The sequence below is a fragment of the Hydrogenivirga caldilitoris genome, from assembly GCF_003664005.1.
GTDB lineage: Bacteria > Aquificota > Aquificia > Aquificales > Aquificaceae > Hydrogenivirga > Hydrogenivirga caldilitoris.
In genome coordinates, this window is sequence record NZ_RCCJ01000001.1 from 609,219 (window position 1) to 719,805 (window position 110,587).

The 110,587-nt window shown below is 45.4% G+C and carries 120 protein-coding genes, 1 tRNA gene and 2 pseudogenes (2 of these 123 only partly in view); 76 read left to right on the forward strand and 47 right to left on the reverse strand.

All coding sequences use genetic code 11. The annotated features are described in order from the left end of the window. The 9 genes in view from BCF55_RS03330 to BCF55_RS03370 are tightly spaced (at most 29 nt apart) and all read right to left on the reverse strand, a layout consistent with a single transcriptional unit that may run on beyond the window. Nucleotides 1–73, reverse strand: partial view of a hypothetical protein gene (locus BCF55_RS03330; protein WP_121009956.1) — the beginning only. Its footprint begins 1,073 nt before the window's first position; only the first 73 of its 1,146 coding nucleotides appear in the window; it begins with the start codon at nt 71–73; the stop codon falls past the left edge of the window. Continuing rightward, entirely contained in the window at nt 70–969 is a 900-nt protein-coding gene (locus BCF55_RS03335) for a protoglobin domain-containing protein (RefSeq protein WP_121009959.1), read from the reverse strand. Before BCF55_RS03335 ends, BCF55_RS03330 begins: the two co-directional genes overlap by 4 nt. Continuing rightward, nucleotides 957–1,424, reverse strand: a complete 468-nt coding sequence (locus BCF55_RS03340) for a DUF1858 domain-containing protein (RefSeq protein WP_121009962.1) — start codon at nt 1,422–1,424, stop codon at nt 957–959. Before BCF55_RS03340 ends, BCF55_RS03335 begins: the two co-directional genes overlap by 13 nt. Beyond that, nucleotides 1,411–1,647, reverse strand: a complete 237-nt coding sequence (locus tag BCF55_RS03345; RefSeq protein ID WP_121009964.1) for a metal-sulfur cluster assembly factor — start codon at nt 1,645–1,647, stop codon at nt 1,411–1,413. The genes BCF55_RS03340 and BCF55_RS03345 overlap by 14 nt, the downstream gene beginning before the upstream one ends. Then, the gene (locus BCF55_RS03350; protein ID WP_121009967.1) at nt 1,647–2,615 is read right to left on the reverse strand and encodes a 2-oxoacid:ferredoxin oxidoreductase subunit beta; all 969 of its coding nucleotides are present in this window, start codon (nt 2,613–2,615) and stop codon (nt 1,647–1,649) included. Before BCF55_RS03350 ends, BCF55_RS03345 begins: the two co-directional genes overlap by 1 nt. 13 nt (nt 2,616–2,628) lie before the next feature. Beyond that, nucleotides 2,629–4,455 (reverse strand): 2-oxoacid:acceptor oxidoreductase subunit alpha, encoded by a 1,827-nt coding sequence (locus BCF55_RS03355; protein ID WP_121009970.1) that lies wholly within the window; start codon nt 4,453–4,455, stop codon nt 2,629–2,631. Nucleotides 4,456–4,484: 29 nt separating this feature from the next. Then, a complete protein-coding gene (locus BCF55_RS03360; protein ID WP_121009973.1) occupies nt 4,485–4,859 on the reverse strand; it encodes a hemerythrin domain-containing protein in 375 nt (124 codons plus the stop codon). A gap of 3 nt (nt 4,860–4,862) precedes the next feature. Continuing rightward, a complete protein-coding gene (locus tag BCF55_RS03365; RefSeq protein ID WP_121009976.1) occupies nt 4,863–5,252 on the reverse strand; it encodes a hypothetical protein in 390 nt (129 codons plus the stop codon). Further along, complete coding sequence (locus BCF55_RS03370) at nt 5,249–5,743, reverse strand: DUF2249 domain-containing protein (RefSeq protein ID WP_121009979.1); 495 nt, start codon at nt 5,741–5,743, stop codon at nt 5,249–5,251. The genes BCF55_RS03365 and BCF55_RS03370 overlap by 4 nt, the downstream gene beginning before the upstream one ends. Nucleotides 5,744–5,844: 101 nt before the next feature. Here BCF55_RS03370 and BCF55_RS03375 point away from each other — a divergent pair, with 101 nt between their 5' ends. Next, the gene (locus BCF55_RS03375) at nt 5,845–6,528 is read left to right on the forward strand and encodes a YggS family pyridoxal phosphate-dependent enzyme (RefSeq protein WP_121009982.1); all 684 of its coding nucleotides are present in this window, start codon (nt 5,845–5,847) and stop codon (nt 6,526–6,528) included. Continuing rightward, nucleotides 6,525–6,845 carry a winged helix-turn-helix domain-containing protein gene (locus BCF55_RS03380; protein ID WP_121009985.1) on the forward strand — a complete coding sequence of 107 codons (321 nt, stop codon included), beginning with the start codon at nt 6,525–6,527 and terminating at the stop codon, nt 6,843–6,845. The genes BCF55_RS03375 and BCF55_RS03380 overlap by 4 nt, the downstream gene beginning before the upstream one ends. On the opposite strand, the gene BCF55_RS03385 is transcribed toward BCF55_RS03380, so the two are convergent. After that, the gene (locus tag BCF55_RS03385) at nt 6,813–7,250 is read right to left on the reverse strand and encodes a methylated-DNA--[protein]-cysteine S-methyltransferase (protein WP_211322880.1); all 438 of its coding nucleotides are present in this window, start codon (nt 7,248–7,250) and stop codon (nt 6,813–6,815) included. The two genes, BCF55_RS03380 and BCF55_RS03385, sit on opposite strands and share 33 nt — an antisense overlap. An 83-nt stretch (nt 7,251–7,333) precedes the next feature. Here BCF55_RS03385 and BCF55_RS03390 point away from each other — a divergent pair, with 83 nt between their 5' ends. Genes BCF55_RS03390 through BCF55_RS03415 form a run of 6 tightly spaced genes read left to right on the forward strand, consistent with a single transcriptional unit; the run spans nt 7,334 to nt 15,054 of the window. Continuing rightward, entirely contained in the window at nt 7,334–8,557 is a 1,224-nt protein-coding gene (locus BCF55_RS03390) for a CsgG/HfaB family protein (protein WP_245960390.1), read from the forward strand. An 11-nt stretch (nt 8,558–8,568) separates the two neighbouring features. Next, entirely contained in the window at nt 8,569–10,941 is a 2,373-nt protein-coding gene (locus BCF55_RS03395) for a C-type lectin domain-containing protein (protein ID WP_121009988.1), read from the forward strand. After that, the gene (locus tag BCF55_RS03400) at nt 10,938–11,561 is read left to right on the forward strand and encodes an LPP20 family lipoprotein (RefSeq protein WP_121009990.1); all 624 of its coding nucleotides are present in this window, start codon (nt 10,938–10,940) and stop codon (nt 11,559–11,561) included. Before BCF55_RS03395 ends, BCF55_RS03400 begins: the two co-directional genes overlap by 4 nt. A 15-nt stretch (nt 11,562–11,576) precedes the next feature. Continuing rightward, a complete protein-coding gene (locus BCF55_RS03405; RefSeq protein ID WP_121009993.1) occupies nt 11,577–12,143 on the forward strand; it encodes an outer membrane beta-barrel protein in 567 nt (188 codons plus the stop codon). Nucleotides 12,144–12,196: 53 nt separating this feature from the next. Next, complete coding sequence (locus tag BCF55_RS03410; protein WP_121009996.1) at nt 12,197–13,312, forward strand: radical SAM protein; 1,116 nt, start codon at nt 12,197–12,199, stop codon at nt 13,310–13,312. 11 nt (nt 13,313–13,323) lie between these two features. Beyond that, nucleotides 13,324–15,054, forward strand: coding sequence for a peptidoglycan D,D-transpeptidase FtsI family protein (locus BCF55_RS03415; RefSeq protein ID WP_121009999.1), 1,731 nt, complete (start codon nt 13,324–13,326; stop codon nt 15,052–15,054). On the opposite strand, the gene bioD is transcribed toward BCF55_RS03415, so the two are convergent. Then, nucleotides 15,028–15,681 carry a dethiobiotin synthase gene (gene bioD / locus BCF55_RS03420; RefSeq protein ID WP_121010002.1) on the reverse strand — a complete coding sequence of 218 codons (654 nt, stop codon included), beginning with the start codon at nt 15,679–15,681 and terminating at the stop codon, nt 15,028–15,030. The two genes, BCF55_RS03415 and bioD, sit on opposite strands and share 27 nt — an antisense overlap. A 24-nt stretch (nt 15,682–15,705) precedes the next feature. On the opposite strand from bioD, the gene BCF55_RS03425 reads away from it, so the two are divergent. Further along, nucleotides 15,706–16,512 (forward strand): ChaN family lipoprotein, encoded by an 807-nt coding sequence (locus BCF55_RS03425; RefSeq protein WP_121010005.1) that lies wholly within the window; start codon nt 15,706–15,708, stop codon nt 16,510–16,512. Here the strand turns inward: BCF55_RS03425 and recR are convergent. From recR to BCF55_RS03440, 3 genes are read right to left on the reverse strand one after another with little or no spacing between them, the layout of a single operon-like run. Next, nucleotides 16,443–17,051 carry a recombination mediator RecR gene (gene recR / locus BCF55_RS03430; RefSeq protein ID WP_121010008.1) on the reverse strand — a complete coding sequence of 203 codons (609 nt, stop codon included), beginning with the start codon at nt 17,049–17,051 and terminating at the stop codon, nt 16,443–16,445. The two genes, BCF55_RS03425 and recR, sit on opposite strands and share 70 nt — an antisense overlap. After that, complete coding sequence (locus BCF55_RS03435) at nt 17,041–17,346, reverse strand: YbaB/EbfC family nucleoid-associated protein (RefSeq protein WP_121010011.1); 306 nt, start codon at nt 17,344–17,346, stop codon at nt 17,041–17,043. The genes recR and BCF55_RS03435 overlap by 11 nt, the downstream gene beginning before the upstream one ends. Then, the gene (locus BCF55_RS03440; protein ID WP_121010014.1) at nt 17,343–17,936 is read right to left on the reverse strand and encodes a CDP-alcohol phosphatidyltransferase family protein; all 594 of its coding nucleotides are present in this window, start codon (nt 17,934–17,936) and stop codon (nt 17,343–17,345) included. The genes BCF55_RS03435 and BCF55_RS03440 overlap by 4 nt, the downstream gene beginning before the upstream one ends. Before the next feature lie 26 nt (nt 17,937–17,962). Here BCF55_RS03440 and BCF55_RS03445 point away from each other — a divergent pair, with 26 nt between their 5' ends. Together BCF55_RS03445 and BCF55_RS03450 are read left to right on the forward strand one after the other, a co-directional pair. Further along, complete coding sequence (locus BCF55_RS03445) at nt 17,963–19,153, forward strand: dicarboxylate/amino acid:cation symporter (RefSeq protein WP_121010017.1); 1,191 nt, start codon at nt 17,963–17,965, stop codon at nt 19,151–19,153. A gap of 28 nt (nt 19,154–19,181) precedes the next feature. Then, nucleotides 19,182–20,624, forward strand: a complete 1,443-nt coding sequence (locus tag BCF55_RS03450; protein ID WP_121010020.1) for an RtcB family protein — start codon at nt 19,182–19,184, stop codon at nt 20,622–20,624. Here BCF55_RS03450 and BCF55_RS03455 read toward each other — a convergent pair. After that, nucleotides 20,614–21,735: an AAA family ATPase gene (locus BCF55_RS03455; RefSeq protein ID WP_121010023.1), complete on the reverse strand. Its 1,122-nt coding sequence runs from the start codon at nt 21,733–21,735 to the stop codon at nt 20,614–20,616. The two genes, BCF55_RS03450 and BCF55_RS03455, sit on opposite strands and share 11 nt — an antisense overlap. A gap of 47 nt (nt 21,736–21,782) precedes the next feature. Next, nucleotides 21,783–23,231 (reverse strand): menaquinone biosynthesis decarboxylase, encoded by a 1,449-nt coding sequence (locus BCF55_RS03460; RefSeq protein WP_121010026.1) that lies wholly within the window; start codon nt 23,229–23,231, stop codon nt 21,783–21,785. Between the two features lie 26 nt (nt 23,232–23,257). On the opposite strand from BCF55_RS03460, the gene BCF55_RS03465 reads away from it, so the two are divergent. From BCF55_RS03465 to galE, 18 genes are all read left to right on the forward strand, one after another. After that, nucleotides 23,258–24,055 carry a Wzz/FepE/Etk N-terminal domain-containing protein gene (locus tag BCF55_RS03465; RefSeq protein WP_121010029.1) on the forward strand — a complete coding sequence of 266 codons (798 nt, stop codon included), beginning with the start codon at nt 23,258–23,260 and terminating at the stop codon, nt 24,053–24,055. A 92-nt stretch (nt 24,056–24,147) separates the two neighbouring features. Continuing rightward, nucleotides 24,148–24,399, forward strand: coding sequence for a hypothetical protein (locus tag BCF55_RS03470; RefSeq protein WP_121010032.1), 252 nt, complete (start codon nt 24,148–24,150; stop codon nt 24,397–24,399). 89 nt (nt 24,400–24,488) lie between these two features. After that, entirely contained in the window at nt 24,489–26,066 is a 1,578-nt protein-coding gene (locus BCF55_RS03475) for an RNA-guided endonuclease InsQ/TnpB family protein (protein WP_121010035.1), read from the forward strand. Between the two features lie 74 nt (nt 26,067–26,140). Then, the gene (locus BCF55_RS09815; RefSeq protein ID WP_274542096.1) at nt 26,141–26,269 is read left to right on the forward strand and encodes a hypothetical protein; all 129 of its coding nucleotides are present in this window, start codon (nt 26,141–26,143) and stop codon (nt 26,267–26,269) included. 52 nt (nt 26,270–26,321) lie between these two features. After that, on the forward strand, nt 26,322–27,851 hold the full coding sequence (locus tag BCF55_RS03480; protein ID WP_121010038.1) for a YifB family Mg chelatase-like AAA ATPase: 1,530 nt from the start codon (nt 26,322–26,324) through the stop codon (nt 27,849–27,851). 60 nt (nt 27,852–27,911) lie between these two features. Continuing rightward, nucleotides 27,912–29,132 (forward strand): ComEC/Rec2 family competence protein, encoded by a 1,221-nt coding sequence (locus BCF55_RS03485; protein WP_121010041.1) that lies wholly within the window; start codon nt 27,912–27,914, stop codon nt 29,130–29,132. Nucleotides 29,133–29,337: 205 nt separating this feature from the next. Beyond that, nucleotides 29,338–30,741 (forward strand): mannose-1-phosphate guanylyltransferase/mannose-6-phosphate isomerase, encoded by a 1,404-nt coding sequence (locus tag BCF55_RS03490; RefSeq protein WP_121010044.1) that lies wholly within the window; start codon nt 29,338–29,340, stop codon nt 30,739–30,741. 1 nt (nt 30,742) lies between these two features. Further along, nucleotides 30,743–32,440: a bifunctional sulfate adenylyltransferase/adenylylsulfate kinase gene (locus tag BCF55_RS03495; RefSeq protein ID WP_121010047.1), complete on the forward strand. Its 1,698-nt coding sequence runs from the start codon at nt 30,743–30,745 to the stop codon at nt 32,438–32,440. Next, entirely contained in the window at nt 32,437–33,249 is an 813-nt protein-coding gene (gene cysQ / locus BCF55_RS03500; RefSeq protein WP_121010050.1) for a 3'(2'),5'-bisphosphate nucleotidase CysQ, read from the forward strand. Before BCF55_RS03495 ends, cysQ begins: the two co-directional genes overlap by 4 nt. A gap of 2 nt (nt 33,250–33,251) precedes the next feature. Continuing rightward, nucleotides 33,252–34,661 (forward strand): flippase, encoded by a 1,410-nt coding sequence (locus tag BCF55_RS03505; RefSeq protein ID WP_121010053.1) that lies wholly within the window; start codon nt 33,252–33,254, stop codon nt 34,659–34,661. After that, a complete protein-coding gene (locus BCF55_RS03510) occupies nt 34,661–35,584 on the forward strand; it encodes a sulfotransferase family protein (protein ID WP_121010056.1) in 924 nt (307 codons plus the stop codon). Before BCF55_RS03505 ends, BCF55_RS03510 begins: the two co-directional genes overlap by 1 nt. Nucleotides 35,585–35,594: 10 nt before the next feature. Beyond that, the gene (locus BCF55_RS03515; RefSeq protein WP_170144739.1) at nt 35,595–36,407 is read left to right on the forward strand and encodes a glycosyltransferase; all 813 of its coding nucleotides are present in this window, start codon (nt 35,595–35,597) and stop codon (nt 36,405–36,407) included. Then, nucleotides 36,404–37,531: an O-antigen ligase family protein gene (locus tag BCF55_RS03520; protein WP_121010062.1), complete on the forward strand. Its 1,128-nt coding sequence runs from the start codon at nt 36,404–36,406 to the stop codon at nt 37,529–37,531. Before BCF55_RS03515 ends, BCF55_RS03520 begins: the two co-directional genes overlap by 4 nt. Nucleotides 37,532–37,533: 2 nt before the next feature. Next, the gene (locus BCF55_RS03525) at nt 37,534–38,367 is read left to right on the forward strand and encodes a glycosyltransferase (RefSeq protein ID WP_121010065.1); all 834 of its coding nucleotides are present in this window, start codon (nt 37,534–37,536) and stop codon (nt 38,365–38,367) included. Between the two features lie 190 nt (nt 38,368–38,557). Then, nucleotides 38,558–39,988 (forward strand): undecaprenyl-phosphate galactose phosphotransferase WbaP, encoded by a 1,431-nt coding sequence (gene wbaP, locus BCF55_RS03530; RefSeq protein ID WP_121010068.1) that lies wholly within the window; start codon nt 38,558–38,560, stop codon nt 39,986–39,988. A gap of 4 nt (nt 39,989–39,992) precedes the next feature. Then, a complete protein-coding gene (locus BCF55_RS03535) occupies nt 39,993–40,493 on the forward strand; it encodes a VanZ family protein (protein WP_121010071.1) in 501 nt (166 codons plus the stop codon). Beyond that, nucleotides 40,466–41,281: a ComEC/Rec2 family competence protein gene (locus tag BCF55_RS03540; protein ID WP_121010074.1), complete on the forward strand. Its 816-nt coding sequence runs from the start codon at nt 40,466–40,468 to the stop codon at nt 41,279–41,281. Before BCF55_RS03535 ends, BCF55_RS03540 begins: the two co-directional genes overlap by 28 nt. Nucleotides 41,282–41,284: 3 nt before the next feature. After that, nucleotides 41,285–42,265, forward strand: a complete 981-nt coding sequence (galE, locus tag BCF55_RS03545; protein ID WP_121010077.1) for a UDP-glucose 4-epimerase GalE — start codon at nt 41,285–41,287, stop codon at nt 42,263–42,265. Nucleotides 42,266–42,641: 376 nt separating this feature from the next. On the opposite strand, the gene BCF55_RS03550 is transcribed toward galE, so the two are convergent. The 4 genes and pseudogenes from BCF55_RS03550 to BCF55_RS03565 form a co-directional block, all read right to left on the reverse strand. Then, nucleotides 42,642–43,058 (reverse strand): putative toxin-antitoxin system toxin component, PIN family, encoded by a 417-nt coding sequence (locus BCF55_RS03550; RefSeq protein WP_121010080.1) that lies wholly within the window; start codon nt 43,056–43,058, stop codon nt 42,642–42,644. Next, nucleotides 43,040–43,273 carry an AbrB/MazE/SpoVT family DNA-binding domain-containing protein gene (locus BCF55_RS03555; RefSeq protein ID WP_121010083.1) on the reverse strand — a complete coding sequence of 78 codons (234 nt, stop codon included), beginning with the start codon at nt 43,271–43,273 and terminating at the stop codon, nt 43,040–43,042. Before BCF55_RS03555 ends, BCF55_RS03550 begins: the two co-directional genes overlap by 19 nt. Before the next feature lie 65 nt (nt 43,274–43,338). Further along, nucleotides 43,339–43,635: pseudogene (locus BCF55_RS09770) on the reverse strand (tyrosine-type recombinase/integrase); the annotation flags it as partial. 168 nt (nt 43,636–43,803) lie between these two features. Further along, nucleotides 43,804–46,593, reverse strand: a complete 2,790-nt coding sequence (locus BCF55_RS03565; RefSeq protein ID WP_121010086.1) for a [protein-PII] uridylyltransferase family protein — start codon at nt 46,591–46,593, stop codon at nt 43,804–43,806. Between the two features lie 16 nt (nt 46,594–46,609). On the opposite strand from BCF55_RS03565, the gene pyrG reads away from it, so the two are divergent. From pyrG to cobA, 10 genes are all read left to right on the forward strand, one after another. Next, entirely contained in the window at nt 46,610–48,187 is a 1,578-nt protein-coding gene (gene pyrG, locus BCF55_RS03570) for a CTP synthase (RefSeq protein ID WP_121010089.1), read from the forward strand. A 17-nt stretch (nt 48,188–48,204) separates the two neighbouring features. After that, a tRNA-Thr gene (locus BCF55_RS03575) sits at nt 48,205–48,277 on the forward strand. Nucleotides 48,278–48,287: 10 nt separating this feature from the next. Beyond that, on the forward strand, nt 48,288–48,617 hold the full coding sequence (locus BCF55_RS03580) for a hypothetical protein (RefSeq protein WP_121010092.1): 330 nt from the start codon (nt 48,288–48,290) through the stop codon (nt 48,615–48,617). Between the two features lie 9 nt (nt 48,618–48,626). Continuing rightward, entirely contained in the window at nt 48,627–50,246 is a 1,620-nt protein-coding gene (locus tag BCF55_RS03585) for a 2-oxoacid:acceptor oxidoreductase subunit alpha (protein ID WP_121010095.1), read from the forward strand. A gap of 1 nt (nt 50,247) precedes the next feature. Then, the gene (locus BCF55_RS03590; RefSeq protein ID WP_121010098.1) at nt 50,248–51,045 is read left to right on the forward strand and encodes a thiamine pyrophosphate-dependent enzyme; all 798 of its coding nucleotides are present in this window, start codon (nt 50,248–50,250) and stop codon (nt 51,043–51,045) included. After that, entirely contained in the window at nt 51,029–52,132 is a 1,104-nt protein-coding gene (locus BCF55_RS03595; RefSeq protein WP_121010101.1) for a 4Fe-4S dicluster domain-containing protein, read from the forward strand. Before BCF55_RS03590 ends, BCF55_RS03595 begins: the two co-directional genes overlap by 17 nt. Beyond that, the gene (locus BCF55_RS03600; RefSeq protein ID WP_121010105.1) at nt 52,125–52,931 is read left to right on the forward strand and encodes an FAD/NAD(P)-binding protein; all 807 of its coding nucleotides are present in this window, start codon (nt 52,125–52,127) and stop codon (nt 52,929–52,931) included. Before BCF55_RS03595 ends, BCF55_RS03600 begins: the two co-directional genes overlap by 8 nt. A 230-nt stretch (nt 52,932–53,161) precedes the next feature. Then, nucleotides 53,162–56,149, forward strand: coding sequence for an FAD-dependent oxidoreductase (locus BCF55_RS03605; protein WP_121010108.1), 2,988 nt, complete (start codon nt 53,162–53,164; stop codon nt 56,147–56,149). Further along, nucleotides 56,136–56,963, forward strand: a complete 828-nt coding sequence (locus BCF55_RS03610) for a formate/nitrite transporter family protein (RefSeq protein WP_121010111.1) — start codon at nt 56,136–56,138, stop codon at nt 56,961–56,963. Before BCF55_RS03605 ends, BCF55_RS03610 begins: the two co-directional genes overlap by 14 nt. 1 nt (nt 56,964) lies before the next feature. After that, nucleotides 56,965–57,702 carry a uroporphyrinogen-III C-methyltransferase gene (cobA, locus tag BCF55_RS03615; RefSeq protein WP_121010114.1) on the forward strand — a complete coding sequence of 246 codons (738 nt, stop codon included), beginning with the start codon at nt 56,965–56,967 and terminating at the stop codon, nt 57,700–57,702. On the opposite strand, the gene BCF55_RS03620 is transcribed toward cobA, so the two are convergent. Beyond that, nucleotides 57,662–58,441: a hypothetical protein gene (locus BCF55_RS03620; protein ID WP_121010117.1), complete on the reverse strand. Its 780-nt coding sequence runs from the start codon at nt 58,439–58,441 to the stop codon at nt 57,662–57,664. The two genes, cobA and BCF55_RS03620, sit on opposite strands and share 41 nt — an antisense overlap. A gap of 51 nt (nt 58,442–58,492) precedes the next feature. On the opposite strand from BCF55_RS03620, the gene BCF55_RS03625 reads away from it, so the two are divergent. The 6 genes from BCF55_RS03625 (at nt 58,493) to BCF55_RS03650 (ending at nt 64,115) form a co-directional block, all read left to right on the forward strand. Further along, nucleotides 58,493–59,404, forward strand: a complete 912-nt coding sequence (locus BCF55_RS03625; protein WP_121010120.1) for an anthranilate phosphoribosyltransferase — start codon at nt 58,493–58,495, stop codon at nt 59,402–59,404. A 133-nt stretch (nt 59,405–59,537) separates the two neighbouring features. Then, the gene (locus BCF55_RS03630) at nt 59,538–60,158 is read left to right on the forward strand and encodes a P-II family nitrogen regulator (RefSeq protein WP_121010123.1); all 621 of its coding nucleotides are present in this window, start codon (nt 59,538–59,540) and stop codon (nt 60,156–60,158) included. After that, on the forward strand, nt 60,155–61,582 hold the full coding sequence (locus tag BCF55_RS03635; protein ID WP_121010126.1) for a NarK family nitrate/nitrite MFS transporter: 1,428 nt from the start codon (nt 60,155–60,157) through the stop codon (nt 61,580–61,582). The genes BCF55_RS03630 and BCF55_RS03635 overlap by 4 nt, the downstream gene beginning before the upstream one ends. After that, complete coding sequence (locus BCF55_RS03640; RefSeq protein ID WP_121010129.1) at nt 61,579–63,585, forward strand: molybdopterin-dependent oxidoreductase; 2,007 nt, start codon at nt 61,579–61,581, stop codon at nt 63,583–63,585. The genes BCF55_RS03635 and BCF55_RS03640 overlap by 4 nt, the downstream gene beginning before the upstream one ends. Nucleotides 63,586–63,616: 31 nt before the next feature. Beyond that, complete coding sequence (locus tag BCF55_RS03645) at nt 63,617–63,859, forward strand: hypothetical protein (protein ID WP_121010132.1); 243 nt, start codon at nt 63,617–63,619, stop codon at nt 63,857–63,859. Next, nucleotides 63,843–64,115, forward strand: coding sequence for a type II toxin-antitoxin system RelE family toxin (locus tag BCF55_RS03650; RefSeq protein ID WP_121010133.1), 273 nt, complete (start codon nt 63,843–63,845; stop codon nt 64,113–64,115). Before BCF55_RS03645 ends, BCF55_RS03650 begins: the two co-directional genes overlap by 17 nt. Here the strand turns inward: BCF55_RS03650 and BCF55_RS03655 are convergent. Then, nucleotides 64,112–64,876 (reverse strand): MOSC domain-containing protein, encoded by a 765-nt coding sequence (locus BCF55_RS03655; protein WP_121010136.1) that lies wholly within the window; start codon nt 64,874–64,876, stop codon nt 64,112–64,114. The genes BCF55_RS03650 and BCF55_RS03655 overlap by 4 nt on opposite strands. Beyond that, the gene (locus tag BCF55_RS03660; RefSeq protein ID WP_121010139.1) at nt 64,873–66,393 is read right to left on the reverse strand and encodes a sigma-54-dependent Fis family transcriptional regulator; all 1,521 of its coding nucleotides are present in this window, start codon (nt 66,391–66,393) and stop codon (nt 64,873–64,875) included. The genes BCF55_RS03655 and BCF55_RS03660 overlap by 4 nt, the downstream gene beginning before the upstream one ends. 369 nt (nt 66,394–66,762) lie before the next feature. Between BCF55_RS03660 and BCF55_RS09680 the strand changes: the two genes are divergently transcribed. Continuing rightward, nucleotides 66,763–66,903 (forward strand): hypothetical protein, encoded by a 141-nt coding sequence (locus tag BCF55_RS09680; protein WP_170144740.1) that lies wholly within the window; start codon nt 66,763–66,765, stop codon nt 66,901–66,903. 125 nt (nt 66,904–67,028) lie between these two features. Here BCF55_RS09680 and BCF55_RS03665 read toward each other — a convergent pair whose 3' ends face one another. After that, nucleotides 67,029–68,312, reverse strand: coding sequence for a Ni/Fe hydrogenase subunit alpha (locus BCF55_RS03665; RefSeq protein ID WP_121010142.1), 1,284 nt, complete (start codon nt 68,310–68,312; stop codon nt 67,029–67,031). Then, the gene (locus tag BCF55_RS03670; protein WP_121010145.1) at nt 68,263–69,030 is read right to left on the reverse strand and encodes an NADH-quinone oxidoreductase subunit B family protein; all 768 of its coding nucleotides are present in this window, start codon (nt 69,028–69,030) and stop codon (nt 68,263–68,265) included. The genes BCF55_RS03665 and BCF55_RS03670 overlap by 50 nt, the downstream gene beginning before the upstream one ends. A 180-nt stretch (nt 69,031–69,210) precedes the next feature. Between BCF55_RS03670 and BCF55_RS03675 the strand changes: the two genes are divergently transcribed. Continuing rightward, complete coding sequence (locus BCF55_RS03675) at nt 69,211–69,510, forward strand: CopG family ribbon-helix-helix protein (RefSeq protein WP_121010148.1); 300 nt, start codon at nt 69,211–69,213, stop codon at nt 69,508–69,510. 114 nt (nt 69,511–69,624) lie between these two features. Here BCF55_RS03675 and BCF55_RS03680 read toward each other — a convergent pair whose 3' ends face one another. The 4 genes from BCF55_RS03680 to BCF55_RS03695 form a co-directional block, all read right to left on the reverse strand. Beyond that, a complete protein-coding gene (locus tag BCF55_RS03680) occupies nt 69,625–70,161 on the reverse strand; it encodes a class I SAM-dependent methyltransferase (protein ID WP_121013138.1) in 537 nt (178 codons plus the stop codon). After that, complete coding sequence (locus tag BCF55_RS03685) at nt 70,154–71,197, reverse strand: succinate--CoA ligase subunit alpha (protein ID WP_121010151.1); 1,044 nt, start codon at nt 71,195–71,197, stop codon at nt 70,154–70,156. Before BCF55_RS03685 ends, BCF55_RS03680 begins: the two co-directional genes overlap by 8 nt. A 66-nt stretch (nt 71,198–71,263) precedes the next feature. Further along, nucleotides 71,264–72,046, reverse strand: coding sequence for a YihY/virulence factor BrkB family protein (locus BCF55_RS03690; protein ID WP_121010154.1), 783 nt, complete (start codon nt 72,044–72,046; stop codon nt 71,264–71,266). Next, nucleotides 72,033–73,133, reverse strand: coding sequence for a KamA family radical SAM protein (locus BCF55_RS03695; protein WP_121010157.1), 1,101 nt, complete (start codon nt 73,131–73,133; stop codon nt 72,033–72,035). Before BCF55_RS03695 ends, BCF55_RS03690 begins: the two co-directional genes overlap by 14 nt. Before the next feature lie 208 nt (nt 73,134–73,341). On the opposite strand from BCF55_RS03695, the gene BCF55_RS03700 reads away from it, so the two are divergent. From BCF55_RS03700 to dnaA, 4 genes are all read left to right on the forward strand, one after another. After that, a complete protein-coding gene (locus BCF55_RS03700; RefSeq protein WP_121010160.1) occupies nt 73,342–73,737 on the forward strand; it encodes a Sec-independent protein translocase subunit TatA/TatB in 396 nt (131 codons plus the stop codon). Next, the gene (gene tatC, locus BCF55_RS03705) at nt 73,661–74,431 is read left to right on the forward strand and encodes a twin-arginine translocase subunit TatC (RefSeq protein ID WP_484496816.1); all 771 of its coding nucleotides are present in this window, start codon (nt 73,661–73,663) and stop codon (nt 74,429–74,431) included. Before BCF55_RS03700 ends, tatC begins: the two co-directional genes overlap by 77 nt. After that, a complete protein-coding gene (locus BCF55_RS03710) occupies nt 74,431–75,441 on the forward strand; it encodes an aldo/keto reductase (protein WP_121010166.1) in 1,011 nt (336 codons plus the stop codon). Before tatC ends, BCF55_RS03710 begins: the two co-directional genes overlap by 1 nt. An 86-nt stretch (nt 75,442–75,527) precedes the next feature. Then, entirely contained in the window at nt 75,528–76,751 is a 1,224-nt protein-coding gene (gene dnaA, locus BCF55_RS03715; protein WP_121010170.1) for a chromosomal replication initiator protein DnaA, read from the forward strand. Here dnaA and fbp read toward each other — a convergent pair. Then, nucleotides 76,748–77,893 carry a fructose-1,6-bisphosphate aldolase/phosphatase gene (fbp, locus tag BCF55_RS03720; protein WP_121010173.1) on the reverse strand — a complete coding sequence of 382 codons (1,146 nt, stop codon included), beginning with the start codon at nt 77,891–77,893 and terminating at the stop codon, nt 76,748–76,750. The genes dnaA and fbp overlap by 4 nt on opposite strands. A gap of 75 nt (nt 77,894–77,968) precedes the next feature. Between fbp and gltX the strand changes: the two genes are divergently transcribed. Then, entirely contained in the window at nt 77,969–79,384 is a 1,416-nt protein-coding gene (gene gltX / locus BCF55_RS03725) for a glutamate--tRNA ligase (protein ID WP_121010176.1), read from the forward strand. Here gltX and BCF55_RS03730 read toward each other — a convergent pair. Next, nucleotides 79,381–80,067 carry a Crp/Fnr family transcriptional regulator gene (locus BCF55_RS03730; RefSeq protein ID WP_121010179.1) on the reverse strand — a complete coding sequence of 229 codons (687 nt, stop codon included), beginning with the start codon at nt 80,065–80,067 and terminating at the stop codon, nt 79,381–79,383. The two genes, gltX and BCF55_RS03730, sit on opposite strands and share 4 nt — an antisense overlap. A gap of 32 nt (nt 80,068–80,099) precedes the next feature. Here BCF55_RS03730 and moaD point away from each other — a divergent pair, with 32 nt between their 5' ends. The 3 genes from moaD (at nt 80,100) to BCF55_RS03745 (ending at nt 82,780) form a co-directional block, all read left to right on the forward strand. Then, nucleotides 80,100–80,336 (forward strand): molybdopterin converting factor subunit 1, encoded by a 237-nt coding sequence (gene moaD / locus BCF55_RS03735; protein ID WP_121010182.1) that lies wholly within the window; start codon nt 80,100–80,102, stop codon nt 80,334–80,336. Continuing rightward, complete coding sequence (locus BCF55_RS03740; RefSeq protein WP_121010185.1) at nt 80,336–81,280, forward strand: glycosyltransferase family 9 protein; 945 nt, start codon at nt 80,336–80,338, stop codon at nt 81,278–81,280. The genes moaD and BCF55_RS03740 overlap by 1 nt, the downstream gene beginning before the upstream one ends. Before the next feature lie 78 nt (nt 81,281–81,358). Continuing rightward, on the forward strand, nt 81,359–82,780 hold the full coding sequence (locus BCF55_RS03745; protein ID WP_121010188.1) for a hypothetical protein: 1,422 nt from the start codon (nt 81,359–81,361) through the stop codon (nt 82,778–82,780). Here BCF55_RS03745 and metF read toward each other — a convergent pair. From metF to epmA, 3 genes are read right to left on the reverse strand one after another with little or no spacing between them, the layout of a single operon-like run. Beyond that, nucleotides 82,761–83,657: a methylenetetrahydrofolate reductase [NAD(P)H] gene (gene metF, locus BCF55_RS03750; protein ID WP_121010191.1), complete on the reverse strand. Its 897-nt coding sequence runs from the start codon at nt 83,655–83,657 to the stop codon at nt 82,761–82,763. The two genes, BCF55_RS03745 and metF, sit on opposite strands and share 20 nt — an antisense overlap. Further along, on the reverse strand, nt 83,654–83,986 hold the full coding sequence (locus BCF55_RS03755; protein ID WP_121010194.1) for a hypothetical protein: 333 nt from the start codon (nt 83,984–83,986) through the stop codon (nt 83,654–83,656). Before BCF55_RS03755 ends, metF begins: the two co-directional genes overlap by 4 nt. Continuing rightward, the gene (gene epmA, locus BCF55_RS03760) at nt 83,983–84,864 is read right to left on the reverse strand and encodes an elongation factor P--(R)-beta-lysine ligase (RefSeq protein ID WP_121010197.1); all 882 of its coding nucleotides are present in this window, start codon (nt 84,862–84,864) and stop codon (nt 83,983–83,985) included. Before epmA ends, BCF55_RS03755 begins: the two co-directional genes overlap by 4 nt. A 22-nt stretch (nt 84,865–84,886) precedes the next feature. Here epmA and BCF55_RS03765 point away from each other — a divergent pair, with 22 nt between their 5' ends. The 7 genes from BCF55_RS03765 to hisG are packed head-to-tail and all read left to right on the forward strand — an operon-like array spanning nt 84,887 to nt 90,483. Further along, a complete protein-coding gene (locus BCF55_RS03765; protein ID WP_121010200.1) occupies nt 84,887–85,177 on the forward strand; it encodes a cupin domain-containing protein in 291 nt (96 codons plus the stop codon). Next, entirely contained in the window at nt 85,177–85,620 is a 444-nt protein-coding gene (locus BCF55_RS03770) for a hypothetical protein (RefSeq protein WP_121010203.1), read from the forward strand. Before BCF55_RS03765 ends, BCF55_RS03770 begins: the two co-directional genes overlap by 1 nt. A gap of 21 nt (nt 85,621–85,641) precedes the next feature. Next, a complete protein-coding gene (ychF, locus tag BCF55_RS03775) occupies nt 85,642–86,754 on the forward strand; it encodes a redox-regulated ATPase YchF (RefSeq protein ID WP_121010206.1) in 1,113 nt (370 codons plus the stop codon). A 3-nt stretch (nt 86,755–86,757) separates the two neighbouring features. After that, on the forward strand, nt 86,758–87,237 hold the full coding sequence (ispF, locus tag BCF55_RS03780; protein WP_121010209.1) for a 2-C-methyl-D-erythritol 2,4-cyclodiphosphate synthase: 480 nt from the start codon (nt 86,758–86,760) through the stop codon (nt 87,235–87,237). Beyond that, nucleotides 87,227–87,994, forward strand: coding sequence for a patatin-like phospholipase family protein (locus BCF55_RS03785; RefSeq protein ID WP_121010212.1), 768 nt, complete (start codon nt 87,227–87,229; stop codon nt 87,992–87,994). The genes ispF and BCF55_RS03785 overlap by 11 nt, the downstream gene beginning before the upstream one ends. A gap of 36 nt (nt 87,995–88,030) precedes the next feature. Next, nucleotides 88,031–89,881 carry a sodium-extruding oxaloacetate decarboxylase subunit alpha gene (gene oadA, locus BCF55_RS03790; RefSeq protein ID WP_121010215.1) on the forward strand — a complete coding sequence of 617 codons (1,851 nt, stop codon included), beginning with the start codon at nt 88,031–88,033 and terminating at the stop codon, nt 89,879–89,881. Next, entirely contained in the window at nt 89,878–90,483 is a 606-nt protein-coding gene (gene hisG / locus BCF55_RS03795; protein ID WP_121010218.1) for an ATP phosphoribosyltransferase, read from the forward strand. Before oadA ends, hisG begins: the two co-directional genes overlap by 4 nt. Here hisG and carA read toward each other — a convergent pair. Beyond that, nucleotides 90,464–91,588 carry a glutamine-hydrolyzing carbamoyl-phosphate synthase small subunit gene (gene carA / locus BCF55_RS03800; protein ID WP_121010221.1) on the reverse strand — a complete coding sequence of 375 codons (1,125 nt, stop codon included), beginning with the start codon at nt 91,586–91,588 and terminating at the stop codon, nt 90,464–90,466. The two genes, hisG and carA, sit on opposite strands and share 20 nt — an antisense overlap. Before the next feature lie 53 nt (nt 91,589–91,641). Here carA and dapF point away from each other — a divergent pair, with 53 nt between their 5' ends. After that, a complete protein-coding gene (gene dapF, locus BCF55_RS03805) occupies nt 91,642–92,478 on the forward strand; it encodes a diaminopimelate epimerase (protein WP_121010224.1) in 837 nt (278 codons plus the stop codon). Next, nucleotides 92,475–93,269, forward strand: a complete 795-nt coding sequence (locus BCF55_RS03810; RefSeq protein ID WP_121010227.1) for a glycosyltransferase family 9 protein — start codon at nt 92,475–92,477, stop codon at nt 93,267–93,269. Before dapF ends, BCF55_RS03810 begins: the two co-directional genes overlap by 4 nt. Here the strand turns inward: BCF55_RS03810 and BCF55_RS03815 are convergent. After that, nucleotides 93,222–93,716, reverse strand: coding sequence for an ADP-ribose-binding protein (locus BCF55_RS03815; RefSeq protein WP_121010230.1), 495 nt, complete (start codon nt 93,714–93,716; stop codon nt 93,222–93,224). The genes BCF55_RS03810 and BCF55_RS03815 overlap by 48 nt on opposite strands. A 39-nt stretch (nt 93,717–93,755) precedes the next feature. Beyond that, complete coding sequence (locus BCF55_RS03820) at nt 93,756–93,977, reverse strand: hypothetical protein (protein WP_121010233.1); 222 nt, start codon at nt 93,975–93,977, stop codon at nt 93,756–93,758. A gap of 97 nt (nt 93,978–94,074) precedes the next feature. Between BCF55_RS03820 and hisF the strand changes: the two genes are divergently transcribed. Then, nucleotides 94,075–94,833 (forward strand): imidazole glycerol phosphate synthase subunit HisF, encoded by a 759-nt coding sequence (gene hisF, locus BCF55_RS03825; RefSeq protein WP_121010236.1) that lies wholly within the window; start codon nt 94,075–94,077, stop codon nt 94,831–94,833. A 55-nt stretch (nt 94,834–94,888) separates the two neighbouring features. Here the strand turns inward: hisF and BCF55_RS03830 are convergent, their stop codons facing one another. Continuing rightward, the gene (locus BCF55_RS03830; protein WP_121010238.1) at nt 94,889–96,103 is read right to left on the reverse strand and encodes a L,D-transpeptidase family protein; all 1,215 of its coding nucleotides are present in this window, start codon (nt 96,101–96,103) and stop codon (nt 94,889–94,891) included. Nucleotides 96,104–96,199: 96 nt separating this feature from the next. On the opposite strand from BCF55_RS03830, the gene BCF55_RS03835 reads away from it, so the two are divergent. Continuing rightward, nucleotides 96,200–96,523 (forward strand): MTH1187 family thiamine-binding protein, encoded by a 324-nt coding sequence (locus BCF55_RS03835; protein ID WP_121010241.1) that lies wholly within the window; start codon nt 96,200–96,202, stop codon nt 96,521–96,523. On the opposite strand, the gene BCF55_RS03840 is transcribed toward BCF55_RS03835, so the two are convergent. After that, a complete protein-coding gene (locus BCF55_RS03840; protein WP_121010244.1) occupies nt 96,513–97,373 on the reverse strand; it encodes an LptF/LptG family permease in 861 nt (286 codons plus the stop codon). The two genes, BCF55_RS03835 and BCF55_RS03840, sit on opposite strands and share 11 nt — an antisense overlap. 45 nt (nt 97,374–97,418) lie before the next feature. Here BCF55_RS03840 and purD point away from each other — a divergent pair, with 45 nt between their 5' ends. After that, entirely contained in the window at nt 97,419–98,690 is a 1,272-nt protein-coding gene (purD, locus tag BCF55_RS03845; protein WP_121010247.1) for a phosphoribosylamine--glycine ligase, read from the forward strand. Here the strand turns inward: purD and BCF55_RS03850 are convergent. After that, nucleotides 98,674–99,744 (reverse strand): AI-2E family transporter, encoded by a 1,071-nt coding sequence (locus BCF55_RS03850; protein ID WP_245960392.1) that lies wholly within the window; start codon nt 99,742–99,744, stop codon nt 98,674–98,676. The two genes, purD and BCF55_RS03850, sit on opposite strands and share 17 nt — an antisense overlap. A gap of 66 nt (nt 99,745–99,810) precedes the next feature. Here BCF55_RS03850 and BCF55_RS03855 point away from each other — a divergent pair, with 66 nt between their 5' ends. From BCF55_RS03855 to BCF55_RS03885, 7 genes are all read left to right on the forward strand, one after another. Continuing rightward, nucleotides 99,811–100,203, forward strand: coding sequence for a hypothetical protein (locus BCF55_RS03855; protein WP_121010250.1), 393 nt, complete (start codon nt 99,811–99,813; stop codon nt 100,201–100,203). A gap of 22 nt (nt 100,204–100,225) precedes the next feature. Then, a complete protein-coding gene (locus tag BCF55_RS03860; RefSeq protein ID WP_121010253.1) occupies nt 100,226–101,002 on the forward strand; it encodes a hypothetical protein in 777 nt (258 codons plus the stop codon). A gap of 9 nt (nt 101,003–101,011) precedes the next feature. After that, complete coding sequence (locus BCF55_RS03865; protein ID WP_170144741.1) at nt 101,012–101,632, forward strand: response regulator transcription factor; 621 nt, start codon at nt 101,012–101,014, stop codon at nt 101,630–101,632. After that, nucleotides 101,625–102,686, forward strand: a complete 1,062-nt coding sequence (locus BCF55_RS03870) for a sensor histidine kinase (protein WP_121010259.1) — start codon at nt 101,625–101,627, stop codon at nt 102,684–102,686. The genes BCF55_RS03865 and BCF55_RS03870 overlap by 8 nt, the downstream gene beginning before the upstream one ends. 65 nt (nt 102,687–102,751) lie before the next feature. After that, complete coding sequence (locus tag BCF55_RS03875; RefSeq protein WP_121010262.1) at nt 102,752–103,792, forward strand: DUF4382 domain-containing protein; 1,041 nt, start codon at nt 102,752–102,754, stop codon at nt 103,790–103,792. Between the two features lie 53 nt (nt 103,793–103,845). After that, entirely contained in the window at nt 103,846–104,265 is a 420-nt protein-coding gene (locus BCF55_RS03880; protein WP_121010265.1) for a M67 family metallopeptidase, read from the forward strand. Between the two features lie 3 nt (nt 104,266–104,268). After that, nucleotides 104,269–104,949: a uracil-DNA glycosylase gene (locus tag BCF55_RS03885; RefSeq protein ID WP_121010268.1), complete on the forward strand. Its 681-nt coding sequence runs from the start codon at nt 104,269–104,271 to the stop codon at nt 104,947–104,949. Here the strand turns inward: BCF55_RS03885 and BCF55_RS03890 are convergent. Both BCF55_RS03890 and obgE read right to left on the reverse strand, forming a co-directional pair. Then, on the reverse strand, nt 104,936–105,925 hold the full coding sequence (locus tag BCF55_RS03890) for a DNA double-strand break repair nuclease NurA (protein WP_121010271.1): 990 nt from the start codon (nt 105,923–105,925) through the stop codon (nt 104,936–104,938). The two genes, BCF55_RS03885 and BCF55_RS03890, sit on opposite strands and share 14 nt — an antisense overlap. Continuing rightward, nucleotides 105,903–106,934 (reverse strand): GTPase ObgE, encoded by a 1,032-nt coding sequence (gene obgE / locus BCF55_RS03895; protein ID WP_121010273.1) that lies wholly within the window; start codon nt 106,932–106,934, stop codon nt 105,903–105,905. The genes BCF55_RS03890 and obgE overlap by 23 nt, the downstream gene beginning before the upstream one ends. 67 nt (nt 106,935–107,001) lie before the next feature. On the opposite strand from obgE, the pseudogene BCF55_RS09885 reads away from it, so the two are divergent. Beyond that, nucleotides 107,002–107,334 (forward strand): annotated as a pseudogene (locus BCF55_RS09885) (PAS domain S-box protein); the annotation flags it as partial. A 15-nt stretch (nt 107,335–107,349) separates the two neighbouring features. Beyond that, on the forward strand, nt 107,350–108,222 hold the full coding sequence (locus BCF55_RS03905) for a sensor domain-containing diguanylate cyclase (RefSeq protein ID WP_121010276.1): 873 nt from the start codon (nt 107,350–107,352) through the stop codon (nt 108,220–108,222). Here the strand turns inward: BCF55_RS03905 and BCF55_RS03910 are convergent. The 5 genes in view from BCF55_RS03910 to BCF55_RS03930 are tightly spaced (at most 13 nt apart) and all read right to left on the reverse strand, a layout consistent with a single transcriptional unit that may run on beyond the window. Continuing rightward, on the reverse strand, nt 108,219–108,971 hold the full coding sequence (locus BCF55_RS03910; RefSeq protein WP_121010279.1) for a dioxygenase family protein: 753 nt from the start codon (nt 108,969–108,971) through the stop codon (nt 108,219–108,221). The two genes, BCF55_RS03905 and BCF55_RS03910, sit on opposite strands and share 4 nt — an antisense overlap. Beyond that, entirely contained in the window at nt 108,968–109,537 is a 570-nt protein-coding gene (locus BCF55_RS03915; RefSeq protein ID WP_121010282.1) for an NAD(P)H-dependent oxidoreductase, read from the reverse strand. The genes BCF55_RS03910 and BCF55_RS03915 overlap by 4 nt, the downstream gene beginning before the upstream one ends. A gap of 13 nt (nt 109,538–109,550) precedes the next feature. Further along, nucleotides 109,551–110,108 carry a class I SAM-dependent methyltransferase gene (locus BCF55_RS03920; protein WP_121010285.1) on the reverse strand — a complete coding sequence of 186 codons (558 nt, stop codon included), beginning with the start codon at nt 110,106–110,108 and terminating at the stop codon, nt 109,551–109,553. A 1-nt stretch (nt 110,109) separates the two neighbouring features. Further along, nucleotides 110,110–110,304 carry a CDGSH iron-sulfur domain-containing protein gene (locus tag BCF55_RS03925; protein WP_121010288.1) on the reverse strand — a complete coding sequence of 65 codons (195 nt, stop codon included), beginning with the start codon at nt 110,302–110,304 and terminating at the stop codon, nt 110,110–110,112. A gap of 12 nt (nt 110,305–110,316) precedes the next feature. Next, nucleotides 110,317–110,587: the 3' portion of a hypothetical protein gene (locus BCF55_RS03930; protein WP_245960393.1), read on the reverse strand. It continues 152 nt past the right edge of the window; the window shows 271 of its 423 coding nt (coding positions 153–423); its start codon lies off the right edge, out of view; its stop codon occupies nt 110,317–110,319.

Here is a 110,587-nt window from a genome sequence, read left to right on the forward strand (position 1 = left end):
GGAAAAGTAAACCGAGAATTATATACAAGGGTGTAAGTTTCACAAAGGTAGTTTTTTCTGTAACTTCTATCATCTCCTGCCCTCAACTTTGTATATGAGCCAAAAAACCACACCGAGGGCAAGGGTGGTTATAGATAGGGTTATAAGCTCCTGGAACTTCTCCGGAGATAGGGATATTATCAAAACCTTTCTTATCAGAGCAGCTAAGGCTACCCCTACGAAGACCTTTATGCTTATGGCACCTCCCCTTATATGCTTGATTTCTTCTGACAGCAGCTCCGATATAGCGTAAAGGATGAGGACAGAACCTAATATCCCCAGCCCACCCCTTTCCAGGGGGAGCTCTCCTGTAGCAACCAGAAAGAACTCATACCCTATCCAGAGAATTAGGAAGAGCCCGACTCCTGAGAGCGCAGTGATTATGAATATGTCAAAGAACCAGGATACGCGTCTTATGTTCTCAATAAGCACCCTCTGTAGCTTTCCTGAAGAGAGGTAAACTTTCAGCTCCTCCTCCCTGAAGGAGTTCACCATAACATCAAGGTTAAGGTCTAAAGCCTTGTTTATGGAGGCAATTATCTCGTCTCTTTCAGGAGAACACCCCATATGCTCGGTCAGTTTTTCCGCTATGAAATCCCTAACAAAGTTCATGGAGGCTTGGACGTAGTGGGGAGGGAGCCCTATCCTGAGGTGTACCTCTCCTATTCTGTATAGCCTTCTAAGGTATTGGGCGTCGTATTTAGAAAGAAAAAGCTCTGCGAACCACCTCTTAACTTTATCTTTGTGTCTCTTCCTGGTTTCCTCATCTGGTAAGTAAAGGCTTGTATCCCTGAAGTTCTCAAGGTAGTTGTAAAAACGCTCTATGAACTCGTCAGCGTAGCTCTCACCAAGCCAGGCTACCTTTCTCAGATTTTCCTCGTCTTTTTTACTCCACCGGTAATGGACTTTCAGTTCCTCTATCGTTTCCATTCTTCAAGCTCCCTCAGTCTTTCAAGGAGTTTACCAAACTTATCATCAGACATCCTCTTTATTTTCTTCGCCTGACCAAGCGTGACCGTATAAGGGAGTATCCTCCTAAGCAGTGGATTTTTAAGGGGAGTGAATCCAAACTCTATGAGTACGTTCAGGGCTTCCGGATACTTCTCTAACAGCTTTCCGACGTTTGTGTTTTCGTCTATTCTGAACTCTTCCTCCTCTTTTGAGACCCTCTCCTCTCCGGACCTCCATATCCTTAATAGATATCCTTCCTCCGTTTCCTTAAGCTCGTAAGAGTATCCGAGCTCCTCAAGCCTTGGGAGGAGGTGTGTGAATGGCCTTGAGCCAAGGACCTCAAGGGTTTCTCCCTCTTTAAGCTCCTCAAGAGCCTTTGCCACCTTTACCATAGGCTGGGGAGGCTCTAAATTCCTAACATCAATAAAGGGCATCTTCCAGCTCCACCTCTATACTTTTAAATCCTAGCCCTCTCAGCTTCTCTCTGACCGCATTCACGAGATAGTCCGTTATGGGACAGAAAGGGCTTGTGGGTCTCAGGGATACATAAACCCACTCCCCTTCAGTCTGGATGTGCTGGACCACACCCATATCCACCAGGTTCATGCCAGTGTGTGGGTCTATCACCTCCCTGAGGGCTTCTCTTACCTCTTCCATTATATTGCCTCCGGCTTGCAGGCGTTTATAAAGCTTTGAAGTAGCTCCAGAGTCGGTTCTTTCACTGCCTTATACCGCTCCTTAACCCTGCTGACTCTGTCCTCGTAAGTCTCCTCCTCCTTTCTGTAAAACACACCTATTGGAACCGGAGCGTTGGGATTGTAGTAGTGGTCAAGGTCATGTAGAGCCAGCTCAAGGGCGGTTTTAAAGTCGGAGGGGTCGTGTCCTTCCTCGTTTATGTTCTTCTCCTTGACAAGAGGATATTCAAGGAATGGAAGCTCTGAGTTCACATCCTTTACCTTCTCCCTGTAATACTTGAACGTATCAACTTTGTTGAAAGTAGGACACGGGGAGAGGACGTTCACAAAGGCAAATCCCCTGTGAGATATAGCTTCTTTGAAGACCTCTGTCATGTGCTTCGGATTTCCTGAGAAGGTTTGAGCTACGAAGGTGGCTCCAAAGGACAGCATTTGGGCTACAGGATTTATAGGTCTGTCTATGTTCCCGTAAGGTGTGAGGGAGCCGTAAAGTCCCTCCCTTGATGTGGGAGACACCTGATTTTTTGTAAGCCCGTAAACCTGGTTGTCCATACAGATTACGGTTATATCAATGTTTCTCCTGGCCGCATGAGGGTTGTGCCCCGCGCCTATTGAGAAGAGGTCTCCGTCTCCCACATTGCATATGACGGTCAACTCGGGATTCGCGAGTTTCACCCCTATGGCAAAGGGTATGGCTCTCCCATGAAGGGTATGAGTGGCGTAAGTCCTCATAAAGAGAGGTGCCCTTGAGGAGCATCCTATTCCGGAGACCTGGACTATACTTTCCGGAGGTATCCTCAATTCTGAGAAGACCTTGGTGAGAGAGGATATAACGGTAAAGTCCCCACAACCTGCACACCAGGTAGGCTCTATGTCGCTCTTGTAATCTACCGGTTTTAGTTGAGCTTCAAGTCTCCTATAAACACCCATACTGTACCTCCTATTAAATTAGTCCGTAAACTCTTTCTTCCCCGAATATGTCCGCCGCCGTGAACCTTCCTTCCCTGACCTCTGGGTTCTCTATCAGGAACTCCAGGAATGCTTCCACCTCCTTGGGAATCAGAGGCTCACCCCTGTAGATATTGAAAGTTATTGGCCTCAAATGGGTTTCCTGCTTGAGTATGGAGGCAAGCTGTCCGCTCCAGTTGGTTTCGGGTACAGCTATCCTTCCGCAGCTCCTTGCAAAAGATTCAATGAGGTCAGCTCTCACAGGCCACAGGAGTTTCATGTAAAGGGCGTTTATCCTTGCCCCCCTGCTCCTGAGCCTTTCAACTGCCTCCTTTGCCACCGACGCAGTGAGTCCCCATGTGATAATTCCTATGTCAGCCTGCTCATAGGGGCAGTCAAACTCATAAAACCTCTCTGCATCTTCCTTAAGGAGCTTCTCAAGTTTTCTCATTCTCTTTTCCATCTGCAGGGTTCTTATGTCCGGTCTGTTCCTTGGGTCTGAGTTTTCCTGATGTTCAAGGCCGGTTATGGCGTGGATGGCATTCGGGTCTCCGGGGATTCCTACCGGCGTTATACCATCTTCGGTGAACAGAGCGTACCTCAGGAACCTGTCGTTCCTTATGAACCTGCCTTCTGGGTCATCCTCCCTTCTGTAAACCCACCTGTTTATGACCTTTATGTTCTCCACCTTTGGTGTTGGGAAAGCCTCCGTCCTCAAGGATAGGGAGGCATCAGAGAGCAGGAATACTGGCATCTGATACTTCTCAGCAAGGTTGAAAGCTTCCACGGTCAGGTAGAAACACTCCTCAACGTTTGTCGGGGCAAGAACTGCTTTCGGATACTCTCCGTGTCCACCGTAAACCGCATGGTAAAGGTCTCCCTGCTCGTGCTTTGTGGGCATACCCGTGGCTGGACCAACCCTCTGAACATCCACTACAACTATTGGGAGCTCTGTCATGCCTGCATAGGAGAGGAACTCTGTCATGAGACACAGTCCAGGTCCTGAGGTTGCTGTCATAGCTTTCACACCTGCAAAAGAAGCTCCGAGAGCCATACCCAGCGAAGCTATCTCATCCTCAGCCTGGTAGAGCCATCCTCCTGCCTTTATAAGGTCTTCAACTATGTAGTTCCCAACGGTGGTTGCAGGAGTTATAGGATAGGCTGCGTAGAATTTACAGCCTGCAACAACGGCACCCTTTGCAACAGCCTGGTTTCCTTCCATTATCACCACGTCTTTGGGTTCCAGAGGAGGAGGGAATATGTAGGGGTCTGTTTTCTTGAGATTCTCTCTGACGTAGTTTATACCTGTTTCAAGGGCTCTGTAGTTCATAGCTACTATCTCCTCACCCTTTCTCAGGAACTTTGCCCTTATTGAATCCTTTATGGACTGGTCAGGTATCTTAAAGAGTTCGCAAAGCACACCGAGGGCAATAACGTTCTTAGTTATGTATGCCTTCATCACATCCCTGGCAAGCTCGGAGAGAGGAACCGGGTAGAGGTAAACTCCTTCGTGCTCTTCAGGCTCAAAGTCTGAGGAATCATAAATAAGGACGCAACCCTCTTTAAGGTGTTTCCTGTTGAACTCGTAAGCCTCCCTGTTAAAGCAACACAGAATATCAAAACCATCTCCCGTTGAATATCTCTTGATGTCTGATATCCTCACGATTGACTGGGCGTACCCCCCCTTTATCTCCGCCGGGAAGCTCTTAAAGTTCACCACCTCATACCCAGCCCTAGCGGCAGCTTCTGTAAGGAAGTCCCCCGCTGATATAACACCTTCACCACCTTCACCACCTACTTTGATTACAAGGTCAAAACCCATTTTCAGACCTCCTATTCATAAATATAGGCTCAACCCTCACCACCTAAATAGGGTTCATGTCCAAGCATCTCGGGGAAGTAGATGTTCTCCTCCTCCATGAAATGGCTTTTAAGGACGGCTATAGCCCTCTTTGCATTGTTCTCGTTAGGAGATTCCTTTAGCTCCTCAAGGGCTTCCCTTACCTGTTCATGGGCAAACTCAAGAACATAAAAGTCAAACCTCCCCTCCGCAAGTTCCCTGAGTTCACTCTCTTCCTTAAGGGCGTGCCTTTCAACCTCATGCTCCATAAGCTGGATTAGCTTCTCCAGATTATCCTCAAGGTTCTCCTCAACTTTTTTTAGCTCTCTGAGGATACTCCTGTGCTCCTCAACTAACTCCTCTATAAGAGCTCTCAACCTCTCCACTTCTCACCTCCCGTCTCTGAAAATACGGTGGCACGCTGTGCATCCCTGGAGAACCCGAAAGTACTCCTTAAAGGCTTCTTCTCTCTTACCTTCCTTCATGAGCTCAATTATCCTCTGTGAACCTCCGTGCACCTGTTCCTCAAAGCCTCTTACAAGCTTGACAAACTCCTCTCTCTTTGAGGGTTCTATGTACCTCAGAGGTCCCCCTGCGGGTTTTGGATGTTCCGCTATCTCTCTCGCACCCTCTATTACCATCCTGTCGTTGTTCAGGAGGAATCCCTCAAGAACTTTCACCGCCGACTGATTTACCAACTGCATAACCTGTTTCATGGTGAGGTTCTCCTGGGCGAAGAGGCTTATTGAGCTCAGCAACATAACTAAGAGAAATCTCATCTACCACCTCCCAGCTTTTCAATCCGGATTATCCAGCGATCTCCATTGCCTTCCACATACTCCCATCCCACCTTTCCTGGAAAGAACATATTCATCTGGAAGTAGAGAGGGAGCGGGTCATGGTCGTTCACAATTTCAAACGCCTCCCCCTCTTTAAGTTCTTTGAACTTTTCCATAACGAGAGGGTGTCTTCTTGCAGGCTCCATTTCTCTGAGTTCTATCCTTTCTAAGGGTTTTTCCTTTTCTGTCTTTGTGGATATCTCCAGCAAGGTTGCGCTGCCCTCAGGGATAAATCCGAAGATCTCACCTGGCTCAACAGATATCAAGGCTTCCCCTTCAATATCTCTGAAAGACTGTCCCTTTATAAGCTTTCCCCTTCCAGATAAGAGGACAAAAACCCTTTCAGAGCCAGTTGCGGAAGGGTAAATTTTACCCTTTAACTTTCTGACCTCAAGTTTGCCCGCTTTTATCTCCTGTACTATATCAACCATGATACCTACCTCCATAAGTAAATGTTTGTTTATCAGGCTCCTTTTCCATGATACATATCACCGATTGGTCTACTGATGTTTGTGGTTTAAGATATCTAATCATGCATGAGTGCGAACGCTTGAAGTCTATAATGAAGCTCATAGAGAAAGCGTGTAACAGGGTGGGTAGAGACCCGGAAGAGGTTACCCTTCTTGGAGCTTCAAAGACAGTTCCACCTGAAAGAATAAGGGCTTTTTACGGTTGTGGTTTGAGAACCTTCGGTGAGAACAGAGTTCAGGAGTTTTTGAAAAAGTACGAGGCTCTTGCAGGACTGACTATAGACTGGCACTTTATAGGAAGACTCCAGACTAACAAGGTCAAACACTTAGTTGGTAAGGTGTCCCTAATACATTCTCTTGATAGGGTATCATTGGCAGAGGAGATACAGAAAAGGGCACAGAAGGCTGACCTTGTCCAGAGAGTTCTTATAGAGGTAAACATGGGCGGTGAAGAGACAAAGGGGGGTGTGAGTCCGAAAGAGGTCTTCGGCCTGTTTACGCACATTCAAAACCTTCCCAACCTTAAAGTTGAAGGACTCATGACCATACCTCCGTATAGGGAAAACCAGGAAGAGGTCAGACCCTTCTTCAGAGGGTTGAGGGAGCTTAAGGAGGAGCTTGAGCATAGATTCGGAGTGAGGCTCAAGCACCTCTCAATGGGAATGTCTCATGACTTTGAGGTGGCTATTGAAGAAGGTGCAACTATAGTCCGCATAGGGACGATGCTCTTTGGAGAGAGAAATTGATAATTAGGTTCAAGGTGTGGCTGGAATTGGACGGAGAACCGATAATAAGCGAGGGTAAGTACCAACTCCTCAAAGCGATAGAGGAAGAGGGTTCTATATTGAAAGCGGCAGAGAAACTCGGACTTAGCTACAAAAGGGCTCACAGCCAGATAAAGGCTATGGAAGAGAGACTCGGTAAGCCTGTGGTTAAACGAAGGAAGAAGAAAGGCGCTGAGCTTACGAAATTAGGTAGGAAGCTTATCTCTGAGTATGAAAGAGTCCTTAAAGAGTTTGAACGGCTCGTATCAGGCCTCCCCCCTCTCAAACTTAAGGAGTAAGGCTTTCAGCTCTATGCCGTAGGAGAAGCCCCCCAGACCAAATTTTGAAACCACCCTGTGACAGGGGACTATTATGGGAAACCTGTTTATCTTCATACAGTAAGCTACAAACCTCGGATGTTTCCCTGTAAGCTTTCCAAGTTCACCGTAAGTTATGGTTCTTCCAAAGGGCACTTCTCTTCTTAAAACTCTGTAAACCTCAACAACCTCCTCGGTATAACCGGTGAGGTCAAGTCTATCAAACTCTATTTCCGCATCACCCCTTTTGCTTATATACTTATCAAAAATTTTGGAAAGAATGGTGTTTCCTTTTGAAGGAGCTACCCTACCAGAGTTAAAGGTGCATCCCCTTACTAAGGGACCTTCTAAATGAACTTCAAGGTAAAGGTTTCTGGTAATTTTCACACTAAAACTTGACATTTTGAAATTGAATATATACAAGAGGAGGTTAAAATGAAAAGTAAGAAAGCTCTAAAGGAGGGGTAAAAATGAGGTCCAAGAAGATTTTAGTGGCAACTCTGGGAGTCATGCCTGTTATTCTCGCCTGTGGAGCAAAAACGTCACAGATTGACCCAACTGCGTATCCAATAACACCTTTAGACCAGGTTAAGGTTGAAATACCGGACGCCTGCCGGCTGGCTTACGAAAACGCTGTTCCGAAGGTTGCCGTGGTAGATTTTGCTAACAACAGTACCTTTGACCTTGCAAACGCTATACAGACAGCTTCCGCGGGAACAGAGTCAAGAAAGTACGTGAGAGGAGGAGCATGGGGTGTCGGTGTAGTTGGTCCAGGAGTTATAGGAGTTGGGGGAGTGTCCGCAGGAGCAAGCAAAAGGGACTGGAGAACCCAGTCTGAAACCATATCAAGGCAGATAAACGCAAAGATAGGAGAGAGTGTAGCTGAAGCTGTGGTCAGCGAAGTGGCAAGCATAGGAGGGATGAAGGTTTACACCCGAAGGGACTTGCAAAAGGTGCTTGAAGAGCAAAAGCTCCAGATGTCAGGGCTTATTGACCCGAACACCGCCGTCCAGATCGGTCAGCTCGCCGGTGTGAAGTACATAATTACAGGGGCGGTTAATAACGTAAACCTCAAGTGGGTGTCCCTTGAGGAAGCCAAGGGGGCTGCAAAGGGACTCTTTGGAACATGGGGTTCTGTCCTTGCGGCTGGTGCGGCTACACAGGAGGGATGGAACGTTATCGTTGACGTGGTGATAAAGGTGATAGATACCGAAACTGGTGAAGTCGTCCTATCTAAAACCGTTTCGGGAAGGGAGGTTATGGGCAAAACTCCCCAGTTCAGCTATGACTCTATAATAGGAGGAATTAAAAAGGCTGTTGCGGAGGCTGTTGAAGATATCAGACCTGAAATATCTAAACTCTTCCCGCTCAGAGGGTACATAATCCAGCTCAGGACGGCGCCCGATAAGAGTAAGAGGTACGCCCTTATAAATGTTGGAGCCCAGCAGGGTGTGAAATCTGGGCAGGAGTTTTATGTTATAGACTTCCAGGCTGTTCAGGACCCGATAAGCGGAAGAACCACCTGTGACCAGGTCAAGCTTCCTGTGTCCCTTGTGGTTTCCAACCAGATACAGACAGACAAAGCCTGGGCTGTACTGGAGGGAGACAAGGCTCAGATTATGAGGGTGAAGCTGGGGCAAATTGTTGAAAGGAAACCCCTTGAGGGGGGAAGCGGTCTTAAGAAGCTATTCTGAGGGAGGAAGTCATGAGGCTGTTCTTAATCGTTCTTACCCTGATGGGTCTTTCCTTTTCTGCTCCTCCTTTTATACCGCCCGGATGGCACAACCCCCAAAATCCTCATTACGGTGGTCAGGGACAAGTTGCGGCAACAGAGTTCACTAGTTTGAGTAATCCACCATTTACTCTTATTGTTTTTACTGGTCCGGTAAACTGGGCTACAGCAGCAGCGGCATGCAGATCAAAAGGTTTAGAAATAGCCTCTATACATAACCTTGAAGAGAATATGAAGGTGCTTGCCTTACTCAAAAGTGTGTCCTGGCAACCGGGTGTGTGGAAGGGAGCATGGATAGGTCTGACCGACGATGGATCTGAAGGCAGGTGGAGATGGGCAGATGGTTCTCCCGTTGACTTTCTAAACTTTGGACCTGGAGAACCTAACGGTGGAACTTATGAAAACTATGGAGCTATTGAGCTTGCGAGAGCGGGAAGACCGGACGGATGGTGGAACGATGCCAATGTAAACGAGAAGTACGGAGCTGTGGTTTGTAGAGGAGGTGCTGTTGCTTCGGTTTCTGAGTTACCTTCCTTATCTTCAACTACAAGTGGATTTCAAGGTGGGGATAAAGTTCTACTTTTAGTGGATAGCACAACCTGTCCTGCTGGGGATGTGGTAAAAGACCTTAGCATAATCAAGGGAAGCTATGAGTGTGTTGATTTTCAAGGGAAACGCTGGATAAAGCCTTTTGATGCAGGTTTAAATCTTTACAAACCACTAAACATATCTGGAGACTTTTCTCTTGAATTTGAGTTCTATACCTTCGAACCCGGATGCCCTTTTGTAGCGGTTAACCTTTTCCCCGAGAGGACCTTGAAGGAAGCTCAGGAAGGTAATCAATATGCTCTTGGGGGAGATACCTTCATAGTTTTGAAGGGGAGCTGTGACAGGTTTGAAGCAGGTGTCTCCTCCAGCCCCCGTGGCAGCAGGGATGCTTTTTACGAATACAAGAGGAACATACAGAAAGGAGCCATACATTCCGTTGCCTTAGCCGTCAGGAATGGGAAGGCTATTATATACCTGGATGGTAACAAGATAGCATCGGAACCCTTTACACCGACCGAGCCAATAAGAGGTATAGGCTTTTACTTCTACAAACACTATGAAACGGACAAGCCTTACGGTGATTTTCCTGCACTCATAGGCAACGTAAAGCTCGCTCTCTATACTGGAGCCCCTCAGCAACCCGCCCAGATGCAGCCTCCTCCTCTATCACCTCCTCAACCGCAGGTCTCCTTACCTAAACCTCAGCCACCGCCTCCTCCGGCTCCGATACAGCCCTTTAAGAAACAGGTTAAGTGTATAGAATCCGTGGGAGTGGGTGAGGCGTCGGTGATAGGTGGTGATAGGGCGAGTGCCAAGGCTGAAGCTCTTGCGAGGGCAAAGTGGGACGCTATAGAGAAGGCTCTCGGTGTAACGACGAGCGTGAAGACCATAGTCCAGAACTTCCAACTACTGGACGAGGTGATAAAGAACCAGGTAGGGGGATTCATAAAGGATGTCAAAGTGCTTCAGGAAGAGAACTTTGCCGATATGGTAAGGGTTAAGGTGAGGGGCTGTGTCTATCCCGAAGAGGCTGAAAGAGCCTTAAGCTTGATATCAAGCGATACCGCGTTCAGTGTGATGGTTATAGTAAAGAACCCAAGCGGTGTAGAGCTTGATGAGATGAATCCGGTCACCACGGAGCTGGTTAATATTCTCAACCAGCAGGGCTTCAAGGTCTACGATTTTGCGGGGAACCCCAATGTGAACCCCTACGATGTGGAGCAGATAGTGGCACAGAAGAGATTCATACTTCTGAGGGCTTATATGTCAAGAGCTCTCTCTGGGGCTATGGTTGTCGGCAAGGTAGAGCTGGTTCCTTCAACCCAGACCGGTCAGGATATAGGTTACGGAATAAGGGCGACCTTCAACGTTGTCACGGCAAGGCTCAACTACTACCTCCTTGCCAGGGACGCAGACGGGCTGAGGATAGTGGCTTCGGGCTCTCTGTCGGCTATGGGAAGAGCACCCAACCTTCAAGATGCCAATTACAAGGCTATGGAGGCTCTCGCCCAGAAGCTTGGAAGCGACATAATGGGAAAGATAGAGCGCTACAGGGCATCTAAGAAGAAGGTCGTCACGGTCGTTGTGAAGGGCGTAAAGAGTACCAGCCAGAACTTTGAGATAAAGGAGAAACTCCAGAGAGTTCCATGGGTTGAGTCCGTTGAAGACCTCGGACTCGGTAAGTTTAAGGTTACGTACCTTGAAAACACGGTTTATCTTGCCAACGCGATAGAGAGGATGCCCGAGCTTAAGCTTATAAGATTCTCACCTACTGAGGTGGAGGCGAGCTCACTATGAGACATCTGCTCGTGCCCCTCCTTTTGCCCCTTTTACTCTTTGTATCCTGCGGACCAAAAACAGAAAAGGTAAAGACCGAACCCAGAAAGGAAGAACAGCTCCAGAGGGCGGAGAGAGCTTTTGAAGAGCTTGAGAGAGAAGCTCCAAAACCTGCCAAGGAGCTCACCCTTGAAGAGGGTAGAACTCCTCAGTTAAGGGAGGAACCCCAGAGGTTAGAAAAAGCGCCCATTGAGATTGCAAAGAGAGAGGAACCGAGAACCAAGTATCCTCTCAAGGATGGATTGCCCGTATGGGTTCACAATCCCAACTACGGCGGAGTTCTCGGAGGTGTGGGGATAGCTAAAAAGATACCGGGCAAGGGTTACGCCGAGCAGAAGAGACTTGCCAAGCAGATAGCCCTTGCAGACCTTGCTAAGCAGATAGAGATAATAGTGAAGTCGGAGCTTACGAAGGTTGAAATAAACGTTGACACCCAAACCCTTCAATACTACAAGAAGACCTTTAACTCACTCTCAGAGCAGGAGGTTAGGGAGGTCCTTATCAAGAATGCAACCATAGAAGATGAATGGATTGACCCAAAGACAGGAGACCTGTACGTGTGGGTTGTTTTGAAAAGATAAGATTGGAGGTGAGATATGAAGCGATTCATCTTGGCTGGAGGGTTAATCTTGTCAACCCAGCTCTATGCTGTTGAGCTTGGTGTGAAGCTTGGGAACGCTCGGATAAACTGGAGCGGAGGCAATGATAGCACAACGCTGGAGGGATACGTGGCTTTTTATGGAGAGTATCTTTTCCCGGTCACCCCTGTCCTGAGTGTAGGACCGAATGTAGAGCTTGGTTACGGGAAAAAGAGTATAGGTACCTTCTACTGTGCCGGCTACGGTACATGTTCCGTTGACCTCACTTACACCACCCTTGAGCTCAATGCAAAGGCTGTTCTGAGTGTAGCTCCAGTTTTAGACCTCTACGGTGGGGCTGGTATATCCTCAAACAGGTTTGGACTTGATGCAAAGGACCCCGTTACGGACGCTCCTGTTGGAACCATAGGTAACGAGAATGGAGGAGGAGCTCAGGCTTTTGCAGGTGCCCAGTTGAAGGTCGGTAACTTCGGGGCGGGGCTTGAATACAAGTACAAGGCTGTTGACACGGAATCTGTGGATTCTGTGGACGTGGTAGCCCTTACCCTCTTTGTCCGATTCTGAAAACCTACCGTAGTATAATTACACAGAGTTGAACAAATCGGGAGGTTAGAGATATGAATAAACTTGCCCTTGAAACCTTAACCGAGCAGAGGGAGAGTCCCGAATACCTTCAGATAAGCTGGGCTGCAGCTATGACTCTGGGACTCATACCGGGTCAGTTTTATAGAAATACAAAACTGAGCTGTATAAACACGCTCCTCACTTATCCTTCCGGATGCCATGCTACCTGTGCTTACTGTGGACTTCAGAAGGCGAGAGACATGGAGTACTCCAAGAAGAACTTTATAAGGGTGGAGTGGCCTACCGTAAAGCTTGAAGACATAATAGAGAGAACTAAACAGGTTGGACATGCGGAACGCCTGTGTATATCCCAGATAACCCACCCCAGGTCTATAAGGGACACCAAGTACGTTCTGAGAAAGGTTATAGAGGAGCTAGGAGACCAGCTATTTGTCTCTATACTCATGAACGCCACCGGACAAACCTACGAGGATATAGAGGACTACAAGAAGCTCGGTGCTGATACATTGACGGTTGCCCTTGATGCAGCAACACCTGATATATTTGATAAGCTTAGAGGCAAACCCATGAACAGCCCCCATAGGTGGGACACCTACTGGAAGGTTCTTGAGTGGTGTGCGGAGGTTATGGGGGATGGATACGCTGGATGCCACCTCATAGTTGGTCTTGGAGAAACGGAGCAGGAAATGGTTGAAACTATTCAGAAGGTTAGAGACCTTGGAGCGAGAACCCACCTCTTTTCCTTCTGGCCGGAAGAGGGGTCTTTGATGGAGAAAGAAAAACCGTGCCCCGCACCTCAGTATAGGAGGGTTCAGTTCGCAAGATACCTGATAGACAACGGTCTCTCAAGGTATGATTATATGAACTTTAACGAAAAGGGTCAGATAATAGACTGGGGAGTCTCCGAAGAGGTCTTTGAAGAGGTCTTCTGGAGCGGGAAACCCTTCATGACCGCTGGATGCAGAGGAAAGACCACAGAGGTTGCCTGTAACAGGCCCTTTGGAGACAGCTCCGTCTCCGATATAAAGAGCTACCCCTTTAAACCCAACAAAAACGACCTCAAGAAGGTTAGGAAGCAGCTCTTTGATTATGAAATGGAGCAAGCCTATCCGGATGTTCTAAATCCCAGCGTGTTTAGGTACCAGTAAAATAATTTTCTGTGGAGTGGAGATGGGGAGCAAGCAGGAAGTTTGAGACCAAGGCGAGGCTCGTCCTCGCCCTCTTTACAATTCTATCGTTCATATCCCTTATCAGGATCCTTGACCTGCAGGTCACAAAAGAGAGCGAGATAGCCGAAAAAATAGAAAGGAACTTTGACAGGATTAGCCTAATAAAAGTACCCCTTTACAGGGGGAGCATAAAGGATGCAAATGATAGAGAGCTTGCCTTAAGTGTGCCCACCCTCGCTGTATATGCCCATCCGGACACAAGCAGATTGAACAATAAAGACATGCTTATAGAAGGGCTCTCAAAGCTTACAGGGATTCCTGCCAGGAACATAAGAAAGAGGATAGAATCTGGAGCAAAGAGACCCATAAAGATACTCTCAGGGATAGATAAGGACCTTAAGGATAAACTGAAAAGTCTTATAGTGAAGACGAAGAACACAAGATACCTTGGGATTCAGGAGGAGTATACGAGACTTTACCCGAACGGGTCCATAGCTTCAAACACTATAGGTTTTGTGGGGGTTGACGGCAAAGGTCTGGAGGGTATGGAGTATCTCTTAAACGATTACCTTGGAGGGGGTTATTCAAGAGCCCTCATGTATATAAACGGTGGACTCGGGAAGATATACCTTCACCCGTTGAAAGGTATGCTGGGAGAAGAGAAGGACGTTCTACTTACTCTGGACGTGGGAGTTCAAAATATACTGGAGAAGCTCAGGGATGATATAGTTAGAAGCTGGAGACCCAGAAAGGTTTCTATAATCCTACTGGACCTGACCAACGGGTATATACTCGGTCTCGCCACCTATCCCTACTTTGACCCAAACAATTTCCAGAGCTACCCACCCGATAAGCTAAGGAACTTTGCCGTTACAGATGTGTTTGAACCTGGTTCAATCATGAAACCCTTTTTCATAGCCTGGGCTCTGGAGAAGGGGTACATAACTACAAACTTCTGGGTTAATACCGGTAACGGTAGGATAAAGGTTTACGACCGCTACGTTAGAGACCCTAAACGCCTGGGGACGATAATACTCAGGGATGTTCTGGTTCACTCATCAAACATAGGCACGATAGAGGTGGCAAAGTACCTTAATAAAAGGGATGTTGAAGAGCTCCTTGAAACCTTCCATATGAATAAACGTTTCAGTATATTTCCGGGTGAGGCAAACCCACAGCTTCCCGATTTCAACTACCCCGCGAATATACTTTACTCTTCCATAGGTCAGGGTATAGCCTTCAACACTTTAAACATAGCGGTTGCTTTTGGTGGACTCGCAACAGGGAAAATTCTACAGCCTCATATAGTTAAAGAGATAGTGTCTTCAGAGGGTAAGGTTGTGTACAGGGCTGAACCTGAGGTTTTGAAAGATAGAGTTATCTCTGAAGGAACACTCAGATGGTTGAACAGAGTTCTAACAAAGGTTGTGGAAGACGGGACCGGTCACAGGGCACGTTCAAGGTACTTCACTATAGCGGGCAAGACGGGAACCTCTCAGAAGTTTGACTTTGAACGAGGGGAATACTCAAGGGATAAAGTGGTTACATATTTTGCCGGATTTTTTCCGGCTACTGACCCTAGATTTGTTGCCGTGATAGTTGTTGATGAACCTAAAGGCAAGAAACTTTACGGAGGTGAGGTGAGCGCTCCTTACTTCAAGAAGCTTGCGGAACAGGTGGCCTTCTACTACGGTTTAAAACCCGATAAGCTCAAGAAGTAAGTTCTTTTCCTCTTCTGAGACTAAAGTACCCTTAGACCTTCTTATGCATACAGGTTTTAAGCCGGTCATTTCGTAAACGACCCGGGGATTTGTCTTCTCTGAGACATCTGTCCCTTCAAAGCCGTTGAGAACTATACCGATAACCTCCAAGGATAGGCTTTTTGCATAATACCAGGTGAGATAGGTATGGTTCAGGGTCCCAAGCCCTGCCCTTCCAACCACTAGAACGGGAACTCCCCAGTCTTTGGCTAAGTTTCCGTAAGTGTAATTCTCCTTTATGGGAACCGCTATGCCGCCTGCGCCCTCTACAAGCAAAACCTCGTACTTCCTTTTCAGGTCTTCAAACCTTTCCCGAAGCTCCTTCAAGGAGAACTTCTTGCCCTCTTCAATCTCGGCAGAGTAGGGAGCTAAGGGTAGGAGGAATCTTACGGGAACAACTTCATCAACGCTCTGTCCTGTAGCAGAGGCGAGAAGTTTTCCGTCCTCAGGTATATCCCTGACATAGGTCTCAACAGGTTTGAAGCACCCAACCCTTATACCTTTCTCCTTCAGAGCGCGGGCTATGTTATAGGTTATGAAGGTCTTCCCCACGCCGGTGTCAGTTCCTGTTACCAGTATGGCTGTCATATTACTAAGATATACTATGATTCAATGCTCTTACTGCTCTTAATGCCTTTACTTGCCTTCTCCTCCGACTTCATCTTCTTTGAAGGGAGTTCTCTTGAACGTTTTATACTTAAGGCGGAAGAAGCTAAAGTGATATATCTTGGTGAAACCCACGACAGGGAAGATATACACCAACTACAGCTTAGAATACTGAAGGAGCTTGATAAGAAGGGATACGAAATCGTTTTGCTTATGGAGGCTTTCCAGCAACCTTTTCAAGAAGCCTTGGACGAGTACGTAGAGGGTTATATAGACGAGGAGGAGATGCTTAAAAGAACCGAATACAAAAGGAGATGGGGTTTTGATAAGGAGCTTTATGCTCCCCTGTGGAGGTTTGCAAGGGAGAGGGGTATAAAACTCATAGCCCTTAATGTACCCTCGGAGCTGGTCAGGGATGTAAAAAGGAGAGGGCTTGGAAAGGTGAGGAGCGGTTATCTGCCGGAGAAGGTCATGCCTCTTCGGAAGGAGCACAGGGAGTTTATTCTGAAGGCTATGAAGGAACACAAGAGCTCTGTTGAGAAGAGTTTTCTTGATGTTCAGCTGGCATGGGATACAGGCATGGCTTACAAGATAGCCAAGACAGCCCTTGCCTATCCTCGCGCAAAACTTGTTGTTATAGTGGGTTCAGGTCATGTGTGGAGAGGTTATGGAATACCGGAGAGGGTGAACTTCCTCCTCGGGGATATACCTCAGCTGGTGAGCTACGTCCAGGAAGACACCTTCTATTTCCTGTTCTCAAAGGACTTCTCCAGAGATAACTCATCTACGAACTCAAGTAAGGAACCAAACTGAAGACCGTAAGACACTCGTGACACTTTTACTGAAGGGAACCTGTCCTTTAGAAGTTTCATAAGATAGTTGGCGGTTGCCTCACCTTCAGCGTTAGGGTTTGTAGCTATTATTACTTCCTTAACGTTGTTCTTCTCTATTCTGTCCAGTAGCCTGTCTATAGTCAGGTCCTGCGGGGATACACCCTCAAGGGGGGCGATTCTTCCCTGGAGTATGTGATACACTCCCCTGTACCTCTCAAGTCTTTCAATGGAGTAGGCATCCTGTGACTCTTCCACAACACATAGAAACTTCTTGCTCCTCCTGGAGTCTGAGCATATAGCACAGACATCTCTGTCGGTCAGTAGATAACACTCCTGACAGGGTCTCAGCTTTTCACTTGCCTCCGTGAGAGCCTGAACGACGAGTTTTCTCTCCTCCGGTTGAAGCTTGAGGAGGTTGTAAACGAGCCTGCTCGCCCCTCTTTCCCCATAGGTGGGTATCCTCCTGACATTATCAAGGGCGAGCTTGAGGGCTTCTGGAAAGACGTCCTCAAAAGCCAAGTCCCAAGCCTCCTAAGAGACCTCCAAACCTGCGGTTGAACTCTTCCTTAGCTATATCCCTTGATATGTCCTGTGCCTGATTTATTAGGTCTATAAGTATCGGCTTTAACCTTTCCCAATCATTCCTTAGCTCTTCATTCTTTATTTCTATATCAACGATCTCTCCGAGTCCATTGAAGATAAGCTCTACGCCTTCCTTATCTATGACTTCTTTCCTTAAACGCAGACCTTCCTTTACCTCTTCAAATCCCTGTTGAAAATTCTTAAGCTGCTTAACCATATCGTAGATGTTCATGAATACCTCCTGTCAAGGCTCTTCTTTACCTCGTATACCCTCTGGAGGGAGGTTGCAAATCCTCCCAGGGTTATTATAAAGAGGGCGAGAGGTATAAGCTCGGAAGCTATACCCAAGAGCAGTACCAACCACCTCTCCGTCCTTTCAAAGATACCGCCTATGCCGTAGATACCCAGCGCCTCCGCCCGAGCTCTCGTGTAGCTGACCCCGTAAGAGCCTATAAGGGCGGTAAAGGACAGAGCAACACCGAGCGGTTGGGACACCTCTGCGTATAAAAGCCCCAGGGAGAGAAAAGGCATAGCATCGGACAGCCTGTCCACCGTGGAATCAAGAAAAGCGCCAAACTCCGACTCCAGTCCCCTCCTGCGAGCAACGGCTCCGTCCACAGCATCCAGAAGCGCCCCCATGCCCATCAGTAAAAGGGCAGCAAGGCTCATTTTGTAATACAGAGCTACGGAGCCTAAAGTTATCAGCCCAAAACCTGCGAGGGTGATAAGGTTTGGGTGCACTCCCCTGGTAGAGAGAAAATCTACTACAGGCGATATGGACCTTTCAAAGTATGGTTTGAACTCCCTGCTTACGAAACTCATACAGGAATAGTATATGCTAATACAGAATGAGAAGACTTCTCTACCTTGAAAACCTGACCCTGATTGCTTTGCTGTTTGGTTTTGTGGGGGGTGTTTACCTTCCAGAGCTCATGCTTAAGCTAAAGATACTGGGAGACATATTTCTAAGCCTCCTGAAGATGATAATAGTGCCCCTCGTGTTCACATCGGTATTCATAGCAATGCTTGGACTTGGCGATATCGCAAAGTTTAGAGATATCGGTACGAAGACCATCCTATATTACGTTACAACGACGACTCTTTCAGTCCTTACAGGTCTCGTACTTGTAGTTCTGCTGAAACCCGGTGAAGGCAACGAAGTATTCCATAGAGCTGGAGATACTCCCAATGTGAAAGAGCTTACTCTCGTTGATGTTATATGGAATATAATTCCATCAAATCCTGTAAGGAGCTTCACGGAGGGCAACGTCCTTCAGATAATCTTCTTCGCCGTTCTATTTGGGCTTGCAACCTTAAGCGTTAGCAGAGAGAAGATGAAGCATGTATTTAACTTCTTTGACGGCCTCAATGACGGACTCATAAACCTGACACGTTGGGTGGTAAGACTAACGCCGGTGGGTGTTTTTGCCCTTGTCGGTTTTATGGTAGCTGATATGGGAACGGAAGTCTTCTTTTCACTGTGGAAGTATGCTCTTACGGTTGTCCTTGGACTTACACTGCACGCTTTTTTAACCCTTCCTCTCCTTGGCTTTATCTTTGGAAGATACAACCCTTACAGATACCTTCTAAAGGTCAGAGAAGCACCGCTGCTGGCTTTCTCCACCGCCTCAAGTGCGGCTACCCTTCCCGTGTCCATACAGGTTGCTGAGGAAAAAGGAGGTGTTAAAAAGGAAACTGCCGGCTTCGTTCTTCCCCTCGGAGCAACGATAAACATGGACGGGACTGCCCTTTATGAGTCTGTTGCCGCCGTCTTTATAGCCAACGTTTACGGGATAGAGCTGAGCCTTCCCCAATTGGGGATGATATTCCTTACCGCAACCCTGGCGTCCATAGATGCCGCCGCAATACCGGGGGCGGGTCTGGTTATGTTGACTCTTGTTTTGAGCTCTGTAGGCATACCTCTGGAAGGTATAGGCTTGATAATAGCGATTGACAGATTTCTGGACATGCTCAGGACTGCTGTAAATGTCTGGGGAGACCTGAACGGTGCCAGGATTATAGACAGGTTCGTCAGATGAAAGATCTTTATTATAAAGGGGGTGAGAGATGGGACTGAAGGAACAGCTTGTCAGGAAAGGGGATTACGTCTGGGAGCTCCCTAAGAATACAGTGAATGGACAGAAGGTTCCGGTAATAATCTATCTGAGTGATGCTCTCTTTGAGCTTCTTGAGGAGGATGCCATAAAACAGGCTGCTAACGCCGCGACCCTCAGAGGTGTTCAGAAAGCCATATACGTTATGCCTGACGTTCATGTAGGCTACGGATTCCCCGTCGGAGGTGTGATGGCGACCGATACGGAGACGGGAATAATAAGCCCCGGAAGTGTGGGTTATGACATAAACTGCGGTGTCAGACTCATAGCCACCAACCTTCAATCAAAGGACGTCGCCCCGAAAATAAAGGAGCTAATGCAGGAGGTTCTTAAAAACGTCCCTGCGGGCGTTGGCTCAACGGGAGATATAAGGCTTTCTCCTTCAAGCATGGAAGAGGTTCTGGTTAAAGGAGCGAAGTGGGCAGTGGAACACGGATACGGGCTGGAAGAGGATTTGGAGCACATTGAAAGCTTCGGCTCTCTCCCCAATGCCGACCCTTCAAAGGCTTCCCACGAGGCTTACGAGAGAGGTTCGGACGAGCTTGGGACTGTGGGTTCTGGAAACCACTTCGTTGAGGTTCAGATGGTTGAGGAGATATACGACGAGGAGATAGCCCAGAAGCTCGGACTCCATGAGGGACAGGTCACCATAATGGTTCACTCGGGCTCAAGGGGGTTTGGTCACCAGGTCTGCACCGATTATCTGAAGGTAGCAGTCAGGGTTCTTCCAAAATACGGGATAGAGCTCCCGGACCCCCAGCTTGCCTGCATGCCCTTCCTCTCCAACGAGGGACAGGACTACTTCAAGGCTATGTGTGCCGCTGCCAACTATGCCTTTGCCAACAGACAGATACTGGGCTTTAAGACGGCTAACACGGTAAGAAGATTCCTTGGACTCTCCTGGGAAGAGTTCGGATACAGACTCATATACGACCACGCCCATAACATAGCGAAGATAGAGGAGCACAGGGTAGGAAGTAAGCTTAAAAAGGTTGTGGTTCACAGGAAGGGAGCTACGAGAGCCTTTCCTCCCTACAATCCGGAAGTACCACCAGCCTACAGAGAAGTCGGTCAACCTGTGATAATCCCTGGAGATATGGGAAGGGCTTCTTACCTTCTGGTTGGTCAGCCTGACTCTATGGAAAAGAGTTTTGGAACTGCATGTCATGGAGCCGGTAGGGTTATGTCAAGGAGAGCCGCAAAGAGGCTTGTCAAAGAACAGGGGCTGGAGAGAGTTATAGCCGGACTCACCGTGGTTGCAAGGGGGAAGGGAACTATAATGGAGGAGATTCCTCAAGCTTACAAGGATGTTTCCGAGGTTGTTAGGGTAATTCACGAGTTAGGAATAGCCAAGATGGTAGCGAGGCTAAAACCCCTCGGAACGCTCAAGGGTTGAGGTTCTTTAGCCATAACTTCACTATCGGGCTCTGGAATACAAACCTCTTGCCCCGCCTATCTATCACATCTTTCTGGATAAGAGACTTTACCGCCTTCTGGACTGTATTGGGGCTGAGTCCGAACCTTTCAAGATTTTCTCTCCTGTATATTTCTACGCCATTCGTGTAGGCTATAAGTTTAAGGGTATTCCTCTGCACATTTGTAAGCTCCTGCCACATGAACCAGAAGACGTCCTTTTCAGCCTCTAAAAGCTTTTCCTTAGCATGCTCAAAGGTTTCTTCGTCAACGGTATTTTTGGTTTCCTCCCACAGGAAGTGGAAGAACTGCTGAACCCCCTGTGGATGCCCTTCAAGAAGTTCAACAGCCCTTCTAACAAATTTTTCGTTTATACTTTTCCCCGTTTCCTCAAACTTTCCCACAACAAAAGGTAGCCAGTCCTCTTCAGATATGGGTTCAAGAGGTAACTTTTTAACAGAACCGTAGAAGGGTTCCTTCCTGTCAGAAAAGAGCCTTTCAAGTATAGACTTTCTGCTCCCTGAAAATATATAAGAGACCTTCCTTGAATGCTTTTGCAAAACGCTCCTCAACTTAGCGCTAAGCCCAAGTCTGTGAATTTCCTGAAACTCATCCATAATTATGCACAGCTTTCTACCTGTCCTTTCAGTGTATACGTAGGGAAGGTTCACTACCTCCTCAAAGGTTCTATCCCTTTCCTCTCTCCGGAGTGTTAGTTTAAATCTGGTTTTTCCCTCTGGGTCAACCTCCACACTAAAATAAGGTTTGAACCCGAGCGTTTCTTTAAGTAGCCTAAGGGCTCTGTCTACCTTTGATTCTAAGGAACGAACAACTGTAGAGAAATAAACCTCAAGGAACTCTTCCTCGGAGGATATAGGAAAAAGGTCTATGTAAATGCCTGCTACGCTTTTACCTTTGAGCCTTTCAAGTAGGGCAAAGAGTAGGGAGGTTTTCCCATATCTTCTAGGAGCGTAAACCAGAACGTTTATACCCGACATAACATCATTCTCCAGATATCTGAGTTCTCTTTTTCTATTGCAGAAGTCCTTCTCCTTAACTACACCACCGAAGAAGAAAGGGTTATTATACATCATGGTATAATTTATTATATAGTATCTGGTATTATACCGTCAAGTATAATTCACAATCCCAGCTTTTCCCATAGCTCGTCTATCTTTCTCTTAACCTCCTCGTCCATCCTTATCACCTCGGGCCATTCCCTCGTGTATCCCTCCTCCTTCCATTTGGTCGTTGCGTCTATGACCATCTTTCCTCCAAAGCCCACCTCGTTAGTAGCATGGTCAAGAACATCTATGGGACCCTTAAGTATCTGGACGTCCCTCGCCGGATCTACGTTGTTCCCCCAAGCCCAGAGGACCTCCCCCATATCCTGAACGTTTATCCAGTCATCTAAAACGACAATGTGCTTTTCTAGGGACATAAGTCCAAGACCCAGAAGCGCGTAAGCTACTTTAAAGGCATGCCCGGGAAAGCGCTTTTTTATGGAGACGAAGCAGAAGTTATGAAAACCTCCTTCGGCGGGCAGGTGGTAGTCCACGACCTCCGGTAAATTGAACTTTATCAAGGGCAGGAATATCCTCTCGGTAGCCCAGCCTAAATACTTGTCCTCCTGAGGTGGTATGCCGACTATAGTGTGGAGGTAAACGGGACTCCTGCGCCTCACTATGGCGGTGACGTGCATCCTCGGGTACTTATCAACGGGCGTATAGTATCCTGTGTGGTCTCCGAAGGGTCCTTCATCTACGAGCTCCTCCCGTGGGTCAACGTATCCCTCTACAACTATCTCTGCGTTGGCGGGATACTCAATGTCAACGGTTATACCCTTTACAAGCTCAACAGGTCTCTCCATTACTATTCCCGCAAAGAGGTATTCATCAACCTCAGGTGGTAGGGGGGCGCTTGCAACGTAAGGAAGGGGAGACTCGCCCCCTATCGCAACCGCAACCTCAAGCCTTTTGCCCAGCCTCTTCGCCTTCCAGAAGTGGTGATTCCCGTCCTTATGTATCTGCCAGTGAACCGCAAGGTGCTTCCCATCCAGAACCTGAAGTCTGTAAAGTCCCACGTTCCTTATACCGCTCTCGGGGTCCTTCGTTATAACCTGCCCGAAGGTTATGTACCTACCCCCGTCCTTGGGCCAGCACTGAGGGATAGGAAGGAAGAAGAGGTCGGGGTCTCTGTCCACAACCTCCTGAACGGGGGCTTTCTTAACCACCCTCGGTATGGCGTCGTTCAGCTTCTTTAGCTCAGGGAGTCTCTTTAACTTCTCTAAGAAGGTCTGGGGGACCTCAGGTCTTAAAATCCTGTAGAGCTTCCAGCCTATATCCTCAAGGTTCTCATACCCGAGGGCGAGCTTTATCCTCTTCTCCGAGCCGTAAAGGTTGGCAACTATCGGAATATCGTAACCCTCAACGTTCTCAAAGAGGAGCGCCTTACCCCCTCCCGGCATCTTGGAGACCCTGTCTATCACCTCCGTGATCTCCAGAATCGGAGAGAGAGGTTCCCTTATCCTTACCAGCTCTCCCCTGCTTTCAAGCTCCCTCACAAACTCCTGAAGACTCTTAAAAGGCATGGGTTTATTATAAAATCTTTACCACCATGGAAAAGCAGAGAGGGGAGATTTACTACGAAGAGGAGATAGACCTTTACGAGCTGTGGCTCAGACTGAAAAAGAGGTGGAAGGTTGTAGCTGGAACTGTTCTTCTTTTCCTCGTTGCTTCGCTGGTATACCTATTTGTGGCAAAGCCTGTATATGAAAGCTCCGCGGTTATAAAAATAGGGTATGACCCTGTATTCTTAATAAATCCAGAAGAACCTAAGTTCTTGCCTATACTCACACCTCAAGAGTTCAGTCATTTGATTTCATCAATAAATTTAGATGTAAAAGGTTTGAAAAATATAGAGGCACAACCAGAAACAAAAAGTCCATCAACAGTGATAATCAACATTTCTGCTTATGACCCTGAAGTTATAGAGCCAGCTTTCAGAAAATTGATGGCAAGGATTGAAAACAATCCCATGGTTAAGGATAAAATATACAGTGTTAAAAGCATACTACAAACCAGAAAAAAGAAACTGCTGGAAGCTCTACAGGAGCTCTACACTTATAAAAAAGAATTAAATCAAAAAGATATAGATAAGCTAGCCGAAGTTAGTACTAGAATAGCCATGTTAGAAAGGGAGTTTGACGATATAAGGATACTGCTAAGTAATATAAGAGCTTTTGAGGTTATTTCCGAACCGAGAACTCCAACACAACCCTCCAAACCAAAGAAGCTCCTTATCTTGGCTGTGTCATTTGTTTCCTCCCTCTTCCTCGGTATCTTCTTAGCCCTCTTCTTAGAGTGGCTTGAGGAAGCGAGAAAAAGATACCGTGAGCGGTCAATTGAATCTTAGTCAAGTACACTCAATACGAAGTGTGAAAGTTCCCTTGAATTCTCAATTTTTGGAACTTATAATACCTCATAATCAGAGAGGGGGAGTGTATTATGAAGGTATTGGTGATACTTTTGTTTGCAAGTCTTAGCTTCGCCGGAAGTTACCACGACTGCATAAGGAACGCGGTGGCGATAGAAAGAGCCATAGAGGTGGCAAGGGACTATGTCGGTAAGCCCTTCAAGGTATGGATAGGACAGTCAAAGAGAACGGGTGAGTGCTACTGGAAGGTAAATGGAACGGAGGGATATATCATACTTAAGGCTGAGACAGGTGAGATAATTAAATTCTACAGAAACAGATGATCTCTACGGAAGAGGTAATAGAAGTTGCTACACTCCTTTTCCATAAAAGTATTATTCAAACAGAAGAAAGCTCAGGAAGGTAGTAGAGGATGTCATCAGGTAAGAGAGTTCTCTCCATAAGAGTGAGCGGGAGGGAGAGGAAAAGAAGGGTAAGGACTCTCCTCTTAGACCTCGCTCACTTCAGGAACATGCTCATAATCCTCATCAGGGAATACTACCTCCTCCACAGAGAGCACTTGCTAAATCAGTCCCTCCTCTACGGTCTGGTAGCTAAAAATTACTCATGTAAATACAGGGAAGAGCTTGAAAAGGTTTTAAGGAACATAGAAGATAGCCGTGAACTAAAAGAATTCCTTGAGAGACTTAAAGCCCAGAAGGAGAAGATAGATAATCCTCACTACGTTCAGTACGTTATCCGTCAGGTCATAAAGGACTTCAGGAGTTTCTTCAAGTCTCTTGAGTGCTTCAGAGCCAACCCTGAGAAGCTTAGAGAAATGCCAAGACTTTCCAAACCTAAGAAATTAAGATACCTGATAAACTTCTCTGTAGAAGGGAACGCTAACACTTTTAAACAGGAAGAAGACAGGTTGGTAATCAGGCTCAGGAACGGCAAATACCTCAAGGTAAAGCTCCCTAAAGACTTCCCTTACAGGGTTTCTTCTGTAAGACTAAAACTCTTCGGAGATGATCTTTACGTGGATGTTGTTTATGAGCAGGAAGTAAAGGGCATAGAGCCAAAAGGAGATTACAGAGCGGGAATAGACATAGGACTTGACGAAATGCTCTCCGTTGTGAGTGAAAACCCTGAAATAAAGAGCTTTATAGTCTCAGGCAAAGAGATAAAAGCTTTTAATCAATGGTTTAACAAAGAGAGAGCAAAACTGAGGTCTCAGATGGATTACCTGAAGAATGAGATAAGGAGCGGAGATTATGAAGACGTAAGCCCTCTGAAAAAGAAACTCAGGGAACTTGAGATAAAGGAAAAGGTTTTATCAGCCCAAAGGAAGAGGTGGATGGAAAACAACCTTTATAAGATAGCAAGAAAACTGGTGGATTTGCTTTACAAGACAGGACACAAAATCATTTACATAGGGAAGAACGCAATAGAGAGCAAGAACGGGATAGATTTGGGAAAGAAGACCAATCGGGAGTTTGTATCAATTCCCTTCAGGAGACTGGTAGAGCTGATCAAGTACAAAGCAGAGGAGCTCAGAATGGAAGTTGTGGAGGTTGATGAGAGCTACACATCAAAGACCTCGCCTTTTGCTGACATACTGAAGGTTCAGGAGCTCGGCAGTCAGAAGTTTGAAGAAGAGGATGAGACAAAGAGAAAAGAGCTTGAAAAGGAAATATCCGAGTTGAGGAAGGGTAGCAGGAGCGGGAATGTGTTTAAGGATAAGGTTCTTGGCAAAGTTTTTCACGCAGACCTTGTAGGGGCTTTGAACATACTGAGAGCGGGAGCTAAGCTCCTTAGACTTAGCTTTTATGAGAACCTCAGGGTGCTGTTTACCAAGCTCTGTAATCCCGTGAGGTTCAAACTCGTGGACTTTCTTTACCTGCAAGTATCCCCTGAGTCCCTTTTGGGGATAGGGGGTAGTAAGCAGGGAGTTTTAATCCCTGCAGGGTGGATGGAAAAACAGGGTTATTTGGATAGGTTTGAAATTTAATGCCCTGTTTTTCTACCTACCTGGCATGTGGGTAAAGACTACTTAAGAAGCTGGATCAGACGGAAAGGGCGTTTATGAACCTTAAAGAAGTCCCCGCTCTGGAAGGTAGTTTGGAGAAGAAAATACTCTACGAGGTATCCGCCAAACGGTTTGAGTACAACTATGAAGTTCTTTGGAAGACGGCAAGACTCTTTCTTCTATAGAAGCCTTTGAACATATAATTAAAGAACTCAGAAAAACCTGTGAGGAGGGAACATGACCTTCGTAAAGGTAAAGAGCGGAGGGATATGGGGAATAGAGGGTTACGAGGTGGACGTGGAGGTTGACATCTCTCCAGGGCTCCCCTCTTTCAACATCGTAGGACTTCCAGACTCGGCTATAAAGGAATCAAGGGATAGGGTTAGGAGTGCCATAAAGAACCTCGGCTTTTCCTTCCCTCAGAAGAGGATAACCGTGAACCTCTCCCCCTCCCACATAAGAAAGCAGGGAACTCTGTACGACCTTCCAATCACCGTTGGGATACTTACACTCGGAGGTTATCTTGACCCTGAGAGGGTTTCCGAGTTTGTGTTTCTCGGTGAAGTGTCTTTGGATGGGAAGCTCAGCAGGGTAAACGGAGTCCTTCCGGTGGTTGCCTCTCTCAGGGACAACGGCTTTGTGAGGTTTGTGCTCCCCCTTGAGAACTCCCTTGAAGGTGCTGTAATTGATGGTACTGAGATATACGGTTTTGAGAGCATTTCTGACCTTATTGAGTTTATAAACGGGGGAGCAAGGGTTGAGCCTGTAAGGGTGAGCTATGAGGACCTCTTAAGCGGTAAAAGAACTCATGATATTGACCTTGGGGACGTTCTCGGACAAAGTATGGTGAAGAAAGCCCTTGAGATATCTGCAGCCGGCGCCCACAACCTCTCCATGATAGGGGCTCCCGGTTCAGGTAAATCCATGCTCGCCAAGAGGGTGGTTACGATACTTCCTCCCCTTGAGTTTGAAGAGATGCTTGAGGTCAGCAGGATTTATAGTGTGGCTGGGCTTCTCGGTGAAGGGCTCATAACGGAAAGACCCTTCCGCTCACCCCACCACACAGCCTCGGAAGTGGCACTGATAGGTGGTGGCTCAATACCCTTGCCGGGGGAGATATCCTTAGCCCACAAGGGAGTTCTGTTTCTGGACGAGCTCCCTGAGTTCTCAAGGAAAACCCTTGAGGTTCTCCGCCAGCCAATGGAGGATGGCTGTATAAACATAGCGAGGGCTCAGGGTAGGGTCAGGTTCCCGGCGAGTTTCACGCTCATAACAGCCCAGAATCCCTGCCCCTGTGGGAACTTCGGCAATCCATATAAGGAATGCACCTGCACCCAGAATCAGATAAGGGCTTACAACTCAAAGGTTTCTCAACCCTTAAAGGACAGGATAGACCTCAGGGTGTGGGTTGACCCGGTTAAGAAGGAGGAGCTTGTTAAAGGTGTGAAAGGAGAAACTTCGGCGGAGGTAACGAAGAGAGTATTGAGAGCCTATGAAATTCAGAGGGACAGGTTCAGGAATTCAAAAACTGACTTTAACGGGAGGATGACCAACAGGGAGGTGGAAAGGTTCTGCTTGAGTATGATGAAGGAAGAAGCCAAAAGGCTTCTTAAGGATGCTATAGACAGGTTGAACCTATCAGGTAGAGGTTACTTCAGAACCCTTAAGGTGGCGAGAACCATAGCCGACCTTGAGGGGAGCGAACCTATAGAGGGGAGCCACATAGCTCAGGCTCTTCAGTTCAGGGTTGAGGAGAACGCAGCGTGAAGGTAAGCACGGTGAACGAGCTGAGTGAGTTCATGAGGGATTTCCTCCTGAAAGAAAATTATGAGCAGGGGTGAGCTTATCCATTTTTTTCTCTTCATAGCTGTAGCTTTGATAGCTTACAATAGGGCGAACCTCCCGGACTTTAAAGAGAAAGAGGTTTACATGAGGGGAATCGTTGTGGGAGACATAATGAACGAGTCGGGCTACACGGCAACCAGGATAAGAGTTGAGGAGAGCGAGATAGAAGATATTGAAGGTAGAAAGGCTCTTTTGAAGGTTTACGGATACCTGCCTCCTGATATCAGGAGGCTTTCCTTACTTGGGAATGTGAGTGTGAAAAATAACAGGGTCTATGTTTACGCCAAAAGCAGTGATATTGAGTTCTTACCTCTGAAGAAAGGTTTAAGGGAGACCCTTATGGAGCGGTATTCCAATGTATCAATGGATAAGAGCATGGTCCCTCTTGGGCTTTCCTTTCTCTTTGGGGAGCCAAGGGAACTTCTCCCCTCAAGAGTTCAGAGAGACTTCCTGAGTACAGGTCTTGTGCACCTTCTTGTGGTGAGTGGTCTTCACGTCGGAATGGTTGCTCTCGTGCTGACAAAGATGTTGCCAAGGTTCTGGGGTATGAAGCTTGCCCTCTCAGGTGTAATTTTGTACGCTCTTTTTGTGGTACCTCATGAGCCTCCTGTCTTGAGGGCGTCTTTCATGTTCTCCATAGCCTTGCTCATATACCTGTCCTTTTACCGTCCTAACATGCTCGCTGTACTTCTATTCTCCGGAACCGTCATGCTGCTGCTATACCCCTATTATCTGTTTTCTTACTCCTTCTGGCTCTCCTTTGTGGCTACCGCTTACATAATCCTCACCTTAAGAGAGCTTGAAGCCGGCAGTGGGGTGAAAACCTTACTGGTTTCAGCCTCTGCCTTTACAGGGGTCGCACCTCTGGTCAGCACCTTTTCCGGAGTATCCCCGATGTCGGTTCTCCTGACACCCTTGCTGACACCGGTAGTCATACTTTACTCCCTGTTAGGAGTTTTATCCCTCATGACTCTTATGAGCTTCCCGCCCTTTGTTGACCTCTTTAATCTTACGGGACACCTATTTGGAGGTATAGTCAGATTCGCCTCCTCACTTTCTTTGAACCTTTATCCAAACATAGGCTTTTACGAAGCGACCTTTCTCGTCCTGTTTGGGTTGGTCTCTTTACACAACCTGAGAGGCTACTCAAAAACCATACCCTTGATAGCGATAAACCTGTGGTTGTTGGTGAGGTCTGTTTAACTTGAGTGTACCTTTATCAAGCCAGATCGTGAAAATTCCCTTGTATCTTAGGGTTTAAATGTCTATAATTTTTACGAGTTGGGGGTGAATTCTGTCTTTACAAAAATCCTCAAATAAGACTAATGCTCTTCTTACAAAAAGGGTAAGAAGTCAGGAAGCTATTAAGGGAGTTTATTTTGCACTCAGAAGGGTCGGAAGATAAAGTATGAAAGCAATAATCCTCGCGGGCGGTAGCGGAACGAGGCTTTTCCCACTTTCGAGAGAAAGATATCCGAAGCAGTTTATAAAGCTCTTTGACAGTGAGAGCTTATTCCAGAGAACCGTAAAGAGAGTTCTGAAAGTAGTAAAAGAACCTGAAAATATAGTGTTCGTAGCCAACAGGGATTACATATTCCTCGTCAAAGGACAGGTAAGGGAGCTGTTCAATACAGAACCCATCCACATAGTTCCGGAACCCATTAAGAGAAATACCGCTCCAGCAATAGCTCTGGGAATGAAATACCTTTTGGATAAAGGATTGCTTGAATCCGATGAGCCAGTATTTGTTTTTCCATCGGACCATGTAATAGAGCCCGTAGGAGAGTTCGCAAGGTATGTTCTTGAGTCTCAAAACCTTGCAAGAGAGGGAAACATACTGACCTTCGGTATAGTCCCCACCAGACCGGAAACCGGCTACGGATACATAGAAGCCGATACAGATAAAAATTTATCAGCGGGAGAGTTTAAAGCCTACAAAGTAAAGAAGTTCCACGAAAAGCCGAGTCAGGAACTGGCAGAGGATTATGTCCGGAGAAAGAACAACTACTGGAACAGCGGAATGTTCGGTTTCACAGCACAAACCTTTACCGAAGAGCTCAAAAACCACGCTCCCGAAATATACAGGTTATTCAGTGAGTTTAATTACGAAGGACTTTTAGAGAGCTTTCACCAGATGCCCGACATTTCTATTGACTATGCTATTATGGAAAAGACCAAAAGAGCCTGTGTGATACCCCTCTCCATATTCTGGTCAGATGTGGGCTCCTTTGAGGTGATTTACGAACTCCTCGGAAAGGACAGGAATAGAAACGCTGTGAAAGGAGAAGTTTATCTGAAGGATACAGAAGGCTGTCTTGTGTACGGAGATGGTGAAAGGAAGAGGCTGATAGTAGGCTCTGGACTTGAGGATCTTCTGATCGTTGATACGGATGATGTTCTGCTAATAACAAAAAAGGGAAACGGTCAGAGTATAAAGGATATAGTATCCGGGTTGAAGGACAGAGAGGACCTCAAAGGTTTTACCGAGATCCATACCACCGAATACAGACCGTGGGGAAGATACACCGTCCTTGAGGAAGGGGAGAGATACAAAATTAAAAAGGTGGTTGTATATCCGGGAGAAAAGCTCAGTCTTCAGGTGCACCACCACAGGTCGGAACACTGGGTTGTGGTGAAGGGAACGGCTAAGGTTGTTATCAAAGATAAAGAGCTTTTCCTCCACGAGAATGAATCCGTGTTTATACCCAAGAGCGCTCCCCACAGACTTGAGAATCCGGGGAAGATACCCTTAGAGCTTATAGAGGTTCAGATAGGGGAGTATATAGGAGAGGATGATGTGGTAAGGTTGTAGGATGAGAACAGATAAACTGGTTAACCTTTTGGTAGATAAGGATGAAAAGGAAGAGCTTACCCAGAAAATAAAGTATCTGAAATCCCTTCAGATCTTCTATCGCTCTGTATGCGATCTCGAACTATTAGCCGTGGGTGCTTTCTCTCCATTAGACAGGTTCATGAGAGAGGAAGACTACAGGTCTGTTGTAAAAGAAATGAGACTTAAAAATGGAGTTCTCTTCCCGATACCTATCACCTTGCCTGTAAGTAAGGAGTTCGTAAAAGAGCTTAAAGAGGGAGAGGAGATAGTCCTCAGAGATCCCAAAAACGTTCCCCTTGCGGTTATGAGGGTAGAAGAGGTTTACAAGTGGGACCTTGAATACGAAGCCAGGAACGTTCTGAAGACCACGGACCCGAGACACCCGCTCGTAGCTGAGATGCATACTTGGGGTGAGTATTGCCTTTCGGGAGAACTCAAAGTACTCCAACTCCCCAAGCACTACGACTTTCCCGAATACAGAAAGACACCCGAACAGGTTAGGAAGGAACTCTCCGGGCTCGGTTACGAGAGGGTAGTTGCCTTCCAGACGAGAAATCCTATGCACAGGGTTCACGAGGAGATAACCAAGCGTGCAAGGGAAAGGATAGGTGGAGCCTTATTGATACACCCTGTTGTCGGAATGACCAAACCCGGAGACGTTGGTACATTTACACGCATGAGGATATACAAAACCCTTTATGAAAAGTATTACGACAAGAACAACACTATTCTGGCCTTCCTTTCCTTAGCTATGAGGATGGCAGGACCTAGGGAAGCCCTCTGGCACGGAATAATAAGAAAGAACTACGGAGCCACTCACTTTATAGTGGGAAGGGATCACGCGGGACCAGGCAGGAATTCACAAGGGAAACCCTTCTACGAACCCTACGAGGCTCAGGAGCTCTTCGCAGAATATGAAGACGAGATAGGTGTGAAGATGATACCCTTTGAAGAGCTCGTTTACGTGCCAGAACTCAGGGAGTATGTTGAGAAGGGAGTGGCTGAAAGGGAAGGCTACGAATACATATCCATATCCGGCTCAGAAGTAAGAGACAATTATCTAAAAAACGGTAAAAGGCTTCCAGAATGGTTCACAAGGCCCGAGACTGCCGAGATACTCTTGGAGAGCTACACACCCAAACACAAGCAAGGCTTCTGTATATGGCTCACCGGTCTCCCCTGTTCCGGTAAGTCCACCATAGCGGAGGTACTCTCTGTTATGCTCCAAGCCAGAGGTAAGAGAGTAACTTTATTAGACGGAGACGTAGTAAGGACTCACCTCTCAAAGGGACTAGGCTTTTCTAAAGAGGATAGGATAACGAATATCTTGAGAGTTGGCTTTGTTGCTTCGGAGATAGTAAAACATAATGGAGTGGTCATATGCGCCCTCGTGAGTCCCTACAGGAGTGCGAGAAATCAGGTCAGAAACATGATGGAGGAAGGCAAGTTCATAGAGGTTTTCGTCGATGCGCCGATAGAGGTCTGTGAGGTAAGGGATGTAAAGGGAATGTACAGGAAGGCGAAGGAGGGTCTTATCAAAGGCTTCACCGGTGTGGACGACCCTTACGAACCGCCCGAAGCCCCCGAGGTCCACATAGACACTGCGAAGCTGACACCTGAGGAGAGCGCAAGAAGGATTCTTGAATACCTCATAAAGGAAGGCTTTATCTTAGAATGATACTGGACGTTATAAACATCGCTTTAAAAGCAGGAGAGGAGATACTGAAGGTCTACGAGGGGAACATGTCAGTCGATTATAAAGAAGATAGAACCCCCTTAACGGAAGCCGACAGAAGATCTCACAGAGTAATCGTAAAAAGTTTAAAAAGCCTAACCCCTGAAATTCCCATACTCTCGGAGGAGGGTAAAGATATTCCTTACGAAGAGAGAAAAGGCTGGAGAGAATTCTGGCTCGTTGACCCCCTTGACGGAACCAAAGAGTTCATAAAGAAGAATGGTGAGTTTACCGTAAACATAGCTCTCGTTGAAAATAGGGAACCTGTTGCTGGAGTCGTTTATGCTCCTGCAAAGAACTTACTCTTTTTTGCCCGGAAAGGAGAGGGGGCATATAAAATCAAGGTCAACTGTAGTTCTTTAGATGAGATTTCCATAGAAAGAGCCGAGAGGCTTCCTTTATATAGAAACAACAGCTTTCAAAAGCCACTCAGAGTTATCGCTTCAAGATCCCACATGAACGAGGAAACAAAAGCTTTTATAGAAAAGCTGAAAAGCAAAGTTGGTGAGATAGAACTGCTCTCGGCGGGAAGCTCTCTAAAGTTCTGCCTTGTAGCGGAAGGGAAAGCGGAAATATACCCTCGCCTCGGTCCTACGATGGAATGGGACACGGCTGCAGCTCACATAATAGCAACCGAAAGCGGGTGTGAGGTAAGAACCCTGAATGGGGAGCCTCTTACATATAACAAGGAAGACTTGAGAAATCCTTACTTTATAGTTGTGAGGAAGGAGACGGTTTATATTCCTGCTTAAACATGATAACACAAGTAATAAATAAAATAAACAACGATATACACCTAAAAGAACTTTTAAAGGGTTCTTCTATTGCATTTGTTTTAAAAATAGTTGGAATAATAGCTGGATATATTTTCACTCTTTTAATTACCCGTGGATACGGTGCAGAGGCTATGGGTATTTTTGCTCTTTCTTTTACGCTCCTTCAATTTTCTTCAGTTATTGGAAGGCTTGGAATGGATACGGCACTTTTAAGATTTACAGCTGAGTATTCATCTCAGGAAAAATGGGAAGTAGTAAAAGATATATACAAGAAAGCTATAAAATTAGTTTTGCCTTTTTCCATAATTTTATCAATAGTAGTTTTTTTCTTATCTGGATACATAGCAGAGTTTGTATTCAAAAAGCCACATCTTGAGCCGTATTTTAAAATAGCCTCTCTTGGGATAGTTCCTTTTGTTTTACTCTTTATTCATACAGAAAGTCTAAGAGGACTAAAAAAAATAAAAGAGTATATGTTTCTGCAACAAGCAGGAATATTTATATTAGCTTCTATTCTACTTGGATTTATAACACTATTAATAAACCAATTAACTAATTTACCAATAAACCAAATACCAATTTTAGTATGTATATTTTCGGTTTTTATAATTTCAACGGTAGCTTTTTGCTTCTGGAAAAAGCAATTAACTATTCTATCAATTAACAAATACACAAATAAGCAGATTAACCAATTAACTAATCAACCAATTAGCCAATCAACCAACAAACTATTATCCTATTCCACGATCCTTTCAGTTTCAATTCCAATGCTTTTTTCAAGTTCTTTAGCATTGATTATGGGATGGACTGATACCATAATGTTAGGAATGTTTAGAACAGAAGAAGAAGTTGGAATATATAACGTAGCTCTAAGGGTATCCATGATAACAAGCATTACACTAATGGCAATAAACACAATAGCAGCACCAAAATTTGCTGAGTTTTGGGGAAAGGGTGATATAAAAGGGCTTGCAAAAGTAGCACAGCAGTCAACAAAGTTGATTTTTTGGACTTCTCTTCCTATATTATTGTTGTTTTTAATCTTTTCAAAGGCAATTCTTGGGATATTTGGAGAAGAATTTAAAGCAGGGGCAGTGGCATTAATGATTTTAACAATTGGGCAGTTTGTGAATGCAGCTGCTGGGAGTGTTGGATATATACTGCAAATGACAGGGCATCAACAATTTCATCAAAATGTGGTGTTAATAGGAGCTATTTTGAATATAATTTTAAATTGGTTATTAATTCCAATATATGGGATAATTGGGGCTGCTATTGCAAGTTCAATTAGTATGATTTTTTGGAATGTTATTTTTTCTGTAAAAATTAAAAAAAGAATATTAAATAAATGGATATTTTATTTTCCATTTTTACATAAGGAGGTGTAATGAAAAATAAAATAAAAGTAATTTATATTGCTGGAGAGGGAAGAAGTGGTAGTACTTTATTAGAAAGGATATTAGGGCAACATCCGGATATTTTCGCAGCAGGAGAATTAATTCATATATGGGAAAGAAGTTTCATAGAAAATCAGTTATGTAGTTGCGGAAAATCTTTTTCAGATTGTGATGTATGGCAAAGAATTACAGAAAATTTTGTGTCAAATATAAAAACTTTTGAGCCAAAAGAAATAATAAAAGCTATTGAGAATACATCTCGAATGAGACATTATCTTTTAGGAAAGAATTTAAAAAATAAAGATTCTGTTTTTTTAAATGATGTTTATTATAATTTGTATAATGCTATAAAACGGTATACAAATAAGGATTTTATTATAGACGCATCTAAACATCCAGTATTTGCTCATATCCTAACTCAAAATACAAAGATCAACTTATATGTTATTCATTTAATTCGTGATGCTCGAGGTGTTGCTTATTCTTGGAATAAAAAAAAGATAAGACCAGAAATAATTGGAAAAATTGAATATATGCCTCGCTATTCAATTTTTAGAAGTGCTATTTATTGGAATTTAATTAAAAAAGTGGCTTTAAATTTAAAAGGAAAAACGAATTATATTCAAATAAGATATGAAGATTTAGTTAAATATCCAGAAAAAACATTAAAAGAAATATTTAACTTTTTAGGTGTTAAAAATAACTTAGATAATTTTGTGGATAGGTCAAATGGTAAAGTTTTTGTAAACTTACAAACTAATCATACAGTTTCTGGAAATCCATTTAGATTTAAAACAGGTAATGTAGAATTAAAGCCAGATCAAAGCTGGCAAAATTCTTTTCCATTTTATAAAAAATTTATAGTAACTTTATTAACATATCCTTATTTAAAGAAATTTGGATACATAAAATGAGGTTCCCATGATGAAAAGTGATATTTTAATAATAATTCCACATTATAATAACTTGAAAGGCTTAGAAAAATCTTTAGCATCTATTTCGAATATAGAACCTGTAGATGTGTTAATTATTGATGACGGCAGTAATGAGGAAAATAAACCTGATTGTAAAGAACTGAAAAACAAATATAAAAATATAAATAGCCTTTATTGCTTGATCAATGATAAAAATAGAGGTATAGAATATGTTCTTAATGATGGTTTAAAATATGCTTTAAAACATGATTATAAATATATAGCAAGATTAGATTGTGGGGATATTTGTTGTCCAGAGAGATTCAGAATTCAAAAAGAATTTTTAGATAAAAATCCAGAGATATATTTAGTAGGTTCATATGTTGAAATAGTTGATACTAAAGGGAATACACTTTTTATTTATAAGCCCCCTATTATACATGATGAAATAAGAAAAAAAATGTGTATTAATAATGTCTTTATTCATCCCTCCGTTATGTTTAGAAAAGAAGTTATAGAAGAAGTAGGATTTTATCCTCTTAACTATAAATACGCTGAAGATTATGCTTTTTTTTATAAAATTGTAAAAAACTTAAAAGTAGCAAATATAAATAAAGTTCTTTTAAAATACGAAGTTAATCCTACAGGAATATCTTTAAGTAAAAGAAAAATACAATTAAAAAGTAGGATAAAAGTGATTTTAGACTTTTGTGATTTTTCTTGGATAAAGGCATATAGCCTGATCAGAAATTCTATTATGTTTATTGTCCCTTACCCAATTATTTTGGGAATAAAAAGAATCCTTCTTGATCGCACGGAATGAAGATTTATATCTTTTACTCCATATTATTAATGTTTTTGTTTTTTAAATTAAGGATATATGAGAATGTTCATATAGGTTATTTTCTAGTGCCAGTTTATGTACTATTGGGATTTAAAGTATCAAAACCATTAGTTAAATTAAATCTATTTAACATATTCTTTTTAACAATTATTGTAACTTCTATTATAGCTTATTTTACTTATGGATTTGATAAGTCTATTGTAGGTATTTTTGCTATTTTAGCAGGATTTTACGTAGGTTACTTTTCATATAAATATACGATTAGTAATTTAGATAAATTTATTAAATATACAACTTTATTATTTTTTCTTTTATTTTATATCAGAAATATTATTTATTATAAAGATGTATCAAATCTCATATTTAAAGGAAGAGCATATGTATCTGATAGTTTCTACTTTATTACTAATGGGGGTCATAACATAGAATGCACTGTGTTAGCTTTTATAACTATGCTTCAAAAGAATAAATTTCTTTTTTGGTTTTCTTTTTTTCATGTACTATTCTTTAGTTTAGTATGGGGAAGTAGAGCAGGATTATTACTTACAATTTTTGCTCTAATATATAGATATATCGCTACTCATGATATAAAATTCATAACTTTTGTAAAAATAACATTTTCTTTTATAATCCTTTCATTTATACTTTTTTTATTAGCACAAAATTTGCCGGAAAATAATGCTTTAAATAGATTTTTTAGTATAGAAAAGGAATTTGAATATGGAGAAGAAGGTATAGGGAGAATAGGTTTTTACTTAGGTAGTATTTATCTGTTACAGGATAATATTTTTGGTTACGGTGTTGCAAATGCAGTTAGAATTATGTCCGAATGTACCGGAATAATGTATAAAGAAAATAATGTACACAATATATATCTTCAGTACCTTTTAGACGGTGGTATCCAATCTTTTATTTTATCGGTTTTAATTTTTCTGTACATCTCACACTATACTTATAAGGATAGATTTAGATTTCCACCTCTTAGAATAGCGTTTAGTTATTTATTAATAGGTATAATTCAATTCACTGGTTATGATTTACTTGGGTGGTTTTTTATTGGTTATAGTTATGCGTACATAAAAAAAATTAAATTTAAGAGGTAAAAATGGAAAAAATTTCTGTCTTAATGTCTATTTATAATAAAGAAAAAAAAGAATATTTTAGGCAAAGTATTGAAAGTTTATTAAAACAAGAATATCCATTTGATGAAATTGTTTTAGTAATAGATGGTCCTTTACCTAAAGATTTATATGAAGAAATTGAAACACAAAAATCTTTACTAAAAGATAAACTTGTATTAGTTAAAAACAAAGAAAATTTAGGATTAGCTAAATCCTTAAATATAGGAATAAGGTATTGTAAGAACGAATATATAGCAAGAATGGATACTGATGATATTTCATTACCCTATCGTTTTAGAATTCAATTAGATTTTTTAAAGAAAAATCCTGGATATTCTCTTGTGGGAGCATGGTATGACATCTATGATGAAAATATGAAAAATTATATTTCAACAAGAAAAGTCCCCGAAACCTTTGAAGAAATTAAAAAATTTGCAAAAAAAAGAACACCTATAAATCATCCTACTATTATGTTTAAAAAAAGTGATATTCTGAAAATTGGTGGGTACCCTGAAAATGTAGGCAGATTTGAAGACTGGGGACTTGCTCTTAAGTTGATTAAAAATAATATGTTAATTTATAACATTCCTATTTCAGTTTTACATTTTCGTTCAAGTATAGAACAAATGCTGAGAAGGGGTGGCATTCCCTATTTAATTGAAGAGATGAGTGTGCTTTATAAATTTAAAGAAGCAGGTTTTTTTTCTAATTTGGATTTTTATAGGAATATTCTTGTCAGGACCCCTATTAGGGTTTTACCTAAATCTATCAGATATGAAATTTATAAAAGATTTATATGGAAAAATGATATTTTCTAAAGCTATAAATAATAAATGCTAGTAACCACGGGGTCGGGGTCTTATGTTAGCATATGACTTGGAGAAAAAAAGCATATTAATTGTTAATCATATTTCAAAGAACAAACTATACAGAAGCAAGACAATGGTTGGAATTAAAAATAAAAACTAGTTTTGTGTAAAAACCAGATATAATTTGGATAAAACGTGCATGAGCAAAAACATAAAAATATCTGTCTTTTTGCTTATAACGGACTTGTTGGCGTATTATCTGTCTTTAGTCTTATCTTTTTTTGCTCGCAAAAATTTAAATCAATTGCCATTAGGTATAACCCAGTTTGATATTCCTTTCATTAACTTTATTAGTTTGTGGTGGGTACCTTTCATATTTATCTTCTTCATAGCCTATGAAAAACTCTATGTAAAAAGATACCCCTTTTGGGATGAGGCAAGGGAACTTTTAAAGGCACTCACGATAGCTACCGTTGTAATCTTTGCAGTGGTATCCCTTGGTAAGATAACTGAAAGTATATCAAGGTTAACCATTCTTATGCTCTGGGGCTATAGCATTTTTGTGTTTCCTGTATTTAGGCTCTTTGGAAAGAAGCTCCTTTACAACCTCGGTGTGTGGAGGAAAAACCTTCTTATAATAGGTGCCGGTGAGGCGGGCAAAAACACTGCTGAGGGACTTTCTCAGGACAAGCATCTGGGTTACGAGATAATAGGATTTTTAGACGACTATAAGGAAGGTGTCGTTGAAGTGGGAAACAGTAGAGTTCCTATATTAGGCAAGCTTACTGACTTTAAAAACCTCGTTGAAGAAATGAATATAGATACTGTTGTGATAGCGATACCGTCTATGGATAGGGAGAGGTTATCTGCTCTTGCGAACTATGTTCACAGGTATGTGCGTAGGATATTTATTGTTCCCGACCTTAAGGGAATAGCCCTCCTGAATAGCGAGCTTTACCACCTATTTGTGCAGCAACTGTTTCTCATAAAGATAAACAATAACCTAGATTCACAGCTCAACCAAGTTTTGAAGCGAGCTTTTGACCTATGCCTTTCTATCCTGATGCTTCCCGCTCTTCTACCGCTCATAGGGATTATAGGTATTCTTATAAAGCTGGATTCGCCTGGTCCTATATTTTTTACACATGAGAGAATTGGTAGAAATGGAAAACCCATAAAGGTCATAAAGTTCCGCAGCATGTATATTGATGCAGAGAAGAGGCTAAAAAGAATATTAGAAGAGGACCCAAAGGCGAGAACAGAATGGGAAAAATTCTTTAAACTAAAAAATGACCCCCGCGTGACAAAAATCGGCAAGTTTCTGAGGAAAACCTCTCTGGATGAGCTCCCACAAATTTTCAACGTTCTTAAGGGAGATATGAGCCTAGTTGGTCCCAGACCAGTTTTAAAGGAAGAACTTGATAAATACTACCGTGAGTATTCTGACTACTACTATATGGTTAGACCAGGAATTACGGGACTCTGGCAGGTAAGCGGACGAAGCAATACAGATTATGGACTGAGGGTTGAGCTTGACACCTGGTATGTTTTAAATTGGTCCCTGTGGCTGGATATAGTCATACTGTTCAAGACCGTTAAGGTCGTGCTCAGAAGGGAGGGAGCGTACTAAATCAATGAGCTCAAAAAAGCTCTGGATTATAATAACCCTATATATAGTTTTCATATACACCACCCTACCCCTTGCAAGACTTTTTCTAAACGCACTCTACAATACCTTAGGTAAAACCACCCTCAGTCTCTTTACAAACCTTGTCCTCGCCGGTATATTCTTTTACGTCGTTTTAAAGCTTTACAGAAGAAAGGGAAAGAGAGCGCTAATCTATACACTGGCGGGGACACTTCTCCTTGGCTTTATAGTAACGAGCTTGGAGAGACCGGAGGAGAGGATTCACTTCCTTGAGTACGGAGTTCTGGGCTTTCTTTTTGTAAAAGCTTTTAACTCTACCGACTTCAGGGCTCTCACGGTATCTGTACTTCTTGCATCCGGGGTAGGTGTTCTTGATGAAGTTATACAGGGGTTTCTTCCCAATAGAGTGGGTGATATAAGAGACGCCTTTATGAACGTAGCTGGAGGGTTCTTGGGGGTATGGTTCGCAAGATTTTATTACTCCTGATATACTGGGTGTTCATTTCCTTCGCTGGTGAGTTAAAAGTTCACTTCCTGAACGTGGGTGAAGGAGAGTCAATCGTTGTAATAACCCCCTCCGGGAGTGTAACGGTAATAGATACAGGAAACCTCATAACCGGATACAGAGTTTACAAATTCCTTAAAAGAGAGGGAATAAGAGATATTGACAGGCTAATAGTAACCCACCCACATCCAGACCACATGGGCGGTGTGTTCCTGCTGGTGCAAGCTTTCAATGTCAAAAGCAAGCACGACAACGGACAGCCATTGGAGGCAAAAAGACATGAAAACCTTTACAGATGGTACGAGGAGCTTTTCAGAAGGGAAAACTACAGGGCTTTAAGAAGAGGCGACTCATGGATAGAGGGAGGTGTAAAATTCACTGTTATCTCCCCCGAGAAGCTCGGTAGGGACTGGAACGCAAACTCTGTGGTTTTGAGGATTGAGTATGGGAAGGTGAGCTTTCTCCTGATGGGCGATGCTAACCTAAATACGGAAAAGGAACTCCTGAATTCCGGAATAAATTTGAAAAGCACCGTCCTCAAAGTGGGGCATCACGGCGCCAGAGACTCTCTGTCTGAGGAGTTCGTTGAAAAGGTGTCTCCCAGATACGCAGTTATATCCATAAACAGGAACAACATAAGGGGCTATCCACATCCAGAAAATATAGAGTTATTAAAACAATACAAAGTAGAACTATACACAACTTACGAGCACGGAAATATAACGTTTATAGCGGATGGAAATAAAGTATGGGTAAAATATGGAGGTTGACCAATGCCAAAAATTCTCGTAACGGGAGGAGCGGGCTACATAGGCTCTCACGTTGTCAAGCTCTTGGGAGAAAGAGGTTATGAGGTTCTGACCTACGATAACCTTTCAACCGGTCACAACTGGGCTGTCCTTTACGGAAGGCTCGTTAAAGCTGACCTCAGAGATAAGGAAACCCTCAGAAAGATCTTTGAGGAGTTTAGACCCGACGCAGTCATGCACTTTGCTGCTTACATAGTGGTTCCCGAAAGTGTGAGAGAGCCTCTAAAGTACTATAGGAACAACGTTGTAAATACGATAAACCTCCTTGAGGTAATGGAAGAGTTCGGAGTTGATAAGTTCATCTTCTCCTCCTCGGCAGCTGTTTACGGGATTCCGAAAAAGATTCCTGTTCCCGAAACCGAGCCCATGAATCCGATAAACCCTTACGGGGAAACGAAAGCAACTGTTGAAAGGATTTTAAGGGATCTGAGCAATTCAGGAAAGGACTTCAGATATGTGTCTCTTAGGTACTTTAACGTTGCGGGGGCAGATCCGGAGGGTAAGATAGGATTTGCCTATCCCAATCCCACCCACCTTATAATTAGGGCTGTGAAGACCGCAAAGGGGGAGTTTGATAAGCTCGAGATATACGGGACGGACTACCCTACCCCTGACGGGACCTGCATAAGGGATTACATACACGTCACCGACCTTGCGGAGGCACACATAGTGGCTCTTGAGTACCTGCTCGAAGGTGGTGAGAGCGACATCTTCAACTGCGGTTACGGGCACGGGTACTCCGTGAGAGAGGTTGTAGAAGCTGTTAAGAGGGTAACCGGCGTTGACTTTACTGTAGTTGAAGCTCCAAGGAGGGAAGGGGATCCACCTGTTCTCGTGGCGGACAATCGAAAGATACGGAAAGTTCATGGATGGGAACCAAAGTACGACGATCTTGATTTCATTATAAAGACCGCATGGGAGTGGGAGATAAAGGGAAGGGGCTGAGCAAATTAGGAATTACTTATTTCTCAAACCAAATCCCCTTAAACGGACGCTCAAGTTTTCCCAATGACTCTTTCTTATTCCCTTTCAGCCTATCATAATCTTTCAAATTTTCCATACCAAATATTTCCACAACCTCTATCTTTCCATTTCCAAAGATTATGAAGTCAGGCGTGTAATGATAGGAATATTTACGGCTATATGGATATGTGATTATAGATTTAACTAGATATACGCTCTAAGTCCCCTTCCGCAAGGGAGGGGATACAGGGCGTCGCCTGCAAGGGCGTTGACAGAAAGTTTTAGTTCCCATATATGGGATAGAAAGGATAAAGAACTAAACTTTTGCCAGACATAGGCGACCTTCAAAGCAATCTTTTCATTTCAGAAACTTCCTCAGCTCTGCAGGAGTGATTATTCTCACACCTTCAATTTCTTTTACAGAAAGAATGTCCTTATCTCCGCCGACAATAAAATTTGCTCCTCCCGACACAGCACACTTAAGGAACTTAAGATCGTCTCTGCATATTTCCCTGTTTATTTCCACAACTTCTCTCACTACTTCTGCATAAGGCAAAACCTCAACATATATAAGAAAGTCTATCTCTTCACCTTCAAGACCGAATTTGGGATAGTGGAGAACTCTTACAAGCTCTTCAAGGGTTTCCTCTGAAAACAGGAGCTTGAGCTTGCCTTCCTTCCACGCCATTCGTATAAACTCAAGCCTACTTCCGAACAGTAGAACCGACAGAATTACGTTTGTATCCAAAACGACCTTTAGCTCATCCTTGCCCACTTTACCGCTTCCTCAATGTCCCTTTCGGTCAGTCCCGCCTTCTTTATCTTTTCCCTTATCTTTTCAAGGGTTATATTTGAGGGAATCGTTCTTACAGGAATTAAAACTATCCTGCCCTCTTCAACTTTGACCTCAAAATAATCCGCCTCGGGAAATTCTTTTAGAACTTCTTTCGGAAGGGTTATCTGGTTCTTAGAGGTCTTTTTAATCAGCATATCTTACCTCCTTACTTTCTAAAAGTAAGGAAATATTACTTAATGTCAAGAAGCACACAGATAGCCTACAACCTTTCCGCTATCACCTCAATAGCCTTTTCCCTTTCCGCTTCCATGTAAACGTCCATAGTAGCGGAAATCTTAGAATGTCCTACCCAGTCCGCTATGAGGTTCACCGGAATTCCGAGAGTGGCAAGCTTTGTAATGTAGGTATTCCTGAACCTGTGAGCATTAACCTTTATCTCGTATCCCCTCTCCTTTAACTTCCTTTCAAGTTCCCAGAAGAACCTCTTTGTCGTATCTTGCTTCAGGACTAATGTCTTCACACTTTTTGGATACCTGATGGTGTAAATGAAGATGTAGTCGTCAGGCTCAAGCCGGGAGAGCTACTTTTCCCAGAGAACCTTCCACTCGGGTCTGAAAAAATATATGAGTGCCTCCCTCTCCTTTCCGAACTTCCCTTCCCTCACATAAACTGTCCACAAGCCTCGTTTTTTCGTCCTTAGATTATAGTAATCTAAAAACGAACTTCACCCTAAGTATTCCAAGAAAACCTCTCTAAGAATCTTCATGCTTTTGCTTAGCTCCTCTTCAAAGTCTCCTTCTTTCATGTTCAAGGACCTTGCTATCTTTGGAATATCTTCCCTTGACAGTACGGAGCTACCTCTTTCCTTGACAAGTCTAAGATGGGTTTCAACCAATCTCAGAAACATGAAGGGTTCAAAAGCCTCTTTAAGGGCTGGGTGTATATCGGACAGCCTCTTAAAGCCTTCTATCATTGAAGTCTCCCTGATCCTTTCCTTTATAAGGAGATACTGAACCAGAAACTCCCCATCAACTATACCTCCCACACCAAACTTCAGGTCTAACACACCTTTCCCTTTCTTTGCCTGCTCCTGAAGTTTCATTCTCATCTGATAGACTTCTTTTCTCTCCTCTTCACCCCAGGGTTTTTCAAACAGTAGGTTCTCTATCTCCCCTTCAAATCTCTCCTTTAGGGCTTCTTCTCCCGTTATGAACCTCGCTCTGGTCCAGGCGAGTCTTTCCCACGTTCTCGCTTCCTTTTTAAAGTATCTGGTGTAAAAATCCAAGGTTGGAACAAGCTCTCCCTTTGACCCCATAGGTCTTAGCCTGAAGTCAACGTCGTAGAGATAGCCCTCCGATGTATGGACTGTCAAAAATCTTACGAGTCTCTGAGTTTTCTTTGTCACTTCCTCCTTTTCATCGTTGCTCTCAACACAGAAGACCAGATCAAGGTCTGAGCCGAAGTTTAACTCCCTGCTTCCGAGCTTTCCAAGGGAGTACAAAACTGCCTTATTCCCCTCAAGGGTGATCTTCTCCCAGAGTTTAATAAGTAGGAAATCGGCAAGCATACTCATGGAGCGAAAGAGCCCTGTAAGGTTATCATAATTTCTCTTGCCCATGAGGTAAACCAGACCTATCCTCACCTCCCACACCTTCTTGAACCTTCTGAATAGATTTTCCTCCGTCAGATTAAGGGTTTCCTCGTACTTTCTGAATTCCTCTTCAAGCTTGTCCCAGGTGGGGTATTCTCTGTACAGTGTCAGAACGTCCTCCACAAGGTCTGGATTTTTACTTATCAGTGAAGATAGGGTGGAGGATAGGGAGAAAACGTTAAATAGTCCCTCCAGGAAGTCCTCCTTAGGGTCACTCAGTATAACCCTCTTACCTGTCGGGTTTGAGAGGAACTTATCAAAGTTTTTTAAGGTCTCATCAGGGTCAGAGGACACGGCGGAGAGGTCAACTATCCTCGGAACCATTCTCAAGAACTTTTCCTTCTCCTTGTCGGAGAGTTTTAGCCCTTCCTTTCCGTAGAGATAGCTTAGTAGCAGGGAGAAAGACTGCCTTGGGTTCCTGAACCCTGCCTCCTTTAGCAGAAATACCCCGTACTCTACGTCTTCGGTAATGAGGGCTATCTGAACAGGCTGGAGCTCCTCTTCCCTCCTCTCCGGTATCAATCCTGCGAATATCTCCCTCACTCCAGCTTTAATTCGGTGCAGTTCCTCTGTGAAGGATTCTTTCTCAAAACCGAGAGCCCTGGCTATGAAAGGTATATCCTGTTCGTTCAGAGTCTGAGTTTGCAGGCACCTTTTCAATTGAATTCTGTGTTCAAGGTCCCTCAGGAAGGAGTAAGCCCTTTCAAGGAACAGAGCCTCCTCGTCGGAGAATACCCCCTTCTGGTTTAGTTTCCAAATTCCTTTGAAAGTGTTCCGCTCCCTTACAAATCTGTTTTTGTTTCCCAGAAGAATCAGGAGAGACTGGACGGTAAACTCTATCTCCCTTATGCCCCCCTCTCCCGTCTTGACGTTGTAGCCCTTTAAAAACTTTTTCTTTGCTTCTGCCTCTATCCTCTGCTTCATGCGCTTTATCTCTTCCACGAGCTTGTAATCTGCGGAAGAGTAAACAAAGGGATTTACCACCTCCCTCATGAATCTTTCACCGAGCTCCATGTCTCCGGCTACGGGTCTTGCCCTGAGCAGTGCGAATCTCTCCCAGACCCTCCCGTAAGATTCATAGTAAAGCTCGGCACTTCTCAGTGACATCGTAATTGGTCCTGTTTTTCCAAAGGGTCTGAGGTCAAGGTCAACCTCGTAAGGCTTACCCTCCTGAGTCTGAGTTGTCATGAGCTTTAAAACCTTCTTAAAAACCTGTGCAAAAAACTCGTTAAGTGATAGCTTCCCTGCAGAACCTCTATCCTCTGAATGAAGAAAGATAAGGTCTATGTCTGAATAAAAGTTCAGCTCTTCACTTCCCAACTTACCCAGTCCTATGACCACACCGGTAACCCTGTTGCCGTCTTCCGACAGGGGCTCCCCGTATTTTTCAACAGCTTCTTCAAAGGCACGTCTGTAGGATACTTCCAGCATGGCGTCGGGCAGGTAAGAATACTCTCTGAGTATATCTTCCATCTTTGCAGTCCCGAGAAGAACCTTTGCGAATATCCTCAGAAGTTCTCTGTGTCTGTAATAAGCGAGTTTCTCCGATAGCTCCTCCTCTCCCATAGTGTCATGCAACAAGTGTGAGAGTTCCTCCAGGTAACGCTCCTTATCCTTGGTGAGATACCATAGCTCCGGTATGGTGTTCTGGAAGTCCTCCGGATGTCTGAAGAGAAAACTCCGCAAACACTCAGACTGTTCAAGTATCTCAAGCAACAAGGTGAACCGTCTCTCATTCAGGTACTCAATAAGGCTGCCGGGATTGGGATGAAGGCTTAGGAGTTTTTCAAAGTGTTTTTTCGTTTCTCTGGGGCTGTAAAGTTTCCTTTCTGCAGCAGTCCACCACGAGGAGGGAACTTCCATAATATAATTTTCTCACATGGGCAAATTTATCTTTGTTACCGGAGGAGTTCTGTCCTCCCTCGGAAAAGGTGTAACCTCCGCTTCCATAGGAGCTATCCTTGAAGGCATGGGTTACGATATAACCCTTCAGAAGCTTGACCCGTACCTGAATGTTGACCCAGGAACTATGAGCCCTTACCAGCACGGAGAGGTTTACGTGACCGAGGACGGTGCTGAGACAGACCTTGACCTCGGGCATTATGAGAGGTTTACCAATGCCGTTATGACGAGAGATAACAATGTCACCGCTGGAAAGGTGTACTTCAACGTTATAACCAGAGAGAGAAGGGGTGATTACCTTGGAGCGACAGTTCAAGTTATACCCCACATCACTGAGGAGATAAAGGAACTTATAAAGAGGGTTTCGGACAACAAGGATGTGGTTATAGTTGAGGTAGGCGGAACCGTGGGGGATATAGAAGGGCTTCCTTTCCTTGAAGCTATAAGACAGCTATCCCTTGAGCTGGGAAGAAGGAACTCTATGTTCATACATGTAACCTACGTGCCCTATATAAAAACTGCTGGAGAGCTAAAGACAAAGCCCACCCAGCACTCAGTTAAAGAGCTCCGGGCTATAGGTATACAACCTGATGCCATAATATGTAGAGCTGATAGGGACCTTCCCAAAGGAATAAAGGGAAAGATAGCCCTCTTCTCTAACGTTGAAGAATCCGCCGTTATCTCGGCTCCAGACCTTGAATATATATATGAGCTTCCCACCAAGTTCAAGGAGGAGGGGCTTGACAGACTTATCGCAGAAAGGCTTGAACTTGAGTTCCGAGACGCTAACCTCTCCAAATGGAAGAAGGTTGTGAACGTGCTTAAAACAACCCAGAGGGAGGTGAACATAGCCGTTATAGGAAAGTACGTTGAGCTCAAAGATGCCTATAAGAGCATAATGGAAGCTCTTACCCACGGTGGGGTAGCTAACGGTTCAAAGGTTAACATAATCTGGATAAGCTCCGAGAACCTTAACCTGGACAAGCTCCGAGATGCCGAAGGTATACTTATTCCCGGGGGATTCGGAGAGAGGGGAATCAGAGGAAAGATGGAAGCTCTCAGGATAGGAAGGGAGAGCGATATACCTACCTTTGGTATATGTCTTGGTATGCAACTTATGGCTGTGGAATTTGCCAGAAATGTTATAGGTCTTGAAAACGCCAACTCCACTGAATTTGACCCTGACACCCCCTATCCGGTGATAGACCTTATGGAAGAGCAAAAGAACATACATAACCTCGGTGGAACCATGAGGTTGGGAGCTTACCCCTGTATGCTTCAGGAAGGCACAAAGGCTCGTGAGATATACGGCAAGGAGGTAATTTACGAGAGACACAGGCACAGGTACGAGTTTAACAACTCGTTCAGAAAACTCTTTGAGGAGAATGGGGTAAGGTTTTCAGGTCTGTCGCCAGATGGGAACCTGGTAGAGATAATGGAGCTTTCGGACCACAGGTGGTATATAGGGTGCCAGTTCCACCCTGAGTTCAAGAGTAAACCCTTTGACCCTCACCCTCTGTTCGTTTCCTTTATCAAAGCTGCTTTGAAAAAATAATATAATTTTACCTACAAGCCGGCGTAGCTCAGTCGGCAGAGCGAGGCACTCGTAATGCCTAGGTCGCGGGTTCAAGTCCCGCCGCCGGCTTTGAGATGCTATGAGTAGAGCTCAAAGGCTAACCCTCGGTATCGTAACTCTCGTACCGCTTGTATACGTCATCGTTGTCCTTGTGACCCCCCTCAGGGCTGTTTTTACCACAGACCCCATGTCTTCAGAGGCGCCTGAGTGGTTCCTTTACTTCACAGCCCTTCATTTCTTTATGTACCTTTATATGGGTCTTCTGCTCGCCTTTTATATGCTCCACCTCTTCGGTAATAAAGCCATCAGCCGTGAGGTAAAGGCTCTGTGGGCTATCCTGCTTGTATTTGGCTCCGTGTTGACAATGCCCCTTTACTGGTTTATTCACGTATGGAGAAATAGGGGTTAAGATATACTTATGGACAAGACCATAATCATAGGAGGGAAGGCAGGAGCGGGAATAAAGGAAGCGGGGAGGATGCTCCTAGGTGTGCTTGCAAACCTCGGTTATCATGCCTTTGGATACGTGGACTACCCTTCCCTTATAAGGGGAGGGCATAACTTTGTAAGCCTTCGCTTCTCGGAGAAACCGGTTTACAGTGTGGACAAAAAGGCAGATGTGATAATAGCTACCGATGGAAGGAGTATCCAGGCTCACCTTCAGGATGCGAAGGAAGACACTGTATGGGTTATAAACGAAAAAGAGAAACTGGAGGGTGCAATCCAGGTTCCCTTCAAGGAGGTTGCACCGGGTTTCTTTAAAAGTTCCTCCGTCCTTGGAGCTGTTTTAAAGCTCTTCGGGATACCTCTTGAGGAAGGACTGCCCTTTATCCTGAGTCTGCCAGAGAGGGAAAAGAACGAGCAGATTTACAGGGACGCTTACCAGGCAACCCCAACAGTGTTTGAGCTTAAAAAAGCGGGCGAGAGGAAAGGCGACGTCTTGACAGGGAATGAGTGTATAGCCCTCGGTGCCGTTGACGGTGGGCTTGAATTTTACATAGCTTATCCGATGACTCCTGCTTCTCCGGTTCTTCACTACCTGGCAGAAAGGAAGGGAGAGTTTGGCATAAAGGTCATACACCCCGAAAATGAGATAGGCGTTATAAACATGGCTGTCGGAGTGGCCTTTGCCGGAAAAAGGGCTATGGTAGGTACCTCCGGAGGTGGCTTTGCCCTTATGACAGAAACTCTGAGTCTTATAGGCATGAGTGAGACACCGATGGTTATATATGAAGCTCAGAGGGCTGGTCCCAGTACAGGGGTTCCAACCTATACAGGGCAGTCAGACCTTCTGTTCTGCATGTTTGCAGGACACGGGGACTTTCCGAGAGTAGTCTTAGCTCCAGCCACGCCTGAGGAAGCTTACAGACTTACCAGGGATGCCCTCAATATAGCCTGGAAGTTCCAGGTTCCTGTTTTGATACTTGGAGATAAGCATCTCGGAGAGAGCTACTACCTTTCAAAGGTAAGGAGAGAAAAACTTGTTGAGGAACCAAAGCTCTGGGAAGGTAACGGAGAATACAAACGCTATGCCGTTACTGAGGACGGTATATCTCCTCTGGCTTTTCCAGGAGCCGAGGGGATTATCGTGAAAGGAACAAGTTACGAGCACGATGAGAGGGGTATAACCGTTGAAGACGCTCTCTCTGTGAAGAAAATGCAGGACAAAAGGCTTAGAAAGGGGGAAACCTTGAGAGAGTATATCCTATCCAGGGAGGATACAGTCGCTGTGGGAGGTGTAAAAGGTTCGGATAGAGTACTGATCACATGGGGTTCAACGGAGGGAACTGCTCTTGATGTGGCTGAGGAGATGGGCTTCAAGGTTGTAAGATCTGTCTTTTTGGAGCCGTTTCCCGAGGAAAGGTTAAAGCAGGAGATAGAAGGTGCGAACCTTGTTATTTCTTTGGAGTGTTCAGCATCTGGACAGTTTGAGAAACTTCTTAAAATGCACGGCATAACACCCCACAGGAGCTTAAAGAAGTATGATGGGAGACCCTTCTTCAGGGACGAGCTAATTGATATTTTGAGGGAGGTTTAGGATGGCTCTTGCTAAGAGAAGTTTGTACACGGGAGCTGAGATAACATGGTGTAGGCTGTGCGGAAATTTCGGTCTCATGAGTGCCTTTGCATGGGCTGTTGAGGAACTGTCCGAGTCTATACCTCTTGAGAAATTCGTTGTGCTTTCCGGTATAGGATGCCACGGAAAGATAGTGGACTATATAAACCTAAACAGTTTCTACTCTATACATGGAAGGGCACCTGCCACAGCAACAGGGATAAAGCTTGCAAATCCCGAGCTCTACCCTGTATGCTTCGTAGGCGACGGAGACATATACGCTGAGGGAATATCCCACCTCCTATTCGCTGCCAAGAGGAACACGGATATCACCGTCATAGTTCACGACAACAGAGCTTACAGCCTTACCACCGGGCAGTTTACCCCCACGAGTCCTGTAATCTTTAGAGGGAAGTCTACCCCGGAGGGACCACCGGAAGACCCGATTAATCCGGTAGCTCTTATGCTTGAAGCTGGTGCAACTTTTGTTGCCAGGGGATATGCCGGTTACACAGACCACTTAAAGGAGATAATAAAACAGGCTATACTCCACAAGGGGTTTTCCTTTGTTGATGTTCTCCAACCTTGCGTCGTTTTCTATAACACCTATGAGCTATACAACAGGCAGGTTTACAAGCTTGAAAGTGCAGGACATGACCCTTCCAGCTATGAGGAAGCTTACAGGAGGGCAAAGGAGTGGGATTATAACAGAGAGGACGTCAGAATTCCCATAGGCGTTTTCTACAAGACCGATAAGCCAACCTATGAGGAAAGGGTATGACATTCATATGAGGGAAAAGGTCATCCCAAAGGAAGAGCTTGAGAAACTATTTAAATCCCTGGAAAAACGAGGTTACACTATTGTAGCTCCGGTCCTAAAGGAGGGCGTTATCCTCTTTGAAGAGGTGAAAGGCTTCTCTCAGGTGGCGAAAGGTATTTACGAAGAGCAGGGGAAGGGATACTACAGGGTTGGGCGTTCGGAAGGGTGGTTTAGCTATGTCCACGGACCCAACTCTCTTAAAAGCTTCCTTCATCCGCCCAGAACGGAGCTATTGAAATTAAAACCGGACCTCTCTCAGGAAATACTCCTTGAAGAGAAGAAGTATGCCTTTTTTGGGATTAGGGGATGCGATCTCGCTGCTATGGGAGTTCTTGATAATGTGTTTCTCAAGAAAAACGAGCACCAGGACCCCCACTATGAATGTCTCAGAAGGGAAATTTTCACGGTTGCCTTCAACTGTAATCAGCCAGGCGGAACGTGTTTCTGTACTTCTATGGGGACGGGACCCTTTGTAAAAGACGGAGCTGATCTATCTCTTACCGAGCTCAGGGAGAAGTTCCTTTTAAGAGCTCACAGTGAGAAGGGTTTAGAGATACTGAACTCTCTTGAAGGTTCAAAACCTACGGAGGAGGATTACAGAGAAGAGGAGAGGTTAAAGGAGGAGTCTATTTCAAAGATCGCAAGGAAGGTACCCACCGACGGACTCCCTGAAAAGCTCTTGAGTAAACTTGAAAGCCCTGTCTGGGAGGAGATAGCCAGGAGGTGTCTTGCCTGCGGCAGTTGTACAATGGTATGCCCTACCTGCTTCTGTTATGAGGTTGTAGATGAAGTCTCGGTTGACGGTTCTGTGTCGGTGAGGCTGAGGACATGGGATGTTTGTTTCAGGGAAGGGTTCTCAGCTATCCACGGTACTCCGCTCAGGAAGAGCATCGCCTCAAGATACAGGCAGTGGTTGATGCATAAATTCTCCTACTGGGTGGGGCAGTTCGGGGAGTTCGGATGTGTGGGCTGTGGTAGGTGTATAACCTGGTGTCCTGTCGGTATAGATGTTACTGAAGAGGTGGAGAGACTCATATCAAATGGATAGCCCTTTCTCCCTGAAGAAAGCTTTAATCAGAGATATGGTTGTTGAGAATGAAAACACGAGACGTTTCCTTCTGGAGGTTGAAGACTTTCCAGACTTTAAACCCGGTCAGTTCAACATGCTATACGTTTACGCTCAGGGTGAAGTTCCCATATCTATAAGTTCCCTTCGGTCAGACCTTATAGAGCATACGGTCAGGCTTGTCGGTGAGGTTACGGAAGACCTCTTCCTGCTGAAAGAAGGAGACGTCATAGGTATTCGGGGTCCGTATGGGACTCACTTCCCCATTGAAAAGTGTAGAGGTAAGGATGTGGTTCTCGTTGCCGGAGGGCTCGGTCTTGCGGATATAAAACCTGTGGTTGAGTTTATACTTGAAAACAGAAGAGATTTTGGGGAGGTTTATCTTCTCGTGGGTGCTAAAAACCCTTCGGGTTTGCTTTACAGAGAGGAGTACAAAAGCTGGGACAAACGTTTGAAACTTCTCCTCACCGTTGATAAACCGGAGGGAAACTGGCAGGGTAACGTAGGTGTTGTGACCGAACTCTTCAGGTTTGTAGAGCTTAAGCCCGAGAAAACCGTTGGTATGATGTGCGGTCCTGAAGTGATGATGCTCTTTACGGTTAAGAAGTTCCTTGACCTTGGTGTCTCAGAGGAAAATATATACCTTTCAATGGAGAGGCATATGAAGTGTGCGGTTGGAACCTGTGGACACTGTCAGTTCGGCTACACCTTTCTGTGTAAGGAAGGACCTGTGTTTTCCTATTCACGTATAAAGCCCATCTTCGGCGTTAAGGAACTCTAAAAGTTTGGAACAGGCACTCTTTCCAAATTTTATGCCTTTGGCTGGGCTGTGTTGTAGTGCTTGGTGCACAAAGGGGAGTTTCAATCCCTTATAGGTAATAAACAGTTAGATTCGGACAAGGCTTCTATCTGTCCAAACCTAAACCTCTGAATGAAGGACCGACAACGAGTTAAAAATTCTTTCTCCTTCTGGCACGCTTCTTGCACTCTTTTTTTCAAGGAGGAAAAAGGATGAAGATGGTTATAGTGGGCAACGGCATAGCGGGGACAGCCCTCGTTGAGGAGATACTTCGGGAAGCGGACGGCAGGGACGTTAGGATTCAGGTCTTCGGAGACGAGAAGTTCATAGGCTACAACAGGATACTCATAACCGAAGTCCTCGCCGGCAGGAAGACGATGAGCGAGATATACATCAAGCGCTGGCAGTGGTATGAGGAGAAAGGCGTTAGGCTTGAAGTCGGAAAGAGGGTAGACAGGCTCTTTCCGAAGAAAAAGCTCCTTGTAACCGAAGAGGGAGAGCTCCACAGATACGACAAAGCCATAATAGCAACCGGGAGCAAACCCTTTATTCCTCCTTCAATTAAAGGGAAGGAAAAGAAGGGAGTCTTCACCTACAGGACTGCGGGGGACGTATTCAGGATTTTAGACTACGCGAGGGTTTCTGATAGGACGGTTGTGATAGGTGGGGGACTCTTGGGACTTGAGGTGGCTAAGGCTCTCAGGGACGTGGGACTTGAGGTTTACTTAGTTCACCTCTTTGACACCCTTATGGAGCAACAACTTGACAAGACTGCCTCGGATTTGCTTAGAAGGGACCTTGAGAGGATGGGCGTAAAGGTTCTCCTTGAAAAGGACACGAGGGAGATACTGGGAGACAAAAAGGCAGAGGGGGTTCGCTTTGCCAACGGTGAGGAGCTTCCCGCCGACTTCGTCGTGATAGCAACGGGCGTAAGACCCAACGCCGACGTGGGAATAAACTCCGGACTGAAGGTGAATAAAGGGATAGTGGTTGACGATTACATGGAGACCTCGGCGAGCGACGTTTACGCGGTCGGGGAGTGCATAGAGCACAGAGGGGAAACCTACGGGCTCGTGGCTCCCATAATGGAGCAGGTTAAGGTCTGCGCCCACAACGTTGTTCGCGGGAACGAAAAGAAATATGAAGGCTCTGTTACCTACGCGATGCTTAAGGTAGCCGGCATTAACCTCTTCTCCGCCGGTAAGTTCACCGAGGAGCAGGGCGACGAGGTCGTTTCATTCATAGATAACGGAAAGTCCATTTACAGGAAGGCAGTCATAAACAACGACAAAATTGTAGGCACAATTTTGTATGGAGACATAAAAGGAAACAACTATCTCCTTGACCTCATAAAGAGCGGTAAGGATATCTCCGGAGAGAGACCCTTCTTCCTCATAAAACACATAGTTCCCAAGGATATAACGGAGATAGAGGAACTAAAGGACACCGACATAGTCTGCAACTGCAACGCTGTAACCAAGGGGGATATAGTCAGGTGCATCCGGGAAGGTTGCAAAACCCTTGAGGAGATACAAGAGAGGACAAGGGCTTCAACCTCCTGCGGTAGTTGTCAGGAACTGGTTGAGCAGATACTCAGGCAGTTCGTCAAGGAGAAACCTGCGAGGGTCAACAAGATAGAAGTCATAAAGAAGGACCTCCATCCCTTTGACCCAGAGTTTAAAGAACGCATGGAGAGATACTTCGCCGACGGAAACTGGGAGAACATTCCCGAGGACGACAGGGACGTGAGGCTCAAGTGGTTCGGGATATTTTACAGGAAGGCGACACCCGGCTACTTCATGGTGAGGATACGTGTTCCCAACGGGAGGCTTACCTATGAGCAGGCTAAGGTGGTCTCTCACCTTTCGGAGAAGTTCTGCAGGGGAGAGGTGGAGATAACTTCGCGCCAGCAGCTCCAGATAAGGTGGATAGAGCTTAAGAACCTCCCGGAGATACTTGAGGCTCTAAACAGCGTCGGGCTCTCTACCCTCCAGACGGGAATGGACAACATAAGGAACGTTACCGGAGACCCCCTTACGGGTCTTGCGGAGGACTCCCTCATAGACACGGTTAGGCTCTCTCATGAGATAACGAGGGTCTTCTTGGGCAAGAAGAGGTATGCGAACATACCGAGGAAGTTCAACATGGCGGTTCTCGGCTCCCAGACCGACTCCATAAACGCCATGTATAACGACATCTGCCTCTGCCTGGCAGAAAGGGACGGAAAGCTCGGCTTTAACCTCTACCTTGGCGGAAAGATAGGCTCCGGAGGTCCCGTAAAGGCGATAGACATGGACATGTTCGTAGAACCCTACGAGGTTTCCGACCTGTGCAAGGTGATATTTGACATCTACTCAACCTTCGGTAACAGAGAGAACAGAAGTAAGAACAGGCTCTTCTTCCTACTTCAGGAGTGGGGTGTGGACAGATTCAGGGAGGAGATTGAGCAGAGGCTCTACAAACCTATGCCTTCCAAGGGAGAGAACCTCGTGAACAGGTGGGGCGAGAGGGAAGGTGTTATAAACCTCAGGAACGGAACCTTCGCGGTCTTGGCGATAGTTCCCGCGGGGAAGATAAAGGCTAAGGACTTGAGGGAGGCGGCGGAGCTCTCAAGGAGATACGGAAGCAGGGAACTGAGGCTCAGCGTATATCAGAACCTCTACATACCCAACGTTCCCGAGGAGAACCTGGACGCTCTCCTTGCGGAGGAATTCTTCCATAAGTATCCGACCGTGAGCTCTCCCTTCATGACCCACCTTATAGCCTGTGCGGGGAGCGACACCTGCGCCTTCGGTGTGATACCCAACAAGAGTGACGCGGTTATGGTAGCCAACTATCTGAGTAAGAAGCTCAAGCTTGACGTTCCCGTAAGGATGCACTGGTCAGCCTGCGCCAAGGGATGCGGTCAGCACGGGAGCGGGGACATCGGTTTTGTGGGAACCAAGACTAAACTGAACGGAGAAGCGGTCCTTGCAGTTGATATCTTTGCCGGAGGGTCCACCACCAAGGAGGGCTTCAAGGTGGTTCAGGGACTTCCCTTAGATAAAGTAGAGGAGGCTTCTTACCTTCTACTCAACTCCTACCTTGAAAACCGGAAGGAGGGCGAGAGCTTTGCGGATTTCGCCCACAGGGTGGGAGCGGATAATCTCAGAGCGGTTCTTATAAACCTTTTACAGGAGGTGGAACATGGGGTACGTTAAACCCGAAGCGGTGGTGGACCAGATGATTCAGGCTGGAGCCTATAAGGCGAGCCTCTCGGCTAAGGATTTACTGATAAGGGGTTTTCTCGCCGGCGCGCTCTTAGGTTACGCGGTTACTGTAGCCTTCTCGGCGATAGCCCAATCGGATATGAGGATAGTGGGTTCCCTTGTCTTCCCCTTGGGCTTCGTGATGATAGTTCTCCTGGGTCTTGAGCTCGTAACAGGGAACTTCGCCCTCATACCCTTAGCGGTTATGGAGAGGAGGACGACCTTCGGTCGTATGCTCTACAACTGGACATGGGTTTACATCGGACACCTGATAGGAACCTTTTTTTACGGCTTTCTCTTCTACGTGGCGGCGACCAAGATGGGTGCCGTTCCCGAGCCAGTTGTGGGTAAGATGATAGCCAAGGTAGCGGAGGAAAACACTCTCGGATATGCGAAACTGGGCTTTGTGAACGGCTGGACGGTTGCCTTCGTGAAGGCTATGCTCTGCAACTGGATGGTAACCCTCGGAGCGGTTATGGCTCTCGTTTCCCAACACGTTATAGGGAAGATAGCCGCCATGTGGCTTCCAATTCTCACCTTTTTCGCCCTCGGCTTTGAACATGCGGTTGTGAACATGTTCCTCATGCCTACCGGGATGCTCTTCGGAGCCAACATAACCCTGTACGACTGGTGGCTCTGGAACCAAATACCCGTAACTCTTGGAAACCTCGTGGCAGGCTTCACCTTCACGGGACTCGCCCTCTACCCAACCCACAGGAAGAGGGAAGAAGCCAAACCTGCAGAAGTTATAGAGGAGGCTGCCTGATATGGGGAAGGTCTATCTCGTCGGAGCAGGTCCTGGAGACCCTGAACTCCTGACCCTAAAGGCTCACCGAATTCTGAAGGAAGCCGACGTTGTCCTCTACGATGCCCTGATAAACAGGGAGATACTCCGGTTTACAAAGCCGGACTGCCTGAAGATATACGTAGGCAAGAGGGACGGAGAACACTCACTGCCTCAGGAGGAAATAAACGAGCTTTTATACCGGTTCTCAAGAAGCTACAAAATTGTAGTCAGGCTCAAGGGAGGTGACCCTTTTGTATTTGGAAGGGGTGGGGAGGAGCTCCTGTACCTGCGGGAGAAAGGTGTTGAGGTAGAGGTGGTGCCCGGTATAACCTCCGCTGTCGCTGCGCCCTCCTCCACCTCAATTCCCGTAACCCACAGAGGGATAGCTTCCTCCTTTGCGGTCGTCACAGGACACCCCAACAGGGGTATAAACTGGGAAAACTTCGCAAAGGTGGACACCCTCGTTATTCTGATGGGGGTAAAAAACAGGCGGGAGATAGCCAAGGAGCTTATAAGAGCGGGAAGAGACCCAAACGAACCTGTCGCCTTCATAGAGAAGGCTACTACTCCAGAGCAGAGAGAGGTCTTTACCACCTTGAGGGAGCTCGCCCAGAACCCTCCCGAGGTAAACCCGCCTGCGGTGATGGTGGTGGGAGAGGTGGTGGAAATAACTTATTTCAACAAGGACCTAATATTTCAACAAGATAAGCTTTATTAGCTTTTTTAAACTCTTTAATGTTTATGAAAAGTTTTGTCTTTAGTTTGACTTTTTTTTCTTTTGATGGTCCTAAGTAATCTTTTAAACGCTCAAATAGTTTAGCAGAATGGAAAAATATAGATAGCTTAATGTTTGGTGCTATTTCAACCTCTGCTATATACGGCTTAGATTTGCTAACCATTTTTATTACATGTCCACATACTATTATATCTATATTAGATCTAATTGCATCGCTATCAAAGTGCTTTTTAAGGTGTTGGTAAGTTTCCTTATTTATCGTAAACTCATCTCGGTTATCACTCAATACCAGCCTAATTCCACGTGTAGAACACAATTTAGATAGTTGCAGTAAGTAATTCACAAGGGAAATCTTCTTATCTAATAGCCTTCGTTTTTTTATTATATTAGCCTTATTGTGAATATCCGTTATAAGTTTAGATATTTCATCTAGTAATTCTCTTAATTCCCGAATAAAGTCTTTAGTGTCTTTAGTTATATACTTGAGAATTTTTATAAAAATCAAAGCATCTATTGCTACAGATAGAAGCTGAATATCTATAGAACCTTTATTTATACTTATTACCCTTATTTGCTTATTATGCACCTTTCTGTTTTCTTCCATTTCTATAATGTCTATTATGTTACGCAAAACCATATGTGTGTCATTTAATAAGACACCTAGATTTCTTAAATCTAGGTTTCTATACTCAATTTTCATTGAAAAAGTGCTGTTTTGCATGCCATCCCCCCCCAATTCGTTTTTGTGGATATTATATTACTATATTTGGTTATGTTAGTAAAGCTCACCAAACTCAAGGAAAACCTTCAGGACTTGACCCAAGAGGAAGCTTACGAGGTCTTTAAGGCAATACTTGAGGGTAAGCTCTCGGATATAAAGGCGGCGGCGTTCCTGACCGCTATGAGGATAAAGGGAGAAACTTCTGAGGAGCTACTTGGCGTAATTAAGGCAATTAAAGAGAGGATGAATTTTCCGCAGAAGAAAGAGAACGCCTTGGACCTCAGTCTGAACTACGACGGGAAGAACAGGACTGTTTACATACTTCCCTCTGCCCTGTGGCTCTGTTCAAGACTCGGTGTAGAGTTCACAAACCACTACGCCCTTGGAGCTCCAACGAAAGAAGGTGTTACCCTCTACGAAGTAGTTAAGGAACTTGGTGTAGATATTAACGTATCCTTTGTAGACCAAAAGAATTACGCACCGGAGCTATACAAACTCATGCCTCTGAGAAGAGAACTCGGTTTCAGGAGTTTAATAAACACGGTAGAAAAGTTTCTAAATCCCTTTCAGACTAAAAAGATTGTCGTTTCTATCTTTCACAAGCCTTACTTTGATAAAAACGCAGAGCTTCTTGAGCTCCTCGGGATTGAAGACTACACAATTATCAAGGGGCTTGAGGGCGGGATTGAGCCTCTCCCTGATAGACCCACGCTCGTAAAGAGGAGAGGGAAGGACATAGAAAGTATAGAACCTAAATCCCTCGGTCTTGAAATGCCCAAGGAGGTTCATTCTGAAAACGTCCTGAGGGATTCGCTTGAGATAAACAGAAAGATAATTGATGGTAGAGAGAGGGGAGAGTTCTTCAACTGGGCGCTCTATACGGCGGGAGTTTTGCTCTACGCGGCAGGGGAGTGCGAAAGTGTGGAAGAGGGGGTCGGAAGGGTAGCGAAAGAATCCACCTGAAACAAAAATGTAGCTACAAAATTGTAGCTAACATATCTCGGTAAATCAATTAAAACTCACCTAACACTATTAAGACAACAAGAAGACAATTTGGCATACTCCTTGCCCTTGTTTAAGTGAGGAGGATTTAGAAATGGCAGAGCTCTTGGCAATTGTCAGGAAGGAAAAGTCCTACGATGTGATGAGGTCTCTCTCAAAGGCTGAGATACCTTACGTTTCCTGGACTGTGAAGGGCAGGGGTAAAGAGGGCGGTCTCAGATATAAGGGTGTGATAAGGGAGAAAGTTCTAATGCCCTTCCTGCCCAAGAGGGCTTTCCTTGTCTTTCCCGAGGAGGAGCAGGTAGAGGAGGCTGTGAACCTTATTGTTGAGAGCGCCCACACGGGCGCTTACGGAGACGGAAAGGTCTTTCTGATAAACCAAGAGGAGGAAAGTGTCATGAAACTTGTAAAGGCTGTCATCAGACCCGAGAAGGTTTACGAGGTTATCAAAGCACTTGAGAAGGACGGCTTCAGAGCCATGACCATGTGGGACGTTGTGGGAAGAGGTAAGGAAGGAGGGATTATGGTGGGAGATACTCCCTACGATGAACTCGCGAAGACTCTCGTAATGGTGGCGGTTGAGGATAAGGACACCGACAAGGTCATAGAGAGTATAACCAAGGCTGCTCACACGGGTGCTTACGGTGATGGAAAGGTCTTCGCCTGCAATCTCTCAAAGGTTTGGACTATAAGGACTAAGGTGGAGGGACTATGAAAGCCGTAGCGGAGGTAATTGAGGCGGTCAAGAAGGGCAATTCCAAAGCGCTCTTTGCCAGTTTCATCTACTTTGACCACTCCTTTAGCATCTGGCTCCTTTTGGGGGCGCTTGGTCCCTTCATAGCAGAGGCTTTCGGACTTTCGGGCGCCCAGAAGGGCTTCATGGTTGCGATTCCCGTTATAGCCGCCGCCATATTCAGGCTCAACTTCGGACACATGTTCCAGTTCATAGACGGAAAATACATAGCGATAATGGGCATATTCCTGTCCATGGTTCCTCACCTCTACATGCTCCTTAGCGGATACAAAGTGAGCTACGACGACCTCCTCTGGATGGGAGTTTTCTTAGGTGTTGCAGGAGCGAGCTTTGCGATAGCCCTTCCCATGGCGGGAAGTAACTACCCAAGTGAGGTTCAGGGACTCGTCCTCGGTCTTGCTGCGGCAGGGAACATCGGAGCTGTCCTTGACGGAATACTCTTCCCTCCCATAGCGAGGGCTATAGGCTGGGAGCACACCTTCGTCCTCTCGGGGATTCTCCTTCTGATAGCCCTTGTCTTTGTCCTCATATGGGCGAGGGACCTCACCAAAAAGAACGAAGGCAATAGGGTTTATCCCGTTATAGCCTTCTTCGCCACCGTTGCCTTCATGGTTGTTCTCGCTCTCGGCTTTCAAAAGGGGTGGTTCGGCGTAACGGGCATCGCCGGAAAGCTTCTTATACCTATACTCGGTTCTGCCTTCGCCATACTCCTGATGCCCCTTGCCTTCAAGAAGGTGTTTTTGGAAAAAGACACCTGGGTTCTCATGCTCGCCTACTCCATAACCTTCGGTGGCTTTGTGGGAATGTCTTCCTATGTAGCCATGCTTCTGAGGGACGTTTACGGCATATCCAAGGTGGAAGCGGGAGCTCTCATGTCTCTCTTCGCCTTTACGGGAGCGATGATAAGACCCCTCGGAGGGCACATAGCTGACAAGATAAGCGGGGCAACGGCGCTTCTCTTCTTCCTCGCCGGCATAGCGGGAGTAAACTTTATCTTCTCCTTTATAACACCGCCTCTGGCGGTAGGTATAGTTCTGTTCCTCGCTCTATATTCCTTCTACGGACTCGGTAACGGTGCGGTCTTTCAGCTCGTTCCCCACAGGTGGCCCCATCAAACGGGTCTAATGACGGGAATAATAGGCGCAGCCGGTGGAATAGGCGGTTTCTACCTTCCCGCTGTGAACGGGATAGTCTTTGAGGCTACGAGAGCATACAACCTCGCCTTTGCCCTCTTCGGGAGTATAGCCCTTGCCTGCCTCGTGATAGTGAAACTCCTCCACGCCAAGTGGATGGAGTGGGCGCATGTGCGCTACGACTACGAGAAGGAGCAGCTCGTGGGTATTGACCCAAGGAGCGGAAGGGTGGTGATGGAGATAGCGGGATGAAAACTTTTCAGTGCCCCTACTGCGGTGTGGGTTGCGGGCTTTACATAGATGAGAAGGGCAGGATAAAGGGAGACTTTGAACACCCCGCTAACTTTGGAGATATCTGCAAGAAGCCCATATACCTTACAAAGGTTCTTAGCAAAGACAGGATAGGGAGACCTCTCTACAGGGAGAGTAAGAGCAAGAGCTTAAGGGAGATAAGCTGGGAGGAGGCTTACGGGATACTTAAGAAGAAACTTACATCCCTGTCCCCAGAGGAAACCTACTTTTACCTTTCGGGTCAACTCCTGACGGAAGACATCTATGTGGCTAACAAGTTCGTCAAAGGCTTTCTGAAAACCAACAACATAGACGCCAACTCAAGGCTCTGCATGGCTTCTGCGGTTACCGCCTACAAGCTCGCCTTCGGCTCCGACGGGGTTCCCTGCACCTACGAGGATATAGACGATGCGGACGCCTTCCTCTTTATCGGTTCCAACGCGGCGATAGCCCATCCCGTTCTCTTCAAGAGGGTTCTGAAGAGAAGGAGAGAGAGCGAAGGAGTGGGTTTGGTAACTATTGACCCTGTTGAAACGGAAACGGCAAAGAAGAGCGACTTCTTTATCCAGATAAGAGCGGGGACGGACACGGTCTTTCTGAACTCCGTCTTCTATGTTCTCCACAGGGAAGGCTGGATAGATTACCGCTTTGTTGAGAACTATACAGAAGGGTTTGAGGAAGCCCTTGAGACGGCGAGGAAGTTTCCGCCCGAACTCGCCGCAAGCGTATGTGACGTGAAGCCGGAGGACATACACTTAGTTGCGGAGGTCTTTGCAAAAAGCGAAAAGCTCATATCCTTCTGGTGTCAGGGATTGAATCAGTCCGTGAACGGGACAATGAAGAACTTAGCCCTGATAAACCTTCACCTCGCTAAGGGAAGACTGAACGAAAAGGGGTGCCCTTTCTCACTGACGGGACAGCCCAACGCCATGGGCGGCAGGGAGGTGGGGTATCTGACAAACGGACTTCTCGGATATAGGGACGTAAGGAATAAAGAGGACAGGGAGTTTATGGAAGACTTCTGGGGGGTTAAGGGGATAAAGGAGACGCCGGGACCCACGATTACCGAGGCGATAGACCTGATACTGGAGGAGAGGATAAAGCTCCTCTGGGTCGTGTGCACCAATCCTGCCGTATCTTTGCCTGAGCTTAGGAAGGTTGAAGAGGCTCTCAGCAGGGTCTTCTTGGTCGTTCAGGATGCCTACTGGAACGACACCTGTGAGTTCGCGAACCTCATACTACCCGCTTCGCAGGTAGGAGAGAAGGAGGGTGTAATGACGGATTCGGACAGGACGATAACCTTCTGTGAGAAGTTCTCCGAGCCTTACGGGGAGTCCAAACCCGACTGGCTCATATTCACCGAGCTCGCCAAGGCAATGGAAGCTTCAGAGTTATTCCCCTACTCATCTCCGAAGGAGATATTTGAGGAGTTCAAAGAATCAACTAAGGGAAGGCTCTGCGACGTAAGCGACCTTTCTTACGAAAAGCTCCCCGCAAGGTGGGGCAGGAGGTGGCTTTACGAGGACCTGAGGTTCCCCACCGAGAGCGGAAGGGCGAGGTTCCACCCTGCCAAGTTTGATATAGCTACAGAGGAGGGTGAGTTTATACTCCTTACCGGAAGGCTCAAGAACAACTGGCACACGATGACCAAGACCGGGAAGAGCCCCGAACTTCTTAAGGGAGAGGTTCCGCCCTTCGTCCTAATGAACCCCAAGGACGCCGAGGAGTTAGGGGTAGAGGAGGGGGAGGAGATAGTTCTGAGCGCCAAGGGGAAGGAGATAACTAGGATAGTTAGGCTTGGGAACGTGAAGAGGGGTCACATCTTCGCTCCCTTCGGTTATCCGAGAGAGTTCGGAGAGCCCACGAATTTTCTAGTTTCAGACAAAACTGACCCCCTATCAAAGGAGCCCGACCTGAAGTATGCGGGGGTGAGGGTGAGAGTGGCAAAGCTAATGACGTCTTGACGTCAAGACGTCAAACTCTATCTTTAAACCTATGAAGAAGGTAGCTACCACCCTCAGACTTGATGAGGAGAAGGCAAGGCTTCTTAGGGCATTAGCTGGTTACGAGGGTAGGAGGATAAACGATATACTGAACGAACTGGTAGATGAGTATATAAACAGACATAAAGAGACCCTTGAACTCCTTTCTATACCAGGTTTTCTGGAAGAGTGTAGGGAAGGACTTGAGGAGATAAAAAGGGGAGGAGGTAAGACACTGAATGAGCTGGACGATTAAGTTCTCCTCCACCACCGAGAAAAAATACAGGAAGCTGGACAGAAACACAAAAAAGAGGATAAAGAACTCCCTTGAAGAACTGGGTGAGAGCGATGACCTATCGGTTCACAGACACGTCAAACCACTTGTGGGAAAGCTCAAAGGATTTTATTGGTTAAGGGTAGGAGACTTCAGAGTGATATTCACCCTCATACCAGAGGAGAGGATAATCGCCGTGGTAAATATGGCTCCGAAAGGCGAAGCTTATAAACTCTAAAGCACCCTCAGTTCATCTCCCACCCTCAAAATTCCTCCCTCAAGGACGTTGGTGTTTACACAGAGCCGGTAGAAGGTGTCCTCAAACCTGCTCTTAGGAGACCAATCAGGGAGGGTCTCCTTTCTCTTCTCTACGAAGGTCTTTACAAAGCCCTTGAGCTCCTCTCCCGTAAAGGGGTCTCTCGTCGGGACGGGACACCTCTTGGATATTCCCTCACCGCTAAGCAGAACCTCCCCCACGTAGAACTTTTTCGGAAAATCCTCCCCTACGAGAAAATCTTCCCAGAATGCCGGCACACCGTTTATCTCCAGGTTAGCTCTAAAACGTCTCCTGACGTTCTCTTCCTCCAGTCCGAACCAATTGGCTATTTCCCTGAGGGTTGCCGTGCTAACGAGTGTGGGTCCGTGAGCCTTCCTGTCATCGGGAAAGCCCTCTTCAGACCTCTTCAGAAACACCCTATATCCGAAGACCTCAGAGAAGAAGTCTTCAATTGCTTTGGTTTCCTCAAAGGTAAACTCGTAAACCTTCCCCTCGTATTTGAACCTGAAGACCTGTGTTTCAAAGTCCACCTCGCTCCTTATCCTGTGAACCCTCTTCTCCCTCTTTCCGCTTATTACGTTCCCTTCTTCATCGTGCAGGGCGAACTCCCTGTCGTGCTCAAGCGAACCTGAGGGTACTATCCTTGCCGATTGAACCTCCACGGGGTCTAACCCTTTGATGGGGAATATCCGTATCCTTGCGAGAAAGGGACTGCTCTTCATTTCGGTAATTTTATCCCGTACTTCTGTATTCGGTAGCTCACCTGCCTCGGTGTCATCCCGAGCCTCTTAGCCGCTTCCTTTATCACGAAACCGCTCTCCTCAAGCGCCTTCTCTATGAGCTTCTTCTCCACGTCCCAGATGGACTCTCCGTTGAGGGGTGGTGCAAAGCTTTTTATATCCCTCCTGCCTGTGTTCCTTATTTCAGGAGGGAGGTCCTCTTCTGTTAAAACGCCGTCGGCGTCTAATATGACCATCCTCTCCACCACGTTCTGTAGCTCTCTCACGTTCCCCTTCCACTCGTATCCCATGAAGGCGTCCATCACCTCAGGTGAGATGGAGACCTCCTTGTTGTATTCCCTTTTGAACTTCTCTAAGAAGTGCTGGACGAGAACGGGTATGTCCTCCTTTCTCTCCCTTAGGGGCGGTATGAATATGGGAACTACGTTCAGGCGGTAGTAGAGGTCTTCTCTGAACTTTCCTTCCTTCACCATGCTCTCTAAATCCCTGTTGGTCGCCGCTATTATGCGAACGTCTACCTTTATCGGTTTTGAACCTCCGAGCCTCTCTATCTCCTTCTCCTGAATTGCCCTGAGGAGCTTTACCTGAAGCTGCAACGGAAGTTCTCCTATCTCGTCCAGAAAGAGTGTCCCCCCGTTGGCAAGTTCAAACTTTCCCTTCTTTGAAGAGTAAGCTCCTGTAAAGGCTCCCTTCTCGTATCCAAAGAGCTCGGCTTCAAGTAGGTTTTCAGGTATAGCTCCGCAGTTTATGGCTATGAAGGGTTTGTCCGCCCTTGGACTGAGAAAGTGTATCGCCCTTGCAAAGACTTCCTTTCCCACACCGCTCTCCCCTCTCATGAAAACAGTTGCGTTGGTGGGCGCTACCCTGTGAATGAGCTCAAGGACGTTCATTATCTCCCTGCTCCTTCCCACTATACCCTCAACGTGGAGCTTTTCGTAAACCCTCCTTAGCTCCGCCTCTAAAGCTCTCTTCTCTTCCTCAAGGTTTTCCTTTTCCTTCTCTACCTTCCTTTCCAGGGAGAAGCTGTTGGCAATCAACGTTGCGACCATATTGAGAAACCTCGTGTAGTCGTCTAAAGAGTCTCTCTTGGATAGTTCCCTGTCCGCGCTGAGGACACCTATCACCTTCCCTCCGCTCTTTATGGGAACGGCTATGAAGGCTATCTTCCTCTTCTTTATATTCTCTCTCTTCCAGAGCTTGTTCAGAAACTCGGGCTCCTGAGATATGTCGGGGATTACTATAGGAACCCCGTGCTTCCATACCTTTCCCGTTATACCCTCACCCCTTTTGAAACCCTCTTTGGGAAACCTACCCGAGGATGTGGCTTTCACCACTATCTGGTCCGTAGATGGGTCGTATATGGTCAGGGTGACCCTCTCGAAGCCCATAAGCTTCCGAAGGAGTCTGAATATGTAAGGAACGGTGGTTTCAAGGTTCAGGGAGCCTGAGAGGAGCTTGCTTACCTCGTACAGGGTCTCAAGCTCGAGCTTTAAATTCATCTGATTATTAAAATAATACAGAGCTTGAAGGTGTAAAGGAAATAGAGAGGTGGAAGAGTGAAGTTTTGTGACTCTTGATAAGGAAGCACAAAAACCTTACTGAGGAAATCCCAAAGAAGGTAAGGTTATGTAAGACAGAGCCAAATACCACGCTCCCCTTAATATTCGCTTACAATTCCCTACACTCTATCTCTTTACTACCTGATTTACAGAGCATGATTGACGCATATCTTTTTACATATAAAGTTAATGTTTATGAAGGTTAGGAAAAGCTTAACCCTTTCTTGGGAAGCCGACAGGACTTTAAAAGAGAAAGAGATAGCCGGTGAGGAGAAAAAAGCTCAGAGTTAAATCATTGAAGAACTGAAAATGGAAAGGGCAAAGGAGATTAAGAGAAGAAAGAAGCTAAGGGCTTTCAGGGAGTTGAAGGAAAAAGCGAGGAAAATATACATTCCGGACGACTTTACCGTGCGGATAGCTAAAGAGGAGATGAACTTGGGAAAACCTTAGCGGGTTTTCCTTGACGTTAACATTATGTTCTCAGAAAACTCACGGGAGATAAAGAGCTGTCTCTTGAGGCTGTGGGAAGCCTCACTAACTACGTAACGCTCGTAAGCTTTTCCAATTCTGCGGTTTTACTCCACAAAAACCTCTATAAAATGGGAAGCGCAGGATATACATGGGTCAAAGTTCCGTATTAGTCTCTCTGCGGTTACCTGGTGGTCTCCGTTAAGAGTTTTTATACCAAGGAATACGTCCCCCTCCATAGCTTTTTGATTTTGAGAAGTTGGCGGAACTATCTTTGCAACCTCTACCTCTCCTCTCTTGTTTATCACATACCTGTGAAAGAGTAGTCCCCTGGGGGCTTCCGTTATACCTATACCCTCGCCCTCTTTTACGTCGTATTCCACAAAAGGCTCATCCTCTTCAAGCCTCTCCAGTATGTTCTTTGATTCCCGGAGGGCGTAAATTACCTCAACCATCCTCGCAAGCAAGCTTTTGTATGGGTTATTTGTTGGCAGGTGTCCTTTGACCTTATCTCTCAGGTCCGGAGGCAGTTTATGGAAGTTGTTCTTTACCCTTGCCAGAGCTCCTACTTCATAGGTTTCTCCGTTTTTGAACCTTGAATAAAGAGCCGTTGAATGGGGTAACTGGTATTCTTCAAAGTATTCTTCGTACTCCGACTTGTTTAACCTCAGACCCTCTGAGGATACAATACTCCCTTCCGTTATAGGGTAGTTATCCGCCTCACCTAAGGACACCGAAACCCTTTCTCTCTCAAAGTTGGGGAACTCAAGTTTTTTAAACTCATCCAGCAGGCTTTCCGCAACGGGTAGTGCATTCTCCAAAATAGATAAGGTCTGGTGTATCTTAGCTTCTGAAGGAAGCCTGTAAAACCCTCCGACCCTTAGGTTGACCGGGTGTATGTGCCTACCGCCAAGAAGCTCAAGGATTGAATTGCCGGCTTTCCTCAGTGTAATTCCCGCATCAAGGACTTCTTTCTTTTCCTTTGCAAGTTCAAGGAAGCTCTCTTTACCGAAAAAATCAGGAAGATGGAGAAAAAATATATGGGCTGAATGGCTTGATATCCACTCACCGCAGTAAAGAGCTCTCCTTAACCTTTTTATGTGTGAGGGGACTTTAACGTTAAATACCCCTTCAAAGGCTTCCACTGCAGTAAGCTGATAGGCTACGGGACACAACCCACATATTCTGGCGACAGTATCTATAACCTGGTCGGGCTTTTTTCCCACGAGCAGCTTCTCAAAGAACCTTGGAGGTTCAAATATCTCCAGTCGGACATCCTTTAGTGTTCTTCCTTCCGTGTAAAGAATCACCCTTCCAAGCCCTTCAACCCTCGTAAGGGGGTCAATCCTGACTTCCTTCAACCTTACCCTCCAGGACTTTTCTAAACTCATCAGCGTATGCGTTTTCGTTTTCAAACAGAGAAATTATGTCTCCCTCTTTCAAACCTATACCTTTAAACCAGTTTATAAGGGACTCAACGTTGGGTTCCTTACAGGGTCCAAAGCATCCGTAACAACCCCTCTTAACCGAGGGGCATAGCGCACCACACCCAGCTTTCACTATGGGACCAAGGCAGGGTATGCTGTAAGCGTCCATAACGCACACGTTTCCCCGTAGCTTGTACTCCATACAGAGAGGGTAATCCGGGATTACGGGTTTTTTGTTGTATAGAATGGCTTTTATAAAACCCTCAAGTATTTGCGGGTTTATAGGACACCCGTATATTTCATAATCCACCTTGACATGCTCCTTGACTGGGGTTGACTTGTCAAGGACTCTTATAAACATACCTTCAGGGTGAAGGGATGTGAACTCTCTCATGTTCTTGAAGTTCCTGAGTGCTTGTATACCGCCCGATGTGGCACAGGCTCCTATGGTAACTAACACTCTAGTTTTTTCCCTAATCTCTCGTATAAACTCCGCTTCTTCCTGAGTGGAGACAGAGCCTTCAACAAAGGCGATATCCAGAGGTTCTAAAACCCTCTTACTGCGACCCAGAAGCCAGTATCTGAAATCAAGGTAGTCCCACAGCTGGGGCAGGTCCAGAAATACAGCCTGGCACCCATCACAGGATGAGAACTTGAATACCCCTACCCTCAACTTATCCATACCTATAACTAATATACCCTCCTGATACCTCCAAATCAGAAGTATTTTGTTAGCATAATCACAATTATGTTATCAATATACAATGTAATACAATTAAATTACAAAAGTTTGTCTTTAAATTGTTGCCCTTAAGTGATTTTAAAGGGTAAGTAATACAATAATGTGGTAAAATTAATTGGTATGAAGGGAGTTATATCCTTTAGGTTGGAACCTTCTCTTCTTGAGGAGTTGGACAGGGTGTCTAAGGAGGAGGGAAAGACCAGAACAGGAATAATAAAGGAGGCTATACGATACTATCTCCAACACATTCATCGTAAGAATAATTCGGAAGGTTTTGTTCCCTTTTTAGAGTACAGGAAAGTAAACGAAGAGTTAAAGGAAACCCTGAGAAGGGTGAGTGAGCTTGAAGCCCGGATAGCGGAGTTGTCTAAAGAAAATGAACTTCTTAAAAGGGATAAAAAAAGGAGATGGTTCTTTTAACTAAATTTACCCTTTAAGTTACTTTCGTCAGTTTCAGAGCTTACCCTTCTACATTTTACGGATTTTCCAGATGGGATGAACTTCCCTGCCGGAATCTCTTTCCTTAGAAGAGGTTTATGGTTTCTTTGCTACAAGGGTAGTTATATTTGAAACTTCGCAGTAGTAAACCAGCAGAAAATCCCTAAAGACTCTTTCCAGTTCACCTTTTTTTAGAAGGTACCGGGGATTGAAATCAGGTCTCACCGATGTATGCTCCTCATTGTAGGTTTCAAAAATTAACAGGCCGTTCTGTTTAAGAGACCTCTTTATCTTTGAAAAAATGTTCCTGTTTAAGAAATAGAAATTTATTATCAGGTCATACTTTGATACGCCGTAGGAAAATTTCTCTGCATCAACACTTTTGAAATTAACCTTAACCCCTTCCCTCCTTGCCCTTTGACGGGCTTTCCTTATCGCAATGTCTGATATATCAAAGGCATCCACCTTAAACCCCTTTTTCGCCAGAAATATGGAAGTCTCTCCTGTTCCGCAAGCTATATCAAGGGCTTTACCTGGCGAAGCAAGATTATAAAAACGCGTGAGTGTGACATGGAGGGCGGATTCCCTACCCTCTAGATACCTCTTATTCCACTTTATCCTGTCCTCAATCACCTTTAAATTCACAAGTTTCCCTGTCTATGGTTGAGTAAAGAGGCTTTACTCTGCCTTCAGGTGTGGAGTCTTCAAAGTCTCTGCTGACTCCAAGCTCTTCTATACAGTTAACAAGGTCATGGTAGAACTCAGCTACCTTCACAAGCCCTGTTTCTTTACCGACCTCGTTAAAGAGCTTTATCTTATCGGTAGCCTTACCCTTACCCCTTTCAACTATGGCTCCTGCGTGACCAAAGGAAACACCCTCAAGGCTTTCCTGGAACCTTCCTGCAACAAAGGCTGCCACGGGTATATTCCATTTACCTTCCTTATAGAGTTTAAGTATTGTTTCGGCAGCTTGTTCTTCGTAGGTGCCTCCGACCTCACCCTGTATTATCACGCCCTTAACGTTTGGATCGTCCTTTATCTCTTCAAGAACATCTGCGAAGGTCGTACAGGATATTATGTCCCCTCCAAGGGCGAGAGCCATATAAACGCCCCAACCCCTTCTCATAAACATCTCTGCCGTGGTTGTGGTTAAACCACCAGATTTGGATAAAATTACTAGACCCCCATCCCTGTAAGCTATTGATGGATTTTTCCCCCCTATGGCACCTATCCTGGCAGGTATCCTTGGTACTATGCAGCCTAGAGACGTAGGACCGACTATAGTCACACCTCTTTCCTTAGCGTAATGGTAAAAGTAGACTGTATCCCTTATGGGGACATGTTCCGTGATTATGTATATAACGCTTATACCTGCATCAACGAGCTCAATAACAGCGTCCTTTACAGAGGCTGGAGGTACATATATCAGTCCCGTGTTCACATCTCTTCCTTCCGGTGAGTTAAGAGCTTCCTTTACCGTGTTGAAAACCGGCACGCCAGCTACTTCCTGACCACCTTTTCCGGGTGTAACACCAACCTTGATAGTTCCAGGGTAAAGGGCTTCTGTTTCAGAAACTACCTGTGAAGCTTCCCTTCCCGTTATACCTATGACTATTACCCTTGTTCTGTCGTTAAGATACTTAGTACCAACACTCCAATTCCTCTCCATTCCTTTCCTCCTGAAAGTTAAAACAATATTTTACCAGATGAGAAACCTGTTTTATCCTTTCCAGGTTCAGGGCTCTCTCCTCAGCCTATAGATAAGACGAGCTCCGTAAAGTAGGGTCAAAAATATGAGGTTTATCCACAGAAGGGATATTATTATCGTGGTAAGGGAACCGTAGAGTAAGCTACCTTTAAACACATTGGCTATATACCAGGTAAAGCCTAACTGACTGGCAAACATCAGGAAGGAAACGTAAGCAGATATCGCTAAAAGTTTGAGGATACTAAAAGAGCCCCTGATAAAGCTCCGGTACAGAGCGAATAGGGTTAACGTTCCGGGAAGAACATAGGAAAGGTCAATAATAACTGAGTAATTCTTAGGAACTACCAGTTTTAGGTATATGCTAAGGAAGAAGGAGGAAGATATTATTAGAACCAGGCCCAGAAGGAATGCGGGCATGAATACCCAGTAGAATAACTCCCTTCTTTCAGTAAGTTCCCCTTCAGACACGAAGGAGAAAGCCTTCCCAAGATACCTTATAAATCCAACCGAAAAAAAGTAAGAGAGTCCCAGGGCTATTGCTGAGGTTTCTTTACTCCGCTTTTGAACCTCAAGTATCTCGTGGATTACCTTGTTTGTGTACTGGGGAAATATTTGGTCTATGGTTTCTTCAATTCTGCTCAGCTCAATCAGGGGTAAGAAGCCCAGCAAGTTTATGAGAATGACCGTTAACGGTGCCATAGATAGGAGAAAGTGATAGGTGAGCGCACCCGAGTGGTAAGTATAACTTTCCTTAAAAACATCTATCAAGCTTAACAAAGCGGCCTTGGAGAATCTCCTATATGGGCTCATCTATTGTGTACTCCACACTCTCTCCTGTAAAACTCTCAAACAAGAACTTATCTCCCTTTCTGTCAATTATGTAATTTGGAAGGATAGGCACTTTCCCCTTTCCACCTGGCAAGTCTAAGGCGTAGGTTGGGATACCCATTCCCGAAATCCTCCCCCTTAAATATCTCATTATCTCAATACCCTTATCAAGGGTCGTCCTGAAGTGAACCGCACCTTTTATGGGATCACAATGGAATAGGTACTGGGGTTTTACCTTAATTTTGAGGAGTTTTCGGAAAAGCTCAAGCATGGTTTCAGGATCATCGTTTACTCCTTTAAGGAGAACGGTTTGATTGTTTACAGGTATACCTCTTCTGAGAAGTTTGTCTACAGCCTCTTCTGATAGTTCTGTAACTTCTCTTGGGTGGTTGAAATGGGTGTTTACCCATATAGGGGAATACCTATCCAGTATATCAAGCAGCTCTTCGTCAAAGAATCTCTGGGGTGCCAGCACGGGAAGCCGGGTTCCAAATCTTATTATCTCTATGTGGTCTATACTTCTTAGTCCCCGGAGTATATACTCTATCTTTTCATTACTGAGACTGAGCGGTTCCCCTCCAGATATGAGAACATCTCTTATCTCTTCATGTTCCCTTATGTAACTGAGCATTCTGTCTATTTCGTCCTTTGTTCTTGCCCTCTCTCCCTGAGCAAATATCCTTTTTCTCATGCAATGTCTGCAGTAAACAGCGCAGAAGGAAGTCACCGAGACCAGAACCCTGTCAGGATAACGGTGGGTAAGTCCAGGTATGCTCCCATCCTCTTTTAAGGGGTCTGGTTCTCCTCTGGACTGGATTTCCTCATCAACTTCAGAAATCCTTGGTATAGCCTGTAATCTTATTGGGTCGTTTATATCTTCAGGGTCAATCAAAGAGAGGTAGTAAGGGGTTATTGCCATTGGGTAAACACCCTCTGTTTTTTTAATACCCTCTACTTCTTCCGGAATAAGCTTCAGATACCTCTGTAGCTCATCTAAGGTCTTAATCCTATTCTTTATCTGCCAGTTGTAATCTCTCCAGAGATTTTCAGGTACATGTGAAAACAGCATGGAAATAATTTTATTTCAGTCAGATTTAAAAAAGAGGGGGTGGTATTCCACCGACCCCCGTACTGCCGAAGCTCCCCTCCCGCTTCGTTTATAAAAATAAAACACCGTTTTGGAAAATGATAACTCTTCTCATCTGGGAGATAATGATTTATATCATAAATATAAGGAGCTTTCTCGGAAGCTTACAAACTCTATAATAGATTAAGTTATGGAGATTCAATTAATCATAGTTCTCATGATAGCTTTTATAGTTCTGGGTCCTGAGAGGATGATGGACCTGGCTGTGAAACTGGGGGAGGCTATGAGGAAAGTTAGGGATATGTGGGATGAGGTTAGGATGCAAGCTTACATGGAAGAGATAAACAGAAAGGTTCTTGAGGAAGAGAAGTCGGGTCAACTTGACGAGAGAACGGAGGATGAAACCCTTGATGATTATGGAGAGCTTGATGAACCGTTACCTGATATAGAAGTACAAGATTATAATGAAAGAGCCGTATCCGAAAAAGCCGAGGAGGAATTGAAGGAGAATGAGCGTGGAGAACAACCAGCTCCCGACGATGCCCCTGACAGAGCATCTGAGGGAACTGAGAACAAGACTAATTAGGTCAATAATAGCTTTTCTGATAGCTTCTGGGTTCTCCTTCTACTTTGCAAGACATGTCTTTGAGTTTCTCAAGAACCCTGTGGTGGTTTCCTATCCGGATGTGGAGCTTATTACCCTGTCTCCCACGGAACCCCTCTTCATACTTATAAAAATCTCACTTACCGCTGGACTGATACTTGCCTCTCCGGTGATACTCTTTGAGATATGGAGATTTGTTGAACCAGCACTTTACCCTAAAGAGAAGAAACTTTTCATCCCTCTTCTTTTATCTTCAATACTTCTTTTCTTAATGGGTGGTATGTTCGCTTACTTCTTCGTCCTCCCAATGGCTTTAAAGTTCCTCCTTGGATTAGGATTTTCTCAACTTGCAGCGACACCTTATCTCTCAGTTAACCTGTACGTTAGCTTTGTGCTCAAGATGTTGATAGCTTTCGGTATAGCCTTTGAGATGCCTATATTTCTCTACATGCTCCAAAGGGCTGGGATAATAAGCGAGCAACAACTCAAAAAGTTTAGAAGGTACTTTATAGTTGTCGCTTTCCTTATAGGTGCTCTTATCGCACCCGATGTGGCGACTCAGGTACTCATGGCTATACCCCTTTTAGTCCTTTATGAAGTATCCATACTACTTGGTAAAACCGTAAGAAGAAGGAGTTCTGAAGAGAAATCTATTGCCAAGGTTGAGGAGGAGTAATGATATACAAGGATTTTCAAGGGGAAAAGCTTTCAGAGTTAGGGATAGGTACCTATCTGGGAGAACTTGATGAAGCTACAGACAAGGGATACGAGGAAACCATAAAGCTTGGTGTTGAGAAGGGTATAAATGTGGTAGATACAGCGATAAACTACCGCTATATGAAGAGCGAGAGAGCTATAGGACGGGTTATAAATGAAGTTGGTAGGGAGAGGCTATTTCTTTCTACCAAGGGGGGATACGTTCCCTTTGATGCTGACGCTAAAGAGGATCCAAAGGTTTTCTTTGAAGAAACCTTCCTGAGGGGAGGTCTTATAGACTTGAACGAGATGACTCCACAGGGGCATTACCTGGGGAAGGAGTTCATTAACTGGTGTTTTGAAAAAAGCTTAGAAAACATGAATACGAGCTATGTGGATGTATACTTTATCCATAATCCCGAAGAGCATCTCCTATTTACGGAAAAAGAAAGGTTTTATGAAAAACTTAAAGAGTGCTTTTACCTGCTGGAGAACAAGGTTAAGGAAGGAAAGCTCAAATTTTACGGACTTGCAACTTGGCAAGGTTTTCGTATACCAAAGGGGGCACGCCAGCACCTTGAACTTGCAGAAATTTTAGAACTTGCAGAGGAAGCTGGGGGCAAGGAGCACCATTTCAAATTCATTCAATTACCCTATAACCTGGGTATGCATGAAGCTTACTCTTTGAAAAACCAAACCCTTGATGGAGTGGAAGTGTCTGTCCTTGAGGCTTGCCACAGGTTAGGTATCTATGTTTATACGAGCGCTTCCCTTTACCAGGGGAATGTTATAGGGAGGGTTCCTGAGAAACTTAAGGAGAGGTTTGGGGTTGAAAAGGACGTTCATGTTGCCCTTCAGTTTGTGAGGAGTACACCTGGCGTTGGAACTGCACTTGTTGGTATGAGCAAGCCAGAGCACCTTATAGAGAACCTGGATATAGAGACAAAACCACCTCTGAGTGAAGAAGAATTTTCCTCGCTCTTCAAATGACTTTTACTTTGGCTAATAAGTGTATGATAGATATTCCACTTTAGCCGCTCCAGGGATGCCAGTTAGCTGAAACAATAGTAGAAGCTATGGAGGGAGTTAATATAAAGACGTTTTTAGCCCATCTGGAAAGGATAGACAGGTCTCTCCTGGCTTTGATGAGTAAATTCCGTATGGAAGAGAGGGAGGGGAGAATTTTTCTGTATACAGAGGATAAAACCTTAAAGGAAACAGTGGAGCGCTTCCTTAAAGAGAGATTCGGAGACGGTTTTAAGGACAGGGTGTTGGTCCGCCTTGAAGGTCTGGAAGCAGAGAAAACCCAGGAAAAGAGAGAGACAGAGTCTGAAGGTTTGAATAAAAGATACTCTTTCAGTAACTTCATAGTTGGTGAGGGAAACCGGCTTGCCTATGAGGTTGCCTACGAAGTTGCTCAAAATCCCGGTAAGATTTATAACCCGCTGTTCATATATGGAGGAGTTGGTCTTGGTAAGACCCATCTCCTTCAGGCTATAGGGAATGCATGTGCCGAAAGGGGATACAGGGTGGTCTACAAGTCTGCGAACGATTTTTCCGAGGATATGGTTGAGGCTATAAAGGTTGGTAAGGTTAAGGAGTTCAGAAACACTTACAGAAATATAGACCTGCTGCTTCTTGATGATGTGCAGTTTCTCTCTGGAAAGAACAGGACTCAGATTGAATTTTTTAACATATTCAACCATATGTTTTTAAATGAGAAGCAGATCGTGCTGGCTTCCGACAGACACCCGAAAGAGTTAAAAGATATCTCTGACAGGCTCATAAGCAGATTTGAGGGAGGTGTTGTGGTTGAGGTCTGCATGGACGAGCTTACAAAGCTGGAAATAATAAAGCGAAAGCTGTGTGAGCTCAAGATAGAAGTGCAGGATAGGATAGTTGAGAGTTTAATGAAACACACCTCTGACAACGTCAGGGATATAGAAGGAACCTTGAGAGGTATAAAACTTAAGGGTGTTGAGCACCTGAAGAAAAACGCTGTCAGCTCTAGCAGCCTTGAAAAGATAAAACTCTACACAGCTGTTCATTTCGGTATAAAACCTGAGGAACTCGTAGGCAGCAGCCGTTCCAGGAAGGTTAACAGGGCGAGGCACATCGCCTTTTATCTCTGTAGAAAGCTTACCGATGCCTCCCTTATAGAAATAGCGAGAGCTTTCAACAGGAGCGACCACTCCACGGTGATATACGGAATAAAGAAGATAGAGGAAGAGAGAAGGAAGGACAGGAAGCTTAACTACATAATAAGCTTCCTGGAAAAGCATATAGGTGAAAGGCTTTAATCCATGTCCTCCTTTTCCATCACCTGACCTTTTTCAAGCCTCTGCTCTTCAATGTCATAGAACCTCCCCTCAAGCTTTTTAAGAATCTTCGGTAGGGTTGTGTATTCCATCTCCTCAGCGGGAAGGCGGTGAGGCTCAAATATACCTTGTCTCCTCAGGATATCAGCCATATCCTGAGCCCTTACCCTCGCCTTATCAAAGGCTGGGTCTCTGAACATATCCGTTGGTCCAACCAGTTTCCCTTGAGCAAGCTGGAAACCGGCTGCTATCACCCTTGGCGGTCCGTCAAAACGAGAAGGTCTTGCGTCCTCAAAGGAGACCGGCATAAGAGGTCCGTTGTGAGAACCTCTCATCCACCCTTCAACTATCCAAGGTCTTGCAAAGGGTTCAAGGATCTCTCCCACCGCCGGGAAACCGCTCTGAGCTCTGACTACCATAACAGGGTCATCCTTACCCACGTACTGACCTGCCATTAGGGATAGCTTCTGGGTTGAAGCTGTGGCTGCTATTTCGCCATCGTAGTTTCTGTAAACATTCTTAACCACATACTTGCCAACCGAACCTATCAAAGCGAGCAGGTCGTAAAGTTCTGCAGGAGTACTAAGCTTAACCGCTTTCCCGGAGTAAACGTCCAGCACTTCAAAGGTATATCCGTCGTGCATCTTAGGGTCTATGACGAGACCGGCTGTGTTCATGGGGTCGGCGAACATCTCGTAGAGAGGGAGGTTCCATGCGCTTGGAGAAGTTTTGTCAGCAAAGAAGACTATGAGCGGTTCTGAAGGTCTCTCTTCAAATTCCATCTCTGCAACACCCGGACCGAGACCCTTTATATTTCCACTGAAGGCATCCGTAAGGAGGTCCTGTCCCGCACCGTAGAGCTTTAACTTTTTGGCAACCTCTGTACCTTTTTCAAAGGCGTTCCAGGCTATCCTGTGAACCACCTCGTTGTCCACTCCGTGCGTATGGGTCATAACTATAGCGATATCGTCACCACAGGTAAGTATATTGCAGTCTATAAGATTCCCTTTCTCCTTTTCTTCCTCAATCACCTTCTTGACGGTTTCAACCACCTCTGGGTGGGTGTCCGAATGTCCAACGTAACCACCTATGTCAGCCTTAATTACGCTGAAAGTGAGCTTCATATCGTACCTCCTTTTCTTTACTCCCGGAATTCCCGAGTTTATTATATCCCATCCTTCACATATAATTAAATAGCTATGGTAAGAACTCGTTTTGCCCCAAGCCCCACTGGTTATCTCCACTTAGGTAATGCCAGAACGGCTATATTCAGCTATCTGTTTGCCAGGCACAGCGGTGGGGAATTTATTCTGAGAATTGAGGATACGGATAGAGAGCGTTCCAGGAAAGAGTATGAGGAGATGCTCCTGAAGGACCTTGAATGGCTCGGGATAGAATGGGATGAATTCTACAGACAATCGGATAGGTTTGACATATACAGGGAGTATGTTGATAAGCTTCTTCAGAGCGGGCATGCTTACCCCTGTTTCTGCAGCCCGGAGGAACTGGATAGGGAGAGAGAGGAAGCCCAAAGGAAGGGTGTAGCCTACAGATACTCAGGTAAATGCAAAAGGCTCTCCCCTGAAGAAGTTGAGAGGTTTAAAGAGGAAGCAAAGCCCTTTACGATACGTTTCAGGGTGCCAGAAGGGGAAAATATCTTCTTTGAAGACCTGGTAAAAGGTCCTATAGTTATAAACGCAGATGATTTTGGGGATTTCGTCATAGTCAGGAGCGATGGAAGCCCGACTTACAACTTTGTGGTTGTGGTTGACGATGCTCTCATGGGCATAACCCACGTGGTGAGGGGGGAAGATCACATTCCGAACACGCCAAAGCAGATACTCATATACAAAGCTCTGGGTTTTGAAGTTCCAAAGTTTGCTCACCTTCCCGTTATACTGGGGGAGGATAGAAGCAAGCTCTCCAAGAGGCACGGGGCTGTATCGGTGAAGAATTACAGGGAAGAGGGATACCTGCCGGAAGCACTCTTCAATTATTTATGCCTCCTTGGCTGGTCACCTCCCAACACAGAAAGAGAAATTTTCTCAAAGATAGAGCTAATAGAGCTCTTTGATCTCAGGGATGTTAACTCTGCACCGGCGGTCTTTAATAGGGAAAAGCTGACCTGGATGAACGGTATGTACATAAGGGAGGTTGTGAGTTTAGAGAGGCTCTATGAGTTAGCCCTTCCCTTTCTGCAGGAGGCTGGATACAGTCTTGAGGATGAAGAATACGTGAAAAAGGTTCTGGACAGGACAAGGGATGCATACGATACTCTTGTAGAGATGGTGGACAAGTTAAAACCTTTCTTCGTAGATGAGATTGATATAAGCCCTGAGATGTGGAGTAAGCTTGAGGAGCTTAGAAGTTTTGAGGTTTTGAGCCTTTTTGTTGAAAAGTTAAAGGAGAGAGACCTGGAGAACCCTGAGGATGTTAGGTCCCTTGCTAAGGAACTTCAAAAAGAGCTCGGTGTTAAACCTAAGGAGATATGGCACTCCCTGAGGATAGCTTTGACTGGTCAGCTTGAAGGGGTGGGAATAGACATTCTTCTTTCAACCCTGCCCAAGGAGAGGATAACCCTCAGGATTCAGAAGGTTCTTGAAAAGGTCTCCTAAGGGTCTATCTTCTCCTCCGCATCGGGGGATATCAGCCAGAAGTTCCCCCTATCCTCTATAATCCCTTTAAAAACTAACGCCTTGAGGGCTTTTGTGACAGCTTCTCTTGATGCGCCAACCCTTGCTGCAAGGTCCCTATGGGTCATCTTCCTTAGCCTGTACTTTCCGTTTTCCGTTAAACCCTTCTCCCTTCCGGTTTCAACTAAAAACTTTACAATTCTGCTCTCTACGTTTCTGAAAGCAAGCGCTTCAATCATGTCATCCGCCCTTCTTAGTCTTGTAACCAGAGCCCTTATAACGTTGATAGCTATGTCGGGGTTTTCTCTGATAATCTTTAAAAAGGTTTCCCTGCTTAAAGAAGCCAACCTTGTTGGTTCCTCAGCTATGACCGTGGCAGAGCGTGGAAGCTGGTCTATCATGCTCATCTCCCCTATAAATTCCCCCGGTCCCAGCTCAGCAAGAACTAATTCGTTACCATGCTCATCAAAGAGAGAAGCGCGGACTTTTCCTTCAAGGACAAGATACATATCGCTGCTATTTTCCTTTTCGTAAAAGAGGACCTCGCCCATAGGTAGGTCTATAAACTCAAAGCTCAGCGATATCTTTCTAAGGTCACCTTCAGGTAGACCTTGGAACAGAATACTTTTCTTCAGAAAATCAAGAAGTTTCCCCGTCTCCCCCATCCTTTTAAAGATTTTAGTTTATATTAATTCTCATGCCAAGAGTTATTTACTTTTCTGTACTCAAAGAGAAGCTTGGAATTTCCGAGGAGGAGCTGGATTTTAGAGGGAGTGTGGCAAAGTTGAGGGAAGTTCTGAAGGAGAGGCATCCGGAAGCGGCAGAGATTATTGACAGGGTCAAGTTTGCCGTGAACGAAGAGTATGTTTCGGAAGACTACAGGATAGAAGGTGATGAAAGGATCGCTATAATTCCGCCCGTCAGCGGTGGATAATGAAGAAAGCTCTTATAGTACGTCTATCTTCTCTGGGCGATGTGGTTCTCAGCTCTGTTCTTATAGAGCCTTTGATAAGAGGGGGTTACAAGCCTTTCCTCCTGACATTTAAACCTTATCATACGCTCTTTGAAGATGACTGGAGGGTTTCAACCATACCTACAACCAGAGATGAGATCTTCAGCAAGGAGCTAATAGATACACTGAGGCAACATCACTTTGACCTTTTCATAGACGTTCACAAGAACTTAAGAACTCTGTGGTTACGGAGAAAGCTCGGAGGCAAGTGGCTCTCTTATAAGAAGGATTCCCTGAGACGAAGGCTCGCCGTGAGGTTTTCCCGTTTTCGCAGACCTTACTTTGTGACAGAGAGCTACCTGGAGGCACTCGGAGATATTGGGCGGGGGGCTGTCCCTCTACCTAAAATAATCCTGTCCGATGAAAGGCTTGAAAGACTTCAGGAAGTTTTGCCTTCTGAGGAGTTTATAACTTTCGGCGCAGGTGCAAGATATAAGAAGAAAAGGTATCCATACTTTAAGGAACTGGCTCTCCTCCTTAAAGAGAACAATTTTGAGGTCGTATGGCTCGGCGATGAAAAGGACAGAAAGGAGCTGGGAGAAGTTGAAGGCGTCAACCTGTGCGGAAAGCTCAGCCTCCCGGACGTGCTCGGTGTGATAAAACTCTCCCGTGTGTTCATAGGTAACGATTCTGGTCTTTTACACTGTGCCAGGGCTGTAGGAACTCCCGCTCTGCAGATATACGGTGGAACTCACCCGACCCTCGGTTTCTCCCTTTACCCGGAGGAGGGCAGAGTCATAATTAAAAACCTTGAATGCCAGCCCTGTGACCTTCACGGAAGGGGAGAGTGTAAATTTGGAGATTACAGGTGCCTTGATATAGAACCGGGCTACGTTTTCAAAGAAGCTCTCATGCTTATAAGGTGATAACTCTTTCTGAACATAGCCAGAATCAGGGTTGTCGCATGGATAAGGGAATAAAATTAAACAAAGGAGGGTAGGAAGATGGGAGTATTTGAAACACTTGTACTGAAGGAGAACCTTTCTTCAATTGAAAAGCTCGTTTTGCTGAGGGAACTTCTCAAGCGAGAGATGGATGTCCTGAACGAGTATTGCAAAATCAACCATAAGATACCTAAGGATTACGCCATAGAGTTGTGCCACTTGCACAATATAAAGAAGGTGAACATAGCAAGGCTTCTCAATATGATTAAGCACTTTGACCCGAAGTTTATGCAGGCTCTGATAAATACCGACCCCAGGGTTAGGAAGTACATATCCTATTACTTTGACTTCATGAAGAAGCACCCCTATTTTGAAGAGGTATTAGAACCCCAGAACCTATTTGGCGACTGGGATTACATCAGGTACAAACTTAAGATATTCTTTCCTGAGCTTACCTTTGATGAGATAGACAGGTACAAGTTCAAGAGGAAAGAGTTTATAGAGTACGTTAGGGAAAGGCTCGGAGAACCCGAGGAGCTTGTAGAGGAGAAGCTCACAAAGGCTACTTGGTATGAGACCGTCCCATACCTTGAACTTGAGAGCGAGATGGATTCACGCTGGCACCCGGAACCTATAATGACAGAGACAGACTGGGAGTTTATAAGGAGGCACATTAACGGTAGGAAGAACATAATAATCCGAGGGGAGGACGGTGAGGAAAAACTTATATACGTGGAGGTTAACATACCCGAAGAGGAGCTTGACAAGTACAAGAGAGACAGGGAAGGCCTTAAGAAGCTCCTCATGAAGAGGTACAACATAGATGAAAGCGGGGCTGAACAGATACTCAGAAAGGCTGGGTGGGAATCGGACTCTTACCACATAATCCCTCCGATACATACGGACGTCCATGTTGACTACGGGGATACGAGGAAGAACTCTGAAAGACCAGCGGTTGTGGAGAAGAAGAGCTTCAGCATGAGCGAGCTTACAGCTCATATCAGATACATAGGCGGACTTGAGCTTGAACTGCTTAACTACTGGGAATTGCTTTATGAAAGGCTCCACGAGGTTGAAGAAAAACTCACCCTCTTCATAAGAACGAAGAGAAGGCTTCTTGGTAAACTCTTTGGTATTTACTACACCCTTGATCCTGTCATGGCAGAAGCCATACTTACCTATGACCCTGAGGTGGTTGAAAGTTTGAAAGAGCTGGTAACCAAGACGGGAGTGAGAGACAAAAAGTTCGTCCTCTATGAGAATAAGGCTGCCTGGGAAGAGGTGAAGAAGAGGATAGTCTCAAGGTTTCCAGAGGTTAGCGGGGAAGAGATAGAGAAGTTTAAGGGGGACAGAAAGGGGTTCCTTGAATACCTCGCTGGTAAGCTCAAAAAGGATAAGAGCTTTATAGATGAGAAGCTGGAAGAAGCTGGTTGGCTCAGGAGTGAGGAGATACCCTCCTTCGTCAGGCATATAGGTCCTTGACAGGTATCAACTCCCTTATGGCAGAGTATATCTGGAGGGTGGCCTTTGACCTGTTGAGGGTGTAGAAGTGAAGCCCGGGAGCACCGTTTCTGAGTAAGTCCTCACACTGTCTTATCGCAAACTCCACTCCTATCTTTGCTACCTCCTCCGGGTCATTTTCAACAGGCTCCATCTTTTCTATTAGGAACTGAGGTATTGTAGCCCCACACATGCTGGCAAACTTCCTTATCTGCTTGAAGTTGGTTATGGGCATTATGCCCGGTATCACAGGTATGTTTATATCTGCTTTATGGCACAACTCTATAAATTCGTAATAATAGGTATTTTCAAAGAACATCTGGGTTATGGAGAATTCAGCCCCAGCTTCAACTTTTTCCTTAAAGTACCTTATCTCCCACTCCATATTAGGTGACTCCGGGTGCCCTTCAGGGTAGCTTGCAACTCCTACGGAGAAGTAATCCTTAAACCTATCCCTTATGAGTCTGACAAGTTCAACCGCATACCTACATGCACCTTCCGGAGGTCTGAAGTCGGGCCTGTCGTGGGGCACGTCCCCTCTGAGAGCTAAAATGTTATCAATACCTATATCCTTGTAGTCTTTGAGTATATCAAGGAGCTCTTCCCTTGTGTGAGCTATACAGGTAAGGTGAGCCATAACGTTAAGACCTATTTCTTCATGTATTCTCCTGACCACATTCCTCGTCCTATCCCTTGTGGAGCCTCCGGCTCCGTATGTAACGGAAACAAAGGTGGGTTTCAACTCCCTGAGTTCCTTTATCGTTTCAAAGAGCTGTTTCTCACCCTCTTCGTTCTTGGGAGGAAAGAACTCAAAGGATACGCTGAACACCCCTTTCCTGAGGATATCTCCTATCTTCAACGCTGTACCTCTCTTCCCAGCATAGTTTCCATAAGGGCTATTATCTTTACCTTACAGGGGGCGGGAGCCTTTGTAAACATATTCAGGGCATCTATGAGCCTGTTTGTCACTTCAGGAGGATTAGTTTTTGCAAAGCTCTCAAGGAAACCCAGCACACTTTCTATCTCTGAGGAGAGCTTCTTATCCGATAGGACCTCCTCTAAGGTTTGACCATCCCTAAACTTGCGGAGGACTTTCATGCACTTAACTACAAGATCGTCCCTGAACTCAGACCACCTCAAATCTGAAAACTGTAAGACTATCTCCAGAAAAACCTCAAAGGGATTCATAGCTTAAATAATTCTATATCGTCAAGGGAGCTCTTTCCTAAGTAGAGCATAAACAGCCTGTCAACCCCTATAGAACATCCTGCGCAGTCAGGTATGGTGCGGTGAGCTTCTATAAATTCCTCATCTACAGGGAGGTCCCTTTTTAGAGCTTCCCTTTGCAACCTTCTTCTTATCTCCTCTGGATTAGTCTCCTCAGTCCAGCCATTGGCGAGCTCAACCCCTTCTATGAAGAGCTCAAACCTCTCCGCAACCTCGTTCCTCACCTTTGCAAGGGCTGAGAGTTGTGGTGGAAAGTCCTTGATGAAAATGGGTTTTCCCCTGCCAAGCCTCCTTTCAACCTCTACAAAAGCCCTGTAGAATAAGGTTTCCCAGTCTTCATCTTCTTCATAGTATATGGCTCTCTCTTTTAAAGCTTCCTGAAGGCTCTCCTTATCTTGAAGTAGATTAAAGCCTAAGTGTCTTTTGAAAGACTCATCTAAGGTCAGCTCTTCAAACTCTGTGTACCCGAAGAGTTCGTTCAGGAGCTCCTTTATCTCTTCAATCAGGTATTCGTAACTTTCTCCTGTTTTATACCATTCAAGCATGTGAAACTCAACTCTGTGGAGTCTTCCGTGCTCATTGTTTCGGAAGACCTTTGCGATTTGAAACATGTCTCTCCTATATTTTGATAGGAGTTTCTTCATGGAATACTCAGGAGATGTCTGTAGCCACATGGTTCTCTCCGTTCCCTGTCTTTTAACCTTAACGGGTATGGGTTCAACGTTGGCATCAAGGTTGGGGTAATCCAGTAAAGCCGGTGTAAAGACCTCAAGGTATCCTCTCTTCTTGAAAAATTCCCTGAGTTTGTCTATGAACTCGCTCCACTTATCAAGTACCATAGGAGGAATATAATTTTATTCTATGACCGTCAGGTTTGAATCTACAGGGATAAGAGACGAAGAGAAGATAAAGAACCTACTTAAAAGGAGTGGCTACTCTGTTTACACGTGGCAGGACCCCCCGGGAACTTACTACGATACCCATACCCACCCGGACAGGGAAGTAAGGTGGGTGATTGAAGGAGAGGTGGTGATAGGTGTTAATGGTAAGGAGATAGTCTTGAAAGAGGGAGATATGATAGAACTTGAACCGGGAACTCCCCACTGGGCAAGAACCCGGACGGGAGTAAAGTATATATGCGGGTCTAAGTGATGGGGAAGATAGTTCAGTTTCCATCCCAGGACGGGGATAACGAGAGGAAAGGAGAGGGTAAAGAGCTCAAAACCGAGAGGCTGTCCCAGGAGGAGTTTATGGCACTCCTTGAACCCTTCAGAGACGGCTTGAGGAGGCTCTATCCCACCCAGGTGAAGGATATTCTTGGTATAGCTGGTTTCGGAAAGAGATACGGGAACGAGGTGTTGATTATGGGGCTCCTTCTCTGGGAATCCTTAAAGCAGAGCCAGCCTATAATGTCAACCTTCCTTGCGGTTTTTATAAAGGACAGGCTTGAAAAGGTTTCTTTCCTTGAGGCTAAGAATAACTACTGGGACTGGAAACTTATGCTTGAAACCTACCAAAGCAGATTTAACACCAAGGAGATGTTTGAAGAGTTACAGAACCTGAGGGAGCAGGTCCTGGGTGGAAATCCTCCCTGAAAGACACTATATTATTGGGCTATGGGTTTTAATCTGGGGATAGTCGGACTCCCAAACGTGGGGAAGTCAACACTCTTTAACGCCCTGACAGAAACCGCAAAGGCTCAGGCGGCAAACTATCCTTTCTGTACTATAGAGCCCAATATCGGTGTTGTTGAGGTGCCAGACGACAGGCTTTACAGGATCGCCGAACTTGAGAAGTCAAGGAAGATAACACCTACCTTTATAGAGTTTGTGGATATAGCTGGTCTTGTTAAGGGTGCAAGTAAGGGTGAAGGGCTGGGAAACCAGTTTTTATCCCATATAAGAGAAGTTGATGCTATAGCTATGGTTCTCAGGTGTTTTGAGAACCCGGATGTGGTTCATGTTGAAGGAAGCGTTGACCCCATCAGAGACGCTGACATAATAGACATAGAGCTAATAGCCAAGGACCTGGAAAGTGTTAACAGGAGGCTTGAGCGGGTTGAGAAAGCTGCCAAGGGTAACGACAAGAAAGCCAAGGAGGAGTTTGAGTACCTCAAAGAGATAAAAGAGGTCTTAGAAGGTTTGGAGCCTTTAAGAAGGTATAAAGATAAATTCGCTGAAGATACATGGATGTATGCAACAAAGGAGCTATTCTTACTTACCACCAAACCCGTGATGTATATTGCTAATATCGGCGAAGCCGATCTCCCGGAAGGGGATAATAACCCCCATGTCCAGAAGGTAAAGGAAAGAGCCCGGGAAGAGAACGCTCCTGTGGTGGTCCTCTGTGCGGAGCTTGAGGCTCAGCTTGCAGGATTAGAAAGAGAGGAAAGGAAAGAACTCCTTGAGGCTTACGGACTTAAAGAGCCTGGACTTCACAAAGTTATAAGGGAGGGATACAGGCTTCTTAATCTTATAACCTTCTTTACCGCAGGAGAGAAGGAAACTAGAGCATGGACGGTGGTTAAGGGAACAAAGGCACCCCGGGCGGCAGGTAAAATCCACTCGGATATAGAGAGGGGCTTCATAGCTGCTGAAGTTATAAACTACGAGGATTACATAAAGGCAGGCTCTATGGTGAAGGCAAAGGAGAAGGGACTTGTCAGGCTTGAAGGTAAAGAGTATGAGGTTCAGGACGGAGATATAATCTACTTCAGGTTCAACGTATAGGAAATGCATACGAGAATAGGACTTGGTTTTGATTCCCATGAATTTGAGGAGGGTAAACCCCTCTTTTTGGGTGGGGTACGGATTGATTTCCCGAAGGGACTGAAAGGACATTCTGACGGGGATGTCCTCCTCCATGCCCTCACAGATGCGATACTTGGAGCTATTGGAGAGCCTGACATAGGTGAGCTTTTTAGTGATAAAGATGAGAGGTGGAAGGGGGTCTCTTCCGAGCTTTTTTTGAAAGAAGCAATAAAGAGAATGAAAGGTAAAGGGTATGAGCTTATTAACTTAGATAGCGTCCTTATAGCGAATGAACCGAAGATAGCACCTTACAAAGAGACAATAAAGGAAAAGCTTTCAAAGCTTACAGGGTTACCCGTGGAAAGGATATCAATAAAGGGGAAGCGGAGAGAAGGCTTCTGTCAGGTGGAGGGGATAGCATGTATATGTACGGTCTTACTGAGGGTACCTTATGAGGGTTAATATCGTTCTTTCAGGGGGAGCTGCCCGCGGGGTAGCTCACATAGGTGTCATAAAAGCTCTGGAAGAGCTGGGGTTCAACATACAGGCTCTGAGCGGTTCAAGTGCGGGCTCAATAGTGGCTGTCTTTTACGCCTGCGGATACAATCCAGATGATATGCTTGAGCTTGTCAAGAAGACGCCTTGGTTGTCTCTCTTCATCCCTAAAATACCGCGTAGCGGTCTCTTCTCATTGAAAAAGGCTGAGAAGTATTTAAGGGAACAGATACCCTTTGAAAGGATAGAAGAGCTGCGAAAGAGAGTTTATATATGCGCCACAGACTTGCTTTCAGCCCGATCCCTATACTTTAACAGTGGGGAGCTGATTCCTGTTCTTCTCGGAAGTTGTGCCCTTCCCGGTATCTTTGAGCCGGTAAGATACCAGAATTATCTTCTTATAGACGGAGGTGTTATGAACAACCTGCCGGTTGAACCCTTTGAAAAGCTGAAGACCCTGAAGATAGGGGTGGATGTTAACCCTGTGGAGAAAGTCAGCAGTGTTGGGAACATAGTTAACGTCCTTATCAGGAGCTTTTTCCTGGCTGTTCGTTCCAACGTGGATAAGAGGAAGGAACTCTGCGACATAGTTATAACTCCGGACATACTTAAGTACTCTCCTCTTGACATAAGGAAAGCGGAGGAGCTTTACAGGCTCGGATACGAGAAAACCATAAAGGTTATGGAAGAGTTCCTTAAAAGGAAAGGTCTGGGAGAAACTTAAACTTTTGAGCTATACTATCCTCTTAAGGAGTTGGGCATGAAAGAGATACTCGTAACAGATATATCGTTAAGGGACGGCATACAGAGTCTACTTGCAACCCGTGTCAGGACAGAGGATATGCTGGACATAATTGAGGTTCTTGATAAATGTGGGTTCTGGTCCCTTGAGGTCTGGGGAGGGGCTACCTTTGATGTGTGTTTAAGGTTCTTGAAGGAGGACCCCTGGGAGAGACTGAGGAAGTTCAAGGATACAGCCAAGAACACAAAGTTGGAGATGCTCCTAAGGGGACAAAACGTTGTCGGATACAGGCACTACGCTGATGATGTGGTTGAAGAATTTGTAAAAAGGGCTTACGATAACGGCATAGAGGTATTCAGGATATTTGACGCTTTAAACGATACTCGCAACATGCGCAAATCAATAGAAGTTGCCAAGAAAGTTGGGGGGATAGTTAAAGGCGTGCTCTCCTATGCTATAAGCCCAGTTCACACCGTTGAGTACTATGTGAAGGTTGCAGGTGAACTGGTTGATATGGGAATAGACATAATATCCATAAAGGACCAGGCTGGTCTTCTCTCGCCAAAGGTGGCTTATGACCTGGTGTCCGCTTTAAGGAATGCGTACCCTGATTACCCTGTGCACCTCCATACTCAGACAACGGCGGACTTGGCTGAGATGGCACAGCTTAAAGGAATTGAAGCCGGCGCTACGATGATAGATACTGCCTTTTACTCCCTTTCCTGTCAGACCTCTCATCCGCCAGGGGAAACTATGATTTACGTCCTAAGGGAGTTTGGGTATGAGGTTAATGTTGATACCTCCCTATATAAAAAAGCTGGTGATATGTTTAAGGAGGTAAGGCAGAAGTATAAGAGATACGATGTTCTGCCACCTTATCCCGATGTGGGTGTCCTGTTGCATCAGATACCTGGAGGTATGATTACAAACTTCATAAACCAGCTAAGGGAGCAGAACCTTGAGGATAAACTTGAGCAGGTTCTTGAAGAGGTGGCGCGGGTTAGGGAAGACCTGGGCTATCCTCCTCTGGTTACACCTACCTCCCAGATAGTTGGGACTCAAGCTTTTATGAACGTTCTGCACGGGGAAAGGTACAAGGTGGTTACCAAGGAAACTAAGGATTACGTTAAAGGGCTGTACGGGAAGCCTCCGACACCCGTAAAAGAGGAGGTTCTGAGAAAGATACTTGGAGAAGAAGAACCCATATATGAGACCAGACCAGCTGACCTTTTAGAACCTGAGCTTGAGAAGATAAGAGACGAGGCTAAGGAGGCGGGAGCTCGCTCTGAAGAGGACATACTATCCTACGTTCTCTTCCCTGTGGTTGCTAAGGAGTTTTTTGAGTGGAGGGAGAAGGCAGAGAAGGGAGAGGTTCCACCTGTTCCCATTGAGGATACTTTCAGTGAAACTTGTCCTGAGAAGGCGCCTATTGAGTTTAACGTCACTGTTCATGGAGAGCAGTACCATGTCCAGATAGCCGGAAGGGGTGAGGAAACAGCAAACGGCAGAACATTCTTCATCAGACTTGATGGGAGACTTGAAGAGGTAGTGCTTCAGCCTATAAGAGAGATAGAGGTAAGTGAGAGCGGTTACGAGTTTTCAGAAGGTGCCCCTGTTATGCCTAAGAGACCTAAGCCCAGAGATGTGGGGGACATAGCTTCTCCTATATCGGGCAAGGTTGTAAATGTGAATGTTAGCATAGGTCAGGAGGTAAAGGAGGGTGATGTTCTTCTAGTTGTGGAAGCTATGAAGATGGAGAACGAAATACACAGCCCTGTTGATGGTGTGGTTGAGGAGATATTTGTTCAGGTGGGCGAGAGTGTAAACCCCGATGAGGTGCTTATAAGGGTAAAGCCCAAGAGGAAATGATAAGTATCGCTGTCCCGAAGGGAAGGCTCTTTGAAGAAAGCATAGACTACCTATACTCAAGAGGTATATTACCTGAAAAATTTGAGGAAGGTAGAAGGCTAACAATAACAGCGGGAGAGATAAACCTCCTTCTAGTGAAACCCTTTGATGTCCCTGTGTACGTTGAAAACGGAGCTGCAGACCTTGGTGTATGTGGCTATGATGTTTACTGGGAGAGAAAGCCTGACGTTTACAGACTCTTGGACCTTGGGATAGGTGTCTGTCGCATATCTGTTGCAGGAAAGCCTGAAAGTAAGGAGAAATACTTCAACAGCTTTTACCTGAAGCTTGCTACCAAATACCAGAACATAGCTAAAAGCTTTTTCTCCAAGAGGGGGGTGAAAGTTGACCTCATAAACCTCAGCGGCTCGGTTGAGCTTGCGCCAATCATAGGTTTAGCGGATTTCATACTTGATCTTGTTCAAACGGGGAGGACTCTTAAGGAGAACGGGCTTGTTGAAATTGAGGAGGTTGGAAAATCAAGCGCGTGGCTTATATGCAACAGAGCGAGTTTCCGAAACAAAAGCTCTTGTATAAAGGAGCTTATTGACCGGCTCTCTTAGCCATATCCACAAACGCTTTGAACAGGTAGTAGGAGTCGTGGGGTCCGGGAGAGTTTTCTGGGTGGTACTGAACTGCGAAGATAGGAAGCTCTTTATGCCTGATTCCCTCAACAGTCTCGTCCAGGAGATTTATATGGGTTATCTCTACCTCTGAAGGAAGAGAATCCGGGTCAATGGCGAAGTTGTGGTTCTGGGCTGTTATCTCCACCTTTCCTGTCTTTAGGTCTTTTACAGGATGGTTTCCTCCATGGTGTCCAAACTTCAGCTTGTATGTCCTTCCACCAAGGGCAAGCCCTACTATCTGGCACCCCAAGCATATCCCCAGTATAGGAATCTTCCCGGCGAACTCCCTTACCAGTCGTATGCCCTCAACTACCCTTTGGGGATCTCCGGGTCCGTTGGATAGAAACAGAGCATCAGGTCTCTCTTTCTTTGCAAAGTCAAAAGCTTCTTCGGGGGGCACCACAACAACCTTCGCACCCTCACTTGCAAGTCTCCTTAAGATGTTGAACTTCACGCCAAAGTCAACAACCGCCACAGTAGGTTTCTCACCTTCAGTCTCTATATATCCCTCTGACAGCCTCCATTCTCCTTGCTTCCATAGATAAGACTCCCTGGTGGATACCTCCTGAATGAGGTCAAGTTCAGAGATGTCCGGCACCTGACGGGCTTTTTTCACAGCTTCCTCAGGCGTTATGTTATTCGTTGATATAACACCCCTTATAACACCGTGCTCCCTTATCTTTTTCACCAGGGCTCTGGTATCTATACCAGCTATACCCACGACACCATTCTCCTTAAGATACTCATCTAAGGACTTTGTTGCACGCCAGTTGGAATACCTAAAAAATACCTCCTTAACTACGAAGCCGTTTACCTGAACCTTTCCCGACTCAAGGTCCTCTTCGTTTACGCCATAGTTCCCTATCTGGGTGTAGGTCATTACCACGATCTGCCCTCGGTAGGACGGGTCTGTAAGTATCTCCTGATAGCCTGTCATGGACGTGTTAAAGACGAGCTCCCCCTGTGTCTCGCCCTCGGCTCCAAAGGAGTATCCGAGGAAGTAAGTTCCGTCTTCAAGGGCGAGGATGGCTTTCTTTTTCATCAGTGGAAAATTTTACAGCATGAGAGGTTCACTCCCCAGATAAAATATTTCTTATGGACTTTGCGAAGCTTCAAGGCTCAGGAAACGACTTCATACTTATAGATAACCGTGATGGGAGGGTATACAAGAAAACCGAGGAGCTCGGCGTATGCCTTAAGGAATTCGTGGTAAAGGTATGCGAGCCTCATAAGGGTGTGGGAGCAGATGGACTGATACTCATAGAGGAGCCTGAGGACAGCAGCAACCATTTCAGGTGGCAGTTCTTCAATTCTGACGGATCAGAAGCTGAGATGTGCGGGAACGGCTCAAGGTGTGCGGTTAGGTTCTGCTACGACCTCGGTATAGTTGATAAGTACGTGAAATTTGAAACTTTAGCAGGGGTTATAAAGGCAGAGGTTCTTGAGGACGGTAAGAGGGTGAAGGTACAGCTTACACCTCCTTCCGAACCTGTTGATAAAACGCTATTAGTTGATGGTAGAGAGCTTAAAGGTGTTTTTATAAACACGGGTGTGCCCCACTTTGTGGTTCCTGTTGATAACTTGGAAGGTACAGACGTTAGGGGACTGGGGAGAGCCATTAGGTTCCATGAGGAGTTCCAACCTAAGGGAACGAACGTAAACTTCATTGAGCCAGTATCGGCAGATACCATAAAGGTCAGAACTTATGAGAGAGGTGTTGAATCAGAGACTCTTGCCTGTGGAACAGGAGCCACAGCCGGGGCTATAGTTGCCTATATAAAAGGTCTTGTAAGCAAAAAGCCTGTTAAGGTTGTCACCCGCAGCGAAGAGCTTCTCATAATAGACTTTGATAAGGAGTTGAAGGAAGTTTTTCTAAACGGTTCCGTCTATAAAGTCTTTGAGGGAACCCTTAGCTACGAAATCTTCTTATGAGGAGGGCACTTCTTTACCGTAGGGGCGGTCTCGGAGATACACTTCTTACCTTTCCACTCCTTGAGATTCTCAAAAGCAAAGGTTTTTATACGACGGCTGTTGGAAACACAGACTACTTTAAAATTGCCAGGGAGGTTGGCTGGGCAGATAGAGTTTTAAGTGAAAAACCCAACGAGGATTTTGACCTGGTACTTGAGATTTCCTCCGAAGGTAACCTGCCAACTTTCCCAAGGGAGAGAAGATGGATACTTGAACACTATCTTGAGGGTGCAGGCTTCATAGGAGAGAGCTTCTCCTGGGTATTACCTGTTGAGACCTTGCCCGATTCACCCTTCAGGGGGAGGGTCGTTTTCCACCCTTCCAGCGGCTCAAGGAAAAAGAACCCAAACCTTTCTCTATTCCTTGAACTGGAGAAGCACCTTGTTAAAAGGGGGCATGAAGTTGTTTACCTTATAGGCGAGGCGGACACATGGTTGAAAGGCTATGTTACCAATTACGTTGAGAGCTATGAACCGCTCTGGATAGCGAGAGCTCTAAAAAGTGCGCTTCTTTTTGTGGGGCTGGATTCGGGACTATCCCATCTCTCAGCTTATCTCGGTGTTCCAACGATTGTTATATATGGACCTTCAGACCCGGTGGTGTGGAAGCCCATAGGGAGGAGGGTGTATCAGGTTTCCCTGGGATTGGAATGTTCTCCCTGCTTTCCAAACGTATGCGATAGGAGGGAGTGTTTGGATGGCTCTTTACTCTTTCATTGCCTTTTCCCACTCCTTGACGAGCTCCTCATCTAAATCCACGAGTATTATATTTTCAAGGCAACGAGGTTTAAATTTCTTTATCTCGTCAACCATTGCTCTCGCTGCGACCTCTTTTGGAACCCTACCTACACCCGTTCCCATTCCAGGTATAGCTATGCTCTTAAAACAAAGTTCATCCGCAAGGTGGAGGGCAGCCTTTGTTGCTTTTCTGACTTTCTCTTCTGAAGTTCTCATGGCTGGCTCTTCCATGGTTGGAGAGTGTATCACCCCTTTAAACTTTAATTTTCCGGCGGTTGTTAGTATTGCACTTCCGACGGGTATGGGAGCTTTAGATATAGCCTCCCTTTCTATCTCCTCCCCTCCGAAGCGTTTTATTACCCCTGCTACTCCTCCACCCATATAACCGTGGCTGTTGGCAGGGTTAACTATTACGTCAGCTTTAACTTCAAGAAGACTACCCCGTATTATCTCAACCTTCATGAATAAAATTCTAAAGCTTTGTGGGTTTGATGAGTAGGGTCACACGTATATGGGTTCGGTTATCTCACCAAGACCAGCTTCAAGCCTCATCTTTATGTACTTACCTCTTATAGTATTGAGAGGTATCTCCACAACCTCACCGCTCTCCTTAACTACTTTTATCTTCTCCCCGTTGAGCTCTATCCCCTTTACAGGTGCTCCCGTATTTGAATCTATTATTAACTTCTCCCTTATAACATCTTGAGCTACCTTCTGAGCCATCTTAAGACCTCCTTTCAGTGTTCTGCTTTTATCTTCTTTATATAGGGCTTTGGAGTTTGCTTTGTACAGGTCTATGTCATAAAATCTAAGTTCTGAGATGCTTGCGAAGAGGATAATACCCTGTCTGGATGTTGATAAGGGAAGGGTCGTAAAGGGTGTAAAATTCGTGAATTTGCGTGATGCCGGAGACCCCGTGGAGGTTGCAAAGAGATACGAGCAGGAAGGAGCGGATGAGCTTGTATTTCTTGATATAACAGCTTCCGCGGAAGAGAGAAGCATAATTATAGATGTGGTTAGCAAAGTTGCAGAGACGGTTTTTATGCCCTTTACCGTGGGAGGTGGGATAAGGAACGTTGAAGACATGAGGAAACTCCTAGAGGCAGGAGCAGATAAAGTTTCAATAAATACTGCAGCCGTTAAGAACCCAGAGATTATCCACGAAGGTGCAAAACTTTTCGGCTCCCAGTGTATAGTTGTTGCTATAGATGCGAAGAGGAGCGCAAGCACCTGGGAGGTATATATCCACGGAGGAAGGACGCCTACAGGAATAGATGCGATAGAGTGGGCAAAGAAAGTGGAATCTCTCGGGGCTGGGGAAATACTCCTCACTTCAATGGACAGAGACGGCACTAAGAAGGGTTATGACGTTGAACTCTGTAGAGCGGTTTCGGAGGCTGTGAATATCCCTGTTATAGCCAGTGGAGGAGCGGGAAGTAAGGAACACTTTTATGAGGTTTTTTATGAAGGTAAGGTTGATGCAGCCCTTGCAGCCTCACTGTTTCATTTTCAGGAGCTAAGCATACCCGAACTCAAGGAGTACCTACACGAGAATGGAGTACTTGTTAGGCTAAATTAAGAAGAATTCCAAAACCTTGTTAGGTTGAAGTCTTTTGTGCTGAGGTTGCCGTTCTTCACTGAGTTTTCTTCTCTTTGCGGAACTCCTCCCTGAGTATCTTCAGTTTTCCATTCTCTTTGAGTATGTATAGCCTCTTGAAGCCTTTATCAGAGTAGGCATCAGACTTATAAGTTTGGTGAAACTCCGCAACATAGTACTCCACATTATCGGAGAGTCCTCTCCTAAAGGCTAATATGGTCAAGTCCTCTATATCCACTTTGATTCGCTTCTTGCTAAGTATGGTTCTCCTCTTATAATTACTCCAGGAACGGTAATTACCCTTTTCCCATGTGAACTTATCAGAGTAGAGAGACAGGAAGGTGTCTATGTCCTTGTTTTCCCAGCTTTCCTCCCAGGTCTTTAGAAAGCCCTTCACATCGTCAAGCTCTATGTCTGTAGGAATCTCTTTGTATATCGCTATCAGGGTGTTGTTCTTGGCTATCCTCTTTACTATGTGTCTTAGGTCGTTATTCTCGGCAACCACACAGCCTCTGGTACTAAAGGGTATGTTGTACCTGTTTTCTTCATCGCTTCCATGAAGCCATATTCCACTGCCCCCCTTCCCGAGCAGTTTGTCTACCGGATTGGGGTAATTTAAAACCACCGCTATGCCCCCGTACATCTTGGGCAACTTCTCCGGAGGTATAAACTCGGTAAAGTAGTAAACTCCCTCCGGTGTCCTTTTATCTCCTTCACTCCACTTATCCTCCCAGTCCTGTCCTGTGGTCACGGGGTATAGATTTTCAAGAACCTTGCCCTTATATATAAGCAGGTACTGGGACATCTTCTCTACCAGGAAGACAAACTTATCCTCAGGATTCTCAACTATAACCGGCGGGGGAATACTGAACCTGTCCCAGATAATATCCGTCATTTTTTGACGAAACTTCTCAGGGTGTTCAACCCTCCTTATGAGCTCATTAAACCTGAAGTAGGAGGGGTTGTAATCCCTTTTAAGCTCTATAGACTTTAGGTAGTTTTCTATAGCCTCTTCAAGGTCTCCCCGTCTCTCCGCTATCAGACCCCTTGCAAACAGCTTTACATACTCAGGTGGCTCTTCTTTTATGTCCTCAGCGAGACTTTTGATTATGTAAAGGTCATAGTCGGTAGCCTTACCTTCAATAAATCTCTCAAAGGAGTTTGTTAAGTTACCCCTTTCAAGGTCTTCAGGGTGGCTACCAAAGCCTATCCCGAAGATGAACAGGAGTATTAGAACTCTCAGCCACAACATTATCAAGGATTTTATACCAAAACCTTCTTCTATGTCTCCTTTCTTAACTGCTCTACATCACAGTATTTCATGCCTTGTTTGTTATAATTACCGACCATGAGCATCTTGGTCTTCGTCAGCATGACACCTCTGGGAAAAGGTGAAAGTGTCAGCGAATACGTGGCTAAGGTTGTTGACATCATAGACCGATCCGGACTCCCATATGTCCTTACCCCAATGGGAACAATAATTGAAGGTGAGGACTGGGATGAGGTTATGGGTGTTCTCAAGAGAGGTTTTGAGGAGCTTAAAAAGGAATGTTCAAGAATATCAATAACCATGAAAGTAGATTACCGAGAAGGTAAATCGGGAAGGCTCAAGAGCAAGGTAGAATCCGTCCAGGAGAAGATAGGCAGGGAGATAAAGACTCTTAAAGGCTGACTCTCAGTCCAAAGAGAAAGAGCTGGTGAAGGATTATCCCTAGAGCTATAAGGTAGTAAACCTGCGTGTGAGTTTTGCAGAATCTCAGCACTCCAAAAAAGGAGAACAGCAGGGCTGGAAGAATTGAAAGGGTGTTTGCAAGGTTCATAACCCTCTCCTTCCTTATCTTTTTCTCTCTTATCTCGGCTGATAGGAACTCTTCCGTATCAAGCCAGTACCTTTGGAACTCCATGAGAAAATACTTTCCTCTTTCCTTGGTGAGGAGTGAACCACCTGTAAAAAGGAACCTTCCGTTACCTTCATAAACTGCGCTTTGAGCAAGGATGTGGGTATTCCTATACTTAAGGAAAATGTTTTTTATCTCTTTACCTTCTCTTTTTTCCGCGTATATAACCACGTCTCCTGAAGAGAGAAAGGTTTTTTCGGGAAGGTTTTCAAAGAGTTTATCTTTATACTGGATAAGCAAACCTCTTCTGGCGAAGGATACTTGTTCTTCAAATATAAAGAAGGATAAAGCCCCAGAAAGAAGAAAGAACACAAGCGCCGGGAGGGCAAACAGGGTGAATAGTTTCCGAGGTGATAGGTGGAATGAGTAGAGAACATGCAGGAGCCTCTTTTCCTTCAACTCATATACAGAAGTCGCTATAGCGGCGATCAGTCCGTCCGGAATGAAGAAAAAACCGTAATATACAAACCATACCAGGCTGAAGGAAAGGGAGCTCGTCAAGGGTAGACCAAAAAGTATGAAACCTATCTTGAATATCTGAACCATAAAGAGTATGAAGGCAAGAACAAGAGCGATCGTGTAGGTGCTTCTGGTAACCTTCCAGAGTATGAGTGCCCTGAGCATTATTTTCTCTATGATAACCCAGCGTGAAGGGTATAATACTTCTCCGTGAAAGTTCTTGTAGTTGGAAACGGTGGTAGAGAGCACGCGATAGCTTGGCAATTGAGTAAGAGCCCGTTAGTTTCAAAGCTATACTGTGCCAGTGGCAACGCTGGTATCTGGAAGATAGCTGAGAGGGTTGATATAGCGCCAACTGATGTGAAAAAGCTTGCGGAGTTTGCCCAGAGGGAAGGTGTTGATTTTACCGTTGTTGGTCCCGAAGCCCCCCTTGTTAAAGGGATAGTGGACGAGTTTGAAGCCAGGGGTTTAAAGATATTTGGACCTACAAGGGAAGCCTCCCAGCTTGAGGGAAGCAAGGCGTTTGCGAAAAACTTTATGGAGAAGTATAACGTTCCTACTCCCCATTACAGTGTGTTTGACGATTTTGACAGGGCTCTACGCTATGTGAAGGATGTAGGTGCTCCTATAGTTATAAAGGCTGACGGACTTGCCGCTGGAAAGGGTGCGGTTGTGTGCTACTCCATTGACCATGCCGTTCAAACCCTTGAAAGCTTTATGAAGAAGGGAGCCCTTGGTGGAGCGGGAGAGAGGGTGGTAGTGGAGGAGTTTCTTGAAGGGGAAGAGGCATCCTACATAGTTATGGTTAACGGAGAAAATTACGTCCCGCTTCCAACTTCCCAGGACCATAAGAAACTTTTGGACGGAGATAAAGGACCAAACACAGGAGGTATGGGTGCTTACTCTCCAACACCTGTGATAAACGAAGAGGTTGAGAGGAGGGTTCGTGAGGAAGTGATAGAGAGGACCCTAAAGGGTCTGAAGGAAGAAGGTATATACTTCAGAGGTTTCCTCTACGCTGGACTTATGATCACATCAGAAGGACCTAAGGTGCTTGAGTTCAACGTAAGGTTGGGAGACCCTGAGGCGCAGCCCATACTTATGAGAATCAAGAATGATTTTTTAAAGCTTCTGGTGGACTTTTATGAAGGTAAAGAGGTACAGGTAAAGGAGGATGAACGCTGGAGTCTTGATGTTGTCCTCGCCTCAAGAGGATATCCGGAAGCCTATGAGAAAGGAAAAGTTATAGAAGGTTTGGAGGAGGCTGAAAGTTTACCCGATGTAGTTATATTCCACGCGGGCACAACCCTGAAGGATGGAAAGGTCGTTACCAACGGAGGTAGGGTTTTGAACGTGTGCGCTTACGGGAACACCCTTCGCGAAGCGAAGGACAGAGCTTATGAAGCTGTGTCCAAGATACACTTTGAGGGCATGCATTACAGAAAGGACATAGGGGATAAAGCCTTCAAGTATCTTGGTTAAGGATCCTTCTCTCGTAAATCTTGAAGAGGGCAAACAACGTAGTGAATATTATTGGACCGAGAAAGACCCCTATCAAGCCGAACTTTAAAAGACCTCCGATAGTTGCGAAGAAGAGAACCACATAGGGAATCTGAACACCCTGCTTTATTATCAGAGGTCTGACGAAGTTGTCCATGGAGGATATGAGTAGAAGTCCCCACAGCCCCAGAAAGACTGCCTGCCATGTTCCGATGTTGAAGAAACTATAAACTGCAAGAGGGAACCATACCGCTGAAGCACCGAAAGGCGGTATGAAAGCCGCAAAGAAGGTGAGGGTGCTCCACAGGAGGGCGAACTTTATTCCCACAATAGAATAGGCTATGAGACCGAGCATAGCTTGTATCAGGGCTGTACCTACTGAGCCATAAACAACGGCAAGTACCGTTTTGTAAACCGTGCCTATGATATCCTCAAGGTCTGTTTTGTCCATAGGTATTAGCCTCTGAATCCTCTGGAGTATTCCGGGACCGTCCCTGAGTATGAAGAAGAAAGTAATCAAGAAAACGAAGATGTAAAATACATTTCTACCGATTACAAAAGCGAACTGACCCACCTTATCCCCCAAAAATTTGAATATCCTGTTAAGAGACTCTGCCATGAGCTTTCTGAACTCCTCCCTTTCAAGAAAGCCTATCGCCGGCGATAGCTTATCCATGTATTCCTTTATTAGCTTATACTGTCCCAGTGCCTGTAAAATTTCCTTATAACTGTGGCTCTGTAAATAGAGAACGATTTTCTGAGTTGCATCAATCATCTGCTGGAAGACGAGAATGCTTATTATACTGAGAGGTATAATAAGGAAAAGGAAAACTATCAGGGTCATTATAAAAGCAGAGAGGGTTCTGCTTTTAAGAAGCCTCTCTATATATCTGTAGACTGGGTAAAGGACGGTTCCTATCACTACAGCCCACAGGATTGGGACTGCGAAGGGGAGGAGCATCAACAGGGAAGCGAATATGAAGAAAAGGACACTTGCCAGGAAAAAGTAGAAGTATATACGCTCCCTCTCCATCATTTATTTTATAAGTCTATACTAAAGGTAACCTTGGGGTAACATGAGGTTAATATATTCAAAACCGGTATGAGGTGGGTGCTGGTAACCTTTATTCTCGTGGGTTTGGCTTTCAGCTCGGATATACATGGAGATATACAGACTCTTCTAAAGAAGGTGAAAACTGCCCCACCTGAAGAAAGGTATAAGGTTATGAACGAACTCAAGTTAAAGCTGAGGGAACTGAACAGAAGGGAAAGGGAAGAGGTTATAAGGAAAATTTACAGGGAGCTAAAGGGTGAGAGACATCCCGATAGGGAGCGCAAGGGTGATAAGCTTGAGGAGGAAAAACTCAAGCACAGGGATCTCTCGGATAAAATTGGTGAGAAACATAAGGAGAAGTACGAGGAAAAGTTTGAGGAGAAGTATGAGGACAAAGCTGAGAAGCGAATGGACGATAAGAAGAAACATGGCGATGACTGATTAAAAGTCTTTCAGTTGTGGGATGAGGAAAGGGATATATCTGGTGGGTCTGCTGTTCTTTGCCCAGACAGTTTTTGCTTTTCAAGACAGTGACCTTGACGGTGTTGAAGATAGTAAGGATAGATGTCCCAACACTCCTATCCTTGAGCTTGTGGACAAGTACGGATGTCCTATAGAAACTCAAAGAAGTATAAAGGGAAGGTTTTATTTGAGGGTTGGAGGAGGTTTTGTAGAGGACGGGGGTGAAAGAAGAACCTTTTCCCTTTTTTCAGTGGCATACTCTTATAAGAAGGTCTATGCTTCCTTCTCAACGAGGTATTATCTGGGCGGTAACTCCTCTAACCCTGGTTCCGGAGACAGCTACCTGTTTGTTGGCTACTCTCAGTTCTTGACGGAGAGACTTTACCTGTTACCAGGTTTAAGGATAAAGATTCCAACGGGTGCTGCCCAGTATAGTGACGGAAACTTTGATTACACTCCCTCGGTGGTTCTTGATTATATACTTGACGGTTTTGACCTTTTCGGATACCTGTCTTATACCTTCAAAGGTAATGGAGCTCTTGAGGATACACTTTCAACCTCCCTTGGGGTTGGGTACGATTTTACTCCTAAACTCTACGGGAGCGTTTCCTATGATGTGTCCCAGTCTGAAGTAGGTGCAGGCAACGAATATTACCTCTCTTTCTTCTCCCTCTATGACATATCGGAAACCCTCTACACGACTGTTGGTTATACAGTAGGATTGAACAGCCGGGCTACAGACCACACTCTTACCTTCCGAATAGGTATTAGATTTTGAATTATGGATATGAGGGTTCTCCTTGTTGAGGATGATAGGGTTCTCGCCCAGAGCCTGAAGAAGTTCCTTGAGATGAACGGCATAAAGGTGGAGCTTGCTTACAGTTTCTCTGATGCCGTTGACCTCCTTGAGAGGAAAAAGTACGACCTTTACGTACTTGACGTGAACCTCGGGGATGGAGACGGCATAGACCTCCTAGAAGACCTGAGAAGGTTTAAGGATGACACACCCACCATATTCATAAGTGCTCTGACAGATATAAAGAATGTAACGAGAGGCTTCAACGCCGGGGCGGAGGACTATATAAAGAAACCCTTTGACCCCGAAGAGCTGGTTGTGCGTATAAAGGCACGGATAAGAAAACAGGAAGAAGAGCTCAGGTACGGAGACGTTTTTTACAGAGAAGGCAGGTTCTTCAAAGGGAAAGAGGAGATAGAGCTGGGGGAAGTGCAAAGGAACATTCTCCACAAACTGCTCAGGAACAGGGGAAGGGTTGTTACCAAGGAGGAGCTGTATGACTACATGGTTAACCCTTCTTCCTTGGCTTTGAGAGTTATGATAAACAAACTAAAGAAGAAAACAGGCATAGAGATAAAGTCGGTCAGGGGCTTGGGGTACACCATTGATTAAGAGACTGCTGCCGAGAACTTCCTACGAGAGGGAATCTTTACTAAAGAGCTTTCTGCTCTTCTTCGTAATTATGGAGCTGTTCCTCGGGGTAATTTTTTATATGCTCTTCCTCGCTGAGCTTAGCTCTCTTAAAAGTAAAGTGTTTCTTGAGTTGAAGAACTACAGCTACACCTTTGAGGGAGAGAAGTTCAGGATAGACATCATTCCAGCTGAGAGGGGAGCCAGGCTTTATGAACTCCTTGAGGACGGAGAAGGTCTCTACATACTTGTCCCGGTCCCTTTCTCTGAAAAGGAGCTTCTCAGGATAACCTACCCGAGAGAGAGCTTCCTGTCAGACAGAAGAAGAGTGATAGGGCGTTTCTTTCTCTTCTTTGGAATTGCTTCAGTGGTGGCTTTTGGACTGTCGGTAGCTTTCTCTATATACGCTGTAAACCCTATGAGGCAGGCTCTCCGTATGATAGAAGAGGTAAACAAGGACATAATCCATGACCTGAACACACCCATGATGACACTCCGTGTGAATTTGAAGATGCTTAGGAGCAAGTACCCTCAAGATGAGGAACTGGAGAGGATTGAGTTTGCTCTCAAACAGCTGGAAACTTTTAAAGAGAACTTAAGACCTCTGGAGACTAAGACGGAGTTTAAGATGGAGGAGGTCAACCTGAAGGAACTAATTGAAAAGGAAGCTGCTGATTTTAAAAAGGTGTATCCGGAAAAGGAAATTCGGCTTGAACTTGAGACCGTGAAGATAAAAGCAGACAGGAGCGCAGCGGTTCGGATAGTATCCAACCTGCTTGAAAACGCCTTCAAGCATGGTCTTAAAGGTTCGTGGGTCAGGGTCCTTCTCAGAGGGGATAAGCTTATTGTGGAAAATCCTTCCAAACCCCCCCGTGACGTTAACAAGCTCTTTGAACGTTACTACAGAGAGTCTCAGCGGGGACTGGGGCTGGGGCTTTCCATAGTTAAAAAGTTGGCTTCAGAGCTCGGATGGAAGGTAAAGGCTGAGTACAGTGACGGGGTATTTAGAGTGGTTATCCTGTTAAAGAAATCCTGAGGTAACGGAAAGGTAACCTCAAACCCCTATACTTAACCCCAGGTTAAAGACAGGGAGGTTTAAAGATGAGGAAGCTCTTCCTCATGGCAGCTGTATTTGGAGCCGGGGTTTTTGCTTACAACTGTGGAGGTGGAAGTGGAAGCGCAGGGAGCGGAACTGTTGCCCTCTATGTTACGGATTCACCCCTTGAAGATGCAGGAAAGGTTGAAGTTGCTATAAAAGAGATCAGAATGGAGCATAAAGGTTCTGGTACGACCTGCACGGTCTTTGCTCCGGATACACCCTACACGGTAGACCTGACAGATATAAAGAACACCCTTGAGCTCCTTGACCTCACAAGCTGCCCTGAAGGTCCATACAACAGGCTGGTGGTTGTACTTGACAAGGACGTTAACGTACTCTACAACGACGAGCTAAAGACCTGTACCCTGGTTGACTACGACCCGGACAGGGATGGACAGGACAAACCAATAAAACCGAATAGAACACAATGTGACGATAATGAGTGTTTCGTGTATGTAACAGGGGCTGTAAATGTCCTCGCAAACCAGACCAACGATGTGGCTCTTGACTTTGAGTTAAAAGATTCTGAAATAAACATTGATAACAGTGGTAACTGTACCGTTGCCTTTAAGGTCTCACCCCTACACGCTGAGGGCATGAAGGATAAAGAGCAGGAAGTAAAGGGCTTTGTCTCGGCTCTTGACACCGATACCAACACCTTTAACCTGACAACCAAGGTGGGAACAGTTTTCACTGTGAGTTACACGGATGATTCAAACAACTACGATGATGTCCTCTCACTTGCCCAGAGCTACAACTTAAAGACTGAGGTTGAGTGTGAGCACCTTGACCTGGAAAACGCTACCTGTACCGCCCAAGGTATAGAGGTAAAGGTGAAGGGGATAGCTGTGAGCGTTGATGACAGCAACAAAACCCTGATACTTGACATTGACGGGAATAGGGATACAACCGATGACCAGATACAGGTTTCCGGCGGAAAGTGGGAAGGAAATATTCAGGAAGGCTCTTACGTTGAGGTTGAGATAATCGGATACGATGGAACCTATTACTTAGCAAAGGAAGTAGAAGAGGAAAAGTCTTAGAACTACCCCCCTCCCTTTCCTCTTCCCCTTTTTCTTTTTTTTATAATTTCTACATGCTTAGGATAAGAAAACGAGCTTTAGATAGGATACTCGCCCAGGCAGAGAAGGACTATCCCTACGAGACCTGTGGTCTTCTCCTTGGGAAGTCTGAGGGAGATGTCAGGACGGTCTTTGGAGCTTATGAGACACCCAACGCAAACCCAGACAGAAAGAATGACAGATACGAGATAGACCCCAAGGATTACATGAAAGCTGAGGACAAGGCTAAGGAGTTCGGTCTTGAGATAGTGGGTGTTTATCACTCTCACCCCGACCATCCGGATAGACCTTCTCAGTTTGATGAGGAGAGAGCTTTTGAGGGCTTATCTTACATAATAATATCCGTTCAGAGGGGGAAAGCGACCTCCTACAGGAGCTGGGAGCTTGTTGATGGGAAGTTTAGAGAGGAAGCCATAGAGGTATTCGGTAACTGAGAGATGGGTGCAAAAGAAACGGCTAAGGCTCTGGAAGTTATAGGGTTTGATGAGATATACCTCACCAAGAGGCTGACAGATGGGAATAAAAGAATTCCGGGAGATAGAACCATTCAAGATAAGCGGGGTTTACTCTTAGAACATTTTAACTCCTTCAAAGACTGCACCAAGTGCGAGCTTCATAAGAGCAGGACGCAGGTGGTCTTCGGAGACGGAAACCCCTACTCACCCGTAGTGTTCGTTGGGGAAGCACCCGGAGAAGATGAGGACAGGCAGGGGAGACCCTTTGTAGGCAGAGCGGGAAAGTATCTGAATACAAAGATAGAGGAAGTTCTCGGACTGAGGAGAGAAGAGGTCTATATAACCAACGTCTGTAAGTGCAGACCCCCTGGAAACAGGAAACCCACTCCTCTGGAGATAAGTGCCTGCTTCCCTTACCTTAAAAAGGAGCTGGATATAATAGAGCCTAAAGTTATATGCTGTTTGGGAGCAACCGCCGGGGAGGGAATTCTGGGAAAGAAACTTTCCATAACCAAGCTCAGAGGTCAAACCATGCCCTATCCATACAACACAAAGGTTCTAGTGTTCCTAACCTATCACCCGGCTTATATACTTAGAAATCCGAGAGCCGATGGTGAGTTCACGGAGGACATGAGGAAACTTAAAGAACTTATCGGGCTGTAATTAGCTCCTTTAAAAGTATCCTCCTTATCAAAGCCTGACTTCCAAGCCTCCTTCTGAGGGCGTTTTCCAGATGTTTTATGGGTGTGAGGTTATGGGGGGCTCTCCTGTCTGAAAACTCAGCAGAGGCGAACTTTGGGATTATCCACGCTGTCTGGTTAGCGAGCGCGATTGCCTTCTTTAAGCCTATACCTGCGGATACCTCAAGCCTGGCTATACCGCTTATACCTTCATTCTCACTTATCCTCACATACCAGGTGAATTTATCAAAACTCTTTACCCCTTCTCCCTCCATATTAGGTTGGGAGTGGAGCTTAACTATCGGAGTCCTTTCACCCACTTTAAGCTCTCGGAACACGTAGGTTTTATCGTTTGGCACGTACCTCTTTCGGTGCTTTTTCACGTAGCCAACGAAGGGTAGTTCTTTTATCTTAGCGTTATAATGCACAGTTCCGTCAGTTATCATAAGGTCTGGTTTTAGCCTTTTGAATGTGTGCTCGGCGACCTGTGACTCCATTCTTGACATAAGCTCATTTACGAAGGGGGACAGCTCTTTGTTCGTAGTTTTTACCCGGAATTCTAAGACAGACTCTCTAAAGTTAAACCTGAGTTTCTCTTCTCCAAGGTCAATCCCTTCTTTGAGAAGTAAGAACCTTTCCACCATAAAGTTTTGAAAAGCCTGATGAGCCGGATTTATCTGGGCATGCCTCATAAAGAGTGCACCTGCGCCCACGGACACAAAGGCTCCCTCACTAAAGTTACCCTCATCGTCCTCCAGGTATATGAGGTGCTCCGTTCTCCTCACACCGTCAACGAATACCACACTCAAGCCTTCACAGGGGACGCCCTCTATTGGTCCCCAGTCCTTTGTCTCCACCTCAGGGTCTTCTATCTCCTCCGACTCCTCAAGATACTCATCTTCAATCTCAAGGGTTTTCCAGGTATCAAAGGAGAACCTATACCTTCCCAGCTGGGGCATGTTCAACCTCCATGTACTTACTCCAAAGCAACTCCTTGAGTTCCTCTATCCCCTCAGAGGTGGCTGAGGATATAGCGTGAAAGGTGTACCCCCTATCCTCAAAAGCCTCCTTTAACTTCTCCAGTACGCTTCTGTCAGATAGGGCGTCTATCTTGCTTGCGACCACAATCTGGGGTTTCTTTGCAAGCTCAGGGCTGTAAAGTTCAAGCTCCCTGTTGACAAGCTCAAAGGCTTTTAAGGGGTCCGTTTCCCGGTTGTCTGAAACGTCTATCAAGTGTAGGAGGAGTCTGGTTCTCTCAATGTGTCTGAGAAACTCGTGTCCAAGCCCAGCACCTTTATGGGCATCTTCTATCAGTCCGGGTATGTCTGCAAGAACAAGCCTCCTCTCCTCGTCAAGCTCCATCACACCCAGATTGGGTTTTGTTGTGGTAAAAGGATAATCGGCTATCTTTGGTCTTGCCTTTGTAAGTTTTGAGAGAAGGGTTGATTTTCCAGCGTTGGGAAGTCCAACTATACCTATATCTGCAATGAGCTTAAGCTCTAAGACTATCCATCTCTCCTCCCCCTCCTCACCTGGTTCCGCATGCCTTGGTGCCTGATTAGTTGGGGTTGCAAATTGGGCGTTTCCCCTTCCTCCCTTTCCCCCTCTGGCTACTACACATCTCTGCCCCTCCTGGGTCAGGTCACATAGGAGCTCTCCGGTCTGGTCATCTCTCACAACAGTCCCGACGGGGACGTAAACAACCAAGTCTTTACCGTCTTTACCCTTCTGGTTCTTTCCCTTCCCGTGTTCCCCGTTTTCAGCCTTAAAATGCCTCTTATACTTAAAGTCTAACAGGGTATGTTTGCTTGAGGTGGCTACAAGAACCACATCACCACCTTTACCTCCATCTCCCCCTGCTGGACCACCTTTAGGTCTGTACTTTTCTCTGAGAAAAGCAACTGCACCGTTTCCACCCCTTCCACCCTTAACGTAAATCTTTACCCTGTCTAAGAAAAGCTCTCTCATCTATTGAATCAAGATAGATTCAAGTTATCTTTAATCAAGGGGGATATTAGATATTAACTACGAAACGATAGTTGAGAACGCCCAGGAGGGAATAGCCGTCCTGAAAGACTTTCGGGTTATATACGCCAACCCTTGCCTTTGTGAGCTTACCGGTTACCCAAGGGAGCGTATTACTGGACTTGATATTAGGGAAATAATATACAGGGAAGATTTAGATAAAGTTGTAGAGAACAACACGAGGCGTATCCGAAATGAAGCAACTGAGGAAGAATACGATTTTCGCATCCTGACAAAGGATGGGGAGGTAAAGTGGTTTCATGTTCGTCCTGTAGTTATAGAAATTAACGGAGAGCCTGCAACCCTTAACTTCCTGATTGATGTAACCGAGAGAAAGGAATTTGAGAAGAAGCTACAGTTGAGTGAGAGGCACTACAGAGAACTGGTTGAGAATGTGAACAGTATAGTTCTGCGTTGGAAGCCTGATGGAACAATCAGCTTTATAAATGAGTACGGTTCATGGTTCTTTGAGTTTAGGAAAGAGGATCTCCTTGGTAAGAATGTCCTGGACACCATAGTCCCTGCTTTGGATGCTGATGGTAAAGACCTACGCAGGATGATAAAAGACATAGTTCACGACCCGCGTAAGTACATATACAACGAAAATGAGAATGTAACCTCTTCGGGAAAGAGGGTCTTTATCCTTTGGAGAAACAACCCCATATTTGATGAGGAGGGTAGGCTTACAGAGATCCTTTCTATAGGTTCTGACATAACGGATAAAAGGAAACTGGAAAAGGAACTTGTGTACATGGCTTCCCATGATTCCCTTACAGGGGTATTTAACCGTAGAGAGTTTGAGCGCATTTTGGATTCCGAGATACAGAAGGCAAACAGATACAATGAACCTTTGTCCTTAATACTCTTTGACGTGGATAATTTTAAGGATATAAACGACAGCTTCGGACACAACGCCGGAGATGGTGTACTTGTAGAAATAGCTTCTGCGGTTTCTGCTACTATAAGGGAGATAGACACCTTTGCACGTCTCGGTGGGGATGAGTTTGTTCTCCTTCTCCCACACACGCTTTTGAGTGGTGCTGTAGATGTTGCTGAAAAGATAAAGAAACTTGTGGAGAGTGTTATGACGGTCAAAGTGAGGAAGGTTACCACCAGTGTGGGTGTAACGGTTTACAGAAAGGGAGAAGAGAGAGGTGAATTCTTGATAAGGGCAGATAGAGCCCTTTACAGGGCGAAGGACATGGGTAAGAACTGTGTGGCAAGCCTTTAGCATGCTGAGAAGCTGAGCAGGGAAACACTCCCAAACTCAAACCCTTCATAGAGAACCTCCACCCTCTCTTCCTCTCGTAAACTCCCAAGGAAATAGAAGAGAGGTATTATGTGTTCCTCAGTTGGGTGGGCAATACTACCAAGCTCGCTCCTGTAGTTTAATAGGGCTTCCACATCTTTGCTTGTAACCTTTTCCCGTAGGAACTCTTGGAATTCAACAGCCCAGCCGGGTGTTCTTGTTGGATTCAGGACAGCGTCCTTCAAATTGTGGACAGCCCCGCCACTTCCAATTACCATAACTCTGTCTCTGAAGTCTCTTAGCTTTTTCCCAAGCTCAAAATGTTCTCTAAGGCTCTTTCCCGTATCTATGCTGAGCTGAGTTACCGGTATATCTGCCTCTGGGAACATGTGCCGTAAGATTGTCCACACTCCGTGGTCAAGACCTCTATCCTTAACACATTTTCCTTTTAGTACCTGTGCTATTTCCCTGCAGAGTTCTGGTCTGCCAATTGCTGGGTATTCAAGCTCATAGAGTTCTTTTGCAAAGCCGTAAAAGTCATGGATCGTTTTGTGCTTCTCGGAGCACTCAAGGTGTACCCCGTCTGTAAGCCAGTGGGCTGAAATTACAAGGACAAGCTCAGGATTGAGTTTCTTAACCCTTCTTCCAAGCCCTTTTAGACTTTCTGCCCACCGTCCTCCTCTGATAGTGAGCTCTGGAGAACCATGCGATATGAAAGCAGCAGGTATCATATAGCCTCCAAGAGAGCTCTTCTTACCTCTTCCAGGTAACCCTTTCTTACCTCATCTGAAACATACGGAACTCCATAGAAGAACTTTACAAGGGGGACCTTTATACTGCAGAACTCAAAGGTTGCTTTAAAGGTGTTCATAAGACACTCTGAGAAGTTTTCGTAGTCCTCCTCAAAACCTCCAAGTGTGCAGAATATTAAAGCTCTCTTCCCTTCTAAAAGACCTACCACTTTTCCGTCCTTTTCCCCATAAGCGAAGCCGTAGGAGAAAACCCTATCTATGTATCCCTTGAGTATGGCAGGAAAACTGTACCACCACATAGGGAATATGAAGATAAGGGTGTCAGCTTCCTTAACAAACTCCTGTTCTTTCCCGACATCTTCAAGGAAACTACCCTTTTGAAGGGCAACAAAATCCTCTCCTGAAAGAACAGGGTTAAAGCTGATTGCGTAAAGGTCTCTCGTCCGAAAGGGCAAATTCCTCTCCTTAAGGAAATCTTCAACGGTCTCTCTTATGGCTGCGTTAAAGCTCTTCGGGTTTGGGTGGGCATAAATCACAAGGACCATCTCTAACCTCCTTTCAAGGTTTAAATACCAAGAAGTAGTGGTAAGGGTAAATTGGGTTATCCTCAAGTAATTTAAAGTTCCTTGATTCCATGAATTCAATAAGACTTTCCTTTGGGACCCTATCCTGTATAGGTGGACCTGCCGGAGATGGGACGGGGTGCCAGTCTATAAGGATTACCTTGCTCCTAGTTATCCTCCTTACTTCCTCCATAAACTTGTCGGGTTTAAGGAGCTCATGAAAAAGATTTGCAAGCAGGCTAACATCAACACTTTTATTCTCAAGGGGTATACTCTCCTCCGTGCATTGCAGGACTTCAACGTTACCAAGTCTTTCTTCTTTGGCTCTTTCAAAGCATACAGAGAGCATAAAGTCTGAAGAGTCTATAGCATAAACTCTCCTTACACGTCTGGCTAAGGGTAAGGTGAAGTAGCCTGGACCGCAACCTATATCAGCCCAGACCTCCTCTTCTTTAGGCTCGGCGGTTCTTAAAAAGTTCTGTATACTCTGCCAGCTCTCCCGTTCAGGGCTCAGGAGTATATGCCAGTTCTCTTCAGGAAACTTGAAAGCCATTTTATATAACTATCTCAACCCGTCCCTTTTCATCGTAGATGTAAAGCTTACCATCCTCTTCATCTCTGGTCTTTTTGTGGGAACCATCGCAGAAAGGTTGTTCCTTGGAGAGACCACACCGGCAGATATAGTACGCCTCACCTCCGGCTTCAAGCTTGTAGGGTCCTTTTTCGGTACACTTTACCAGTCTTGCCATAGCAGACCTCCTTTAAGTTTTTTCCTCAGGTGGGTTGTAAAGGAATCCTATCAAACCTCCCCAGACCAGATGCAGTATAAAAGTAGAGATTTGTGCACTCAGAGGCATGGGATGCTGGAACCAGGCAGCACCACCTATGGAACCTACAATAGAAACTATCACGACGAATATATGCCAGAGAACACCGTAAACGAGACCCTTTACCAGTCCGGGACCTGGAAGCTTGCTCCACACCTGCGGGAGCACGAGAGGTATTGAGAAGAGGATTGAGTCAACCTGATGG

Bases quoted from the DNA above. Each gene is read 5' to 3' on its own strand.
- BCF55_RS03335 (WP_121009959.1), bottom strand. From the start codon at position 969: ATGGAAACGATAGAGGAACTGAAAGTCCATTACCGGTGGAGTAAAAAA.
- BCF55_RS03340 (WP_121009962.1), bottom strand. From the start codon at position 1,424: ATGCCCTTTATTGATGTTAGGAATTTAGAGCCTCCCCAGCCTATGGTA.
- BCF55_RS03345 (WP_121009964.1), bottom strand. From the start codon at position 1,647: ATGGAAGAGGTAAGAGAAGCCCTCAGGGAGGTGATAGACCCACACACT.
- BCF55_RS03350 (WP_121009967.1), bottom strand. From the start codon at position 2,615: ATGGGTGTTTATAGGAGACTTGAAGCTCAACTAAAACCGGTAGATTAC.
- BCF55_RS03355 (WP_121009970.1), bottom strand. From the start codon at position 4,455: ATGGGTTTTGACCTTGTAATCAAAGTAGGTGGTGAAGGTGGTGAAGGT.
- BCF55_RS03365 (WP_121009976.1), bottom strand. From the start codon at position 5,252: ATGAGATTTCTCTTAGTTATGTTGCTGAGCTCAATAAGCCTCTTCGCC.
- BCF55_RS03370 (WP_121009979.1), bottom strand. From the start codon at position 5,743: ATGGTTGATATAGTACAGGAGATAAAAGCGGGCAAACTTGAGGTCAGA.
- BCF55_RS03375 (WP_121009982.1), top strand. From the start codon at position 5,845: ATGCATGAGTGCGAACGCTTGAAGTCTATAATGAAGCTCATAGAGAAA.
- BCF55_RS03390 (WP_245960390.1), top strand. From the start codon at position 7,334: ATGAGGTCCAAGAAGATTTTAGTGGCAACTCTGGGAGTCATGCCTGTT.
- BCF55_RS03395 (WP_121009988.1), top strand. From the start codon at position 8,569: ATGAGGCTGTTCTTAATCGTTCTTACCCTGATGGGTCTTTCCTTTTCT.
- BCF55_RS03400 (WP_121009990.1), top strand. From the start codon at position 10,938: ATGAGACATCTGCTCGTGCCCCTCCTTTTGCCCCTTTTACTCTTTGTA.
- BCF55_RS03405 (WP_121009993.1), top strand. From the start codon at position 11,577: ATGAAGCGATTCATCTTGGCTGGAGGGTTAATCTTGTCAACCCAGCTC.
- BCF55_RS03410 (WP_121009996.1), top strand. From the start codon at position 12,197: ATGAATAAACTTGCCCTTGAAACCTTAACCGAGCAGAGGGAGAGTCCC.
- bioD (WP_121010002.1), bottom strand. From the start codon at position 15,681: ATGACAGCCATACTGGTAACAGGAACTGACACCGGCGTGGGGAAGACC.
- BCF55_RS03425 (WP_121010005.1), top strand. From the start codon at position 15,706: ATGCTCTTACTGCTCTTAATGCCTTTACTTGCCTTCTCCTCCGACTTC.
- BCF55_RS03435 (WP_121010011.1), bottom strand. From the start codon at position 17,346: ATGAACATCTACGATATGGTTAAGCAGCTTAAGAATTTTCAACAGGGA.
- BCF55_RS03440 (WP_121010014.1), bottom strand. From the start codon at position 17,936: ATGAGTTTCGTAAGCAGGGAGTTCAAACCATACTTTGAAAGGTCCATA.
- BCF55_RS03445 (WP_121010017.1), top strand. From the start codon at position 17,963: ATGAGAAGACTTCTCTACCTTGAAAACCTGACCCTGATTGCTTTGCTG.
- BCF55_RS03450 (WP_121010020.1), top strand. From the start codon at position 19,182: ATGGGACTGAAGGAACAGCTTGTCAGGAAAGGGGATTACGTCTGGGAG.
- BCF55_RS03455 (WP_121010023.1), bottom strand. From the start codon at position 21,735: ATGATGTATAATAACCCTTTCTTCTTCGGTGGTGTAGTTAAGGAGAAG.
- BCF55_RS03460 (WP_121010026.1), bottom strand. From the start codon at position 23,231: ATGCCTTTTAAGAGTCTTCAGGAGTTTGTGAGGGAGCTTGAAAGCAGG.
- BCF55_RS03465 (WP_121010029.1), top strand. From the start codon at position 23,258: ATGGAAAAGCAGAGAGGGGAGATTTACTACGAAGAGGAGATAGACCTT.
- BCF55_RS03470 (WP_121010032.1), top strand. From the start codon at position 24,148: ATGAAGGTATTGGTGATACTTTTGTTTGCAAGTCTTAGCTTCGCCGGA.
- BCF55_RS03475 (WP_121010035.1), top strand. From the start codon at position 24,489: ATGTCATCAGGTAAGAGAGTTCTCTCCATAAGAGTGAGCGGGAGGGAG.
- BCF55_RS09815 (WP_274542096.1), top strand. From the start codon at position 26,141: ATGAACCTTAAAGAAGTCCCCGCTCTGGAAGGTAGTTTGGAGAAGAAA.
- BCF55_RS03480 (WP_121010038.1), top strand. From the start codon at position 26,322: ATGACCTTCGTAAAGGTAAAGAGCGGAGGGATATGGGGAATAGAGGGT.
- BCF55_RS03485 (WP_121010041.1), top strand. From the start codon at position 27,912: ATGAGCAGGGGTGAGCTTATCCATTTTTTTCTCTTCATAGCTGTAGCT.
- BCF55_RS03490 (WP_121010044.1), top strand. From the start codon at position 29,338: ATGAAAGCAATAATCCTCGCGGGCGGTAGCGGAACGAGGCTTTTCCCA.
- BCF55_RS03495 (WP_121010047.1), top strand. From the start codon at position 30,743: ATGAGAACAGATAAACTGGTTAACCTTTTGGTAGATAAGGATGAAAAG.
- cysQ (WP_121010050.1), top strand. From the start codon at position 32,437: ATGATACTGGACGTTATAAACATCGCTTTAAAAGCAGGAGAGGAGATA.
- BCF55_RS03505 (WP_121010053.1), top strand. From the start codon at position 33,252: ATGATAACACAAGTAATAAATAAAATAAACAACGATATACACCTAAAA.
- BCF55_RS03510 (WP_121010056.1), top strand. From the start codon at position 34,661: ATGAAAAATAAAATAAAAGTAATTTATATTGCTGGAGAGGGAAGAAGT.
- BCF55_RS03515 (WP_170144739.1), top strand. From the start codon at position 35,595: ATGAAAAGTGATATTTTAATAATAATTCCACATTATAATAACTTGAAA.
- BCF55_RS03520 (WP_121010062.1), top strand. From the start codon at position 36,404: ATGAAGATTTATATCTTTTACTCCATATTATTAATGTTTTTGTTTTTT.
- BCF55_RS03525 (WP_121010065.1), top strand. From the start codon at position 37,534: ATGGAAAAAATTTCTGTCTTAATGTCTATTTATAATAAAGAAAAAAAA.
- wbaP (WP_121010068.1), top strand. From the start codon at position 38,558: ATGAGCAAAAACATAAAAATATCTGTCTTTTTGCTTATAACGGACTTG.
- BCF55_RS03535 (WP_121010071.1), top strand. From the start codon at position 39,993: ATGAGCTCAAAAAAGCTCTGGATTATAATAACCCTATATATAGTTTTC.
- BCF55_RS03540 (WP_121010074.1), top strand. From the start codon at position 40,466: ATGGTTCGCAAGATTTTATTACTCCTGATATACTGGGTGTTCATTTCC.
- galE (WP_121010077.1), top strand. From the start codon at position 41,285: ATGCCAAAAATTCTCGTAACGGGAGGAGCGGGCTACATAGGCTCTCAC.
- BCF55_RS03555 (WP_121010083.1), bottom strand. From the start codon at position 43,273: ATGCTGATTAAAAAGACCTCTAAGAACCAGATAACCCTTCCGAAAGAA.
- BCF55_RS03565 (WP_121010086.1), bottom strand. From the start codon at position 46,593: ATGGAAGTTCCCTCCTCGTGGTGGACTGCTGCAGAAAGGAAACTTTAC.
- pyrG (WP_121010089.1), top strand. From the start codon at position 46,610: ATGGGCAAATTTATCTTTGTTACCGGAGGAGTTCTGTCCTCCCTCGGA.
- BCF55_RS03580 (WP_121010092.1), top strand. From the start codon at position 48,288: ATGAGTAGAGCTCAAAGGCTAACCCTCGGTATCGTAACTCTCGTACCG.
- BCF55_RS03585 (WP_121010095.1), top strand. From the start codon at position 48,627: ATGGACAAGACCATAATCATAGGAGGGAAGGCAGGAGCGGGAATAAAG.
- BCF55_RS03590 (WP_121010098.1), top strand. From the start codon at position 50,248: ATGGCTCTTGCTAAGAGAAGTTTGTACACGGGAGCTGAGATAACATGG.
- BCF55_RS03595 (WP_121010101.1), top strand. From the start codon at position 51,029: ATGAGGAAAGGGTATGACATTCATATGAGGGAAAAGGTCATCCCAAAG.
- BCF55_RS03600 (WP_121010105.1), top strand. From the start codon at position 52,125: ATGGATAGCCCTTTCTCCCTGAAGAAAGCTTTAATCAGAGATATGGTT.
- BCF55_RS03605 (WP_121010108.1), top strand. From the start codon at position 53,162: ATGAAGATGGTTATAGTGGGCAACGGCATAGCGGGGACAGCCCTCGTT.
- BCF55_RS03610 (WP_121010111.1), top strand. From the start codon at position 56,136: ATGGGGTACGTTAAACCCGAAGCGGTGGTGGACCAGATGATTCAGGCT.
- cobA (WP_121010114.1), top strand. From the start codon at position 56,965: ATGGGGAAGGTCTATCTCGTCGGAGCAGGTCCTGGAGACCCTGAACTC.
- BCF55_RS03620 (WP_121010117.1), bottom strand. From the start codon at position 58,441: ATGCAAAACAGCACTTTTTCAATGAAAATTGAGTATAGAAACCTAGAT.
- BCF55_RS03625 (WP_121010120.1), top strand. From the start codon at position 58,493: ATGTTAGTAAAGCTCACCAAACTCAAGGAAAACCTTCAGGACTTGACC.
- BCF55_RS03630 (WP_121010123.1), top strand. From the start codon at position 59,538: ATGGCAGAGCTCTTGGCAATTGTCAGGAAGGAAAAGTCCTACGATGTG.
- BCF55_RS03635 (WP_121010126.1), top strand. From the start codon at position 60,155: ATGAAAGCCGTAGCGGAGGTAATTGAGGCGGTCAAGAAGGGCAATTCC.
- BCF55_RS03640 (WP_121010129.1), top strand. From the start codon at position 61,579: ATGAAAACTTTTCAGTGCCCCTACTGCGGTGTGGGTTGCGGGCTTTAC.
- BCF55_RS03645 (WP_121010132.1), top strand. From the start codon at position 63,617: ATGAAGAAGGTAGCTACCACCCTCAGACTTGATGAGGAGAAGGCAAGG.
- BCF55_RS03650 (WP_121010133.1), top strand. From the start codon at position 63,843: ATGAGCTGGACGATTAAGTTCTCCTCCACCACCGAGAAAAAATACAGG.
- BCF55_RS03655 (WP_121010136.1), bottom strand. From the start codon at position 64,876: ATGAAGAGCAGTCCCTTTCTCGCAAGGATACGGATATTCCCCATCAAA.
- BCF55_RS03660 (WP_121010139.1), bottom strand. From the start codon at position 66,393: ATGAATTTAAAGCTCGAGCTTGAGACCCTGTACGAGGTAAGCAAGCTC.
- BCF55_RS09680 (WP_170144740.1), top strand. From the start codon at position 66,763: ATGGAAAGGGCAAAGGAGATTAAGAGAAGAAAGAAGCTAAGGGCTTTC.
- BCF55_RS03665 (WP_121010142.1), bottom strand. From the start codon at position 68,312: ATGAGTTTAGAAAAGTCCTGGAGGGTAAGGTTGAAGGAAGTCAGGATT.
- BCF55_RS03670 (WP_121010145.1), bottom strand. From the start codon at position 69,030: ATGGATAAGTTGAGGGTAGGGGTATTCAAGTTCTCATCCTGTGATGGG.
- BCF55_RS03675 (WP_121010148.1), top strand. From the start codon at position 69,211: ATGAAGGGAGTTATATCCTTTAGGTTGGAACCTTCTCTTCTTGAGGAG.
- BCF55_RS03685 (WP_121010151.1), bottom strand. From the start codon at position 71,197: ATGGAGAGGAATTGGAGTGTTGGTACTAAGTATCTTAACGACAGAACA.
- BCF55_RS03690 (WP_121010154.1), bottom strand. From the start codon at position 72,046: ATGAGCCCATATAGGAGATTCTCCAAGGCCGCTTTGTTAAGCTTGATA.
- BCF55_RS03695 (WP_121010157.1), bottom strand. From the start codon at position 73,133: ATGCTGTTTTCACATGTACCTGAAAATCTCTGGAGAGATTACAACTGG.
- BCF55_RS03700 (WP_121010160.1), top strand. From the start codon at position 73,342: ATGGAGATTCAATTAATCATAGTTCTCATGATAGCTTTTATAGTTCTG.
- tatC (WP_484496816.1), top strand. From the start codon at position 73,661: ATGAGCGTGGAGAACAACCAGCTCCCGACGATGCCCCTGACAGAGCAT.
- BCF55_RS03710 (WP_121010166.1), top strand. From the start codon at position 74,431: ATGATATACAAGGATTTTCAAGGGGAAAAGCTTTCAGAGTTAGGGATA.
- dnaA (WP_121010170.1), top strand. From the start codon at position 75,528: ATGGAGGGAGTTAATATAAAGACGTTTTTAGCCCATCTGGAAAGGATA.
- fbp (WP_121010173.1), bottom strand. From the start codon at position 77,893: ATGAAGCTCACTTTCAGCGTAATTAAGGCTGACATAGGTGGTTACGTT.
- gltX (WP_121010176.1), top strand. From the start codon at position 77,969: ATGGTAAGAACTCGTTTTGCCCCAAGCCCCACTGGTTATCTCCACTTA.
- BCF55_RS03730 (WP_121010179.1), bottom strand. From the start codon at position 80,067: ATGGGGGAGACGGGGAAACTTCTTGATTTTCTGAAGAAAAGTATTCTG.
- moaD (WP_121010182.1), top strand. From the start codon at position 80,100: ATGCCAAGAGTTATTTACTTTTCTGTACTCAAAGAGAAGCTTGGAATT.
- BCF55_RS03740 (WP_121010185.1), top strand. From the start codon at position 80,336: ATGAAGAAAGCTCTTATAGTACGTCTATCTTCTCTGGGCGATGTGGTT.
- BCF55_RS03745 (WP_121010188.1), top strand. From the start codon at position 81,359: ATGGGAGTATTTGAAACACTTGTACTGAAGGAGAACCTTTCTTCAATT.
- BCF55_RS03755 (WP_121010194.1), bottom strand. From the start codon at position 83,986: ATGAATCCCTTTGAGGTTTTTCTGGAGATAGTCTTACAGTTTTCAGAT.
- epmA (WP_121010197.1), bottom strand. From the start codon at position 84,864: ATGGTACTTGATAAGTGGAGCGAGTTCATAGACAAACTCAGGGAATTT.
- BCF55_RS03765 (WP_121010200.1), top strand. From the start codon at position 84,887: ATGACCGTCAGGTTTGAATCTACAGGGATAAGAGACGAAGAGAAGATA.
- BCF55_RS03770 (WP_121010203.1), top strand. From the start codon at position 85,177: ATGGGGAAGATAGTTCAGTTTCCATCCCAGGACGGGGATAACGAGAGG.
- ychF (WP_121010206.1), top strand. From the start codon at position 85,642: ATGGGTTTTAATCTGGGGATAGTCGGACTCCCAAACGTGGGGAAGTCA.
- ispF (WP_121010209.1), top strand. From the start codon at position 86,758: ATGCATACGAGAATAGGACTTGGTTTTGATTCCCATGAATTTGAGGAG.
- BCF55_RS03785 (WP_121010212.1), top strand. From the start codon at position 87,227: ATGAGGGTTAATATCGTTCTTTCAGGGGGAGCTGCCCGCGGGGTAGCT.
- oadA (WP_121010215.1), top strand. From the start codon at position 88,031: ATGAAAGAGATACTCGTAACAGATATATCGTTAAGGGACGGCATACAG.
- hisG (WP_121010218.1), top strand. From the start codon at position 89,878: ATGATAAGTATCGCTGTCCCGAAGGGAAGGCTCTTTGAAGAAAGCATA.
- carA (WP_121010221.1), bottom strand. From the start codon at position 91,588: ATGAAAAAGAAAGCCATCCTCGCCCTTGAAGACGGAACTTACTTCCTC.
- dapF (WP_121010224.1), top strand. From the start codon at position 91,642: ATGGACTTTGCGAAGCTTCAAGGCTCAGGAAACGACTTCATACTTATA.
- BCF55_RS03810 (WP_121010227.1), top strand. From the start codon at position 92,475: ATGAGGAGGGCACTTCTTTACCGTAGGGGCGGTCTCGGAGATACACTT.
- BCF55_RS03815 (WP_121010230.1), bottom strand. From the start codon at position 93,716: ATGAAGGTTGAGATAATACGGGGTAGTCTTCTTGAAGTTAAAGCTGAC.
- BCF55_RS03820 (WP_121010233.1), bottom strand. From the start codon at position 93,977: ATGGCTCAGAAGGTAGCTCAAGATGTTATAAGGGAGAAGTTAATAATA.
- hisF (WP_121010236.1), top strand. From the start codon at position 94,075: ATGCTTGCGAAGAGGATAATACCCTGTCTGGATGTTGATAAGGGAAGG.
- BCF55_RS03830 (WP_121010238.1), bottom strand. From the start codon at position 96,103: ATGTTGTGGCTGAGAGTTCTAATACTCCTGTTCATCTTCGGGATAGGC.
- BCF55_RS03835 (WP_121010241.1), top strand. From the start codon at position 96,200: ATGAGCATCTTGGTCTTCGTCAGCATGACACCTCTGGGAAAAGGTGAA.
- BCF55_RS03840 (WP_121010244.1), bottom strand. From the start codon at position 97,373: ATGCTCAGGGCACTCATACTCTGGAAGGTTACCAGAAGCACCTACACG.
- BCF55_RS03850 (WP_245960392.1), bottom strand. From the start codon at position 99,744: ATGATGGAGAGGGAGCGTATATACTTCTACTTTTTCCTGGCAAGTGTC.
- BCF55_RS03855 (WP_121010250.1), top strand. From the start codon at position 99,811: ATGAGGTGGGTGCTGGTAACCTTTATTCTCGTGGGTTTGGCTTTCAGC.
- BCF55_RS03860 (WP_121010253.1), top strand. From the start codon at position 100,226: ATGAGGAAAGGGATATATCTGGTGGGTCTGCTGTTCTTTGCCCAGACA.
- BCF55_RS03865 (WP_170144741.1), top strand. From the start codon at position 101,012: ATGAGGGTTCTCCTTGTTGAGGATGATAGGGTTCTCGCCCAGAGCCTG.
- BCF55_RS03875 (WP_121010262.1), top strand. From the start codon at position 102,752: ATGAGGAAGCTCTTCCTCATGGCAGCTGTATTTGGAGCCGGGGTTTTT.
- BCF55_RS03880 (WP_121010265.1), top strand. From the start codon at position 103,846: ATGCTTAGGATAAGAAAACGAGCTTTAGATAGGATACTCGCCCAGGCA.
- BCF55_RS03885 (WP_121010268.1), top strand. From the start codon at position 104,269: ATGGGTGCAAAAGAAACGGCTAAGGCTCTGGAAGTTATAGGGTTTGAT.
- BCF55_RS03890 (WP_121010271.1), bottom strand. From the start codon at position 105,925: ATGCCCCAGCTGGGAAGGTATAGGTTCTCCTTTGATACCTGGAAAACC.
- obgE (WP_121010273.1), bottom strand. From the start codon at position 106,934: ATGAGAGAGCTTTTCTTAGACAGGGTAAAGATTTACGTTAAGGGTGGA.
- BCF55_RS03910 (WP_121010279.1), bottom strand. From the start codon at position 108,971: ATGATACCTGCTGCTTTCATATCGCATGGTTCTCCAGAGCTCACTATC.
- BCF55_RS03915 (WP_121010282.1), bottom strand. From the start codon at position 109,537: ATGGTCCTTGTGATTTATGCCCACCCAAACCCGAAGAGCTTTAACGCA.
- BCF55_RS03920 (WP_121010285.1), bottom strand. From the start codon at position 110,108: ATGGCTTTCAAGTTTCCTGAAGAGAACTGGCATATACTCCTGAGCCCT.
- BCF55_RS03925 (WP_121010288.1), bottom strand. From the start codon at position 110,304: ATGGCAAGACTGGTAAAGTGTACCGAAAAAGGACCCTACAAGCTTGAA.